Source organism: Flavobacterium lotistagni (genome assembly GCF_011392125.1).
GTDB lineage: Bacteria > Bacteroidota > Bacteroidia > Flavobacteriales > Flavobacteriaceae > Flavobacterium > Flavobacterium lotistagni.
In genome coordinates, this window is the sequence record NZ_JAAJBU010000006.1 from 57,672 (window position 1) to 173,014 (window position 115,343).

The following is a 115,343-nucleotide window of genomic DNA, read 5'->3' on the forward strand; positions in this document are numbered from 1 at the left end:
CAACTTCTTAAAATGATAATTTCCTGATCCTAAGCGTATTCGTTCAATGTACAACTGGCTTTTCAGAAAACACAGGCAAAATGGCTCCAAACAACCTGACTAATTTCCTATCGAGACTTTGAAATTTGCCTTTTGGCTTCACCGATAATAAAGGCACAAGCATTCGCGAGATTGTAACTGCGCACTAAGGGTGAAATCGGTATTTTGAGATGGTTCTCAAAGCGCGCTAACACTTCAGCAGACAAACCGACACTTTCTTTGCCGAAAACCAGCCAATCGCCATCTCGGAATTCATTCTCTAAATACGATTTACTCGCATGCGAACTCATCAGGAAAACCCTTGACGGATCGGCAATTTGCGAAGCCCATTCTTCGAAGTTTTGGTATTCTTTCCAGTCCAGATGCACCCAATAATCTAATCCGGAACGTTTGAGATTTTTGTCGGTGATTTGAAAGCCAAAAGGATGAATGAGATGCAAACGGCTTTCGGTGCCTACGCAAAGACGGCCAATATTCCCTGTGTTGTTAGGAATTTCGGGTTCTACCAGTACAATATTGAGCATGTTGAGTTTGATTTAGGGTTAAACATGGAATGCATTGACTTCAACAACTTCACCGGGCGAAAGTGTTCCCAAATGAACATTACCGATTCGCACACGAACGAGTCGAAGTGTTGGAAAACCAACCGCCGCAGTCATTTTCCGAACTTGCCGAAACTTGCCTTCTCGAACCGTAATCGAAGCCCAAGAAGTCGGGCCGTGGCGTTCGTCTCGGATTTTTTTGGCTCGGGCAGGCAAAATGGGAATGGCAGGCAGAATGAAAGCCTCGCAAGGTTGGGTAAAGTATTTGGTGCCTTCCAGACCAATCTCGACACCGCTTTTTATTTTTTCAATTGCTGTTTGATCGATGAGACCATCCACTTGCACGTAATATTCTCTCTCGTAATGACGGCTACAAATTTGATCGCTGACTTTGCCATCGGTGGTTAAAAGCAGCAAGCCTTCGGAATCTTCATCCAGTCTACCAATAGCCATGGTGCTTTGCGGAAAATCGAAAAATTCGCCAAGCAATTTCTTGTTGCGCTTGAGTTCGTACTTGAATTGGCTCAAATATCCGTAGGGTTTGTAAATGATAAAATGGCGGTGGTTCAATGGAAAAAAGTAATTGTCAGCTTCTAAAAGTAATTTGTAATCGCAAATTTTCTCGCGCACCAAAGATAAGGCAATCACTTTTGAATTGGGTAATTTTTATGCGCGGCGCGTCGATTTTGCAATTATTGATTACATTTACTTGCTACAAAAAATCCATCAAAAATGAACGCCACAATAATTACTTTACTTGCTTTCTGCATTGCTTTAGCCATCGGTATTTTCATCGGAAAATTGCTCCTCGCCGCTCAATCCAAGGCAGACAAAATTAGCCTTGAAGAGAAACGTATCGCCTTGAATTCGCAACTCGAAAATTTGAAAGACCAATTGGTAAAATCGCAATACGAAAAGGAAAATATTCGCACCGAGAAAGACAGCCTTGCCTTGCAATACACCAAGAAAGAAGCAGATTTGGAATACCTTCGCCAACGCCATATCGAACAACAGCAAGAAATCGAGAAATTGCAAGAAAAATTTACCAAGGAATTTGAAAATCTGGCCAACAAAATCCTTGAAGAAAAGACCAACAAATTCACCGAGCAAAACAAAGAAAACCTTAAAAACATTCTCTCTCCACTACAAGATAAAATTCAGTTATTCGAGAAAAAAGTCGAAGATACACACAAGGAAAGTATCGACTATCACGCCGCGCTTCGCCAGCAAATATTGGGTTTACGTGAAATGAACGAACAGATGAGCCGCGAAACGATTAACCTCACCAAAGCACTCAAAGGCGACAGCAAAATGCAAGGCAATTGGGGCGAACTCATTCTGGAGCGCGTGTTGGAAAAATCGGGTTTGGAAAAAGACCGCGAGTATTTTGTGCAGCAAGCCCATTTGACTGAAGACGGCCAGCGCGTATTTCCTGATGTGGTGATTCATTTGCCCGACGGGAAGAAAATGATTGTCGATTCAAAGGTATCGTTGACTGCCTATGAAAAATTTGCCAACGAAGAAGACGAAGCCCTCCGAAACGTCTACTTAAAAGAACACGTGAACTCGATCAAGCGCCATGTAGAGCAACTCGGCGAGAAAAACTACCATGATCTTTACCAAATCGAAAGTCCAGATTTTGTACTGTTGTTTATTCCGATCGAACCTGCTTTTGCTATGGCTTTGAATGAGGAAACAACCCTCTATAACAAAGCATTCGAGAAAAATATTGTGATTGTCACACCTTCGACTTTACTGGCTACTTTGCGCACCATCGACAGTATGTGGACCAACCAGAAACAACAAGAGAATGCCTACGAAATTGCCCGACAAGCCGGTGCTTTGTATGATAAATTTGAGGGTTTTGTAACTGATCTGATTTTGGTGGGAAAAAAAATGGATGAAGGAAAAAAAGCCTACGAAGAATCAATGAAAAAACTTTCTACCGGAAATGGCAATTTAATCGTCAGCGTAGAAAAACTCAAAAAAATGGGGGCCAAAGCCAAAAAAACATTACCAGAAGCTGTATTGCGCAGGGCTGAAGCAGAACAGAACGAACCCACTTCTTAAAGTTCAAAATTTTATGATGTAATTTCTTTAAAAGTAGGGTAAATCCGTTTTGAGTTCTCTTCAATAGTAATTAGTGACCCAAGAGCGTTAAGGCCTACAGTTATTGAATTTATTGGCCATCGTCACTTTTTAAAAATCCGAATAAAACAACGAATTATTATTTTAACTATCAGTTGTTGAAGTAATTGCTATTTTAATTGATATTTTTTTTATTTTTGGGTCGCTTTTTTAAACATATGAAACAATTTTACGCTGGTCTTATTGGTGTTTTGATGTTCACTCTTCTCGTGATTTCATGTACGATGAATGAGGATGATTCCTATGTTGATGTAAGTGACGCTAGTAAACAAAGTACTGCAGTGGTAGCTCCTGTTCGTTTTGATTTGAGTGCAGTGCCTTTCCCGAAACTATCTGACTATCATTTTTTTATCGGGCCGCTCAAAAATTTAAAGCCTAACTACAAAGTGTTGCCTTATGAACCTGCTAGTGTTTTATTTAGCGATTATGCACACAAAAAAAGATTTGTCTGGATGCCCAGAGGAACTAAAGCTACTTACAACGGTGACAACAAAACTCTAGAATTGCCTGTTGGTGCTGTGCTAATCAAAAATTTCTACTACGACCGCGTGCTTCCCAACAACACAACCCGCATCATTGAAACCCGCTTGATGATTCGTAAAGCTTCAGGTTGGATTTTTGCGGAATATGTTTGGAACGCCGAACAAACTGAAGCCTACTATGACATGGAAGGCAGTTTCACACCAATTTCTTGGATGGATGAAAACAACCTAGTCAAAGAAACCAACTACCGAATTCCTTCTGAGGCCCAATGCGCCATTTGTCACAAAAGAAAAGAATTGGTAAATGATGTGGAAGTGACCACCTACATCCCGATTGGCATCAAACCACAAAACCTCAATTTCAATTATAATTACGGTAATACAGTAAGAAACCAATTAAACATGTGGATTCAGCAAGGTTATTTGCAAAATAATTTTTCTCTTCCAACTCCTGAAAACACCATCATAGACTACAATGACAGTTCTAAACCACTCGAATTGCGCGTGAGGTCGTATGTTGATATTAATTGTTCGCATTGCCATTCAGAAGGCAGACATTGCGATTATCGTCCGATGCGTTTTGCTTTTTCAGACACGGGTTTGCCTAATGGCGCTGGCCGAACCAATTTAGGTGTTTGTGTCAATACTGAAGACATGCAAGGTTTTCCCGAAGATTTGGGTACAATTGTCAACCCAGGAAGCACCGATCGTTCCATGTTATATTATCGCATCAATACCACCAACGAAACATTCAGAATGCCGTTACATGGAAGAACCATGATTCATCAAGAAGGGGTTGCACTCATCGGACAATGGATCAATTCGTTACAAGATTGTCCTTAAATTTGAATTAATCAATTACTAAACTATAATCAATTACCCAATTATGAAAAAAATTATTTTAATGTTATTGTTACTGATTTTTGCGCCACTGGCCAAAGCTCAGGACACTTGTGCCACAGCCGTTCCGATTACCGCCGGATTTTATGTGGTTACGGGTATTAATGGATCGGAAGTGCCGAATCCTATTTGTACCGCATTTGGAGCTGTACCAATTACTCGTCCACCTGCCGGAGAATGGTACATCTACACCCCTACAGAAAATCACTCTGTGACAGTTACCACTGATATCACGGCAAACACACCATTAGTAGATACGCGTTTCCATGTATACAGAGGCGATTGCTCTAATTTGGTTTGCCATGCTGGTGATGATGATAACGGAACCGGAAACTCATCAACAAGTACTTTTGATGTCATCGCCGGAACTTCTTATTATATTGCTTTCGATAATCGCTGGTCATCAGCCGGTTTTACTTTTCAGTTATCTGAAAACGTTTTTGTACCCAATCCATGTAATTCAGCAACACCTATTACTGCCGGTACTACGTCAGTTAATGCCATCGATGAAGACAACTTAATCACAGCATGCTCTAACGCTACTTTAGCCAAATGGTATGCATACACTCCTGCGCAAAACTTAGTATTGACAGTGAGTTCAGATTTACCAGCCAACATCTGTCAAGACACTAATTTCAGTGTATATACCGGAGCCTGCACTGCTTTAACTTGCTTGGTGAGTGATGATGACTCGGGTGAAATTGCCTGTAATTCTGGAAACACCGATTCTTTATTGTCTAAGAAAAGTTTCAACGTAACCGGAGGAACTACTTATTATATCGCCTGGGACAATAAACACAGTGCAGACGGTTTTGATTTCACTTTAACCGAGACGCCAATCATCGTTCCGGTAAATTATACTTCACAAACTGTAGCTACCATCAATAACACCTACAATATTTGTGTGGTCGATATGAACAATGACAGTATTGATGATATTGCCGGAGTAAGCACTGGCAATTTAAAAGTACATTACCAACAACCTGACGGCACTTTTACCATTACCAATTTTACTTTACCCTCAACAGGTTTTCAACCTTCATGGAGCTTAGCCGCCGGTGATTACAACAGAGACGGCTACAATGATTTGTTATTAGGTTCAGGAAGTGGCTTGACTTTCTGGGAGTCTAATGGTTTGGGAACAGGCTACATCAGTAAAACCCCAGGGCAATATATTTTCTGTCAAAGAACCAATTTCATCGATATCAATAACGATGGAAATTTGGACGCTTTCTCTTGCCATGACGTTGATCCGAACGTTTATTATTTGAATGATGGCGCAGGCAACTGGACTTATTATCAATCTGGCACAACACCTGGCGCTTACATGTTAGGTATTACTCCTTCTGGTGGAAACTATGCGTCAATATGGACCGATTATGATAATGATGGCGACCGCGATATGTTCATTTCAAAATGTTCTGGACCTCCATGTGAATTACATAGAAATGATGGCGATGGCGTATTTACTGATATTTCGGCTACTGCTGGAATCAATGTACAACCTGTTCAGTCTTGGTCTTCTGCAGTTGCAGATTTTGATAATGACGGTGATATGGATATTGTAATCGGATCGAATGGAAGTGTTCGAAACAAATTCTTCAGAAACAACCTTGACACCTCTAATGATGTTGAAGAAGCGTTCACAGATATTTCTGCTGGCTCCGGTTTGGAAACAGAAACAGTTGTTAACCGTGATTATGTTGCTTATGATTTCGACAACAACGGATTGGTGGACATTCTAGGCCCAAGTGGGAAAATTTTCTTCAACCAAGGAGGTAATGTTTTCTCGCCTACAACATACCCTGGTCTTTCGATAGGAGCCATAGGAGATTTGAATGAAGATGGATTCCTTGATATCTTAAACAACAACACTATTCGTTATGCCGTTCCGAACCAAAACAACTGGTTCAAAGTAAGACTTCAGGGAACACAAAGCAACACCAACGGAATCGGTGCTAGAATTGAAATTTATGGCAGCTTCGGAAAGCAAATTCGTGACATTCGCAGTGGTGAAGGTTTTGAATTTATGAGCTCTTTGAATGCACATTTCGGTTTAGGTGAAGCAACTGCAATTGAAACTTTGGTGGTCAGATGGCCTTCAGGAATTGTAGATACTTTTGAAAACCCAACTATTAACGAAGCTTTCCGTGTAACAGAAGGTTCTACACTAGCGGTGAATGCAAATACGTTTGCTGAGTTCAACATCTCGCCAAACCCAACTAGAGCATTGTTAAACATTAGCGTAAATAATTCATCAACCAACACCTTCAAAACGGCTCAAGTATTTGACTTAGCGGGTAGAGTTGTAATGAATAAACCTTTGGATGCAATGACATTAGATGTATCCACTTTGCAAAGTGGCACTTATTTGTTGGTATTGAAAAACCAAAACGGAAAATCGTTCACCCAAAAATTCGTGAGAGAATAACTTAAGTTCTTTCTAAAAATAATAAGCACCGGTGAGGCATTTAGTATGTCAAACCGGTGTTTTTTTATTCTTATTTAGAACCCTTACAGATGTGAATCAATAGTTTATGATTGTATTGTGAGTTTGATAAATTTTATTACTTTTGGTATGCTTTTTTGAAAAAATTATGAAAAAACTTTACCTCATCGTTTTACTCGTCGCTGCTTCAGCAATGGTTTTTTATTCATGTTCGGACAATGACGAAGATTACTTGGATATCAACTCAGAGAATCGTACTAGCCAATCTATAAGTGGTCCTCTGAAAATTGATTTATCGCAAGTACCTTATGCCAAGCTATCAGACTATCATTTTTTTATAGGTCCGATGAAAAACATGAATCCGGGATACAAAGTCATTCCCTACTCTCCAGCTAGTACACTTTTTACTGACTATGCCCTCAAAAAAAGATTTATTTGGATGCCTGAAGGCGTCAAAGCCAATTATGTTGCAGACAATAAAATTCTAGATTTTCCGGTAGGCACTATTTTAATAAAAAACTTTTATTACAACACCATTCAACCAGGAAATACCACAAAAATTATTGAAACCCGTCTCATGGTGCTTAAGGCTGATGGCTGGAAATTTTATGAGTATTTATGGAACGATGCACAAACTGATGCCGATTTAGTTGTCGGAGAAGATTTTGCCAATGGAAGTAGTATTCCAATTACTTTCAGAAAGCCCAACAACGAAATTGTAACTACTGATTACCGTATTCCTTCAGATGCTGAGTGTTTTGCTTGTCACAAGAAAAATGAAGTGGCCACACCAATTGCTCCAAAACCACAGAACCTTAACATCGACTTCGCTTATCCTAGAGGCAATAAGAATCAGTTGCTTTATCTCAAACAACAAGGCTATTTGAACAGCTATCCTGCCAATATCGTTTCGACTGTTGATTACCACGATACGACTAAACCTCTAGATTTAAGACTTCGTTCCTATCTCGATATGAATTGTGCACACTGTCATCAAGACAATGCCCGTTGTGATTATAGAGCTTTGCGATTGGCTTTCAGTGAAACCACTAATCCTACAAACATTGGTATTTGTGTAACTGCAGATGAAGTACTTAGCCCGTCACTAGAAAAACTTGTCAATCCTGGCAATTATGATAAATCAGTAATGCATTATCGAATGAACACCAATGATGAAAGCGAAAGAATGCCATTAATTGGACGAACTATAGTACACCAAGAAGGGGTTGAGCTCCTAGAACAATGGATTTCATCCTTGACCCAAAACTGTGATTAAGCATTAACCTTACCTTAAATACCCTTAACAAAAACTCTAATGAAAAAAAAATTACCCCTTTTTGTTGCTATTTTCAGCTTCACTTTTGCCATGGCGCAAGAGCATTGCGACAGTGCTATAACTGTTGCTTTAGGCTCTACTACTACTGCTCCAGCGTTTACCAATGAAGCTGGTGAAGCCCCGACCCAACTTTGTGGTTTGACAAACCCAAACAACAATCCCGCTACCAAAGGAAAATGGTACACCTTTACGGCTACCGAAAACAATACCGTCACAGTCAGTACGCTTTTACCTCAAAACAACAACGCTGATACTCGAGTCATTGTATATTCAGGAGAATGCGGTGCACTGACTTGTGTAGGATCAAATGACGATTACAACGGTACCAATTCTTCTTTTCTTACGTTTCCAATTACAACAGGCACTAAGTATATTATTGCATTCGATAATCGATTCAGTCAAGCTACTTTTGATTTTAGCCTGACCGTAGCACCTCCACCGGCCGAGGATCGTTTGTCATTTACTGTAACTCCTGTAAGCGGAATCGCTGGAACATACAACAACTGCATTGCTGACATGAATGGAGATTATCGCGATGATATCGTCTCAGCGGTAAGTAATAATTTATTGGTAATTGCTTACCAACAACCAGACGGAACTTTCACTAATACTGATTTCCCGCTCACTAACACAGTAGTATTGCCATCTTGGAGTATTGCCGCTGGAGATTTTGACAATAACGGTTACAATGATTTAATTTATGGTTCAGGAAGTGGCGTGACATTTTTGAAAGCCAATGCAAATGGAACAGCCTACAGCACTGACCGTAAAAACCAATCTTATTTGGTACAAAGAACCAACTTCGTAGACATTAACAACGACGGAAAATTAGATGCTTTTGCCTGTGATGACAATGCACCGAATCGCTATTATATGAATGACGGCACCAACCTGAATCATATTCAAGGCGGTATTGGTGACTTTGCCAGCGGTGGAAACTATGCCTCACTTTGGTCAGATTTTAACAACGACGGAAAAATCGATATGCACCTTTCAAAGTGTGGTCAAGGCGGTTCTGGTGTAGGTGGTAATATTAATCAATTGTTCCAAAACAATGGCGATGGTACTTATACCAATATTGCTCCAACAGCGAATATGGCCGATCCAGAGCAAACTTGGTCTTCTGCGGTTGGAGATTTTAACAATGATGGTTGGATGGATGTAATTGTAGGTGTCAATTCAATGTCTAACGGAAACACCAACGTGAAAAGAAACAACGGTGACGGTACTTTTACCAGTGTTACGGCAGGTTCAGGTTTCGATACTTTCAACTATACCGGTAGAGAATACGTTGCGGAAGATTTCGATAATGACGGCTTTCTAGATGTATTGGCTGCGGGCGGTCTTATCATGTTTGGCGATGGCGATTTCCACTTTACGCCCAACCCCAATGCTTATCCATTGTCAACCGTTGACCGACCAATGGGCGATTTGAACAACGATGGATTTATTGACATTCAAAGCGGAAATAATGTTTTGTTCAACGACGGAAATGACAACCACTGGATCAAACTTAATCTTGAAGGCGTACAAAGTAACCGAAATGGAATCGGAGCCAGAGTAGAACTTTATGGTGCTTGGGGAAAACAAATCCGTGATGTTCAAAGCGGAACTGGTTTTCAAAACATGAGCAGTATCAACCCTCATTTCGGAATTGGTGCTGAAACAGCTATTGAGAAAGTAATCATTAGATGGCCATCGGGAACTGTCGATACGATTTTGAATCCTTCGAGCGATCAGAACTTACTAGTGGTGGAAGGTTCTTCTCTGTTAGCGGTAAGTCAAGCCAAAAACGGAGCATTCACAGTATATCCAAACCCTGCTAATGAGGTGATTCACGTTAAACTCAACGACGCTTCAACAATCATCAACCAAGCCGGAATTTATGACCTCAGCGGAAGATTTATCTCAAGTAGTAATATGACTAACGAAACTATCGATGTTAAATCATTGGCTACTGGCAGTTATTTATTACTCTTGAAAGATGCACAAGGCAACACTTATTCGCAAAAATTCTTGAAAAAATAATTCAATAACAACTCATAAAAAAGCCTGTCATTAACGACAGGCTTTTTTGTTTTATAAATCTTGTGGCTTAAAAAACACGCAACAAATTAAATCCAAAGAAAATCTGGCCTTTGTCCCATTCGCCAGTGGTATTGCCTAAGAATCCGGCTTCGTGAATACCTTGAGAATTGCTGAAATGCATTTGAAAAACGTGCCCACCAGTTTCGAGATCAACCCCAACAGATAACGGATCTTTGTATATTGAAGAACTAGTACGATTCAGATGAGCAGCATAATCGATGTTGAGTGACAAACGACGTGATAATTTATAACGCCCACCTACGCCCACAGCATATTGCGAATTGTCTTGATCGTCATTGTCAACAAAGTTCTCATGGAAAAATGTCGGCGCCAATTCTAGCGAAAGCTTATCATTAAACTTTCGGGAAACCAACAACTGCGAAACATAAATCATTCGGTCGTTGAATTTCATTTCCGGATAGTTACTTTCCTTTAAAATATTATTGAAACCTAGGCTGTTGAAACCAACAATCGCCACTGGAAATCCATCCTTTTTTTGCTCCATCAATTTATACTTGACCGAAAAATCGTAAGCTGGTTCACTTCTAGCCGCACTCACCGTAAGCCAAGGCGTCACACCATAAAGAAATTTAAGCTGTGTGATAGCACCATCTAATCCGTAAGCTCCTTCAAATCCGTCTTTGATGGAACTGAAACGGTGTGCTACCACAAAATAGAAATCACCTTTAGCAGCCAGTTTAGTAGATTCCAGATTGACGATTTTGAGCGCTTTAAAAGCAGATTCTACAGGTTGATTTTTAGGAACGCTGTCCATTCCGGCGAGTAAATCTTCCTGCGCGAGAGCAGCCATTGGCAGCAAAAGGGCCAGAGATAATAGTTTTTTCATCTTGCAATATTTGTTTGTTAGTTTGGTTTTTGGAAAAAATTCCGAGGTTGAGTGAAGGATAATCATCTATTCGATTAAGGTAATCTGGTCCATCTTGAATTCACCGAGCAAATCATCATAACCGATAAAACGCCCTTTGATTTTGACTTCTTGCCCGACAACTGGTGCTTTAACTGGCTGAGTTGCATAGGTGGCAAACATTTTCTCATCGAGCACTATGGCTTTTTCTACAGCATCGAAACTAGAGATTTTGCCCTTGACTTCAATAGTTTTGTCAAGGTACTTTTGATTGGCTTGAGCGTCATTAGCTGCAAACTCGGCTTCCAGACTTTTTACGGTCAGCGAAAAACTGGCCTCTTCCGCACCAATGTCACGATGGTTTTGGTACATGTAGAAATACAATCCACCGGCAATCGCAATAATAAATACGATAATAATTAACAGAATTTTTTTCATTTCATTTTTTTTTTAAATACAAACATAATTATTACTAGGTTTAATTTTCTATTTTTGAAATAAAAAACATATGAAATTGAAATTATCTTTAATCGCCTTAACCGGCTTTTTATCTCTCAGTTGTAGTTCTAATAGCCCTGATGACTTACAAGGCGAAGTTCCTGAAAACATCTCTTATGAGGCAGACATCAAACCTATTATTCAATCCAATTGTCTTGGCTGTCATGCTGAACCGCCTGTTAACGGAGCTCCGATGCCACTTACGGATTATGATAAAGTAAAACAAGCCATACAATCAAGAGGCTTAATTGACCGAATTTCCAGAGCACAAGGCACAGAAGGAATGATGCCAAGCGGCGGCACTCGATTACCAGAAAACATTATCGCTACCATCATCAAATGGAGAGACCAAGATTTCCAGCCTTAAACCAAAAAAACTAAACAAACAGCAATGAAAAAGATATTACTAATGGCCTTATTGATTTTGGCCAACGCGGGTTTTGCCCAAGATAAAATGCTCACTAAAACCGGAAAGATTACTTTTGAAGCTTCGGTTCCGGCTTTTGAAGAAGTGAAGGCTAAGAATGAAGGCGTCACTTGTGTTCTAAATACTAAAACCGGTGACATTGCCAGCCTTGCGCTCATCAAAGGTTTCAAATTCAAACTCGCTTTGATGGAAGAACATTTCAACGAAAATTACCTCAATAGCGATACCTATCCGAAATCGACATTTAAAGGAAAAATTGAAAACTTCGACATCAATTCAGTGACCACAACTGCCAAAGAATATACACTCAAAGGCAAGCTAGAATTACACGGGAAGACCAACGACTTAATTACCAAGGCTAAAATCCGCAAGACCGAAAACGGTTTAGAGATTATTTCCAACTTCACTGTGAATGCCTCAGATTATGATATAGAAATTCCGTCGGTGGTCAAAAAAAAGGTCTCCAACAAAGTCAATGTGAAAACAGAATTTTTGCTGAAATAAAATCAGAAAGCTTCCCGAAACGGAGGCTTTTTTTTATATAAATATTCTGCAACTCAATCTACAGCAACTGCATAGAACGAATCGAGTTTGTCTAAATGCAGTACTGTTCGGGTATCGTCTTCGCTGTCGGAATACATCATTTCGAACTTCGCACCATAGACCACTTCATCAAAAGTGTACGAAGTATTGGCGGCAACGGTCGTGCTAAACATATCGTCGAAAGTTTTCACAAACACTAAAATCTCGCCATCAATGGATTTAAAATCGCTTTGAAGAAAACCAAATAGCGGACTATTTTCAGTAATCGGATGCACCAGCGTCCAGCTTAAAGTAAGCGAATTGACCTTAGACATTTCCAGATCGAGTGTATAAAACTTGTTGACCTTCTGACCGTTTTCCTCGAGAATCATTCCTAGCGTAACCTTGGCTTCAGCATCGGTAAAATTGGTGTTTTTGTACGGTGCCATGCGTAACATTAATGCTTTGCCGCTTTTGTAAGGCGATATCAAAGCGTGATGCGAAAATTTCAGAAATGCCGTTGGCTTGCTGAATCTTCCAAAAAACAAACCTGTGGCAATGGCAAAACTGAGCAACCCAATGAGTGCTTCAGTAGCAGCCAAAGCACTGGTTAAAAAACCATTCGGACTGATGTGACCATAACCTACTGTAGTAAAAGTTTGCGCACTGAAAAAATACGCCTTCCCAAATTTAACCCACTCCGAGCCGTTAGTGCTGATGCCGTCGAGATACTGAACCCCAATGAGGTAATAAATGCATGCAAAAAGAAAATTCACAGCTGTATAAAACCCGAACAAAACCCCGAGAAACTTCCAACGTGGCATGGCCAGCATAGTATGGTACCAGCTGATCCTATCGAGCAGTGGAAGTCCGCGTTTGTAGATGTTGGCTGTTCCATCTTTGTTGACAAAACGCCCGCCATAACTACCGGCATTGGTTCCGAAACCGCTGTTAAGTTCGGCTTTAGCTTTGGAGTTGATTTTTTTGAGTAAGTCCATTTTGAAATATTTCGAGTGTAAAAATACTGCTTTTGAACAGAGAACAATGAAGTAATTTTCTTTTAACGACTGACTTTCGATTACTTAATTCTCTATCTTTGAAAGTCATTTTAAAGATCATGCGCCTGTACTTATTTCTTTTGCTAACTATATTCTTGATTGGCAGTTGCGGAGCATCGAGTCAAAGGGAAAATTCACCCGAAATTATTGCGCAAAAACCTATTGATGAAATTCTTTTCGTTATGTTCAAAATGACAAAAAAAGATTCAGGAAATGCACTCATGATGACCTCGACCAGCATCGGAAAAGGAAAAATGAAACCGGAAATAGTTCGCCCTATTGATTCAGGAAACTATCTAATTGTAGAAATTTTTCAAGACGAAAAACGCACTGACACCCGACGCATAGAACATCCATTACTGAAAAACGTTGAATACCTGAACGAAAACAACCAATTCAGCACCCAAGCCGTAAAGCTTGATGAAGCTGAGTTTTTTATCCGACTCCAGAAAAAAGGCATCACCAAAATCAAAATTATAGAAACTATCAACCACAAAACTTCTAACCAATGGCAAACCTTTACCATCACACCATGAAGAAAATAGCAACTTTGTTTTGCTTTTTAATCACCTTGACAGCCCTGCAAGCTCAAGTTTTTGATGTGGTACAAATTCAAAACAGTGGCGACCCGAATAAATGTTTGAATCTCGTGATCATGGGCGATGGCTACACTGCCGACCAACAAGAAGATTTTATTGATACCGCAAGTGATATTACCAGTTATCTATTTTCAATTTCACCCTGGGCGCAGTATAAAAACTATTTCAACGTCTATGCAATTAAGGTCATTTCTCCGGAATCAGGTGTCAAACATGCTAACACAGCTAGTGATTGTGCATCCTATTTTACCGAAGTTTCCAACCCAATCAATTATTTTGGTGCCCGATTCGACGGTTTTGGCATCCACCGACTGACTATTGTATCAAACGGTGCAAGAGTCGGAATTGTTTTGGCTAACAATTTCCCGAATTATGATTTAGTTTTTATAGTGGGAAACACGCCTCAATATGGTGGCAGTGGCGGAACTTATGCTGTATTTACTGCCAATGCAGCTTCAAGTGAAATTGCGGCCCACGAAATTGGGCATACGTTTGCAGGTTTAGCCGATGAATATTACGCCGGCGATCAGTATTTTGCCGAGAAAATCAACATGACCCAAGAATCTGACCCAACACTGATCAAATGGAAAAACTGGGTTGGCACCGGAACCACTGGCATCCATAATTATTGTTGTGGCGGGAATTCAAATTTATGGTACAAACCGACCAACAATACTTGTAAAATGGAACAGCTAAACTTGCCGTATTGCAACGTCTGTAAAGAAGGTATTATAGAGAAAATTCATGCGCTAGTCAACCCGATTGTGAGTTATTCGCCTGAGAATTCATCGACAGTCAATACCGCTTCAGAGCCCATCAATTTCCAACTAACTGAACTGCTGCGACCGATTCCCAACACCTTGCATATTCAATGGCAATTGGATTCGAGCGTTTTCGATACCAACTTGGATAGCTATCAAATCAATCCCGCTACTTTGTCTGACGGACTGCATTCTCTTACGGCAACAGTTACTGACCCAACAACAATGGTTCGGGTAGACAATCATACTACAATTCACGTCAGTACGGTCAACTGGACCATCAATAAATCTAGTTTGGGTATTGAAACGCATGCAGTAAATACTAAAATAGCTTATACTTTATTCCCAAATCCGGTTCAGTCGCAACTTCATTTGGCTTTTGATTTAGATCAAGCCGCAGATTTGTCTGTTGCTATTATCAACCTCGACGGGAAAACCATTAGCGAAATCAACAAAAAAACCAATTCAGGGAAATTTGAAGAAAACCTGACTGTCGAAAATCTTTCAGCCGGAACCTATATTGTTCTGGTAAAAATCAATGGCGTGGCATTTCCTCAGACTTTCGTTAAAAATTAAAAATGGTAAAAGATGACAATTCTGCACGGATTTTATGTGAAATGCCTAGTTCCGATTGGATAAAGGGCAATCCCATTTCAAAGCCTGAACAACTAGAAAATCTAACTATTTACTCAAGTACATTTTTCGTCTGGAATACAACTCGTAGAATTGGTCATCTTTGAGATCGTCAATGAATAAAATACTCTCACCGGTTGATTTCATTTCTGGGCCGAGCGCCTTGTTCACGTTGTGGAATTTACTAAACGAAAATACCGGCTGCTTGATTGCGTAACCCTTGAGTTGCGGATTGAATTTAAAATCTGTGACTTTGTTTTTACCGAGCATGATTTTCGTCGCGTAATTCACATACGGTTCACCATAAGCTTTGGCAATAAACGGCACTGTTCGCGAAGCGCGCGGATTGGCTTCGATGATGTACACCGTATCGTCTTTGATAGCAAACTGAATGTTAATCAAGCCAACGGTTTTCAGTGCTAAAGCGATTTTCTTCGTGTGGTCTTTGATTTGTTGCATCACAAATTCGCCCAAATTGAACGGTGGCAAAGTTGCGTTAGAATCGCCCGAGTGAATCCCGCAAGGTTCGATGTGTTCCATGATACCGATGATATAAACGTTCTCGCCGTCACAAATTGCATCGGCTTCGGCTTCAATAGCTCCGTCGAGATAATGATCGAGTAACAATTTGTTTCCGGGAATATTGCGCAATAAATCAATGACGTGTTCTTCTAATTCTTGCTTATTGATGACGATCTTCATGCCTTGGCCACCCAAAACGTAAGACGGACGAACCAATAACGGAAAATCCAAAACATCGGCTAGGGCTGAGGCTTGGTCCGCATTTTCAGCCACACCGAATTTCGGGAACGGAATTTTAAGTTCTTCGAGCAATTCCGAAAATCTTCCGCGGTCTTCGGCTAAATCGAGCGCATCGAAAGAAGTGCCCAATATTTTGATGCCGTAACGGTCTAATTTTTCTGCCAGTTTCAAAGCAGTTTGTCCGCCGAGTTGCACAATCACGCCTTCGGGTTGTTCGTGGCGGATAATATCGTAGATGTGTTCCCAGAAAACAGGTTCGAAGTAAAGCTTATCGGCCGTATCAAAATCAGTGGAAACCGTTTCGGGATTGCAGTTGATCATGATGGTTTCGTAACCGGCTTCTTTAGCAGCTAAAACACCGTGAACGCAGGAATAATCGAACTCAATGCCCTGCCCGATTCGATTCGGGCCGGAACCTAAAACCACCACTTTTTTCTTGTCGGTGACGATGCTTTCGTTGGCCACGTATCGCTTGCCATCAGCTGTTTCAATATCGGCTTCAAAGGTGGAATAGTAATAAGGAGTTTGCGCTTTGAACTCTGCAGCACAAGTATCGACCAATTTGTAAACCCGTTTAATATTTTGCTGCTCACGGAGTTTATAAACCTGACTTTCCAAACAGCCGAGCATGTGCGCAATTTGACGGTCGCCGTAGCCTTTCTGTTTGGCTTCGAGCAACAATTCTTTTGGCAAAGTGTCAATGGTAAACTTTGAAATCTCCTTTTCGATTAAATAGAGTTCCTCATATTGCTTCAAAAACCACATATCGATTTTGGTGATCTCGTGGATTCTTGACAAAGGAATGCCCATCTGGATGGCGTCGTAAATGACGAAAACGCGGTCCCAACTGGCGTGCGTAAGCTTTTCAATGATTTGTTCGTAGTTCTTGTAGCCTTTTCCGTCGGCGCCAATTCCGTTGCGTTTGATTTCGAGTGACTGGGTTGCTTTGTGCAATGCTTCCTGGAACGAACGACCGATACCCATAACCTCGCCGACCGATTTCATCTGCAAGCCTAAAGTTCTGTCTGAGCCTTCGAATTTGTCGAAATTCCAGCGCGGGATTTTGACAATCACGTAATCTAAAGTCGGTTCGAAAAGTGCCGAAGTCGATTTGGTGATTTGGTTTTGGAGTTCATCCAAATGGTAACCCAAAGCAAGTTTGGAAGCGATTTTGGCAATCGGATAACCCGTTGCTTTTGAAGCCAAAGCTGATGATCGCGACACTCGCGGATTGATTTCAATAGCGACGATATCTTCTTTATCATCCGGTGAAACGGCAAATTGCACGTTACAACCGCCCGCAAAATTCCCAATCGAGCGCATCATTAATATGGCCATGTCGCGCATTTTCTGGAAAGTCGTATCAGACAAAGTCATGGCCGGCGCTACTGTGATTGAATCGCCGGTGTGAATGCCCATCGGATCCATGTTTTCGATCGAGCAGATGATGACCACGTTGTCATTTTTGTCGCGCAAGAGTTCGAGTTCGTATTCTTTCCAACCGAGTAAGGCTTTGTCTATTAATACCTCGTGAATAGGTGAAGCTTCAAGGCCGCGCGTGAGCAAATCGTCGAAGTCTTCTTTTTTGTGGACGAAAGCAGCTCCGGTGCCACCGAGCGTAAACGACGGACGGATGACGAGTGGAAAACCGAATTCCTGAGCGATTTCTTTTCCTTTGAGGAAGGAATTGGCGGTTTTGGCTGGTGCTGCGCCAACACCGATTTTTTCTAATAATTGTTTGAACTGCTCGCGGTCTTCAGTGATGTTGATGGCGTTGACATCGACACCTATTAAACGAACACCAAAATCTTCCCAAATGCCTTTCTCGTCGGCTTCCAAGCAAAGGTTCAGCGCGGTTTGCCCGCCCATGGTGGGAAGTACGGCATCAATCTGAGGATGCGCTTTGAGGATTTCTATGATGGATTTGGTCGTGAGTGGTTTGAGGTAAACATGGTCTGCCATCGAAGGATCGGTCATGATGGTCGCCGGGTTCGAGTTGATCAGGATGACTTCGATGCCTTCTTCGCGGATAGAACGTGCGGCTTGGGAACCGGCATAATCGAATTCGCAAGCTTGCCCGATGACAATTGGGCCGGAACCGATAATAAGAACAGATTTGATGGAGTTGTCTTTTGGCATTGTAGTTAGTTATTTTTAGTTGTAGGTTGTATGTTATAAGTTGCGTTCTGTGTAGCCGGCAGCCCTAGCCCCGATTGCAGTGGAAATCCTTTTGCGCTCAGGAAATTTCCTTGGTTTGCTATTGGCTTCAGGCGCAAAAGATTGCAACGAAAAGCGGGTATCAGCTCCCGAAAAAATTTCAATATATTTCCCGTCAAGATATAAAAAAAGGCGCTACTAAAAAAGTAACGCCTTGATATAAATGACAGTGAATCATTATTTTTTGTGTCTTGGTTCGCAGGAAACAGTCAGTTTGTGACGGCCTTTAGCGCGACGACGAGCCAATACTTTTCTACCATTAGCAGAAGCCATTCTGTCCATAAATCCGTGCTTATTTCTTCTTTTTCTTTTCGATGGTTGAAACGTTCTTTTGCTCATTGCTTTATATTTTTAAATCTTTATTGAATACCGAGCGGCTTAGGTGCCCTAAAAACCGAGTGCAAATATACAAAGTGTTTTTTTTCTGGCAAGTGCTTTTGAAAAAATATTTTGAAATCTTTTACTATCTTTGGCCACGCTTAAAACACACCTTATGTTTCACAGAATTTTTAAATTGATTTTCGCCGGACTCATCTTCGCTACCGCCATCTGGCAGTTTACTGAAGGCTACATCGGCAATGGGATTTTTTTGATTTTATTGTCGCTGATCCCGGTTTTACTTTATTATAAAAACGAATTTATTTTATTGGCGTTTCTCAGGTTGCGAAAACAAGATTTTACCGGAGCCCAGAAATGGTTGGCTTACATCAAAAACCCAGAAACTGCACTGGTGAGAAAGCAGCAAGGTTACTACAATTACCTGCACGGCATCATGCTCTCACAAACCAATTTGACCCAAGCTGAGAAATATTTCAAGAAAGCTGTGGAACTCGGCCTCAACATGGACATGGATTTAGCCGTAGCCAAACTCAACTTAGCTGGCGTGGCGCTTACCCGAAGAAGAAAACTAGAAGCGACCAACTTGCTCAACGAAGCCAAAAAACTAGACAAACAAGGAATGCTCAAAGACCAGATTGCCATGATGAAAGAGCAGATGAAAAAAATGTAGTTTTTTCAATTACAAAATACACCCGCCGATTTGCAGATTTGAGTTTGTGGATCGGCGTATTTTTTTATAAAAATTTTAGGTTTATAAACATTTTTTCAACAAGTTATTAAAATTTTCTTGTTGAAAACTTTTTTATGTCCGATGAAATGCGTTAAATTTGGCCATTATTAATCTGTAATAGTCAAGTTATGCGATTAATTTTTACACTTCTGTTTTTCACTGCGAGTATTTCTTGCTATAGCCAAGACGCTGTAGTCTCTTTCACAGACGCCATCAAGAGTAACATCAAAAAGTACAATTCCAAAACTGACATTGAATTCGAGAAAGGCAACATCGAGCGCGGCAATGCGTTGTTTGATTCGCTCGTGCAAAACCACTTGGTCGGCTCCCGATTTGACGATTACTCGTTTAAAAGTGTTAACAGTCGCAAGGTAAAACTGAGCAAAATCAAAAAACCGGTATTCATCATTACTTATGCTTCATGGTGTGTGATCAACAAAGGAGAAATTCCTGCGCTAAACAAGCTGGCCAGAAAGTATGATGACGAGGTTCAGATTATTGTCGTGTTTTGGGATGTCAAGAGCGATGTGAAAAAATTAGCGCGCCAGTTCAACAACCACATCAAAGTGTGTTATGCAAACGAAGCCTACAAAAATGACCAAAATGTGGTCGCTACCTTGAAACATTACTTGGGTTTCCCAACTTCTTACTTACTTAACAAAGACTTAGAAGTGGTGGATATCAAACGTGGCGGTATCGCAATTCCACCAAAAACTGCCTTTAAAAAAGCCTTCGATTTGAATTACAACACCTTCAATGACCGTGTGGTGAGTTTAATTCAAAATCAAAACACCGTGCCGGGAAAACTGGCCGCAATTGAGTAACGAGTCCAAACCTTTCATAAAAAAGCCATCAAAACTAAACTAGATTGATGGCTTTTTGCTTTCTTGGATTTCTGAAAATCAATAGCCGCTCAGAGGAATTTGGATTTCGTATTTCTTGCGATTGACGTTAATGAGTTTTTTATCGCGCAACCAAGGATTGTGAATTTTAAGAATCTTGTAATTGATGCCTTGCGCTTTGGCAAACGAAGCCAAGTCATTGATAGTCGTATCAACAGTAATCACTTTTGAAGGCAAGTTGTGGTATAAATCATTCGCATCCACCATGAAACCATACTTGGCCGGATCTTTCATAATTTCTTTTAAAGCCAGAATCCGAAAAACGTAACGCGAAGTTTCATCGTTGAGCAACAAGTCATAGTAGTTAGTAACTTGTTGCATTTCGATTTGTTTGTTCACACCGGTCATGCCGCCATTGTAGGAAGCTGCAGCCAATGTCCAGTTGCCGAAACGCGCTTTGGCCTCGAGCAGGTATTTACAAGCCGCCTCAGTAGACTTTTCAAGATGATAACGCTCATCTACAAAATCATTGACTTCCATTCCTTTTTCTTTAGCTGTTACCGGCATAAATTGCCAAACTCCACGAGCACCTGCCGGAGAAACCGCATTAACCAAACCGCTTTCAATTACTGCCAGGTATTTGAAATCATCGGGAACACCGTACTTGGCAAGAATCGGTTCTATGATCGGAAAAGCACGGTTGGCCCGTTTGATAATTAACAACGTGGTCGCGTCTAAGTTCGCATTGATGAGCAACTCGCGGTCGAGGCGTTCGCGCACATCTGAAACCTGCAACGGCGCAACTTCACCCGCAAAATCAATCTGTGTTGGGAAATAGAACTTAGTACCTTCGCGGGTGATTTTGTTTTTGTTTTCTGTTGAGATACCATAAACGAGTGCCCCGCTTACCACTAATACCGCCAACACTATCGAAAGTCTTTTAATCCAGTTCATCGTCTTCGTTTTTAATTCTGGTAAACTTACAAAATTTAGCCAATCTTAAGAATCCTCACTAAGGATAATTTTAGGCAAGTTTTCGTTGAGCCAACGGTATTTGCTTAGAATCATGATGTGAGTTCCGCCCTTGACCGGAATATAATTGCGAAGGTATTTCTTCGGAAAAACTTCATCTGCATCACCGTGAATGTGAATTACTCTTGGGTCGGCTTCAGCACGGTTCCATAGCAGCATTTGTTCGATGGCCCATTCCAGATAGGCTTTGTCGCGTACCGATAAATACTTCTCATAGAGCTTCAATCTTTGTTGGATGACCGCGCCAAAAGAAAACTTATTCAAAACCTCAATATGCTGCAACAACTTGGTCGGAATGAGTTTGTAGGCTTTAGTATTTCGTGCGATTCTCATGTGCAGCGGAATTTCGTCTTGGGTTTTCACACTGGAAATAATAATTACTTTCCTCGGACTCAGAAAAGCAGCCATTTCTTGCACCAGCACACCGCCAAAGGAAACACCAATTAAAACCGGCGAATCAGCTTGGACTTCTAGAGCCATTCTTTGTGCATACTGCGAAAGCGTTTCTTGTGGTAAAGGAATTTTCCATTCCAACAAGTGCATTTCAAACAGCTCAGTAGGCAATTGAATTCTCTCAAAAATAGCCGAACTTGCTGCTAGGCCGGGCATGAAATAAACTGGAATTTTTGGCGTGCTATCCATTTTTGGGCAGGAATTGAAATCAGGTGATAAATGTAACGGAATCTGTTGAGAATTAAAACCGTAATACACACTAATAACGTGGCAATTAAACCTTATAGTGCGTTGGTTTTCGACAATTATGTTTTACCTTTGTAGGCTCATTCCCAGAATGAAAAACCAAAATTTAATTACAATACTTTGAAGTTATGGAAGCAGCAATCACAATGGAAATCAAAGACAATGCTTTTGCCAGACAATTTGAGACCATCGTTTCCGAAGGTTTGATTTCAGTAGAATATTCGTTTCAAGAGAAAAAAATATTCCTGACCAAGATCAATACGCCAGACGGATTTAATGACGAGGAACTGATTAACGAATTACTAAAAAACATCATGAATATTGCCTACGAGCGCAAGTTAAGAGTCGTTCCGATTTTGCCGAAAATTGCGATGTTCTTCAGAAAAAATACGCTTTACAAGGATTTACTGCCGCCAGGAATCAAAATCTAACGATACAGCAAATTAGTCAAGGCTCCAATTTCGGGGCCTTTTTTGCGTTTGGTTCTTCCTTAAACCCAGACAACATTTCGGGCAAAATATTGCGTTAAGGATGGCAGCAAGCTACCGTGTAGCGCGAACAGCCTGGCCGATAGGCAACGCCCAGAAAAAAATAAAAAACTATCTTTAAACCATGATTTCAACAGAGAACCGTGAGAAAGTAATTTTGTTTTTCGAGAGCATCGATAAATATTACGGCTGCAAAACCGAGATTACTGAAGGTTTGCACATCGATACGCCAGATTCTGATGCGAATGCGGCTACTTGGAATATGTGCGAATTCGAACTCGTGCGCTCGGCTTACCGCAAACAAGGCGAACGTTTTATGATGGAAGGCGAGAAAATGTATTACGAGATTTCGGCCGCTAGGATTATTGATTTCAAACAACCCAAACGGCATACTTATGAATTTGTGGAGCAATATGGTGTGGCGGTTTTTAGAACGACGAAAATTCGGTTTCATTCAAAGTACTGAAAATTTTATTCAGGATTTAATAAATTTCCTAATGATTATCTGATTATTACTGATGGCCTTAATAAAATAAAGGCCGCTGGAGAAGGCTGATAAATCGATACTTTCCTCGCTATTACCACTTAACCGGCTTTGATACAAAGTTTCTCCACTAAGGTTCAAAATCGTTAGATCAGCAGAAATTATACTATGAACCAATAGTTGCTCTCCTGTGGTGAAAATCTCGAAGCCCTCTTGTTCAGTAAAACCTTCATTACCTAATAGCGATTTAGCGGAAGTGCAGGATGCGATATCAATCATCGCTAGCAGAATCTGACCGTTGGTAGTGGTTCCGACGACCGGTTGCGGAACGGTTAGCGAAGCTCCGAAACTCGCTTCCGTAGCAGACAAATCCAGCGAAACCATCTTATTAGGAAAAGTGCTATTGGCATCACAGAAAGTCAGATAGAGTTTGTCGTCAACGAAATTCATTCCGTAGCCACAAAGCCCTTCGAAGTTGATCGTCAGTTGCTGGAGCATCACGCCACTTGGAGACATGATATTAAGTGTATCTACATCATAGGGTGTCGGTCCAGTAAAAAAATACACATTTCCCAAATCGTCTATAGCTATGTCGGCTACTGGCGAATACACCGACTGATCTTCCCAAAGCGTGGTCAACTCGGCTCCGTCAAATCTGGAAATACGGTTTTCGGTCGTATTGTTTAGCCTTGTGGAATGAAAATAAAGATAGTTGCGATACCCCGAAGCATTATAAAAAATCGGAACTCCATCGGTGACTGTTTCCCAGCTGCTACCGTTGTATTTGAGAATACTTCCACTGTTATTGACGAAATCATACGTATTGGAATAAAAACGGTTTCCATCGCCCAAATCGGCGATTGCCAAAGAATAGGTTGACGGAACTCCGGTAACATATACTCCGTCGTAAGTAATTGAACTGGCATTTTTAGTCATCGCGTAAATAGCCCGTCCGTTACTGCCATTACCCAGCCCATAGAAACGTCCCACGCTTCCTACTGGATTTTGTGCAAATAAAATCGCTGTAACCAGCAAAAATATTAATAGTAATTGTTTTTTCATGACTCCTTTTTTTTAGTTTCTTATCCAAAATTATATCCGAAGCCGTGCAATTGCCAAAACTATTACGTATAACTGCAAATTAGCTTGATAAAAATGCGTTTTCGGCTTTTGGTTTTGTTTTGGATAAACGGATGCAAGTTGGTCAAGACAAAGCAACCAATGGTCAAGTATTTTTACCGCACGGGTTTTCGGTCTGCCTAAAATCTTAAATTTACCACAGAGAAAGCACTGATGAAAAATTTTTATTTCTTCCTTAAAAGGTACAAAGTCATTCATATATTTTACTGGCTCTATGCCGGTTGGGATTTGTGGCATAAGTTGGTTCTGAGCCGTGGCGCCAATTACCACTTCAATAAATTCGACCTTGTTAAAGATATTTCCTTGCAAATACTTACCGTATATCTGGTTATTTATGGGCTCATTCCAAGGCTGTATTTCAAAAAAAGGTATTTGCTATTTTTTGTGACCGCCGTAGTAGTTTGCATTTTGACGGCTGGGCTCAATAATTATCTGTCAATATTTTATATTAGAAGCGTGGAGCCCGGTTTTGTGGTGAAATCCGAACTCATCAACTGGATTGCGCACACCATGACTCATCTCACGGTGACGATTTTATTCACGATTATTATTCTGATTGAGCACTACATAAATAAAGAGCAGCAAAACCAGCGAATCGAAAAAGAAAGATTGCAATACGAACTTAATTTTCTCAAATCACAGATCAACCCACATTTTATGTTCAATGCGATTAATAGCATTTATTTCCTGATGGACAAAGACCTTGGCCAGGCCAAAGAGGTAATGCTCAGGTTTTCTTCCCTTTTGCGTTACCAGCTTTATGAATGTTCGTCAGATCAGATCAGTCTGGCTCAGGAGATCGACTTTTTAAATGATTATATCGAAATCGAGAAAATGAGGAACTGCGAAAATGTTGAAGTGCACTTTGAGAGAGCATCGTTAGAAAAAAATCACTTGCTGCCGCCTTTACTACTGATTCCTTTCGTGGAAAATGCCTTTAAATATGTCTCTCACTATACCGACCGATTGAATTACATTCACATTGATCTGGGTCTTACTGAGGAAAATCTACTGGAATTTGAAATCAAAAACACTTTTAACCCCGAACCCAAAATTGAAACCCATTCGAGTGGGCTGGGCATTGCCAATGTCAAACGACGGCTCGCCATTTTGTGTCCTGATAACCATAGTTTGGTTATTGGTGGAGTCGGCGATCAATTTGTGGTCAACCTCAAAATACAACTGACATGAAACTAAATTGCCTCATCATTGAAGACGAACGCATTGCACGCGAGGGCCTCAAGGGTTATATCGACAGGATTGATTCTTTAATACTTATCGGCAGTTTTTCTAATCCGCTATTAGCACTGAAGGTACTCAAAACCGAACAAATCGATTTGATTTTTCTCGACATCAGAATGCCCGAAATTTCAGGGATCACCTTTTTGAAAACCCTGAGCCATCCACCGGCGGTCATCATCACTACTGCATACGCACACCATGCCGTTGAAGGTTTCGAGCTCAATGTAACAGATTACCTACTCAAACCGTTCTCGTTCGAACGTTTCCTGACAGCGGTGCAAAAGGTTTCGTCAAAAACCGCTCCGGGAAATGAAACCGCACTACAGCTAAAAGACGACTTTCTCTTCCTGCGCTGTGAAAACAAAATCGAAAAAATTTTCTACAATGATATTCTTTTCGTACAAGCGATGGAAAATTATGTGATTATTCAAACCGCTGACCGGAAATACATTAGCTACCTGACTCTGAAAAGTGTTGAAAACCAGCTTCCGGCAGACCAGTTTGTCAAGGTACACAAATCGTATTTGGTACCCATTGCCAAAATCAACACCATAGAAGGCAATACAATTAGGATTAACCAGTATCAAGTCAATTTCAGCCGCAACAATAAAGAAGAAATTCTAGGCCTGATTCTGAAGGATAAATTATTGAAGAGGTAAAAATCAGATTTTTATTGTAGCTCTTTCAAAACGAACACAACCATCGTCGTCAATATGCGTGAGTTGAATTTCGTGTAAAGTATTAACCAATTCCGGGTTCCATGGTGTTTTTACCTTGACGTAATTTTCTGTAAACCCATGAATGTAGCCTTCTTTGTTTTCGCCTTCGAACAACACCGTTCTGGTGGTGCCGAGTTGGCTTTCGTAAAAAGCGCGGCGTTTCTTGACCGACAAACCCCTGAGCATTTTACTGCGTTTGGCGCGTACGTTACTAGGAACTACATCGGGCAGTAAAGCCGCTTCAGTATTGTCGCGTTCTGAATAGGTAAACACGTGCAAATACGAAATATCCAAATCGTTCAAAAAGTGGTAAGTTTCCAGAAAATGTTCGTCGGTTTCGCCCGGAAAACCTACGATAACGTCTACACCGATACAGGCATGCGGCATCACTTCGCGGATTTTCGCCACGCGGTCGGTATACACTTCGCGCAAATAACGGCGCTTCATTTTCTTTAGAATATCATTGCTGCCACTTTGCAAAGGAATGTGGAAATGCGGCACAAAGGTTCTGCTTTCTGAGACGAATTCAATCGTTTCGTTTTTCAGAAGGTTCGGCTCGATTGAGGAAATTCTGAGTCGCTCGATACCTTCTACTGCATCCAAAGCCTGAACGAGTTCTAAAAAAGTATGCTCGTGCTTTTTATTACCGAATTCGCCTTTGCCATAATCGCCGATGTTGACGCCGGTCAAAACAATTTCCTTGATATTCTGCTGTGAAATCTCGTAAGCGTTTTTCAAGACATTCTCCAAAGCATCGCTTCTCGAAATCCCACGCGCGAGCGGAATCGTGCAATAAGTACATTTATAATCGCAACCATCCTGCACCTTTAGAAAAGCACGGGTTCTATCGCCAATGGAGTAACTGCCCACGTAAAAATCGGCTTCCTGAATTTCGCACGAATGCACCTCGCCAAAATCATTCTTAGATAAATCGTTGATGTAATCGGTAATCTTGAATTTTTCGGTCGCGCCCAAAACCAGATCGACGCCGTCTACCGCTGCGAGTTCTTCGGGTTTGAGTTGCGCATAACAACCCACCGCCGCCACAAAAGCCTTGTCATTAAGTTTCATCGCTTTACGCACCACTTGCTTGAACTGCTTGTCGGCATTATCGGTCACCGAACAAGTGTTGATGACATAAATATCGGCCACTTCTTCAAAATCGACGCGGTCAAAACCTTCTTGGTCAAAACTGCGCGCAATGGTCGAAGTTTCTGAAAAATTCAGTTTGCATCCGAGCGTGTAAAAAGCGACTTTTTTCTTGTTATCCATTGGTTTCATTTGTTGGGCGTTGCCTGACGGCCGGGCTATCCGTTTCAATTTTTTTTGCTTCCAAATCCTTGCAAAGAAGAACAACATCTTCGCAAAAAAAGATTTCCACTGCTATCCCTAACGCGGCCCCTGTTCTCGAGAGTACTTTCACCTTCCGAAACGGGCTGCAAAAATACACACAATAATCGGTTAGAAAAAACAGCTTCAAGAATTTTTAAAGGCTAATTTTCAATTGATTATAGAACGTCCGGTTCAGCCACTGCCCTAGCCCTGATAGCAGCGGCAGCCCGCAGCGCAGCGAGGACTATAGCGAATAGCAGGTTCCCGGCTTCTAAAAACAAAAAAAGCCACAACTGCTTTACAATTCTGGCGTTTCCATTTAGTATTCCTTCGTCTTTGCGTCTTTGCGTCTTTGCGAGAAAAAAAAAGAATTTCCCGCAAAGCCGCAAAGTTTTTATTCTTTTCTGTATTTTTTGGTGAGTTCAAATACATGTTCCAGGATTCTCGCTTCCTTTTCGTCGAAATCTACGTGTCTGCGCGACATCACGATCTTCGCAGTCTCGAAAGCCTTTTTGGTAATATAGGTCGTGAAGCCCGATGCGCCGCCCCAAGAAAAACTCGGTACGAAATTGCGCGGAAAACCAGCCCCAAAAATATTAGCGCTGACGCCCACAACGGTTCCGGTGTTGAACATCGTATTGATGCCACATTTGCTGTGATCGCCCATCATCAGACCGCAGAATTGCAAGCCGGTTTTGGCAAAGCTTTCGGTTTCGTAGCTCCAGAGTTTGACTTCCTCGTAGTTGTTTTTCAGGTTCGAGTTGTTGCTGTCGGCACCAATGTTACACCATTCGCCCAATACGGAATTCCCTAAAAAACCGTCATGGCCTTTATTGGAATAACCAAACAGCACCGAGTTGTTGACTTCGCCACCGATACGGCATTCTGGACCAACCGTGGTTGCTCCGTAAACTTTGGTCGCCAATTTTACCTGCGCGCCTTCGCAAAGCGCAAATGGGCCGCGGATTACGGAACCTTCCATAATTTCGGTATTCTTGCCAATGTAGATCGGGCCGGTCGAAGCGTTCAAAGTAACAAATTCGAGTTTGGCGCCTTCTTCAATGAAAATATTTTCGGGCGAAATCACGTTGACGCTTTTCGGAATGGGTTGTGAAGTTCGGTCTTCGGTGAGCAGTTCGAAATCTTCACGCAAAGCTGCATCATTCTTAGAGAAAATATCCCACGGATGCGCCACGAAAAGGCAATCGTTGTTGTATTCTAAAATTTCATAGCTATCAAAATCGACTTCTTCTTGAGTATCTTGTGTATAAAACGCAATCACTTCCTCGCCTTTAAAAATGGCTTGGTTGGGTTCAAGGTTCCGCACCATTTCGGATAAAACTTCATTGGGTAAAAACGACGCGTTGATCATCACGTTTTCTTCCATTTCGACCATGGGGAATTTCTCTGAAAGGTATTCTTCGGTCAAGGTGGTTGTGGTGGTTCCTAAATATTTTTCCCATTTCTCGCGGATGGTCAAAATCCCGATGCGGATATCGGCTACCGGTCGCGTGAACGTAAAAGGTAATAATGCGTTGCGGACCGTGCCGTCAAAAAGTATGTAGTTCATGATGTTGCTTGGTTATTTGCCAAAGTTTGAAAAAAAAATCCGTTTGGCAAAGTGACTTCCAATAAAAAAGCCCTTCCGGAAAGGAAAGGCTTCTTTATAATTTCGAACACCAATAAATTATTTACCGTGTTTAGCGTATTTGGTTTTGAACTTGTCAATACGACCAGCGGTATCGATAAGTTTAGATTTACCTGTGTAAAAAGGGTGAGAAGTTCTTGAAATCTCCATTTTCACTACCGGATATTCAACCCCTTCGTGCATGATGGTTTCTCTAGTTTCTGCTGTAGATTTAGTAATGAACACATCGTCGTTTGACATGTCTTTGAAAGCTACTAATCTGTAATTTTCCGGGTGGATTCCTTTTTTCATGGTAAATTTATTTTTCGTTTTGGTTATCGGCGCCTTGCTGCTTTTACTTTAAAAGGTATTGAACACCAAATAACTTTTTATTTTACTTATTGATTTTGAGTGCGCAAAAATACAACTATTTTTTAATTACCAAATCTTTATTTCATTTTTTTATCGGAACTTCTACAAGGAATTTTCTGCCGCGTGAATCGGGAATTGTTATATTTGTAACTTAATTTTTAAAACCGTTATTTTTATGGAAACTCTCAGAAAAAACGCAATGAAATACGGACTGTTTTTGGGCTTGTTCATGGTGGTCGCCACCACGTTAATTTACGCCATCGACCTAAATTTGTTCACTGCTCCTTGGTATGGTATTCTGAATTTGCTAATCATTGTGGCCTTTGGTGTGGTTTCGGCCATCAACAATAAAAAAATACTAGGCGGTTTTATGTCTTTCAAAGAAGCGTTCACGAGTTTTCTTATAACTATCGCCATCGGATTTTTTATCGCTACTTTGTTTAGCATTCTGCTTTTTAACGTTATCGATCCTGAAGCCAAGAAAATCATTTCGGATAACGTGATTAAAATGACAGTCGAAATGATGCAAAAATTTGGCGGCCGTGCGCAAGACATTAACAATGTTGTAAGCGAAATGGAAAAGACCGATTCTTTTGGTGTGTTCGGACAGCTCAAAGGATTTGTTTTCAATCTGGTTATTTACAGCATCATTGGTCTGATTACCGCACTGATTGTTCGCAGAGAACGCCCTCAAAGCCTATAAGATTTAATGAATTTATCTATCGTCATTCCGCTGCTCAACGAAGCAGAATCTTTGCAAGAACTTCATAACTGGATTGTTTCGGTCATGCAAGCAAATCATTATTCTTATGAAGTGATTTTCATTGACGACGGCAGCACAGACAATTCTTGGAACATCATCGAGAAACTCTCAGAACAAAACCCTAATATCAAAGGCATTCGTTTTCTGAAGAATTTTGGAAAATCCCAAGCGCTACATGCCGGTTTTGCCAAAGCCCAAGGCGAAGTAATTATTACTATGGACGCCGATTTGCAGGACAACCCCGAAGAAATCCCGGAGTTGATTGCGATGATCAACCAAGGTGGATTCGACTTGGTTTCGGGTTGGAAAAAGAAACGCTACGATTCGGTGGTGGCCAAAAACCTACCGTCGAAATTGTTCAACTGGGCGGCGCGGCGTACTTCGGGTGTGCAGCTCAACGATTTCAACTGCGGACTCAAGGCTTATAAAAATATTGTGGTGAAAAACATTGAGGTTTCGGGCGAGATGCACCGTTATATTCCGGTGTTGGCTAAAAATGCCGGATTCGGAAAAATCGGCGAGAAAGTCGTGCGGCACCAGGCGCGAAAATATGGCGAGACGAAATTCGGCATGGACCGCTTCATTAATGGTTTTCTGGATTTGATTACAATCTGGTTTTTGTCGCGTTTTGGCAAAAGGCCGATGCATTTGTTCGGAGCCATGGGTTCGCTGATGTTTGTGATCGGATTTTTTGCTGCGGGGTATATCGGAATTTCGAAACTGTACCGTTTGTACCACGACTTGCCTTATGATTTGGTCACGAACAATCCTTGGTTTTACATAGCGCTCACGACCATGATTATCGGTACACAATTGTTCTTGGCCGGTTTCCTAGGTGAAATCATCCTGCGCACCAAAAACAACGAAGAAAGATACAAAGTCTCGCAGCAGGTGAACCTCTAGCCCTGATAGAAGTGAAAAGCCCGGAACGCCAGTGAGGACTTGTAGCGGATAGCAGGTTCCCGGCTCCTAAAAATATTATATTACCTATTGATTAAAATGAATGTTATGAATATTCCACAACCTATTCTTGATAAAGCCAACCTTTGGCTCACCCCAACTTTTGACCATGAAACCCAAACGGCGATTAAAGAGATGATGACTTCGTCGCCCAAAGAACTCGAAGAAAGTTTTTACAAGAACCTTGAATTCGGCACTGGCGGAATGCGCGGTGTGATGGGCGTGGGCACCAATAAAATCAATAAATACACACTCGGTAAAAACACTCAAGGACTTTCTGATTATATGAAACAGGTGTTTCCCGGAAAAGATTTAAAAGTCGCCATCGCTTATGATTGTCGCCACAATAGTAACACGCTGGCAAAAGTGGTCGCTGATGTGTTTTCGGCCAACGGTATCAAGGTATATTTGTTCTCGGATATGCGCCCAACACCAGAACTCAGTTTTGCGCTCAAATACTTGGGTTGCCAAGCCGGAATTGTATTGACCGCTTCGCACAATCCGCCGGAATACAACGGTTACAAAGTGTATTGGGAAGATGGCGGACAACTCGTTCCTCCGCAAGATGGCGAAATTATCAAAGTGATTGAATCATTGAATTACGACGAAATCAAGTTCGCACCCAATGCCGATTTGATTGAGTATATCGATGTGAAAATTGACGAGGCATTCGCAGCTTCCTCGATTGCCAACGCGAGTTTCAATACGCCGGCGGCAGCTAAGGAAAACCTCAATATTGTATTTACTTCTTTGCACGGTACGTCGATTAAAGCGATTCCGAATGTGCTCGCGAAAGCAGGTTATACCAATGTGAACATCGTTCCCGAACAAGCCGAGCCGAATGGTGATTTCCCGACTGTAAAATCTCCAAACCCGGAAGAACCTGAAGCGCTTACCATGGCTCTAGCTTTAGCCGAAAAACTTAATGCCGATATCGTGGTGGGCACCGACCCGGATTGCGATAGATTGGGCGTAGCAGTCAGGAACAATGACGGAAAAATGATTTTGCTCAACGGAAACCAAACGATGGTTTTAATGACGGCTTTCTTGCTAGAACAATGGAAACGCCAAGGCAAAATCGACGGTAAGCAATTTATTGGTTCTACGATTGTTTCTACTCCGATGATGCTCGAACTTGCAGAAGCTTACGGCGTGGAATGCAAAGTCGGACTAACCGGTTTCAAGTGGATCGCCAAGTTCATCAAAGATTTCCCGAACTTGCAGTTTATTGGCGGTGGCGAGGAAAGTTTTGGTTTTATGGTGGGCGATGCCGTGCGCGATAAAGATGCGGTGGCTGCTACCCTACTCATGTGCGAAATTGCAGCGCAAGCCAAAGCCGCAGGAAGTTCGGTTTATAAAGAATTGTTGAATCTGTACGTAGATCACGGATTTTATAAAGAATACTTGGTGTCATTGACCAAAAAAGGCATCGATGGTTTGCGAGAAATCAACCAGATGATGGTCGATATGCGCGAGAATCCGGTCAAAGAAATCAATGGTCAGCGAGTGCTAATGCTCGAAGATTACAAGAAATCCATCGCCAAAAATCTATTGACCGGCGAAGAAGAAGCTTTAACAGTTCCTAAATCAGACGTGTTGATTTACTACACCGAAGATGGAGCTAAAATCGCAGCCCGCCCAAGTGGCACCGAGCCAAAAATCAAATTCTATGTGAGCGTGAATGCGCCGCTGGACAATGTAGCCGATGCACCAAGAACTGAAGCCATTCTCGATGAAAAAATCAAAAACATCCTACTGGATTTAAATATCATTTGATGGAAAGCTACAAAAAGATATTTCCTTTCATCAAACCCTACAAGACCAACGCGGTGCTGAATGTGGTGTTCAATATCTTGTACGCGCTGTTCAGTTCGCTTTCGATGGTGTCGCTGTTTCCGATGCTCAACATCTTGTTCGGCAAGCAACAGCCCGTGACGGTAAAACCGGTTTTGGGTTCGGTAAGCGATTTGGGCGGCTTTCTGAAAGATTCTTTGGCTTACTATGCCGGAAGGTTTGCCGGTGAAGATCCGAGTAAAGCCTTGCTTTTTGTGATTGCGTTAATCATCTCGTTGTTCTTTCTGAAAAACCTGTTCAACTATTTTGCTATGGTTCAGATTACAACGCTGCGAAATGGCGTACTGAAAGACATGCGCATCAAGCTGTATCAAAAAATTGTCGAATTGCCCGTTTCGTATTATTCCGAAAAGCGCAAAGGCGATGTGATGGCCCGAATGCTGGGCGATGTGGCCGAAGTACAAAATTCGTTCTTTTCGATTTTTGAGTTGGTTATCCGCGAACCTTTGACCATCATTTTCACGATTATTACGATGTTTTACATCAGTGTCAACCTGACATTGTTTGTATTCATCTTTATTCCGGTTACCGGCTTGATTATTTCCAGAATCGGGAAATCGCTCAAAGGAAAATCACAGCGTGCGCAACAAGAAGCCGGTTATTTCATTTCGTTGGTTGAAGAAACCCTCAGCGGCCTGAAAGTCGTGAAGAGCTATAATGCTGAAAAACATTTCAGGGACAAATTCAGCCAATCCATCGGACGTTTACAAAAACTCGCCAACAGCATCGGAAACAAGAACAATCTCGCCTCGCCCTTGAGCGAATTTTTAGGCATTGTGACCATTGCCATTCTTTTGCTCTATGGAGGCCAAATGGTATTGGTATCCAAAACCCTCGAAGGTGCGGCGTTTATCACTTATATGGCACTCGCCTACAACATCCTGACGCCGGCCAAGGCCATTTCCAAAGCATCTTACAGCGTAAAAAGTGGTTTAGCGGCAGCCGATCGGGTTTTTGCAGTTTTGGAGGAAAACAACGAAATCACCAATAAACCTGACGCGATTGTCAAAGGAGATTTTAACGACAGCATCATCCTTAAAAATGTGCAATTCAAATATGACGAAGAGCCGGTTTTAAAAGACTTTTCACTCGAAATCAAAAAAGGGCAAACGGTGGCTTTGGTCGGGCAATCCGGTAGCGGGAAAAGTACGATTGCCAATTTGCTGACGCGATTTTACGATGTGAATTCGGGAAGCATTGCCATAGACGGTATCAATCTCAAAGACATGGAATTGCATTCTTTGCGCCATTTGTTGGGATTGGTCACCCAAGACAGTGTTCTTTTCAATGACACAATTAAAGCCAACATTGCGTTGGGAAAAAACAACGCTACAGATGAAGAAATTATAGAAGCTCTGAAAATTGCCAATGCGTATGAATTTGTGAAAGATTTACCCCAAGGCATTCACACCAATATTGGCGACAGTGGCAACAAACTCTCCGGCGGTCAAAAGCAGCGTTTGAGCATTGCCCGTGCTGTTTTAAAAAATCCGCCCATCATGATTCTAGACGAAGCTACTTCTGCCCTAGATACTGAAAGTGAAAAATTGGTTCAGGTAGCTTTGGAAAATATGATGCAAAACCGCACTTCAATTGTTATCGCGCACCGATTGTCTACCATTCAGAAAGCCGATATTATTGTAGTGATGCAAAAAGGTGTTATCGTTGAGCAAGGCAATCACGAACAACTGATGGCGCACAACGGCACTTATAAGAAACTGGTTACGATGCAGTCTTTCGAGAACTAAGTTTCTACAGGTTGGGTTGCGAATTTCTTTTTCTAACTTTAATATTGATTGAACCATGTATATCAACGACAGCAATATTAAGTTACCCGATGATCCCGACACTATTGTTTGGAAATACCTCGATTTGTCGAAATTTGTCGATTTGTTGTTGTACCAGAAATTGTTCATGTCGCGCTCAGACAAGTTCGAAGACCAATACGAAGGCACTTTCAGTGAGCCCACTTTTGAAGAGATTAAGAAACTTTCCGTGAACAACCCGGCTTTTTTGGATTATTATAAAACGCATCGGGAAAATGTCGTGATTAGTTCTTGGCACATCAACGAATACGAATCCTTTGCGATGTGGCAAATTTTTACTCAGAAAAGTGAAGGTTTGGCGATTCAATCTACAGTTAAAAGGCTTCAACAAGCGCTTTTGAGCGACACCACTTTCGAGCAACATATTGGCTCGGTGAATTATATCGATTACAAAAAAGAATATATTCCTTTTGAAAATGACTTTTTCCCGTTTCTGTTCAAGCGGAAAAGTTTCCAATACGAACGCGAGATTCGAATACTAACCGATGTGACTTCGCGCGGATTGAAAATCGACAACGGCCTGAAAATCGACATTGACATCAACCAATTGATTGAGAAAATCTACATTCATCCCAAATCGGAAAACTGGTATAAAAATTTAGTAATTGACCTTTCTAAAAGGCTAGGATTCAATTTTGTCATCGAGAAATCCGATTTAGAGAGCGACATTCTCATTTAACTGGAATAAAAAAAGCCGCAAATATTTATTACTTGCGGCTTCTAAATTTTTAAGACAAATCTAATTCAACTCATAATCGGTGACTTTCCAATCTTTGGAAGTCAAATCAACATAGTGATACCGAACAACATCGTTCTTGTCAAATGCGCCGTTTTTGTTGGCGTCTTCGATAGTTCTGTAGTAAAGTCTGTTTTTGGATTCGACTACATTCCAATCAATTACTTCTTGAAAATCAGTCGAAATCTTCGTGAATCGTTCACCGGAAATATCGCTTAAATACAATGATTGAATATCGTTGGTGTCAAGGTTATTGTCTTTGTTGGTGTCTAAATCCTCCAGTAGGTACACCAAGATTTGCTGTTTGCTTTTATCGGCTATGGCTTTTAAATAAGTAACAGATTGGATTAGTACCTGCTTGTCAGTTAAGGTTTTGATAGAATCTGAATCGATTCTTTGGAATTTAATATTGCGCAGAAAGCCTACTATCTCATTTTCGCTGTAGTTCGAAATCTTGAAACTTGGTCTGACACCTGAAGAGGCATCATAACTGCTTTTCGAATTGTGTTCATTAACATTCAAATCGCCTACGGGAAAAAGCAGCACGTTGGTACCTTGCATTTGAATCGGTAAATCTGCTACTTCTATTTTGGTAGTATCTACTTTGGGTGCGGTGATTGCTTTAGAGTGATTTTCGTAGGTCACTTTGGGTGTTTCTTTCTCTTGCTTACAACCCATCAGAAGCAGGAAAACAGAACAGGAAACAATTTTCAGAAGGCCTTTCATAAGCTGTGATTGAGCATCAAAAATAACAAATAAATTCTAGAATCGCACCGATAGTTTCAAATTGAAAACCCGCGTGGTCAGATAATTTGGAATACCGTATTGGCTTTTGGTGTAGACATCGCGCACCCAAGTATTGGTAATCGCATTCTGATTGTTGAACATATTGAAAATTTCAAATCCTAATGACAGGTCTTGGAATTTTTTGAGCCAATGTCCGTCTGGACGAAAAGCATTTCGTTCGGTAAACACGTACGAAAAACCAGCGTCTGCCCTGCGATAATCACGCAGTCTGGATTGGTATTGATACGGATCGGCGTAAGAAGGCGAGCCGCCGGGCAAACCGGTATTGTAAACCAAATTCAGGTAAATTTTCACGCTCGGAATATTCGGCATATAATCTTGGAACAAAATTGCAAACTTGAAACGCTGGTCTGTCGGTCGGGCAATATCTCCTTTGTTGTCAATATTTTCTTTGGTTTTGAGATAGCTGAAACTGAACCACGATTCAGTGCCGGGCACAAACTCTCCATTGAGTCTCAAGTCAAGCCCTTGTGCAAATGCTGTCGCATTGTTGTTGGCAGCATATCGAATACGCACATTCTCGATAGTATAAGGATTCACATCGGTCAGTGATTTATAATAAGCCTCGGTGACCATCTTAAAAGGGCGATCCCACATTTTGAAACTATAATCACTACCCAAAACCAAATGTAAAGAAGATTGCGCCTTTACATCAGGCTGAACCGCTCCGGTTTTGTCACGAAGTTCCCGATAAAAAGGCGGTTGATAGTAATAACCACCTGAAACCCTAAACACAATATCTTTTTCCCATTCAGGTTTTATCGCGAATTGTGCACGCGGGCTAAAAACGATTTGACTACTGCTGTTAATGTTGTCTGCAGAAACTTGCCACTGATGAAAACGAACCCCGGCATTGTACCAAACCTCGCTACTGCCCCATTTGTCTTTCAAACTCCATTGCCCGTAACCTGAAAGTCGGTCGATGGTTGCAAAATTCTTGGCGCGCACACTTTTATAAGGCACTAGCGGACCAGTATAGGAATTATAAGGTTGGTCGTTTTGCGGGATATTGGGCAGTTCGATACGCGGCGGATTGATTGAGAAACCAGCCGAATCGATGACTTCCCATTCAACAATACGATCGCGGATGTCTTCGCGGGTGTATTTGAAACCCCATTCTACTTGGTGCTTTTTCTTGATGTCGTGATTCCCTTTCACTTCTGCGTTAATAATCAGCGCATCAAGGTCGTTGCGGGCGTGGTTGAGTTGGGTTCCGATGGCGCGGCTGTAGGTGACATCTCCAAAAGTTTCTGAGCCGATATTGCCGTCCACTTCACCCAAAGCGTATTGCGCAAAAATGTCAAAATATTCTTGTTCGAGCGTATGGTAGGCCGAACCGATCAATTTCAAACTAAAATCGTCATTGACCTTGTAGGTAGTTTTGAGTGCACCAAAAAAAGTATCGTAACGGTCTTTCTCTTGACCTTGATAGAAAACTTGCAACGCTATAGGCTCTGAAATAGTCCCGAAATTGGTTTGTCTTGTGAGCGGTTGGTAGTTGTATTTGTTTTGCGAGATATTCCCCAGAAAACTGAATTGCCACTTGGTATTCGGATTGAACGTAACGTATGTTTGAACGTCAGCGAAAGTGGGTTTAAAGTTGGTTTGGGTTTCTTGGCTTTTCACCAATAAGCTGTTGTCACGATAACGAACCCCAGTAATGGCCGACCATTTCTGATTTTTTGAAACCGCTTCGACCGAAACCGCACCTCCCAGATAACTCGCATCTAATGAAGCCCCGAATCGGGTTGGCCTACGATAAGTAATATCGAGTACCGAAGACAATTTATCGCCATACTTCGCCTGAAAACCTCCGGCAGAAAAATCGACATTCTGCACTAAATCGGTGTTGGTGAAGCTCAAACCTTCTTGTTGTCCGGAGCGGATCAGAAACGGGCGATAGACTTCAATTTCGTTCACGTAAACCAAATTCTCGTCGTAATTCCCGCCACGTACCGAGTATTGCGTACTGAGCTCATTGTTGGAACTCACCCCCGGCAAGGATTTCAGCAAACTCTCGACTCCGGCGTTGGCTCCGGGAATTCTCCGGATGACCGCCGGTTCTAATGTAGTGACGCCCTGCACCCGCTTTCGGTTGTTGGCCATGACCACTACTTCTCCCAAACCTTCGGCCTTTTCGCTCATGACTGGATTGAGTTCGTAATCTTCATTGGGCTTCAAAGTCAGAGTTACCGTATTTCTTTTGAGCGAAGTATGCGTAAAAACCAACTGCACTTTCTCATTGGCTGCTATTAAAATCTGGTAAAAACCGTTGGCGTTGGATTTGGTGCTTTTGCCGCCGGCGGAAATATTGACTTCCTCGACCGGTTTATTGTTTTCATCTAAAATGACGCCTTTGACTCTGGCCGTTTGGGCAAAACTCATCCATCCGATCAAGAAAAAAAGGAAGGAAAGCTGCAGTGCATTCGTTTTCAATAGTATTGGTTTTATTTTTTAGGACTTCTCAAAAATGATGTTTCAAAGATAGCAGAATTTCCAAGATTATCGGAAACGGTGAGTTTTAATTCATTTTCGCCATCGCGCAATTCCTCATCGTTGATATGATACGTAATCCTAGCCGTTTTATTGTCATATTCAAACAAAACCCATTTGTCGTTGATGAAACCATTGTAGGATTTAATCCCTGAAAGATCATCGCTGATACGCAAAGCAATCGTTTTGTCTTTGTTGATGAATTTGCCTTGAATCGGTTTGACAATCGAAATTTTGGGCGCTATGGTATCGGTGACCAACATAAATTGCCCCAAATTCTTGGAATAGGCAGTAAAGGTATCGCCATTAACTTTGGTGCTGTGATAGGTTTTGCGTTTACCTTCAAGAGCCGCGATAAAAGTTTTCTCTTTTTGCAGAACATTAGGGTCGGTAATGGTTACTTTGAAATTACTGTGAACCGGAACCATATCGTTGTGAACAGTCATGACTTTATCTTTCACCTCGAAATTCAGATAGAAATCTTCGTAGAAAGTATGCGCCGGAAAAAACACACTCATTTGTTCTTTCTCGTAATTGTTATCGGTATCGGCTTTCAGCAAATAATTCGTTTTGATCGATTCTTGTGTAATCAAAGCGGTTTGCATTTCGTATTCTACTGGAACCAAAATAGTGGTAGTATTACCGTAATAATCAGCCAGTTCAATTTTGTAAATTTGTGAAAAATTGGGCAGCACTTCAACTACTCCGTTGTGACTGTCTGCGCTGATAATACTCAAGTTGTACGGACTGCGCATGAACAATTTCTGAACCCGCTGTTTAGTACTTTTGTACCGAGGAAAATCAATCAATGCATTGACATAGCGACCTTCTTCAAATACCAATTGCTTGAAATCGTAACCAAAACTCTGGCTGCCGTTTAAAAAAGATTTGACGCTGTAAACACCATTATTATTGTAGGAAACATTGTCGTAGTCGCCGCAAATCACACCAAAACCAATTCGGCCCATAGCGGCAATTTTCTCGGCGATGTAGTTTCCGTCTTTTTGCTGCGAAAGGTTTACTAGCACTGGTCTTTGCGATGCATTGGCGATACTGTTCTCGTCCAAAGGATAGACCAACAGGCTCGAAATCAGCGGCTTTTTGGTATCGGTCATTAGCTTGTCAAAACCAAACAGCAATGGATTAATAATTTTCTCGGATTTTGTATCGCGGAACTCAAAATGCAAATGTGGCCCTTCCGATCCGCCGGTATTTCCTGACCAGGCAATCGTATCGCCTTTTTTTACAGTCAACTCACCGGGCTTTGGGAAAAATTCAATTTCGTAGGATTGCGCCTGATAATGTTCATCACGAATCCGCTCGGCAATTTTTCCGTAACCGTTTTGCAAGTGACCATACACCGTCGTGTAGCCATTCGGGTGGTCAATGTAAATGGCTTTTCCATATCCGTAGGTAGAAATTTTAACCCTCGAAACGTAACCGTCGGCTACAGCAAAAACGGGCAGTCCTTCTTTTTGTTGGGTGCGAAAATCAAATCCTGTGTGAAAGTGATTGGGCCGTAGTTCTCCGAAATTGCCAGCAAGCTGCATCGGGATCTCCAAAGGCGATTGAAAATAATCTTGAGGGTAGTTTTGAGAAAAAATAGGCGTGTAAAAAATCAAAAGTGCTAATAAAAATTTCATGGTATTAAGGTTTTTAGCTAAGGTAAAAAATTCAATCGAAGTGGCAGCATTTTTTATTCGAGCGATAACTGTTTATTTTTCAAATGATTGTAAATGAGAATTTTCGACTGTGGAAAAATTTCTAAAAATATTGGTATAATTCGATTGTAATGTTAACTTTGTTGAGTTAGTAATGACACGGAATTATAATGAGTGAAATTGTAGAAATTATTGATACTCTTGAGAGTAGGCTCCAAAAACTGCTAGAAAAAATGGATCAGCAGGAGCAAACTTCAGCACAATTGCAGCAAGAGTTACAAAAAGCTACAACAGTGATTCAACAACAATCAGAAGAAATTGCCACGTTGAAAAAACAATACGACTCATTAAAAATGGCCAGTTCATTATTAGGCAGCGAAGAAAACAAACGAGAAACGAAACTCAAAATAAATTCATTGATTCGGGAAATCGATTACTGTATAGCACAGCTTTCTGATTAATAGCCTATGAACGAAAAGCTCAAAATCAAATTATCAATCGCCGATCGGGTTTACCCTTTAACGGTAGAAACGTCTCAGGAAGAAGGCCTGCGAAGTGCCTCGAAGAAGATTGATATGATGATCAAGCAATTCGAAGAAAACTATGCTGTTCGCGACAAGCAAGATGTTTTGGCCATGTGCGCTTTACAATTTGCATCGCAACTCGAACAAAAGCAGATTGACAACGCAATCGACGGCAAGCAAACCATTGAACGCATTCGGAAAATCAATGACGCATTACTGGGTTATCTCGAGAAAACTAAGGGTTAAAAGCCCTGTGGTTTGAATATCAACATCACGTTCTTACACATCGACTAAAAATACTGCCTACATTAGTTATTATTTGGTAAACTCAACACTAACAAATTAGAATGAGCGAATCGTCACTACTAAAGCATGCCACGCCCAGCGAGGAAACTTGAACAGTGAGCCAGCTCAAAACTTGTCTTTACGAGTTTATGCATGCAACCTAATGTAGGCTTTTTTTATATTATTAACTCAAACAAACATGGACATTGTAACAATACTGATTGCCGGAATTGCCGGAATTGCAGGTGGTTTCGGAATCTCGAAAATTATCGAAAAAAGAAACGTATCTAACCTGATTAAAGGTGCTCGAAAAGAAGCCGCTTCTATTTTGAAAGACGCCAATATCGAAGCTGAAAATATCAAAAAAGACAAAATACTTCAGGCAAAAGAGAAATTCATCGAACTCAAAGCCGAACACGAGCAAGTCATCCTATCGCGTGATAAAAAAATGGCAGAAGTAGAAAAACGGGTGCGCGACAAGGAATCGATGGTTTCCAACGAGCTTTCCAAAGCCAAAAAAATCAATGACGAGTACGAAGCCAAAACCAACGAATATAAGTCAAAAATCGAAATCCTAGAGAAAAAACAACAGGAAGTAGAGCGCATGCACAAAAGCCAGCTCAACCAACTCGAAGTGATTTCTGGCTTATCGGCTGAAGATGCTAAAGAGCAACTCATGGAAGGCCTAAAAGCCGAAGCCAAAACTAAGGCGATGGCTCAAATTCAAGACACCATTGAAGAAGCAAAACTCACCGCTCAACAGGAAGCCAAGAAAATCATCATCAATACCATTCAAAGAATTGGTACCGAAGAAGCCGTTGAGAACTGCGTGTCTGTGTTCAACATTGAATCAGACGACGTGAAAGGTAGAATTATTGGTCGCGAGGGAAGAAACATCCGGGCACTCGAAGCTGCTACTGGTGTTGAAATCATCGTTGACGATACTCCAGAAGCTATTATTCTTTCTTGCTTTGACCCAGTTCGACGTGAAATCGCTCGTTTGTCATTACACAAACTCGTTACTGACGGCCGTATTCACCCTGCGCGTATTGAAGAAGTGGTCGCCAAAACTACCAAACAAATTGAAGAAGAAATTGCTGAAGTCGGTAAACGAACTGTCATTGATTTAGGAATCCACGGCTTGCATCCAGAGCTGATTAAAGTAGTGGGTAGAATGAAATACCGTTCTTCTTACGGACAGAATTTATTGCAACACTCACGCGAGGTTTCTAAACTTTGCGGTATCATGGCTGCCGAATTAGGTCTGAATGTGAAACTCGCCAAACGAGCTGGATTGCTTCACGATATCGGAAAAGTGCCAGATACAGAAAGCGATTTGCCACACGCACTTTTAGGGATGCAATGGGCCGAGAAATATGGCGAAAAAGAAGAAGTATGCAATGCGATTGGTGCACACCATGACGAAATTGAGATGAAATCTTTGCTATCGCCAATTATTCAGGTTTGTGATGCAATTTCTGGAGCCAGACCGGGAGCACGCCGTCAAGTATTGGATTCTTACATCCAACGTTTAAAAGATTTGGAAGATGTAGCCTTCGGATTCAGTGGTGTGAAAAATGCTTACGCGATCCAAGCCGGTAGAGAATTGCGGGTGATTGTGGAAAGCGAAAAAGTTTCTGACGATAATGCTGCGCAGCTTTCATTCGAGATTTCACAAAAAATCCAGACCGAGATGACTTACCCCGGACAAGTGAAAGTAACGGTTATTCGCGAAACCAGAGCGGTCAACATCGCAAAATAATTGTAGAAATTAACGGATAAAAAAAGCACTTCTGTTTGAAGTGCTTTTTTGTTTAAAATATCTTTCTCAAATCCTCGAGTGTCATGGGTTTGAAAAAATAATCCTTCACCTGGTCTTGGTACTCCTTGGCCTTGTTGATGTCGGAAATACTGTCGGAGGAACTCACCAGATAGATAATGGTCTGGCCATTGGTAGTAGTCGTAGTTCTGGTTTTTCTGAATTCGTCCAGGAATTGCCAACCGTCCATGATTGGCATATTGATATCAAGTAAAATTAAATCTGGCATTGTAACGCCCAAATTAATTTTTTCTCTGATTTTTTCGATAGCTTCCAACCCATTCAAATAGAAAGAAGGGTTGATATCGATGTTGTTTTTTGAAAATAATTTCTTGATGATGAAATGGAATACTTTATCGTCATCAATCACAAATACGTCTTTGAACTTACTCATTGAAATAAATTTTAAAAGTAGTACCAATTCCAACTTGACTGCTGACATCTACCTTTCCACCCATGGCTTCGATTTGGTTTTTGGTGATGAACAACCCAATGCCTCGAGAATCTTTGTGCTTGTGAAACGTTTTATACATGCCAAACAATTTCTTGCCGTGACGTTCTAAATTGATTCCCAGGCCATTGTCTTCAATTTCAAGAATTTTATGGTACTTGTTCGAAGTCATTGAATAGCTAATCACCGGCGTTCGATCGGGATGCGCATATCGAATGGCGTTCGAAGTAAAGTTAAGAAGAATACTCTCTAAATAAGCAGGATTAAACACAATTGTTTCCTGTTCGGGCACTTTATTTTGAATGATGACTTTATTGCTTTTAATTTCCTCAGCAAGAACATCTAAGGTTTTTCCGAGATAAGCACTAAGGTTTAAGTTTTCTTTTTTCTGTACCAAATCAGACTGGATTTCTACCAACTCTTTAAGATGTTCTATGGTTTGAGACAGAGATTTTGAAGAAGTCCGTAAATGATTGAAACTTTCCTTAATAAAATCTTCATCGGTTTCTTCAGCGATGATGTTAAGCAACATTTCGATATTGCCTGAATGTGATCGAAGGTTGTGTGAAACAATATGTGCAAAATTGAGCAGTCGACTATTCTGTTCTCCAATAATGCCCAAAGTTCGAATCATATCTTCTTCTTTTTCTTTCTGGGCTGAAATGTCGGTGTGTGTACCGATGATTCTGAGCGGTTTATCATTTTCATCACGCTGAATAATTTTCCCACGGCTTAAAATCCATTTGTATTCGCCTGAATTAGCCATTACACGTTGTGCATTTTCATAATAAGGTGTAACACGGTCAATATGTAACTGAATATCTGTGAGATAACGATTTTTATCTTCCGGATGTACTCTGTCGTCCCATAAATTAATCGAATCAACCCTATCTTTTGCATCAAATTCAAGCATTTTCATCGACTGCGAAGAATAGAAAACTTTGTTACTGGCCACATCTAAATCCCAAATTCCTTCTGAGGAAGCTTCGAGTGCAAACAGAAAACGTTCTTCAGAAAGTTTCAATTTTAATTCTTGCTCTTTAAAATGTGTTACATCGGTAATTTTTCCAAAGAAATGTACTGTGCCTTCATCGTCCTTTTCTAAACTGGCGGAACCACTAAACCATCTCAAACCTTTCTCAGGCAGAATGGCCCGAAACTCATGATTCCAATCTTTTAATTTGGATTTGGCTTCTTGAATAGACTTTAAAAATTTTGAAAAATCATCAGGATGAATCTTACTTCTAAGAACCGTATAAGCATCTTTGCTTTTCTCTTCCTGCTGTAAGTCAAAATGAGTAATAACAGATTTGCTCATAAACGGAAAGGTCAGTCTTCCATCAACTGAAATAGAAAATTGAAAAATCAAATCCGGCGATTGAAATAGCAACTTCTTGTATAAGCTGTTCTTTTCTTCAAGAATTTTTAAATCGTGATAATTGTAGGTTTCCATAGATTGATACAAATTGGTTGGGGTCAAAATTGTACAAATAACTATTGCTATTTTTCAATAACGGAACCAAACATAAAAAAATAAATCGATAAAATGCATTTTTTTACGATAAAATACATTATTTAACATTTACTGTAAGATTTTTACTTATTTTCTAGGATGAAATGACAGCAGAATTTGGGTTAGATGTCCGCTATCTAAATGCACATATATTTCTGTTGTAGTAATTGATTCATGCCCCAACATCATTTGAATAGAGCGTAAATCGGCACCATTCTGCAATAAATGTGAAGCAAATGAATGCCTGAAAGTATGCGGGCTAATAGTCTTCTGGAGGTTTGTTTTAACTGCTAGATTCTTAATAATGGTGAAAATCATGGCTCTAGTAAGCTGCTTACCACGACGGTTAAGAAACAAGGTGTCTTCAAACCCTTTTTGAATAGAAACATGACTTCTCACTTGACTTTTGTACAACTCAATGTATTTTTGAGTCGATGTGCTAATGGGCACAAAACGTTGTTTGTTACCTTTCCCGGTAATCTTGATAAAACCTTCATCAAAAAATAAATCGGAAATCTTCAACGAAACCAATTCTGAAACTCGAAGCCCGCAACAATATAAAGTTTCTAATATAGTTCTATTGCGTTCGCCTTCATCAGTCGACAAATCGATAGCGGCAATAAGGGCATCGATTTCTTCTAAAGACAACGTATCAGGCAACTTTCTACCAATTCTTGGCGTTTCGATAAGTTCCAAAGGATTGTCTTCTCTGAAATCTTCAAATATCAAATACGAAAAAAAACTTTTAAGCCCAGAAATGATACGAGCTTGAGAACGCGCGTTGACTTCTTTAGCTGTAAAGTAGATAAATTCCTGAAGGGTTTGCTCTGAAATCTTAACCGGAGAAACATTAATGCCATGACGATCAAGATAAGAACAAAGCCGCTCAATATCAAAAGTATAATTCGCAATGGTATTGGCAGATAAACCACGTTCTATCTTGAGATATGATTGATAACTTTTGATATACGAACTCCAATTCATAACAACAAAGAAAAGACAATTTAGGGCATAAAAAAACCACGCCGAAGCGTGGTTTTAAATATCATCTGTGTATTGATTACAATTTGTAGATCAAACCAAAGTTGATTGTAGACAAATTAAGACCTAAGTTGATTTTGTTTTCAGCATCAGCACCATCAGTATCAGGTTTTGAGCTTGAATAACCTAAACCACCCCAAGTAGTTGTGATAGCAAAGTTGTTAGACACGAAGTAGTGCAAACCAACTGGTACGTTCAAACCGATAACTGTAGTTTTAACATCATCAGCTCCAGCAACTAGAGCTTTATCAGTATTCATGTCATAAGACAACATACCACCGATTGATAATGAGAAACTGTCAGCAGGAGTAAAGAAATATTTTACACCAGCAGAAAGACCAAAACCTGACATATCAGAAGTATCATTACCTGCAGCGTCAGTAGTTTTTCCTGAAGTATAACCTAACGAACCTTCGATAGCCATGTTATCAGAAAACATGTAACCAACACCTGGTCTGATAGTCAAGTTATCTGCCTTACGGTCACCTTCTTTAACGTTAGAAATGTTGAATGTACCTGATAAGTAAAGATCACCATTACCTAATCCAGCTCCACCTTCTTTTTTGTCTTGAGCGTTAGCAAAACCAAATGCCAAAATCGCTACAGCTGATAAAATAATTTTTTTCATGTTATTGTTTTGTTTAAAATTAATGACGCAAAGATAGGATAAATTGTTAAAAAACAAATTTTTGGTACTTTTTTTTTGGTTAAACTGCCTTAACTACTGGGTAACAAAGAATTTACATTTCGCAAAGACGGAAAGTAAGCCCGTAAAAAAACATACCTTCAAATACTATACAATCTACTTAAATTAATACTTAATTTATTTAATATCAATACTTTAATTTAATTATATCAAAAAGCAATCAATAATTCTACTTTTAAAGGAATATCTATTTTCAGTTTCATCAATTACTCATTTTAGGCTAGTCGATATTAAATCAAGGTTATCAACTTTTTTATTAACAACAACCAAATTAATTGTTTATAACTACCTTTTTTAACCATGTTTTTATTTAAAAAACAGATAAATATCTGAAATTCAGACCAAAATTAATGCCCTACAAACTATATCTAAATGTCTGAAGATAACTTTTGAGTTGGAAATCAACCTTACATAGTTCTACAAACCACTCGCTTACTGCCAATAAATTTTACTTAATTTGTAAAAGATAAACCAATGCCATGAAAATCATCATCATCAACGGACCGAACATCAACCTAATTGGTCAGCGCGAACCTGCTATATACGGCAAAGAATCTTTTGAGAGTTACTTTGTTATGCTTGAAAAAAAATACCCACAAATAGGCCTTTTTCATTTTCAAAGTAATATTGAAGGAGAAATTATCAATAAAATTCAGGAAGTGGGTTTCAGCTATGATGGCATTATTCTCAACGCAGCAGCCTACACGCATACCTCAATTGGTATTGCCGATGCGCTAAAGGCTATCAACACGCCAGTTGTAGAAGTGCATATCTCTAATATATTTGCACGCGAAGAATTTCGGCATCACTCCTATATTTCAGCTCACGCAAAAGGCATCATTATCGGATTCGGACTCGATAGTTATCAGTTAGCCATCCAATCTTTTTTATAAAAAAGTCATGAAAAAGCTACTTGTTTTACTGTTGGCGCTAACCTATCAGACCTTGATCGCACAAATCAAAGGTAAAGTAACCGACGAAAACGGCCAGCCACTTGCTGCTGTTTCAATTCATATCGAAAATACTTATATAGGTACCACCACTAATGAAGTAGGCGAATACCATCTTGATGCTAAACCTGGCACTTATGTTCTAGTTTTTCAGTATCTAGGTTATAAAAGCCAAAAGGTGAAATTTGTATCAGAGAAAAGCCTTAAGGTGCGCGATATTCAACTGCAGGAAGAAAATATCGCACTAAGTGAACTAGTTATTAGCAGAAAAGACAATCTTGCCAATGAAGTTGTTCGCAACGCCATTGCCCACAAAAAAGAAAACTCCCAAATCACCCATCGTTACAAAGCCGACTTCTATTCTCGTGGCCTTTTCAGAATTAAAGATGCGCCAGAAAAAATCATGGGGCAAAAATTCGATGCCTTTGATGAAATACTCGACTCTACCCGCAGCGGAATTCTTTACTTATCGGAAACTGTTTCCAAAATCGTATACCAGAAACCCGACAAGCTTAAGGAAACTATTGTAGCATCGAAAATCAGCGGGAAAGACAATGGCTTAAGTTATAATACCGCAGCTTCGGCCAACTTTGACTGTTACGAGAATTATTTACCGTTCCAACTCAATGTAGTTTCGCCGATTGCCGACAATGCATTCAATTATTATCGTTACAAAATGGAAGGCACGTTTATAAACGAGAACAACTTCCAAATCAATAAAATTAAGGTAACCCCAAAACGCAACACCGAACCGGCAATGGAAGGTTACCTATATATAGTAGAAGACAGTTGGGCTATTTACGCCATAGATTTGACGCTAAACGGCAAACAGATTCAGAACCCGATGATAAATTCTCTGACATTAAAACAGAATTTCAGCTATAACAGCCCAAACAAAAACTGGATTAAGAATACTCAAACATTAGATTTTGTAGCCGGAATGTTGGGCATCAATGTATCGGGCCGATTTACTTATGTATATTCCAATTACGAATTTGAACCCGCTGTCGACAAACGAACCTTTACCAGAGAAGTGCTCAGTTTCGAGAATGGCGCCAACAAAAAAGACAATGCCTACTGGAATCAATTTCGCCCAGTGCCACTAACTGATGAAGAAACCAACGATTACCTGAAAAAAGATTTGCTGCAAACTAAAAAGAAGTCTAAAACTTATCTGGATTCGGTAGATGCGAAAAGAAACAAATTCCATATCGGCGATATTCTTTCAGGGTACAGCTACAAAAATTCATATAAGAAATGGTCGTTGAATTACGACGGATTGATTAAAAATATAGGCTTCAACACCGTGCAAGGTTGGAATGTCAATACAAATGTCGGCTATACCAAACGTGATTCAGACAAACGCACTTACGCTACGACCGAAGGGCATTTCGATTATGGTTTTTCAGAAAAGAGGTTTCGTTCGTACTTGAGCTACACCAACAAATTCAGCAACCTGAACCAAAGCGAATTCCGGTTTGCCGCCGGTAGCCAATTGGCGCAATTCAACCAAAACAATCCGATTCTTACTATTGTCAATTCGGTGAGCACACTTTTCTTTAAAGACAATTACATGAAATTATACGAGCGAAATTTTATCGATGCGCGTTTCAAAAGAGAAATAATTAACGGCATCACGCTTAATACAGCACTGGCCTATTCTGAGCGCAAGCCCGTTTTCAATACGACAGATTATACAGTGATTAAAAAAGACAAAACATACACTTCGAACAATCCGCTTTTGCCAGATAATGAAATCGTCCCGGCCATCGAAAAGCACAACCTGGCCAATGTCTATTTAACGGCACAATTCCATTTCGGGCAGCAATACATTTCTCGTCCTGATGGCAAATTCAACCTACCGAACGAGCGTTATCCGGTGCTCTATTTAGGCTATGATAAAGGTTTTGCCGGCAATGAAAACCGTTATAATTATGATCACCTCAACGCGCGCTTGACTTATGACGTAACGCTGGGCAATAAAGGCAATCTGGAAATCAACACTAAAGCCGGAAAATTCTACAACGCCGAACAGATCGCGTTTACCGATTACAAGCACTTCAACGGAAACCTAACCCACATTGGCACGCAAGAACGCTACCTCGATGTGTACAATTTGTTACCTTATTATAGCGCCAGCACTAACGACAGCTATTTTGAGTTTCACGCCGAGCACCATGACAACGGCTATGTGATGAACAAGATTCCGCTGCTGAAAAAGTTGCAATCTGCTTTGGTGTTGGGTTATCACAATTTATCGGTTCCTAAGCGCAGTCCGTATCACGAATATACTATTGGTTTGGATCATTTAGGGTTTGGAAAATTCAAGATCTTCAGAATAGACTATATTCATTCTTACCAGCAAAAACATGAGCAGAATGGCGTCGTATTCGGGCTGAAAATACTCAATGTGCTAGATTAAATCATCAGGTTCGATGTGAATCAGCACATGACCAAGTTCGGGAATTTGTTGACGTAAGGTATCTTTTAATAAATGAGCGATGTCGTGTCCGGCTTTCACGGAAATCGTCGCGTCGACCATAGCATGCAACTCGACATGGTATTTCATTCCGGCCTTGCGGATAAAACACTTTTCGGTACCAACAATACCTTCCACTTCTTGCGAAACTTTGCGAATTTCGGCAATCAAATCGTCGTATAAATGCTCGTCCATGATTTCGCCCAAAGCAGGACGGAAGATTTTGTAACTGTTGTAGACGATAAAACCTGAGGCGAACAAAGCGGCCCAATCATCGGCCATTTCATAACCCGGCCCGAGCAAAAGTGCGATGGATATCCCGATAAAAGCTGCTACTGAGGTAATGGCGTCGCTACGGTGGTGCCAAGCGTCGGCTTCAAGTGAAGAGCTGTTGGCTTCTTTACTTCTTCTCATGACCAAACGAAAAGAATATTCTTTCCAGAGAATAATTGCACCCAAGATAAAAAGTGTCCATTTTGCAGGCAGTGCGTGCGGGGTTTGAATATTTTCAATGCTTTCGTAGGCAATGACTGTAGCACTAGTCATTAAAAAACCAACGACCAAAAAAGTAATCAGTGGTTCGGCGCGTCCGTGTCCGTATGGGTGATTTTCATCTGCCGGACGATTGGAATATTTGATACCGAACAGCACCAGAAAAGAAGCAAAAATATCTGTAGTCGATTCAATCGCATCAGCAATCAAAGCATAGGAATTGCCAAAAAAACCTGCCAAACCTTTCACCAAAGCCAAAGCAAAATTCCCAATGATACTGAAATAAGTGGCCTTGATGGCTTTTTCTTCTTGGGTCATAATGTGTAAATGCTACTGATGAAATTCACCGAAATGCCACAATACACCGCTCGGATCATGCACAAAACACTCTTTACCCCAATCATAATGATGAATCGGAAGCAATCTTACCTTTGGATACTGCGTTAGGTTTCGGGTTTGCAGTTGGTTCCAGAAAGCATCCACATCGGCCACTTCCATGAACACCATTGTATTGTCAATCCAGTCTTTCACGTAAGCATCTTGTAGGTAAAACCCAAATCCATCCATTTTAAAATAAGAGAATCCGGCAGACAATACCACTTCATGAAAACCCAAATCGCGATAGAAGTTTCTCGATACCTCAAAGTCTTGAGCACCAATGAAAGGACGAATGGATTTTATATTTTCTGACATCTTTACAGATTAAACACGAACGATATTGGCACCTAAAGCCCGTAATCTTTCGTCGATTCTTTCATAACCGCGATCAATTTGTTCAATATTTTGAATCGTGCTGGTGCCTTTGGCAGACAAAGCCGCAATCAAAAGAGAAATTCCGGCCCTGATATCAGGTGATGACATCGTGGTCGCTTTAAGTTGCGATTTAAAATCGTGCCCCATGACCACCGCGCGGTGCGGATCGCACAACATAATTTTCGCGCCCATATCAATGAGTTTATCTACAAAGAACAAACGGCTTTCGAACATTTTCTGATGAATCAACACATCCCCATTAGCTTGAGTAGCCACGACCAAAACAATACTAAGCAAGTCGGGTGTAAATCCCGGCCACGGTGCATCAGCTATGGTTAGAATAGAGCCATCGATATCGGTTTTAATTTGGTAAGTTTCATGGGTTGGGATGAAAATATCATCACCTCGTTTCTCCAATGTGATTCCCAATTTTCTAAAAGTATTCGGAATCACCCCGAGGTTTTCCCAGCTTACGTCTTTAATCGTGATTTCGCTCCGGGTCATTGCGGCGAGTCCGATCCAGCTACCGATTTCAATCATATCAGGCAAAATTCGGTGCGTGCAACCGCCCAGCGACTCTACGCCTTCAATAGTCAGCAAGTTCGACCCTACTCCTTTAATATTGGCGCCCATCGAGTTGAGCATTTTGCAAAGCTGCTGCAAATAGGGTTCGCAAGCGGCATTGTAAACTGTAGTAGTTCCTTTGGCAAGAACCGCAGCCATCACAATATTGGCGGTTCCTGTGACTGAAGCTTCGTCTAAGAGCATGTCTGTTCCGGTAAGGCCTTCTGGCGCTTCCACACCATAAAAATGATCTTCGCGATTGTAACGAAATTTCGCACCCAAGTTGATAAAACCTTCAAAGTGAGTGTCTAAACGACGACGTCCAATTTTATCACCTCCGGGTTTCGGAATATAACCTTTGCCGTATCGTGCGAGCAGCGGGCCAACAATCATAATCGAACCTCTGAGCGATCCGCCTTCTTTTTTGAAAGCTTCGGTTTCGAGATAACCTACGTTGACCTCATCCGATTGAAAAGTAATCGACCCTTCGCCGTTTCTCTGGATTTTTACCCCGAGATTACCCAGCAAAGTAATCAGTTTATTGACATCGATAATGTCAGGAATATTGTTGATTGTGACTTTTTCCGGAGTGAGCAATACCGCACACAGAATTTGCAATGCTTCATTTTTTGCCCCTTGCGGCCTCACTTCTCCTTTTAGGCGAATGCCTCCTTCGATTTTAAAAGTTCCCATTTTTTTAGTTGCTGAGTGGCTTAGTGCCTTAGTAGCTGAGCAAACTCCCGAATAAAAACTCAGGCACTCAGGTACTCAGGCACTCAGGCACTATTTAGGGTTGTTATTTTTCTTCTGGAAAGGTTTCTGCTTTCCGTTTTTTTTGTTCTGATTCTTTGGTTGTCCTGTCGGAATGATTTTATTTGAAGTGCGTTTGTTGGTGCGCATCAAATCGGTGGTGTTGACTAGTTCTTCGGAGCTTTGCAGCAAATTGATCTTACCGCCAGACATTTCATACAAATGCTCGAAAATTACGGCATCGGTCACAGTGTCTTTGTTCCAACTCAAGAACGATTTTTTCATGTGGTTGGCAATCACCTTTACTAGTGCACCCTTAAGTTCGCCTTCTTCCCAACCGTTGGCCACATCAATCATATATTTGATGTTGTTGCCGTAAAAACGATATTTAGGAAAATTCTGTGGATAACCCAGCGGTTCGGGTTTGAGTTCCAATACTTCGCGAGAAGGAATCGGGTATGGCGAATCGACATCGAGCCTGAAATCAGACATGATGAAAATCTGGTCCCAAAGTTTGTGCTGAAAATCGGGCACGTCACGCAAATGCGGGTTCATGCTACCCATGATTTGGATAATATATTTGGCTAATTTGTTGCGCTCTTCACGATCGGAAACTTCTGTTGCTTGATCGATCAGTTTTTGCAAATGCCGCCCGTATTCAGGAATGATTAGGTTTTTCCTCTCAGAATTGTATTCTAAGTGGTGCACCACATCGTTGGCGTTTTCTCTAATGTATTTGGTCATATTATAAGGAAATAATGCCTTCAATTGTAGACACTTCTATGTATTTATCAATGATTTCTTGGGCGTCTTTCATTTGAACATCGACTGAAACACTGGTGAATTTACCCGTTTTGGATTGGGTGGTTTTAATCACCGCTCCCATGCAATCAAAGGCATCCTCTACGCGACGCACCTTTTCTGGATCAGTCGGTACAATAAATTTGAATAGGTATTCTGCAGGCCATATCGGATTGTTCAAATCCAATTCTACCTTCAGTCTTTCATAGAACTCTTCGGTTTTTTTGTCCATGCTTTTTAAAAAATTAGAGCAAATATACAGCATTGGTTTCGGATTTTGCGGCATCGGTTTTAGGATTTTCATCATTTAGTTTTTTTTAACCTAAGTCATTTTTTTAATTCCCGATTAGATTGAGTAAGTTTGCGCCTTGATGGCTCAAAAATGGCAAAAGAGATTATCGTAATTATTGGCGGACCCGGCACCGGAAAAACCACCATCATTGATGGTTTAATTGAAAAAGGATACTGTTGTTATCCTGAAATTTCGCGCGAAGTTACGATGGAAGCCAAAAAACAAGGCATCGAACAACTCTTTCTAGAAAAACCTTTATTGTTCAGCGAATTACTCCTGGAAGGACGCAAAAAACAACACCAAAACGCACTTGATGAACCCCACGATTTTGTGTTTCTCGACCGTGGCTTACCTGATGTTCTAGCTTACATGCATTACATCGGCGACAGTTATCCTTCGTTTTTTGACATCGCTTGCAAAGAACACCGCTACACCAAAATTTTCATCTTGCCTCCTTGGGAAGAGATTTATGTTAGCGATGAAGAACGTTACGAAAACTACGAGCAGGCCAAACTCATATACAACCATTTGGTAGAAACTTATTCGCATTACGGTTATTCGTTGACCGAAGTTCCTAAAGCTAGTGTATCAGAGCGCATCGATTTTATCTTGAATTCACTTTCTTAGTCGAAGAAATCCTGAATATTCTGACGGCACAGATTTTTGTTTAAATTTGTGTACGTGTTTAATCTATATCCCTAAAAATCATGTCCGACGCCATACAAATCCTCCAGCAATACTGGAAACACGACACCTTCAGAGAACCGCAAAAAGAAATCATTGATTCGGTCATTTCTGGTCGCGATACTTTTGCTCTGCTGCCTACCGGAGGCGGAAAATCCATTTGTTTTCAAATTCCGGCTCTGCTGCAACCAGGTTTGGCCCTAGTGATATCGCCTTTGGTAGCCTTAATGAAAGACCAGGTTGCCAATTTACAAATCAGAGGCATTAAAGCCATGGCAATAACTGGTGGTATTTCAAGCGATGAGATGATTGACTTACTTGACAACTGCCAGTTCGGAAACTACAAATTCCTTTACCTTTCTCCTGAGCGACTACAATCAGAATGGATTTTGGAACGCATCAAAAATTTGCCAATCAACCTCATCGCCATTGATGAAGCGCATTGTGTTTCGCAATGGGGCCACGATTTCAGGCCTTCGTATTTGAAAATCGCACAGCTAAAAACGCATTTCCCAAAAGTCTCATTTATGGCTTTGACCGCTTCGGCGACACCGCGAGTAAAAGAAGATATCATCACCCAACTCGGGCTGGAAAATCCGGCGGTGTTTCAAAAATCTTTCGCACGAACCAACATTGCCTACATGGTTTTTGAGGTGGAAGACAAACTGTACCGCATTGAACAAATCTTACGCAAAAATCCCGGACCTTCTATTGTATATGTGCGCAACCGCAAATCGTGTCTGGAAATTTCAACTCAATTGCAAAGCCTTGGGTTCACCGCAACTTACTTTCACGGCGGACTGACTTTGAAAGAAAAGGAAAAAAACATGCAAAGTTGGATGCGAGAAGAATCTCAAGTCATTGTGGCAACCAATGCCTTCGGAATGGGCATCGACAAGAGTAATGTGAGAACTGTAATTCATGTTCAGTTGCCCGAAAATCTTGAGAATTATTACCAAGAATCCGGACGCGCCGGTCGAGATGGCGAAAAAGCATTTGCGGTATTACTGGTGCATCAAACCGATTTATCACAAGCGATGAATCAAGTGACTTTTGTTTTGCCTGATCGAAAGTTTCTGTTGCAAGTATATTTGAAACTCTGTAATTTTTTTCAGATTGCTTATGGTGAAGGTATGGAGGAAGTGTTCTCGTTTAACCTAAATACCTTTTGTGCGAAATATGATTTCCCGACACTTAAGGCCTATAATGCCCTTTTGTTTCTGGATCGCCAAGGCATTTTGAGTTTGTCTCAGGAATTTTCAGAGAAGATTACCATTCAGTTTTTGATTCCTTCCAAAGAAGTAATTCGTTACACGAGTTTGAACCCCAACGATGAGCCAATAATGCTTGCCATTTTACGCACCTATCCAGGCATTTATGATTTGCCGACTGCTTTCAACACCGCGCTGATTGCTAAAAAATCAGGGCATTCAGAAACCGAAATCAATCAGTTATTACAGAAATTAAACCAGATGCAAATCATTAGTTACTTCGCCAAAAACAATGATGCCACACTGGTTTTCAATGAAGTGCGCGAAGACGAAAAAACCATCAATCGCATCGCTAAATACTTAGAACGCCAAAACGAGTTAAAAATCAATCAGTTGCAGTCCGTACTCAATTTTGTTAACAATAAAGACACTTGCAAGAGCATTTTGCTACTGGAATACTTCGGAGAAAAAAGCACTCAAACCTGTGGGATTTGCTCATACTGCGTCTCAAAATCATTGCCTAAAACCGATATGACACAAGTGACCAAAGCCATTTTGGAAATTTTAAAAACCGCTGATTTAAATTCTAGGGAAATCGAAAATAAGCTGTCGTTTGCCTCTAAGGATATTATCTTTGCGCTGCAATTATTGCTCGAGAACGAAATCATTACTTTAAAAAACAATAACCAATACACCTTAAAATAGCCTATGGAACCGTTGAAAATCATCTTTATGGGAACACCGGAATTTGCCGTGGGCATCCTTGACGCCATCCTGAAAAATAAATATGAAGTCGTAGGCGTGATTACCGCAGCAGACAAACCAGCAGGTCGCGGACAAAAAATCAAGCACTCAGCGGTGAAGGAATATGCATTGCAGCACGGATTGAATTTGTTGCAACCGACCAACTTAAAAGACGAAAACTTCTTAACAGAACTTAAAGCTCTGAATGCCAACATTCAAATTGTAGTAGCTTTCAGAATGCTTCCAAAAGTAGTCTGGGATATGCCCAAATACGGCACTTTCAACTTACACGCTTCCTTGTTACCAAATTATAGAGGCGCAGCACCAATCAATTGGGCGATTATCAATGGTGAGAAAAAAACCGGCGTGACGACTTTCTTTATTGATGAGAAAATTGATACCGGCGCGATGATTCTCAGTGAAGAAATTCCGATCTCCAATGAAGAAACTGCCGGGCAATTGCACGACCAATTGATGCTTTTGGGAAGTGAAACTGTAATAAAAACACTCCATTTAATTGAACAAGGAAAGGTAAAGACCCAAATCCAGCCGGAAAATGAGGATTTAAAAACGGCCTACAAACTCGATAAAGACAATTGCAAAATAGATTGGAAAAAAAGTGGAAGTGAAATACATAATTTAATACGCGGACTTTCGCCATATCCAGCCGCTTGGTGTTATTTTAATGATTATGGCCAGCAGTGGAATGTGAAAATTTACAGCGCAAAATTCGTGAATGAAAAACACACGCACACCATCGGAAAAATTATAGCCCGCAAAAAAGAAATGAAAATTGCTGCTCCAGACGGTTACCTGCATATTTTAGAATTACAACTACCCGGAAAGAAAAAAATGGCGGTTTCCGAACTGCTCAACGGGCTGGTATTTTCAGAAAATGCCTACGCTTGCTAGGTTGCGCCATTGCTGGAATCAGGCGATTTATAGCAAATTTTAGTTCCTTTATCAACAAATACATTGACTTATCAACAAAAAAAGCAAAAACACGCGAAAAGTCTTGTGCAGTAAGGAATTCCTACTAAATTTGTTTCAAGTAACATAATGTTTAACCAACAATTTAATAACTATTATTATGAACAAATCAGAATTAATCGATGCTATTGCTGCAGACGCAGGAATCACAAAAGCAGCTGCTAAATTGGCTTTAGAATCATTTTTAGGTAATGTAGGTGGTACTTTGAAAAAAGGCGGAAGAGTATCTTTAGTAGGTTTCGGATCTTGGTCAGTATCTAAAAGAGCGGCTAGAGAAGGAAGAAATCCACAAACTGGAAAAACAATCAAAATCGCTGCTAAGAATGTTGTAAAATTCAAAGCTGGTGCTGATTTAGAAGGAAACGTAAACTAATTTTAGTTTATAACATATAAAAGAAAAGTCTCCATTTCGGGGACTTTTTTTTTAATTTATGCCGAATATATTTGCTTATATAAATTTTTTATTGTTAAATTTAATCAAAATTGCGATCCAGATGATATCAGAAAAGTTACAAAAAGGGCAATTACTGATAGCCGAGCCTTCCATTATTGGGGATTTGTCTTTCAATCGTTCGGTGATATTATTAGCTGATCACAATAGTGAAGGTTCTGTGGGTTTCATCATCAACAAACCTTTAAAATACACCATCAATGACTTAGTTCCAGACGTAGAAGCCAACTTCAAAATCTACAATGGCGGCCCGGTAGAGCAAGACAATCTGTATTTCATTCACAACATTCCGCATTTGATAACCAACAGTGTCGAAATATCCAACGGCATTTTTTGGGGTGGCGATTTCGAACTTACCAAAAACCTTATCAACAGCGGTCAAGTCAAAAAAGACAACATTCGTTTTTTCTTAGGCTACACTGGTTGGGAAGCCCACCAACTCGAAAACGAAATGAAATCAAACTCGTGGATTTTAGCCGAGAATCTTTACCAAAATAAAATCATTGGAAAATCAACTACCGATTTCTGGAAAGAAAAAATTCTAGAACTTGGTGGTGACTATATCCTGTGGTCCAATGCCCCAGAAAATCCTCTACTGAATTAATCCTGAATCGAATCGTTCAAGAATTCAAATAACTGCCGCGCTACATCAATGCGGTATTCTTTTTTACGGTATTTAGTAATCGGCCGGATTCCTGAAATCACATTGGTAATGAAAAGTTCATCAGCTTTCTGTAAATCAAATGGCGAAATAACGGTTTCAATAATTTCCAAACCTTCTATTTTCTTTGCCAAGCCAAGCACTTTTTTCCTCAAAATTCCATTCAAACAACCCTCTGAAACCGGCGGCGTAATGAGTTGTTTTCCGAGCAACATAAACAAATTTCCTTGCAAAGCTTCAATCACGTTTTTCTGATCGTTCAATAAGAGGCAATTCTGCAAATCATTCTCTTTGGCAAAGATGCTTCCAGTAATGTGGATCATTTTGTTGGTGGTTTTAAGGCTAGAAAGCAACTGTTTGGAAACGAAAAAATCCTTGTATAAATCAACTTCGTATGTTGCAGCATCGAAAGTATAGTCTGGGTGATCAAGCGGATTCACTTCAACAACATAGCTCACTGTATTAGTAATAGGCAAATAAAAACCACCTTCATTTCGATACACGGTAATTCTAGCTCGAGCGGCGCCTGATATATTTTGAGCTTCAACGGTTTTCAGAATTTCCGCCTCGAAAAACTCCATCGTGAACACCATCGGAATTTCCATTCTCACTATACGCATGCTCGCCATGAGCCTAAAGTAATGGTCTTCTAGAAAAAGAATTTTCCCGTTTCTGATTCGCAAAGTTTCAAAAACGCCATCACCATAAAGAAAACTGCGATTACTTGTATCAAGCTGTTGCTTAGAAGAAACTAATTCACCGTTAAAATTGACCATAAAAAAACCCTAATTAAATTAGGGCAAATATAGTTTTTAAAAGACAATTTCTTATACAGAACCAATGACATGTTTGAGATCTGAAATTTGATTTTCCCACAAAAGTTTGGCCTCATCCAGTTCGTCTTCTTTGGCGAAATCGACAATCATTAGAGAAACGTCTTTGGTGATTTCATCTTCCAAGATTCGGAGTTCAAAATAATAATCAGTATCCTTTTTATTATCGTCTACCCAGCGGAATTTAATCTTCTCGCCAGTTTTTTTGGAAGACAAACGCGCGCTTTCTTCAGAGTCGTCCCAAATGAATGTAAAGTATTCGCCTCGTGAATTAACATTGTCGGCAAACCATTCCTGCAAACCTGAAGGCGTTGATATATACTGATATAACAACTGCGGTGAAGAGTTAATAGGAAATTCGAGTTCGTACCTAGATTTTGATTCCATGATAGGGCATTATTTTTTGGGAAATATATAGAATAATAGCGCAATATAAAAGCAATTTTTTAAATAATTTTTTTCTAAAATTATATTTGCAACCTATGATTTAAGTTCTATATTTGCACCCGCATTGCGATAACGTAAATGCAGAATCGGCGAGGTAGCTCAGTTGGTTAGAGCGCAGGATTCATAACCCTGAGGTCACGGGTTCAACTCCCGTCCTCGCTACAAAAATAAAATATGAAAATCAACGGTTTAGAAATTCTAAGCCGTTTTTTTTTTTTGCTCTATCAAACTGTTTTTTTTTTTGTAAAAGACCAAGTTCAGAAAATATACACAGCAAACCAAGCCTACTTAATATCAAGCTAACGATTTTAGTTCCGACAACCATAATTCGCGGTTGGCAATTTCTCAAAAACCAAATCTTTTAGAACACGACAATAGTCTTGTAGTACTAAATACAACCTATGAGCGAATAAGAATTAACATTCGTTGAAAATAGTTGGATTACCAGATAGGGTAATTCGCAAACAGCCTGTTGTAGAATAATTATTAGGATAAGTCTATAGTTATTGAAGCTGTGCTCACAAGACATCTCCTGAAATAGTTAAACAAACAAGCTGAGTTGTATGAATAAAAAAAATACCTTCCTTTTTTATTTAAACAAATCGATTGTTGGAGCAATGCTCTTGACTTTTCCTTTTGTTCTTGCCCAATCTTTACCTCAAAACACTCAACCAGCTGTACCTGTTCATGTAGGTCATGACACCAATTTAAGTGCAGACAAAAACTGGGTGAGCACTACTTCAAAAGGCAATGCTGCGTCGCCCAAAGCCACCACAACTTCAGTAGAAGCAATGCCTGCCTTGACCAATAATGCTTCTTTTATAAAAAACATGGGGCAATATGGCCCTACCCTAAAAGGATATGAGCAACTAGGCCACATTGAATACGGATATGAAGGGCTAGACATGCCTATATTGATAACCAACAAAGGGCTCATCCACTTGCACCGCGAATACAAAAGAATCTCACACGCCGAAGAGGAAAAACTTGAAAAACAGGGCATTCCTGAAGAAGAAATTGAACGTCGTCTCAAAATTACCGACCGTGTTATCACCATGCAATGGTTAGGAGCCAATGAGCAGGCCGAAATTATTGCCGTCGAGAAAACAACCGATTATCACACCTATGGCATGCTCCAAGAAAAAGCATACGGCTATAAAAAAATAATTTATAAGAACTTATATCCGGGCATTGACCTAGTATATAGCTTTAACCCTAACGGAATACTGGGTTTTGAATATAGTTTGCTAGTACAGTCAGGTGCTGACCTCAGCGTGGTTAAATTAAAATATGGTGGTGATATCCAAAAAATCAAAACTGATCGTGCAGGCAATCTGGTGGTTCGCTCAGACATTGATGGTATATCCTCATCGGTTCCGATAGCATATTATGGTGAAAGCCTTTTGAATGATGCGGTGCGGCAAATCAATTCTGTCTATCATTTATCAGGTAACGAAGTCACTTTTACCTTCCCCGAAGGCTACGATCACAGCCAACCTCTTGTGATTGATCCGTTTATAACCAGTACGAGCAACCTTACCGGAGTGAACGCAGGCAAAGCCATAGACGTTGATTTTGATTACAACGGCAATGTGTACGTGGCCGGTGGTGGCAGTTTGGTAACTTCTTTTGCCGCCGGAGCCAGTCATAAACATGCCAAATACAATAGTGCTGGTGCATTAGAATGGACTTTTAATGGCGTACTCACTATTCCGTCTTGGCAAGCTGATTTCTATTATGGCGGTTGGGTAGTTGATAAAGCCACCGGAAATTTATACATCGGTCAAGGTTATGCCACCAACGGGTTTAGAGTGATTAGACTCAATACAACCGGCTTGTATGATAATTATATTTCAGACGGCAATCCGAGCTTCCAAGAAGCCTGGAAAATGTACTGGGTGTGCAACAGCGGAACCCCGCAAATCATCTGCGCGGGCGGCGGTACAACCGGACCTACCAATTTCGCCTATTGTTCGCCACCAGCAACCACACTGAGTGCAGCGGTAAACTTAACCGGCAGCTCGATGGTAGGTCAAGACATGACTGACTTGATCGTAGATCCGGTTACCAATAGTTTGTATACCATTTACGCCTCGCCACTTGATCCGTCGACGGGTAATAAATTATACAAAACCAATCCGCCGTATAGTTTTGCATCTACTGCTTGGAGCACCGCAACGGGTTATCCGAGTGTTATTAATGAGTTGGCCAACCGACCTTATTTAGCCACCGGATATAACGACAACTCATCGAACATTTTAGGGCAAAATGCTGCTTATGTTTTTTATTGGGATGGTCAGCATTTGGAAGCTTTTAACAAAACCACTGGGGCTATTTCTGGAACACCAATCACCATTGCTACTAACAGTCTTTTAATGCAAGGCGGAATCGTTGCGGATGCTTGTAATAATGTATATATCGGCAATACCAATGGAACCATTAAAGTGTACCAATTTAACGGCACTACTTTCAATGATGCCGCAGCTCCAGATATTAGCATAGCCGGTTATAATACCAATGTATATGATTTGGCATTAGATGAATCTAAAAAATTGCTTTATGCTAGTGGCAATGGGTTTGTGAGTTCTGTAGACATTACTGCTTATTGTCCGGCAACTATTTACACAGTTAATGCTGTACCAGATTGTGCTACCGCTGGCGCTACAGTCTCTATAAGCCCTGCACCTGTGGCTGATGCTACCGTCAGCTATGCATTATTTACAGGCACTACCCAAATAACAACTTTGAGTGCTCTGGGGAGTAATCCAGTTTCATTCTCTGGACTCAGCCCGAATGTGACTTATACTGTGGTAGTTACCGTTAACTCTGCTTGTAGCGGTTTGCAGGCTACGACCAACTTTGTGCTTCCTGGGCCAACCATCAGTTTTACACAAACTAATACCAACTGCGGGGCAAATACAGGTGCTATCAATGCAATCGGTTCTGGTGCTTTAGGTCCTTATACCTATAGTTTAGACAGTAGCACTTTTCAGGCCAGCGGAATTTTCACCGATTTGACAGCAGGGATACATAATTTAGTGGTACAAGGTGCCGGCGGATGCCCGAATAGTGTTACGGTAAATATTCTCAACAGCGATGGCCCTACAATTACTTTAACCCAAACCAATGCAACCTGCGGTAATAATTCAGGCACCATAACGGCCAATGTTACCGGTGGAATTGCCCCTTATCAATACAGTATTTCAGGTAGTATTAGTTATCCGTATCAGACCGGAAACTTCTTTACCGGACTCGTAGCCGGCACTTATACACTTACGGTCAAAGATGCCGCCAATTGCATCAACAGTGCTTTAGTAACCATTGCCACTAGTCCGGCCATAGTGTTTAATGCCATACCGGCCTCGGCTACCTGTGGTCAAAACAACGGTACTATTACGGCTTTTGGCAGCGGAGGCACACTGCCTTTAGAATATAGCATCAACGGAAACACTTTTCAAGCAGGCAATATTTTCAGCAATGTTAGCCCGGGGAATTATACCGTTTATGTACGTGATGCGATCGGCTGTTCGAGCTCAATAACAGTGACTGTAGAAAGCAATCCATTACCCAGCATCACCGCTAGTGCAACCAACGCTGCTTGCGGCAACATCAACGGAAGTATTACCGCTACCGGATTAGGTGGAGTGGCTCCGTTGCAATACAGTATTAACGGTATTACTTTCCAAACCAGCCCTTTGTTTAGCGGATTGTCTGCCGGTAGTTATACTGTTACGGTAAAAGATGCTACCGGTTGTATCGCAACAACATCAGTGATTGTGAGCAGCACAGGAGGGCCATCGGCAACAGGTACCTCAACACCGGCTAATTGTAATATCGCTAACGGAACCATTACCATAACACCCACAGGTATTGGCCCTTTTTCATACAGTATCAACGGGGTCAGCTACCAAGCAAGTAATATTTTCACGAATGTAGCCGCGGGCAATTACTTTGTTTTTGTGAGAGATGCCCAAGGTTGTACCGGCGCAGCTATAGTTATTGTAAATCCGGTGGCCGGACCCAACATCACGGCCACAACTACCGCAGCCGCTTGTACAGTCAACAACGGAACCATTACCGCTTCGGGAACCGGAGGTACTGGTCTTTTGGAATACAGTATTGACGGCGTTACCTATTCGGCTAGTAACTCATTTACGGGTTTGGCACCCAATACGTATACCGTGTACGTAAAAGACGCTGCCGGATGTATTAAAACTACCACCGTAACCGTTGATAATGCTTCGGGGCTAACCCTAACTTTAAGCGCAGTTTCTTCGTCCTGCGGTAATACTGGTATTATTACGGCTACTGCCGGTGGTGGCGTGACACCTTTGCAATACAACCTCAACAGCGGCACTTATCAAGCAAGTAATGTTTTTAGCGGGTTAGAGCCAGGAACTTATACCATCAACGTAAAAGATGCCAACAATTGCATCATTACCAAACAGGCTGTAATTGAATCTTTAACAGGTTTAACACTAAACGCCTCGGTCGTTTTACAAGGAAGCTGCGCCGCTAACAATGCCGTTATTATGGCCGATGGGAGTGGTGGCTCGGCTCCATTAACTTACAGTATTAACGGAACCACCTACCAATCATCGGGTACCTTTTTGAATGTGGCTGCCGGAACCTATACCGTTTATTTAAAAGATGCTACGGGTTGCATCATCACCCAATCAGGATTAGTAGTTACCAATACGGGAAGCGGCCCGGGCATCAGTACCTTTACTTTTACGCTCAAAGATGCTTTGGTCTGCGATGGTACCTTAGGAAAAATTCAAAACTTTAAAGTCAACGGTTCGAGTTGTAGTTCGTGTACGTTTAGTTTAGATTTTGGGCCGTTTCTTCCGGGAAATAATTATACCGATATTGCTCCTGGGCAACACTACATCATCGCTATGAATGCTGCAGGTTGTACCAAATTAGTTCCGTTTACCGTCAATGATACCAATGGGGCTACAGCAACAGTAGCGGTAGTGGGTGCTCCGTGCGGGTCAAGTACCGGGCAAATCACCCTTACCGGAATCAACGGAGATGGCAGCCCACCCTATCATTACAGTACAAACAACGGACTCACTTGGTCGCAATTTAATGCTACTGCAACTCTCACTGGTTATGCTCCGGGTACTTATACTATTCTCATTGCAGATGATTCCGGTTTTGATCCTGATCCGCCGGGGCCTAATTGTGTTACTCCTTTAACTGTGACCGTACCGGCAACGACGGGCAGTCCTACTTTGTCAATTACCTCTACTAATGAATCGTGTAATTCAGCTAACGGAACAATCACGGCAGTGGGCTCAGGAGGCAGTGGCTCACCGTACTCCTATAGTTTTAATGGTGACCCGTATGATTCAAACGGTGACTTTTCAGGGCTTACCGCCGGAACCTATACCATTAGTGTGATGGATGCTTCTGGCTGTATTAAAACCTCAACGGTTACGCTCACCAACAGCGGTGGTGCTGCATTGAGCCTTTTGACTTCGGATACTTCTTGCGGGCTAAGCAACGGAATCATTACAGTGACCGGTAGTGGTGGTACAACACCGTATGAGTACAGTTTGAATGGAACGGTGTATCAAACCAGTAATTTATTTGAGAACTTGCCATCAGGTGTATACACTGTGTATATTAAAGATGCTGTGGGTTGTATCAATACTGACACTGCATTTATTTTTGAAGGAAGTGTACCTATCGTAACGGCTTTTACCGTTGCAGCTTCGTGTAACAGTAGCGACGGTGCTATTTTTGCCACAGGCACATCAGGTGAAGCTCCGTATCAATTTAGTTTAGACGGAAGTGTCTACCAAAGTAGCAACATCTTTACGGGCTTAACCGCAGGTTTTTATATCGTATATATGAATGATAACAGAGGTTGCGTAGTTACTTCTGGAATCACCATTGGCAATCTTTCTGCGACCAGTTTTACAACTTCGGTAGTGGCGGCTAGTTGCGGCAATCAAAATGGAAGCATTAGCGTAACGGCCAGCGGCGGAACATTGCCCTATAATTATAGTTTTGATGGTGGTTTGACCTTTTCAAACAGTAGTGTTTCAGGTTCTTTGTTCGCGGGTAATTATACAGTAATTGTAGAAGATGGAAATGGATGTTTAACTACCCAGATAGTCTTGGTAAATGATGCCTTAGGTCCGCAAAACTTAACGGCCATCGTTTATGACGCCACTTGCGGATTAAACAACGGAATGATAGAATTAACCTTCATTGGCGGTACCCCTGATTATCAGTACAGCAGCGACGATATTACCTACCAAACCAGTAATGTATTAACCGATTTTGGCCCGGGCACTTATACGGTATGGGTGCGAGATGCCCATCAATGTAAAGAATCAATTACCGTAACTATACTTGATTTACAAGGGGCGGCACTAACTGCTATTGCCTCTCCAACAAGTTGCGGTTTAAACGATGGAACCATCACCGCAACCACTGTGGGCGGAACAATTCCTTTTGAATACAGCATAGACGGTGGAGCTACCTATCAAACCAGTCCTATTTTTACTGGTCTGGCTGAAGGAACCTATGATGTTTTAGTGAGTGACGGCAGAGGTTGCCCTAGCAATGTTGTGAATATTGCTGTAGCTGTAACCGGAGGTTCACTGTCTCCGACCATCACTTGTGGTGCCTCTACAGCTTCGACTGTTAGCTTTGATTGGAACGCCCTATCAGGAGCAACTGATTATGAAGTGACCTATCAAATTAATGCTGACCCACCGATTACTATCGGTTCTATCGGAAATGTACTGACCTATACAGTAACCGGTTTGAATGAAAATGATGCTGTTGCGATTACGCTTACCCCAACAGGTAGTTCTGGAGCTTGCTTTATAGCCACAACAGTTACTTGTATTGCTTCGCTTTGTACACATCCAACTGCACAGATTGCACCTGACCAAAATATTTGTAACCACGGCACAGCCACTTTTAGTGTAGACTTAACCGGAACCGCGCCTTGGAGCCTTACCTATAGTAATGGCACTTCACAAACCACCATTAATAACATCAATACAAATCCGTATGTTTTTAATGTGGCTGATATAACTACCGATGCCACTTTTATCCTAACGGCATTGAGCGATGCGGGTTGTAGCGCCGGAGCAGCAGATTTAACCGGAGCTGCCGCAGTAACCGTTATCAGCGGAATTCCCGGACTCTGGACCGGACTGGTGAGCACCGATTGGTTTGATTGCAGAAACTGGGCGGGCGGATTGCCATCGCCTACGATAGATGCGCAAATTCCTTCGGGCGCAGTGCGTATGCCGTTAATTGACCCTGCCACCTCACCTTTTGCTATTTTGTACAGCAATATAGCCGATGCGCAAGATCTGATTATTGGTGCTACGGCATCCTTGACTATGGCTGCCAACTCAGATTTATACGTGAGTAGAGATTGGAAAAACAGTGGCACATTCAATCCCGGACAAGGAACCGTTACTTTGACCGGAGCAACGGCCAATCAAATTCAAGCCATCAACGCAGGTATCAAGAACAACGAAACGTTTTATAATTTAACACTCAATACAACGAGCGGAGCCTATGGCGTGAGTTTGCCCGATGGATATGAGTTGACCGTTTCAAATCTGCTGTCGCTACAAAGTGGTGACATCCGACTAACCGGTGAAGCGCAATTGGTTCAATCAGGTTTGGTGTCCAATCCAACAGCCGGGACTGGCAAAATATACCGCGACCAACAAGGCACCCGAAGCAGTTTTAATTATAATTATTGGTGTTCCCCAGTGAGCAATAACGGAATAGACTATACCATTGGTGATGTACTCAGAGATGGCACCAATCCGTTGACCCCCGGCCTTATCAATTATGGTGCTGACCCTTATTTTGCCGACGGAGCGCTTTCGAGCCCCATCAACTTAAGTACTTATTGGCTGTATAAATACACCAGCGTAAGTACTGTTTATGCAGGCTGGCAATATGCAGGCAACACCGGAAGTATTAAAGTCGGAGAAGGTTTTACCATGAAAGGAACTGACGGCACAGCAATCATTACGGATTCCCAAAACTATGTATTTGCTGGTAAACCCAACAATGGCAACATACTGTTGAATATTGCTCCGGATCAGCTTTATTTAATTGGCAATCCGTATCCGTCTGCTTTAGATGCCGATGAATTCATCAAAGACAACATCAAAGACGGTGCAGGCAGAAATACAACCAATATATTTAATGGCGCATTGTCATTTTGGAATCATTTCGCTGGACATACGCATATTTTAGCTTCTTATATTGGCGGTTATGCAACTTATACCTTGATGGGCGGCGTTCCGGCTATTTCCAATGATATTTTAATCAACCACAATGGCGCCATAGGTACTCTAATTCCTAAAAGATATATTCCCGTCGGACAAGGGTTCTTTGTTGGAACTACGCTAGACCCATCGCTGGTAACTAACAATCCTAATTTAACTAGTCCAATCACTGGCGGCCCCATCATATTAAAAAACAGTCAACGTGCCTTTCAAGTAGAATCGGCACCCCATTCAGTATTCTTGAGAACACAAAACAATCTTACTAATGGAGTTCATGCAAATGAAGATCTTAGACCGAAAATCAGGTTGCGTTTTGATTCGCCAAACGGGCTTCACCGACAATTACTGGTTGGTGCTGACACCAATACTACCGATGCATTTGATTTGGGTTACGATGCCCTGATGATGGATGTGAACAATGATGATATGTATTGGGAATTCAGTAACCACAAATTCGTGATTCAAGCGGTTTCAGATTTTAATATCGACCGCATCATTCCGTTGGGTATTAAAATTTCGAACCCGGGATTAGCTTCCATTGAGATTGATAATCTGGAACACATTCCTGAGACTACCGAAATTTATATTTTTGACAATGTTACCGGAATATACCACAACATCAGAAATAGCCTATTTACCATAATGCTTCCGGTGGGTGTTTATGAAAATCGATTTTCACTGCGATTTACTATGGAAACCTTGAGCAATGATGACTTCAGCCTGAACCCATTACTGATTCATTACACCAACAACAATCACAGTTTGAATATTCAAAACATGGATTTGAAAACCACTGTCGAAAAAGTGTATTTGTACAATATACTAGGACAACGAATAGCGAATTGGGAAGTTAGCAATAAAAGAAACATTCAAATTCCGTTGCCTGATATTAGTCAAGGCACTTATTTGGTCAAGGTCAAAACTACATCCCGAGAAGTGGATACCAAAATTATTGTTTATTAAGTCTTAATTGCTTACGAAGTTACTTCTTTCCTTGGTCTAGTGCTTGCTTAAATTATAACCGGAACAATCAAATTCTAGTTCTATAAAAAACAGACAATAATTTACCGATTCTTAAAAAATGCTTTTAAACGATTAGCCGATTAATTTTCTAGAATAATCTTTTTACTTTTTGTAATACCTTGACTGTTCACTCTTGCAATATATATCCCGGCAGCCAATTGGTTTGTAGGAAATTCATAGCGTAAATCAGCTCCCAAGCGTGTGTGGTTCCAGATCAGTTTTCCGGTCAAATCAAATAATTTCAAACTATGAATTCTGGTTTGCTGCGGATTATTGACAATCAATTTATGCTGGTTGTTTTCTTGAAAAATAAAAAGAGAGTCCATGGTACTATCTGATGCACCTAACAAGTTATTTAGAAAAGTAATTTCATATCTTGTTTCATGCGTTCCCGCAGCCAGCGTAAGTTCATAAAAGTCATTCTTGATATCATGATATTGGTCGGTGAGTTTATCATGTAGATAAATATTTTCAGCACCATCAAAATTTAAAATGTCTTTAACCGTGATTTTATAGTTGGCTTCGGAGGTATTTTGAAAACCGATGGGAAATTTTTTGTGGCTATCAAATGGAGCTATATTAATGGCGGTTCTTTCACCATCAACCATAAAATAGGCTTCGGTTGGTGTGTTGAACGATGATAATGCGGCATCTTTTGCCCTATCAAATCCATCGGTTGACTCCTCATCAAATCCTAGAGCGATTTGCCTGATTGCTTGATCATTCATCAGTATATTCAACCGAATTTGAGGAACTGGCAAGTTCGAAACTTGCGAATAATCAAACCCTGAAACAGACGGAATATTGGGTAAAAAATCTTCAGTTATAGTAACCATTCTCTGAAATTCTGAGAAATTAAAAGCCCCTTCTTTAGTATAGACTCGGTAGTTGTTTTTCATTGTTACTGTAGTTCCTGCAGTATTGCCCTCAATCATAAACCCTTGCCCTATTGGTGAAAAATATCGTTGATAAGTATTATTGGGATTGCTGTATACTCCGGTTGGGTTTCCAGAACCATCATAACTATAATAAGTAGCAGGCACATAAATACCTGTTCCACCGCGAGATACTGGTGAATAAACTCCGTATCCGCCACGATAAGCTGCTATATTGTGGGAATTCACTGTTTGATCTTGTTCCCAAAAGTAAGCCACACCGGTACAGTTGGTTTCATTGGTAAGAAAAGCAGACAAGTCGATTGCCGATGGATAAGGATTGCCCGTCAAAGTGAGCTTGTTATTGGCCACCATAATTGGAATATTGCCATCATTCGCTTTGCCTCTAAAATCATAACGCTGATGTTGCCCGTCAGGATTGTTTTGTATGCCTAATATTGAAGTTGTATCTGTTCCGCTGGTTCCTTTCATAGTAAAGCCTTCACCTGGGCCAATGGTATTGGAAGCGCCGGCATGTATCCATTGTGAATAAGTATCCGATGACAAGAATTTGAAAATCCAATGAGAGGCTATTCCTAACGGATTCGCCACGCCATCATACCCAGACAAAATCATAGCAGAGGTACTGACAATATTGGTTTGAGGTGCACTGAGCATGGTTATTCCAAAACTCTCGTTCCCTACAGAAGAAGAAGCATTACCAACTGGCGAACACCAATAATTATACTGATATTGACCTGCTGTTCCTTCTTGAAAAAGAGACAATTTGCCGGTGCCACTATTGCCAGATAAACTCGTTGTACCTTGAAGCAATTGGGCTTGGTTTCTTAAATAAATATGACTATTACTTTGTAGATCAATCTCTTTGTTTACGAAGAAGTAATTGTCATTTAAATAGAGATAATCCGAAGCGCCAACAAATAGTTGTGCAGACACAAATAAAGGAAATAACAAAACTAAATAAGTTAGTTTCAAATTCTTGATGCTTTTCATAGAACCCAACTTTAGAGAAATAATCTTACTTAGCACGCAGCATCAATATTTATGGGCTTGTGCCGTATCAGTTGCTTTCAACTTATCATTAAAGAGCAGCGTTTTTAATAGTTCAACATCTGCTTTGAGCGCTTTATAATTTTGAGCTTCAGCTTTCAATTTGTTATTTTCATCTTCTAAAACTTCGATTCTTTTGAGAAGTTCTTGCGTTGCAGAAATATTCAAAGTGGATAAAGCCTCGTAGTCTACGGTATGAAAATCATTTACCTGACGGCCATAAACAAATACTTTCTCGGTTGTCTTAGCATCGACTTTGAAACCTGTGGCAGTTGCTTCTTTTACCTCGGTAATTTCTTCACCTGACGCAAAAATAATTTTCACTTTTTCACCCGCTTTTAAGTTGTTCCCAAGAGCGATGTAACCTTCTTTCATTTGAGCACTTTTGTAAATATCTGGAACTACATCTGTCATCGTTGAAACCGCTTGCGGATATACCTTTTCAACTTGTTGTGCAATGACTTTTTTGTAATGGTTAGCCCCTTTTGCAATGGAATCCTTTAAAGTATAATTGGTAATTTCAATTTTGGATAGGGTTTCCAAATCTTTTTTACTATCTGAAATTCCTTTGATGTTTTTGATTCTCTGATCGGAAAACGCATTGAATTCAGAAGCAGCAATTCTATTGGAAGCATAAATGGAATAGTTCTGAGCCGAAGCCGGATTTACGGTTCCAGTTGGTGTCGTTCTGTTTAAAAAACCGTAGTTGGCAAACGTATTCGTGTCTGAGCCATTGACCACAAATTTGGCCTGCGTTGGCGTGGAAGTTCCTATTCCTACATTGGTTCCATTGTCAAAAACTTGCCCGTCGACTAAAGTAGTGCCGTTCCATTTCGGGATATAATTGGTTGTTGTGGATGAGACTTGCGGATCGGATTCTGTAATTGATAATGTGGAGGCATTTACCCATGAAGTGGCTCCAGCACCATTGGTCTGCAGTACTTGATTCGCGGTTCCGGAAGTCGTAGGTAAATTATAAGCGTTGTTTATATTTAATGTGCCATTTACTCTTAATAAATCGGTAGCAAAATCGCCCCAAATCAATGGGTTTCCAACACCTGAGTTATCAATCATTAATTTATTGCTCAGCGTATTGGTCTTCCCAACATCAGTTCCAATTAATATATTGTTTGAACCTAAAGTGCTTTCCCCAGCGCCACCTCCAATTAATATATTTCCGCTTCCAGTTGAAGTGGCTCCAGCATAGTTTCCTAATGCTAAATTGTTAGTACCATTCACATTGCTGTTCAACGCATTAAATCCTACTGCGGTATTTCTCGAATTGGTATTTAACTCTAATGCACCACTTCCCAATGCCACGTTTTGAATACCTCCGACATTAGCTTTGCCTGCATTTCCACCCACATAGGTATTGTCATTAGTTACTAAATCATCATTCAAACCTGCATCTAAACCGATAAATACTGAACCTCCTGTATTAACAAATGGCAATTTACCGCCATCTACTTTTATATTCCCAAGAACATGTACTTTATCCGTAGGTGTTGAAGTTCCTATTCCTACATTGGTTCCGTTGTCAAAAACTTGCCCATCGACTAAAGTGGTTCCGTTCCATTTCGGAATATAATTGGAAGTTGTTGAAGAAACCTGCGGATCGGTTTCGGTAATTGAAAGTGAGGTTGGATTGACCCATGTAGAATTTCCAGTAGCGTCTGATTGCAAGACATAATTTGCATTTGCTCCTGAAGTCATTTGAAAAGTACTTGTTGTTGTTTTTCCAAGCACCTGAAGTTTCGATGATGGTGCTGTAGTGCCTATTCCCACATTGCCATTTTCGGTAATTCGCATGGCTTCAGACTGAGCACCTGCGGCTCCGGTTGTAAAATAAAGCCTTCCTGGCCCTCCGGAAGCAATTTCAACTCCTATTCGTGCTCTATCATTAGCATCTACCGAACCGGCTCCGTTACCATGCGTAAAACCAAGCCACCATTTATCACCTGCGGTATTGTTAGCATCGTGTAATTTAAACATCCCTCCAGTAGCAAAAGCATCTGCAAGCACTAATTTTGCTGAAGGCGAAGTTGTTCCGATACCGACATTGGTTCCATTATCAAACACTTGTCCGTCAACTAATGCGGTGCCATTCCATTTTGGGATGTAATTCGTGGTAGAAGAAGAAACCTGAGGATCAGTTTCCGTAATTGACAAAGTTGTTGGATTCACCCAAGTGCCGTTTCCAGATGCATCTGATTGTAACACATAACCAGCATTCGCCCCGGTAGTAATTTGTAAATTGGTAGTTTTGGTTTTGCCTGAAACTTCTAATTTTTCTGTTGGTGATGCTGTACCTACTCCAACATTACCACCATAATTATTTAAAATTAAGTCATTATTTACAGTAAAATTTGCCCCAGATCGGCCTTGAATATTATTCCCATCATATCCTAAAATCAAACCCTTTTGACCTGTTGTTTCACCTATAAATAAAGGCAAATTACCCGATGTGTTTACACTTAACTTTGGAAGAAAAGGTAGTGGAGTCATCGTGTCTCCTATTGTCAATAAGGCATTTGGGTTAGTAGTACCTATACCTATATTGACACCATTGTCAAAAAGTTTACCATCAACCAAAGTAGTGCCGTTCCATTTCGGAACATAGTTAGAAGTTGTTGCGGAAACTTGCGGATCGGTTTCAGTAATGGAAAGTGCAGATGGATTGACCCAAGCGCCGTTACCTGTTGCATCTGATTGCAGAACATAACCATTAGTTGCGCCAGTTGTGATTTGAAGATGGGTTGTTTTTGTTTTACCGTTGACCTCAAGCTTTTCAGTTGGTGCAGCCGTTCCGACACCTACATTGGTTCCATTATCAAACACTTGTCCGTCAACCAATGCGGTGCCATTCCATTTTGGGATATAATTCGTCGTTGAAGAAGAAACCTGAGGATCAGTTTCCGTAATTGACAAAGATGTTGGATTCACCCAAGTGCCGTTTCCAGACGCGTCTGATTGTAAAACATGACCAGTATTCGCCCCGGTAGTAATTTGCAAGTTGGTGGTTTTGGTTTTGCCTGAAACTTCTAATTTTTCTGTCGGCGTTGCTGTTCCGACACCTACATTGGTACCATTATCAAACACTTGCCCATCAACTAAGGTTGTGCCGTTCCATTTTGGGATGTAATTAGTAGTTGTAGAGGAAACCTGAGGATCGGTTTCTGTAATAGTTAACGATGTTGGATTTACCCAAGTGGCGTTTCCGGCACCATCAGTTTGTAATACTTGATTCGCAGTTCCAGAAGTTGTGGGTAAATTGTAGGCATTGTTTACGTTTAAAGTTCCATTGACTCTTAATAAGTTGGTTACAAAATCACCATAAATTAATGGATTTACTGTACTTGTATTATCAATATAGAGCTTATCATTTCCGGTTTCATTTCTACCAGCAGAATTTCCAATAAATACATTTGAATTTCCTGTCGCAAATTGACCCGTAGCATAACCCAAAAACAAATTTGAATTTCCTGTTGCACTCTCGCCTGCAAAAGAGCCAACAACTGTATTAAAATTTCCTGTTAAATTATTTTTTAATGAATTGCTTCCTAAAGCTACATTCTGTTGGCCTAGTGTCGAAGCCTGACTTGCGCCAAGGCCTAAGGCAACATTTCCTGAACCTGTAGTATTGTTTCTTCCTGCATTAGTACCCACAAATGTGTTCACATTATTTGTCAAATCATCATTGAAACCTGCATTATCGCCTATGAAAACCGAATTTCCTGTATTTACAAAAGGTATTTTACCAGCATCAACTTTAATGCTACCGACAACATGCACTTTACTTGTTGGTGAAGAAGTCCCCACACCTACATTGGTACCATTGTCAAAAATTTGCCCATCAACTAATGTAGTTCCGTCCCATTTTGGGATATAATTTGTAGTTGCGACGGAAACCTGAGGATCAGTTTCTGTTAATGTTGGTTGATCAATCCAACCAGTATTCCCTGCGCCATCGGTCTGTAATACTTGATTGGCAGCACCAGCGGTAATTGGTAAATTATAGGCACTATTTACATTTAAGGTTCCGTTTATTTTTAATACATCTGTTGCGAAATCTCCATAAATTAAAGGAGAGACTGTGCTTGAATTGTCTATGTATAATTTATCGCTCCCAGTTTCATTATAACCCGCCTGATAACCTAAAAAAATGTTTTTGTTACCAGTAAGGTTAGAATATCCGGCCTCAGAACCAATGGCAATGTTTCCTGAAGCATTGGTAGCCGAAGCCATTGTAGCTGAACCTAAAGCCACGTTTCCGCTTCCGAGTACTTTATATGATAATGCACTTTCTCCTACAGCAACGTTATTGTCTCCAGAACTGTTAGCAGATAGTGCAGACCTACCAATGGCAACATTTGAACTTCCAGTAGTATTGTTGTCAAGTGCGGCAGCGCCATAGGCGGTATTTAAATTGCCCGTTGTGTTGGAACGGCCTGCAAGTGCTCCGGTAAAGGTATTAGCTTCGCCACTAGAGTTGAATTGTCCGGCTTGTTGACCAACAAAAACATTTTGGTTGCCCGATATATCGTCGTTGGCTCCTGCTAGTTCACCTATAAAAACTGAATTTCCCGTATTAAGAACTTCAATCTGTCCTTTTTCAGTAATTCTAACTTTAATGAGATTATTGGTTCTAATATCAAGAGCATTGTTGTCGGTGGTGCCAATAAAATTTATACCACTTACAGCCCCAGTGTTTCCTGTAGTTTTCCACTCATTAGAACCCGAAGCAACACCCATCGATTTCCATACTGTTGAGTTATTATCCCAATAATAAAAGCCCGGGGTATTTAAACCGACTGTGGTTGTTAAATATACCAACAAACCCTGCTGAGTTGCAGTAGGATTTGTTGCCGGAAAGTTATCAATTCTCGGTACAAGAAATCCATCGGTATTAGACGGGGCAGATGAATTACTAGCGGCAACGTCTAGTTGTGCTTGCGGATTTGTAGTATTGATTCCTACTTGTGCATGAGATAGAAAAGAAAAGCACAACAATAACCCAAATAAACAATTCTGGCAATTTAGCTTCATAAAGATAATTGTTAAAATTATGCTGCTAAATTAGATGGCGCCTTTTTCAAACAGGTGCAATCAAAACGCAAATCGTTATACTAATAACGCATTAAAAAAACTCAATGATTTTATTTTCAATAGATTACAAACTCTCTTGAAATTCTTTTGGGGTTTGACCAGTATATTCTTTAAAACACTTACTAAAGTAATTAGGAGAACTAAAACCTGTTTCATAGGCGATTTCAGAGATGGTAGCCGTGTAGTTGATTAGCCTTTCCTTGGCAAATTCTAATCGAATGTTGCGCATATATATACTGGTTGGCACATTAGTCACTGCCTTGATTTTTCGCAACAACTGGCTTTTACTTAATCCAATTTCTTTAGCCAATTCATCTGGCCCGAAAGTTTCTTCTAATAAATGCATCTCTATTTTCTGCTTGATGGTTTGCAGAAATTTATCTTCAATAGATAGAAGTTCATGGTTCTTTAAGTTTTTTATAGAAAATACCTGAAACTGTTTTTGCATTTTGAGTTGCGCAGAAATTCTGTTTTTCAAACGCAATAATAGTTCGGTTTGATTAAATGGTTTGACTAAATAATCGTCAGCTTCATATTCGAGCCCTTTTAACTTGTCGGTTTCGCTAGTTTTTGCAGTTAAAATCAGTACCGGAATATGCGAAGTTCTGATGTCTTTTTTAAGTTCTTGTAGCATCTGTAATCCGTCTAGTATGGGCATCATCACGTCACTTATAATGATGTCGGGCGTAAATTCAATCGCTTTTTCAAGGCCTGTTTTGCCATCTTCGGCTTCAATTATGGCATACTCATTCTCGACGACTTCCTTAATGTACTTTCTTAATTCATAGTTGTCTTCCACTAATAATAGCACTTTTTTATCGGCATCATACTCTACTTCAGGCATGACTTTTTGCGCATCTACAACTTCCAAATTATATAAAGGACTATTTGAATTATCAGGCGAAGTTTGAATTAAAGTGTAATTGACCTTAAGCAATTCCAACCGCTCAATGGTTACTGGTATATTTACTACAAAAGAACTTCCTTCATTTTTTTTACTGCTTACTTCAATAGTTCCGCCCACCGAGGTTACTAGTTCATAAACCAGTGCTAAGCCAATTCCCGAACTCGCTTCTAATCCGATATTTGAATAATAATATTGATTAAAAATAAACGGCAATTCTTCTGGTGTAATTCCTCTTCCGGTATCGGTAATGGTGAGTTGCAGGCCATCTTGGTTAATTAAATCTGCCGCAAAAAGAACCGTATCGCCTGAGGCAGAAAACTTAAACGCATTGCCCAACAAATTGTAAATCACCTTAGAAACCAAATCGACATCCAGATAAATCATTCTAATTTTTGAATCTATTTCGTATTCAAATTTTATGTTCTTAGCCTCAGAAAGATTAGAAAAACTAGCAAGTTGACTGGTGATAAAAGGACTAAAATTGATTTTTGAAATCTCTGTGATACGCTTTTTGTTTTCTGCTTTTGCTAATTCTAATATTTGATTGATTAGTTCTAACAATCGGTTGGAGTTGTTTCTGATACTATCGGTGTATTTCTTGGGTGCTTTGGCCGTTTCTAAATTCTCGTTGGCCCCCAAAATAAGGGTTAAAGGCGTTCTAATTTCGTGAGAAATATTCGAAAAAAGTCTGGTTTTCAGTGTATCTACTTCTTTCAATGCTTCAACTTGTTTACTAATTACTTCTTCATTTTGCTCAGCATCACTAATAAAAACTCTTATTACTATTGCTAAAAAAATGAATGGCAAAGCCCCAAGAAAATTAAAAACATGGTCTAAGCCCAACCAAAAGAAACTGAAATAATACAGTAAAACAGCCACAGTCAAACCCAACACAAATTGCTTTCCTTTTAAAAATATAGCACAAACAAAAAATAATACATAATACGTTTGGATGACGTCTTTAGAAGATTCAACAAAATGATTAAAGGTAAAAACAAACAAGAAACCGATGATTAGCAATACGACATACTTGCTTTTGTTTGACAAACATCTGGTAAACAGCAGCAACTGTAGTAGTATTAACAAAATAGCGACTGAAATCGCGCTATTAAAATCTGATTTGAGTAGATGCCTGACGATATTGACTAAAAGTATGATGCTCTCAATAAGTAACGCCAAATTAAAAATCTTTAGCCTGCGAATTTCTATTTTATTGTTATCCTGATTGTTAAACTCAAGATTTAGCGCTTTGTAATATATTTCTTTTAGTTTTCCCATAGTAGTAATACAAATATAAAGGCTTTTAGTTTGAGTCAAATTTATTTAAATGCATCCCCTGATTAAGATTTATGTAGGTTCGTATTGAGTCGAGTGCATATCCATTCTATCTCAGAACTACTTCAATTGCTTATGATGGTAGAATTTAGTTCTCACCAAGAAAAAAGGGCAGACGGATATTCCATCGGCCCTTTTTTGCTGGACATTATTTTGGTCTTTTTATTCTTTAACGAATTTTGCCAATCGAGTAGCGACTTTTAAAATATAAATTCCGGAAGGCAAGTCAGCTACATTTAGCGTATTCTCATCGACTTTCACAAAACGCATTGTTCTGCCGGTTAAGTCATATACTTCAATAGTAGCATCTGTTGCCTGATCAATTCTATCAAACTTGAGCTGGTCTTGAACCGGATTAGGGTAAACTGACCATGGCTTTTGTTGTGAAACAGAAAAATCAGCATCCGATAGCGCAGAAAACTGAAAACCTACACTTACCGGTAAATGGTTGGAAGTGGTGTTGTAATAATTAGAAATTCCAAAAGGCAAAGTGACTTCTTGCGCTGCTACTGAAAAATAATTAGCAAACAGTTCATTAGAGATAATGATATTCTCGATGATCGGATGAATGCCAAAATTGGTATCCACATCGATGATACTGCTAGTGATTCCTTTATAATCGGCCTCATCATCCATGAAATTCTTGTAAGGCGAAACGCTACAATTACAAGTAGTACTGGTCGTTCCCAACAAATAATCGTTAAAATCACCCAGGATAATAAGATTTTTTGTGTTGTAACTGGCACCGTCAAGAATGCCTTTCAAACCAATCGAACCGCCCAATCTACGAGTATAGCTCATGGCCGTTCCATCTTCAGCTTTAGCGTGAATATTTATCAAAGAAAGTGGCACAGAAGCATTTCCTGATATCAGGTTAACGTTATAAAGTGCAGGAAATCGACCATTGGTCCAGTTGTAGGAATAGGAATTTCCTTGCGAGGCATTGCCGTTACTCAATTGTGAAGCACTAACAAATTGCACTCGTGCCTTCTTATAAATGATTCCTTGTCTTTGATCGCAATCATTAGTTAGTGTTGGGACAATCTTTCCTTCCCATTGATCATTACCGAGAAGCGAAACCAGATTAGCAATGGTAGGCACTGCGTTGGTGTTGGAAACTTCCTGAATACAATATATATCTGAATTCATCGAAAGCATGGCTGAAGCAATATTGCTCAACTGAAGTGTTTCATCTGTCGGACCGAAAGTACTACAACCGAGCCATTCCGTATTCCAATTGGTGATTCTAAAAAGGCCTGCATTAGGGTTATTTCCCAGTGGTTCACCGACAATTCTGACATTTTTAATTTCCCAAGTCGCGCTTTGTGAAGCACTACTAATATAACGAAATGCGATTCTGGAGTTTTCAGACTTAGCCGATTCTGGAACAATCAACTCACCAGAGGAAACATATTGCCACGCAGCAGGAAGCGTCTGATTCAGGCCTTGAAGCTCAACCCAAGTAGTAGTGGTCGGATTACCAGTGTAATTGGCAGTAGCAAAAACTTTATACCAGCCTTGCAAGACACCAACATTGACTACTGCTGCATTTCCTCGAGTATGGCTGAATGTTAATTTCACATTATTAGTCGCTGATAGATTGATAGGAGAGCTAATCAACCAATCTTCATTCTCGACACTTTGCCCAGCCGCATAACCATTACAAACGGCACCATAAGTACTGCTGAAATACCAAGTTTGCGCTCCTGTCACACTTACCGGGGTAAAAGCGCTAAAACTAGATTGAGTTAATAGAGTTTGGTCGAAAATAGTGGTTTGCGCTAAAGCTGGACTTACTTGAAAATAAAAAATCATCAAATAAACAAACCTTCTGAGTAATTTATTCATTGGAATTAGATTGGTATGAAAACCTTTACAACTATTGTCTACGTAGGTTTCATGATAATATTCGCAAATATAGAAGAATTGATTGAAACCCTTACAAATTAAAGTTTTGTTGATTCTCAAATGATTACATGCAAACTTTATCTACTAGTCCTAATTCTTAAAAATAGACGTGGTGATTTTCCTATACCAAAACATGTCTAGAAGAAAAACAAAATGAATAGTTGTAAGATTTAGACTATTTTTTATCAAAAAACATGCATTTCATCGATGTTTTTGGTATTTAATCGATAAAAAATTTTGTCAATTAGAATGAGCTATCTATTTTTGGTTCGTTAAATAATTGGTATTAACCTAAAAAACACTTTTCGGGGGGAAAAGAAGTTATGAGAACAATTACATTATTAAACAGAAAAGAATTTATACTAATTGGCTTTTTGCTATTAGTAACCTTAGGGTACTCACAAACAACCCAAACGTATAATTCCAGCGGCAGCTTTGTGGCGCCAGCCGGAGTTACGTCTGTGCAAGTTCAGGCTTGGGGTGCTGGTGGTGCTGGTGGTGGAAACACAACCACATCAGATGGTGCCGGTGGTGGCGGTGGTGGAGCATACAGCTCTAACCCAGCCTCGTTGGTAACACCTGGAACTACCTATACCATTACGGTAGGTACTGGTGGAGTTCCTGTTGCCGGAGCAGCTGGCGGTGCGGGTGGTGATTCATGGTTCAACACTGCTGGCACAGTAATGGCCAAAGGTGGAAACGGTGGAAACCCTCCTGTGAGCGGAAACGGTGGAATTGGTGGAAACGGTGGAACTGCTGCTGCTAGCGTTGGAACTGTAAAGTTCAACGGCGGTAATGGTGGAACCGGAAGAAACAACAATTCCGGTCAAGGTGGCCCTGGAGCAACTTCAGGTGGTACACTTGGGGCTGGTTTATCTGGAGCAGCAACATGGAGTACTGTAAACGCTCCAACACCTGTTCCAACTGGTGCTGGTGCCGGTGCTAATGGCGGTACTGCGACTAATCACGGAGATGACAATACCTCAACTCCTGGTGGTGGTGGTGGTGGTGCCGGAGATAAAAACTCTGGAGGCTCTGCCGATAGAATTGGCGGTTACGGTGCCAATGGTCAAGTTATACTTACATGGGTTTGCCCAACGTATGCATTAACCGCTGCCCCAACTAATAATGGTCCTTTTTGTGGTACATCCTCTTCTGTGATTACTTTAAGATCTTCTTCATTACCTTCAGGAACTTATACTGTAACCTATAACCTTTCTGGTGCAACAACCGCTATTGGAAATACTGCAACCATGGTATTTACAGCAGGTGTACCAGGAACTGGAACTATCACAACACCTACGTTGAACATAGGAGCAACGACAGTAACTATAACCAGTATGTATTCTGGTTCAGGTTGTAACACAACTATAAGCACTTTCAACACTACAACAGTGAATGTAACAGCACCTCCAACTGCGGTGGCTGGTACAAATGTAGCTGGTTGTTCTACTACACCAAGTTTCAATGTTACAGCCGGGTCTAGTGCAACCAATTATTCCTCATTGGTTTGGACTTCGAGCGGAACCGGAACATTTACAGACGCAAACTCTTTAACCCTTTGTACTTACACTCCGAGTGCGGCAGATATCGCTGGAGGAACAGTAATCATAACTTTAAGAGTTACAGGAAATTCACCTTGTGGTACTGTCACTTCATCAAAGTTTTTAACGGTGTATGAAAACCCTACTGCAAATGCTGGATCGAATATAAGCACTTGTTCTGGGAATGGTCCTGTGAATATCACTTTTGGATCCAGCGCATCGAATCATTCAAGTGTGTTATGGACTTCAAGTGGAACTGGTACTTTTGCCAACGCCAATTCCTTGTCAACTTGTACTTACGACCCAAGCGCTGCAGATAGTGCCGCCGGATCAGTAACTTTAACTTTAACCGTGAACAGTTTATATTGCGGTACAGTTACTTCTACCAAGACGGTAAGCATTTTCACATCGCCAACTTCAATTGCTGGTCCTAATATGAACACTTGCTCTACTTCTGGAGCTGTAAATATTACCGCTGGTTCTAGTGCTGTGAATCACTCTAGCGTGATGTGGACCTCAAGCGGAACGGGAACCTTTACTAATCCAACATCATTAACCCTATGTACTTATAATCCTAGTGCATCAGATATTACTGCCGGAAGTGTTACTTTGACCTTGTCAGCTTATGGAAATCCGCCATGTAATCCAATCCTTTCTACAAAAACACTTATCATCAACAGAGCCATGACTGCAAACGCTGGAACAGCATTTACCGTTTGTTCATCAGGCTCTGCTATAAATATCACCGCGGGATCAAGTGCAACCAACCACACTAGCGTTAATTGGACTTCAAGCGGCACAGGTACTTTTGCCAATGCCAACTCGTTAACCACTTGCACTTATACGCCAAGCGCAGCTGATATTGCGGCGGGAACTGTTATTTTCACTTTGACTGCATCAAATAGTGGTTGCCCAAATGTGACTGCAACGAAAACGATGACAATTACTGGTCTTCCAACTGCTGTTGCTGGACCTGCTCTTGTTACATGCGCTACTACTGGAGCCATCAATATTACTGCTGGATCAAGTGCTACAAATCAAACCAGTGTAACCTGGACCTCGAGTGGAACTGGAACTTTTACCAATGCCAATTCATTGACTTTATGTACTTACAATCCAAGTGCAGCTGATATCACCGCGGGTAGTGTTACTATAACATTAACTGCTTTTGGAAATGCACCTTGCGCCAATGCAACATCTACCAAAGTACTAACCATCAGTAGAGTAATGACTGCTGTAGCTGGAACTGCCATAACAGCTTGTTCATCGGTAGCTGCCGTTAGTATTATTACCGGATCATCGGCTACAAATTATACAACAGTAACATGGTCATCTAGTGGTACAGGAACGTTTTCAAATCCTAATTCGCTTACAACTTGTACCTATTCACCTAGTGCTGCTGATATAGCTGCGGGGAATGTAACTTTAACATTAACTGCTTCAAATGCTGGTTGCCCTAATGTAACCTCAACTAAAACATTCACTATTGTTCCAGCGGCTACTTCTGTGGCAGGACCAGCAATGACTAGTTGCTATACTTCAGGTGCTATCAACATCACTGCAGGATCCAGCGCAACCAATCACACCGGTGTGACCTGGACTTCGAGCGGAACAGGTACTTTTACCAATGCCAATTCGCTAACATTGTGCACCTATACACCAAGCGCGGCTGATATTACGGCCGGAAGTGTTACTATAAGACTCACTGCTGCGGCTACATCGCCTTGTTCTAGTGCTATTTCTACCAAGACTTTAACCATCTTAGCGGCTCCATCAATTACAGGTACTACACCTGGTTCAAGAACTGGGGCTGGAACAGTAATATTGGGAGCTACGGCTTCAGTAGGAACTGTTAACTGGTATGCCAATGCTACTGGTGGAACGGCTTTAGGTACGGGAACAAGTTTTACTACACCTGTAATTTCAGCTACTACTACTTACTATGTGGAAGCTGTCAATGGAACTTGTATTTCAAGTCCTAGAGTTGCTGTAGTAGCTACTGTTAACTATACTGAAATCGATATTCAAGGAAATGCTACTTCAATCGCAACTGGCGACACAACCCCATCAACGGCAGACTGGACCGACTTTGGTTCCTTAGCTACAACTAGAACTTTCACCATACGCAACATGGGTGGATCTGTACTGAACATCGGTGCAATCACCATCACTGGCCCTAACGCTGCTGAATTTGCAGTAACTACGCCCCCGAGTGCAGTAGTCGCTGTAGGCTCTAGCACCACGTTTGTAGTGACTTTCTCTCCATCTTCATTAGGAGTTAAAACGGCTAACATTGCCATTGTAAATAACGACCCAGACGAAAGCCCATATACTTTTGACATCCAAGGAACGAGTCTTTCTCAAGAAATTGATATCCAAGGAAACGGGGTAACAATTGTTAATGGAGACACCACTCCAACTACTGCAGACTGGACTGATTTCAGCTCGGTAGCCGGAACTAGAACCTACACCATTAGAAACACTGGAAACATCGCCTTAAATATTGGCGCCATAACAATTACTGGTGCTGCAGCAGCCGACTTTACTGTAACTACGCCTCCAGCTGCTACCGTTGCGGCCTATGGTTCTACTACATTCACAGTGACCTTTGCTCCTAGTGTTATCAATTCTAGAACAGCAACAATTACTATTGCCAATGATGATGCTGATGAAAATCCATACAGCTTCAATATTCAAGGTTTCGGTATTATTCCTGAAATCGATGTACAAGGAAATGGCGTTTCTATTGCAGATAACGACACTACTCCAACTACTGCCGATTGGACCGATTTCAGCTCAACGGCTGGAACCAGAACCTTCACTATTTATAATAATGGAAACATTACACTTACTCTAGGTTCTATTGTAGTGAGTGGTGCCAATGCATCAGAATTTACAATCACTACACCACCAGCTGCGTCGGTAGCAGCATTCAGCAGTACTACTTTTGTGGTTACTTTCTTACCGACTGCCTTAGGTGTGAGAACAGCTACACTTACTTTCAGCAATAATGACAGTACTGAAAACCCATACAACTTCAACATTCAAGGAACTGGAGTAACCAGAGAAATTGATGTACAAGGTCTTGGATTGTCAATCTCTGATGGCGATACCGTAACTTCAGTATCAGACGGAACCGATTTTGGTCCTGCGGATATTAACTTAGCCACAGTAACACGTACTTTCACTATTAGAAATACAGGTTCGTTAGCTTTGACCATATCAAACCCAACCATTACAGGTTTAAACGCCTCAGAATTCAGTATTTCTGCAAACCCTGGAACGTTGACTATCGGGGCAGGTTCTAGCACCACTTTCTCGGTGACCTTCAACCCTAGTGCTGTATTTACCCGAGTGGCAACCATCAATATCACCAACAATGATAGCGACGAAAACCCATACAACTTTGCCATCCAAGGTACAGGTTTGATGGACAACGACGGCGACGGTATCGAAAACAACGCCGATCAAGACGATGACAACGACGGAATTATCGACAACATCGAATGCGGTACTTGTGTTAGTGACCCATTTGTTAATGGCAGCTTTGAGACACCTGTAATTGGGCCAACTACTTACAGCATAGCTCCAGCGGCTACTGTTACAGGTTGGAACAACAGCGCAGAGAACTTTATCGAAATCTGGAGTACCGGATTCAACGGTGTACCTTCTGCTGCCGGAAACCAGTTTGCCGAGCTTAACGCAAACGTAGCCGGAAACCTATACCAAACCTTTTGTTTGAATGGTGCCGGTGGAACCATCTTCTGGTCGATTAAACACCGTGGAAGATCAGGAACCGATGTAGCGCAAGTACGTTTCGGACCAGATTTAGCTACACTAACCAACGTACAAACCATGACTGACGGGAACACCGCTTGGGGTTCATATTCTGGAACTTACTCTATTCCGGTAGGTCAGACTTCAATTGTACTTGCCTTTACCGCAGTTTCTTCCACCGGAGGTTTGTCTTATGGTAACTTCATCGACGACGTACAGATTATCATCAACCAAAACTGTATTGACTCTGATGGTGATACGGTAGCCGACATTCTCGATGTTGATGATGACAATGACGGTATTCCAAGTATCGAAGAAGCCGGATTCAAAGCCTACAGCAACGGTAAAGCTACTATGGACAGAACCAGCGCTGCCACTTGGGGCGACTCAAATGCAAACGGTATCAACGACTATATCGATAGTATGATTACTGCAACGACATATAATATTCCAGATACAGATACTGATGGCGTAAGAAATCACCTTGATTTGGATAGCGATAATGACGGATTCTTTGATGTAGATGAAGCAGGCACTCTTAACGGTGATGGAGATATCAACGGTGATGGTAAAGGTGATGGTGCTGATAGCGAAGGCGACGGATTGCTCAACTTATATGACAATTCTACAGTGTTCGGAACCACAACCAGAGCTTATGCACAAGACAGTGACTTAAATGGTACGCCTGATTTCTTACAGCTAGACTCAAATGACGATGGTACCAACGATATTCAAACCGGCCTTTATGCAAGCTTTGATGCCAATGGAGATGGAAAAATCGACGGAACCGGCGACACTGATGGCGATGGAATCTTGAATGTATTCGACACCAATGATAGTACTAAAGGTTCGCCAAGAGATCTCGATAGAAAACTCTATCTAGATTTCGACGGACGCAATGACTACGGACAAGATGCTACTGCCTTAGCTGCTATGACTAGTGCATCAGTAATGGCATGGGTAGACTTGAACAGCACGTTCTCTTCGACCGGAGTTGTCGTTGCCGGACCGGCTACTTTCCAATTGCGCATCAACAGCAGCAGAAGATTGGAAGCAGTAGTAAATGGCTCTACGGTAACCTGTTCAACAGTCACTTTGAATACCTCACAATGGTATCATGTTGGCGCGGTTTATAATGGCTCTACCTTAAAATTATTCATCAACGGAGAAATGGTCACTTCAGGAGCTGCCTCAGGAAGCATTGCCTCTAGCGTCTTGACTTTAGGAAAAAATCCAAGCGCAAGCAACAATTACTTCAAAGGTAAAATCGACGAGGTGAGAGTATTCAACCTTGCCTTAACTGACGGTCAATTCCAACGCATGGTGTATCAGGAAATCCAAAATAATGGTACTGAAACCAGAGGAGCAATTGTTCCTAGAGATATAGGTGTAACATATTCTTCACTGGTGAGATACTACAGAATGGACGCCTACAAAGATGACATCATCGATAATTTCACTACCACTGGTATTGATACCGGTACCGGAATGAAAATTTACAACCACAAACTAATCAAAGTACAAGAAGCCCCGATGCCGTTTGTAACTAGAACTACCGGAACATTTGCCACTGCGGTAAACGATTCGAGCAAAGATATCCGCGGATTAGACGTTATTGATTACGATTACTCAATAATCCAAGTAAAACACAACATTACAGAAACTGCAAACAATACAGACCTAGCAATGTTTGTTGATCCAGGAGTAACAATCACGATGAATAATGATACCAAAATCAAGAACGACTGGTATTTGAAACTCGATGGAAAAATCGACCTACAAGGCAAATCACAATTGTTGCAAAACAATAACAGTGAATTGGATGTAACCAGTGCAGGCTCAATTGAAAGAGACCAACAAGGTCAATCTAACAAGTTCAACTATAACTATTGGTCATCGCCGGTAGGTCCGTTGAGCACTACGAGCAACAACAATGCATTTACTGTCAATGGAGTATTGCGCGACGGAACTGATCCGAACAACATCCAGAATATCACATGGACAACGGGATACAATGGTGCGCCAACTACACCTGTAACACTCAGCAGCTACTGGATTTTCAAATTCCAGAACTTGAATCCTGATTATGCTAACTGGTCAGCAGTTGGTCAAAACGGAACCCTGCAAGCCGCCCAAGGGTTTACTATGAAAGGAACTGATGCGGCTACAGCAACTCAAAACTATACTTTCGTTGGAAAACCAAATAACGGTACCATTACCTCAGCCATTGCGGCAGGTAACTTGAACCTATGTGGAAACCCTTATCCGTCAGCTATAGATGCCGATGCATTTATCGCGGCCAACACGAGCTCGACTACAGGAGCCATCTATTTCTGGGAGCATTATAGTACCAATAATTCTCACAACTTGGTGGAATATCAAGGTGGTTATGCGGCCAGAAACCTAGTAGGTGGAACGCCTCCGGTAGCCCCAACAGGAATCAGTGGTGCTGGAAGTAGCTCTAGAGTACCGGCCAGATTTATCCCGGTAGGGCAAGGATTCTTAGTCTATGGAAGCAGCACTGGAGGAAGCATCACTTTCAACAACAGTCAGAGAGCTTTTGTGAAAGAAACCGATCCTACTTCAAACCCACTCTTCAGACAAAACGTCGCTTCGCCTATTATTGACAAAGCGTTTGACAACCAAGAAGACCGTGTGGCAGAAGACAATTCATTCAAGAAATTGCGTATCGGTTTTGAATCAGTCAACAACTATCACCGTCAAGTTTTACTTGGTTTCATGAATGAATTCGCTACTGAAGGTTTTGACCCAGGGTATGATGCCCCACAATTGGATAGCCAACCAAACGATCTTTACTTTGCGATTCCTGGTAAAAACCTAGTGATTCAAGGAGTTGATGCCTACAATGAGAGTAAAATTCTACCATTAAGCGTGAAGAATGGTTTGCAAGGCACAGTGAAATTCATGGTCGATGAAACGGAAAACTTCGACGGTACAGAGAAAATCTACATCCATGATAATGTGACCAACTTGTACCATGATATCACCGAGAACAATTTTGAAATCGAACTTCCAATCGGAACCTTTGATAGCCGCTTCTCGCTTAGATTTACTGACGAGACCTTAGGTGTTGACGATCTTGAGTTGAGCAAAGAACTTAACGTATCTTTTACTAGCAACGACGACATGATTAACATCATCAACAGCATGAACGAGGCTTCTATTAAAACCCTTGAACTCTATAATATGCTAGGTCAATCGATCAAGTCTTGGAATATTACTAACGCAGACCAGAGCAAGATTAAAATTCCGGTAAGCCAAGTTAGTGCAGGTGCTTACATTGTAAAAGTAATCACTACCAAAGGCGACTTAAGCACAAAAATAATCATTGATTAATATCCCTTTTTTCCCCAAATTAAGGCTAAAGCTCCTCTTCATTGAGGGGCTTTTTTTTTGAGTTAAAGAAAGGGTAATTTAAAATAAAAGAAACTAAGACAATCGCGATTGCAAACCGTCAAAATCAACCAAAGTTTGCTCACCCGTGCTTAGGTTTTTGAGCGCGAATTGGTTTTGGTTCATTTCAGTTTCGCCAACAATTACCGCATAAGGAATATTTCTTTTATCTGCATAAGCGAATTGTTTTCCTACTTTAATCGCATCGGGATAAAGTTCGACTTTGAGGCCTGAGCGTCTGAGTTTCTCAATGGCTTGCATCGCATAAAGCGCTTCCTTTTCACCATAATTAATGAACAAAGCGCGCGTAGAATTAATCACGGTTTCTGGGAAAAGGTTTAATTCCTCCAGCACCAAATAAATCCGGTCCAATCCGAATGAAATTCCAACGCCGCTCATGTCTTTGAGTCCGAAAATACCGGTCAAGTCATCATAACGACCACCACCTCCAATAGAACCCATCGAAACCGTTGGCGGCGCAGCTACTTCGAAAATGGCACCGGTGTAATAATTCAGTCCGCGAGCTAAAGTGACATCGAGGTCAAATGCTGAATCACGCAAACCGAGTGTGGCAATATGGTTGCAAATGAACTCCAACTCTTCAATTCCTTTGAGGCCTTCTTGAGAATCAGCCAATAAGGTTTTGAGTTTTTGGATTTTCTCGCCGGTGCTACCAGTGAAATGAAATAACGGCTGAACTTTTTCAATCGCTTGGGCGGAAATGCCTTTTTCGGTCATCTCTTTCTTGACGCCGTCCTCGCCTATTTTGTCAAGTTTGTCCAGCGCTACGGTGAAATCGATGAGTTTGTCTTTGGCTCCGATGACTTCTGCGATACCCGATAAAATTTTTCGGTTGTTGATTTTAATCGTGGCTCCTTGGAGTCCAAGGTCTGAAAATACGGCGTCGTATAATTGCACGAGCTCTATTTCTTGCCACAAAGATTTCGAACCCACTACATCGGCATCACACTGATAAAATTCTCGGAACCGCCCTTTCTGCGGACGATCGGCGCGCCAAACCGGTTGCATTTGATACCTTTTAAATGGAAACTCAATATCGTTTTGGTGTTGCACTACGTAACGGGCAAAAGGAACGGTTAAGTCGTAGCGTAAGGCTTTTTCGGAGATTTTTGCAGTTAGTTTTTTGTAATTAACATCTTGTAATTCCTCAGCGGCTACTTTATCGAGATAATTTCCCGAATTCAAAATCTTAAAAATCAATCGGTCGCCTTCTTCACCATACTTCCCCATTAGCGTTTCTGAATTCTCGAACGAAGGCGTCTCGATGGGCTGGTAGCCATAACGCTCAAAATTGTTCTTGATAATCGAAAAGATATAGTTTCTCTTGGAAACCTCGATTGGTGAAAAATCACGCGTGCCTTTGGGAATACTGGGTTTTTGGGCCATTTTAAAAATTCGGTTTTTAATTGACAACCGGCAACCTTCAACTGACAACCGATTATACGCTGCAAATATCACACTTTAAAATAAAAAAACAGCCCCAAAATGCTAGATGTAACAAAAATTGTAACTTCGTGACAAACTCGCACCATGCTCAAATTATTCACAGAAAATCTTCGGATCGCGCTAGGTTCTATCAGGACGCAATTGCTCCGGACGATTTTAACGGTGCTCATCATCGCTATCGGAATTACCGCTTTAGTCTGTATTCTGACTGTGGTAGCCGCACTAGAAAACACCATTTCTTCGAACTTTGCTTCGATGGGCGCGAATACTTTCAACATCAACCAATATCCGTTTGAAATGCGCAACCAAGGCGGTGGCGAGCGCGAACAAGACAACCCGATTATCTCGTATCCACAAGCCGTAGAATTTAAACAAAAATACAGTTTCCCCTTAACCCGTACGTCATTGTCTTTTACTGCGGTCAGTAACGCCGAGGTGAAATTCGAGAACAAAAAAACCGATCCGGAAATTTCGGTCTTGGGCGTTGACGAACATTATCTGGTGAATTCCGGACTAGAAACCACGCAAGGCAGAAACTTCACAGGTTTTGACATTTCTAACAATACTTATTCGTGTATCGTCGGTTCGGATTTTCTGAAAGATTTGCTTAAAGATGTGAATCCGATTGACAAAGTGATATCGATTCGAGGTGCTAAATTTAAAGTCATCGGCGTACTCAAAGAAAAAGGCTCTACTTTCGGCAACAGCCAAGATTTACGTGTGTTGATTCCGATTCAAGTCGCTCGTTCGCTGTTTACCAAGCCCAATATTAACTATACCGTCAGTGTCATGGTGGACAAAAAAGAATTGCTCGACCAAGCCATAGACGACGCCACGATAATGATGCGCCGCGTAAGAAAACTGAGCCCGGTAAAAGACAACAACTTCGGAATTTCAAGAAGTGACGACCTGATCAACCGGATTCTGAGCATCACCCAATACCTAGGAATTTCTGCTTGGGTAATTGGTATTATTACGATTTTCGGTTCGTCGATTGCGCTGATGAATATTATGCTGGTTTCGGTCACCGAGCGTACGCGCGAAATCGGCGTCAGAAAAGCACTTGGCGCCAAACGCAGCACTATAGCCACACAGTTTTTTATCGAGACATTAGTCATCGGACAAATGGGCGGCATTTTCGGTATTATTCTCGGAATATCAGCCGGCGCCGGAATTGCCTCACTGCTCAAATTCGATTTCACCACACCATGGGCGGCAATTTTCTCTGCTTTTGTTACTACTTTTATTGTGGCGATAGTTTCAGGTTCTTACCCAGCTTTGAAAGCCTCGAAACTTGACCCAATTGAGGCATTGCGTTACGAATAGTTGGGCTTTGCTGCGCGAATCATGCGATCATTGCCGTAGATGTCTTTTCGCAATTCAATGTTTACGAAACCCATTTTTTCAAGCAAATGAATCATTTCGTTTCCTAAATATTGGTTGATTTCGAAATAGAGCTTACCGCTAGCTTTTAGGTTTTTCATTGCCAACACTGCAATTTTTCTATAGAAGATTAACGCGTCATCATCGGCAACAAACAGAGCCAGATGCGGTTCGTGCTCGAGTACATTTTTCCTGATTTCTGCTTTTTCCAAATTCCTGACATACGGCGGATTTGACACTATTAGATCTATTTGCCGGCCCAAATCGTCGACTTGCAAAATATTCTGTTGCAGAAAATCAACGGCTACTGCATTATAAGTAGCATTTCTTTTGGCTACTTCAAGCGCCTTTTCCGAAATATCAATAGCCGAAACTTTAATGTGCGGCAGATTTTTAGCCAATGAGATGGCGATACAACCACTTCCGGTGCCGATGTCGATAATGTCCGATACCGCATTGGCGTTGATTTCCAAATCCGAAAGCATCCAATCGACAAGTTCTTCGGTTTCCTGACGCGGAATCAGCACATTCGGGTTGACCTCAAACTCTAATCCGTAGAAAGAAGTTTTACCTATTATATATTGTATCGGAACTTCCTGCTTTAACTTCTCTAGCATTTGTTGCCAATTTTCAAGTTCGGCTGCTGTCAAGACCAAATCGGGTTGCATGGCCAAATCTACGCGCCGAAGTTGATGATAATGCTGTAACGCGAGATAGAACAAACTCTCCGCCTCTACTGCATCATATATAGGTGTGAGTTGCTCAATAAACGAAATCCGATAATTCTTGATGAGCATGCCGGGAATCTTTATAAAAGTAAAGTCTTATTTTTGCGCGGTGAAGATACATGAAAAATACATGAGACGCTGTTTAGCACTCGCCAAAAAAGGGTTTCCAGCCGCGATGCCCAATCCGTCAGTCGGTGCGGTAATCGTATGCGACGGAAAAATCATCGGCGAAGGATTTACCTCGGCCTATGGTGGCGCTCATGCGGAAGTTGGAGCAATTGCGGCTGTCAAAGACCAAAAATTACTTAAAAAATCCACACTTTATGTAAGTTTGGAACCTTGCAGTCATTTCGGAAAAACACCTCCTTGCTGTGACTTAATCATCAAACATCAGATTCCGAATGTCATTATTGGCGCCACCGACCCAAATCCGAAAGTGGCCGGCGAGGGCATTCAAAAAATTATCGCTGCTAATAGCACTGTAATTACGGGCGTTTTAGAGCAAGAGTGTATCGAAATCAACCGTCGGTTTTTTACTTTTCACAACGAAAAACGCCCTTACATTATTTTGAAATGGGCGCAAAGCAAAGACGGTTTTATAGCACCCAAGAGCAAAGAACAGCAAGCACCACATTGGATTTCAAATGTTTATTCCCGACAGCTTACACACAAATGGAGAAGCGAAGAACAAGCTATCTTAGTCGGTGCGCAAACAGTTATCGATGATAATCCGAAACTCAACGTGCGCGATTGGACAGGGCAAAACCCAATTAAAATTGTTTTAGACCCGTGCGGTCGGATTTCAAAAGAAAGTCATATATTTGGAGATAGCTCTGAAACCTTTTTGCTCAATAATGAAGCGATAGATTTCACCCAAAATGTTGCCGAACAAATAGCTGGTTTCTTGTTCAAAAAAGGAATTCAATCGGTAATTATTGAAGGCGGAAGGCAAACCTTACAAACTTTTATCGATGCCAAAATCTGGGATGAAGCCCGGGTTTTTATCGGCCCAGAAAATTTGACTGATGGTGTTCCAGCACCGATTTTAAAGGCAAAAGCAAATAGCCGCAGCCATATTATTGAAGACGAACTTTTAATTTACAAGCGTTATGATCAACACGATTATATTTGATTTTGGCGACATTTTCATCAATCTTGAAAAAGAAACCGCAGTTTCAGAATTCAAAAAGTTAGGCCTTGACGGCCCGAATGACGAACTAATCAAGATGAACGATCTTTTTGAAAGAGGCAAAATCACAGAACTCGAGTTTATTCAAGGCTTTCAAAAATACATTCCAGAGGCTGATTTACTTGACATTCGCAAGGCTTGGAATTCTGTAATTGGTGAATTTCCGTTATACCGCTTAGAGTTTCTACAGATGCTTTCCAAAAAATACCGTTTGTTTTTACTGACCAACACTGATGCGATCCACATCAGTCGTTTTGAACATATGGCGGGCATGTCGTTTTTCAGTGATTTTTACCAATGTTTCGAAAAAGTGTATTATTCTTTCGAGATGGGCATGCGCAAACCCGAACCGGAAATCTTCAATTACATTCTAAAAAAGCACGATCTTTCTCCGAAACGTACGCTATTCATAGACGACAAAAAGGAAAATACCGATGCCGCCGCCGCCTTGGGCATCCAAGTTTGGAACCTCAATGTAGGCCAAGAAGACGTGGTGGATCTTTTCCAAAAAAACATTCTTTAAAACTTGGAATTTAAAGATACTTACAAAACCATTGCCGCTGCTTCGGAGGAAATCCTTTATAAAGAAAAAAACAGCAAGTTTTTCGGTTACGCTTTTCCGCTTACCGATGAGCAAGAAGTGAAAACCTTCATTGAGCCGTTGCGCAAAAAACACTTCAACGCCGTTCATTTTTGCTACGCTTATCAAATTGGTACCGAGAAAATCAGTTTCCGGGCCAACGACGACGGCGAGCCCAGCAATAGCGCTGGAATGCCAATTTACGGACAAATCCAATCCAGCGAACTGACCAACATTCTAATTGTCATCGTACGATTTTTTGGCGGCACCAAACTCGGTGTCGGCGGATTAATTTCAGCCTACAGAACTGCCGCACAAATGGCCATTGAAGCCGCTATAATTATTGAAAAAACTGTTGATGTTCACTACTTGGTTTCCTTTGACTACAAGAATATGAACAAAGTCATGCGGGTCATTAAGGAAAAAAACTTAGAAATTATTTCCCAGAAAATGAATGAAAGTTGTGAGATTGAAATTGCCACGCGAAAAAAAAATGCCGCGATAATTTGGGAGACATTCGAAAATTTGTTTGAAGTAGAAATTCAGGTAAAAAATTAATCGATTTCCATGACCTTTTTGATATAATCTGGCGGTAGCATCGGCCTACCGGTTTTCATGTCGACAAACACCAAAATAAAGTAAGCAGTTGTTAACAACTCATTTTGTTCGTTCCAGATTTCACAATCGAATTCAATCTTAACCGAGCTGTGCTTTTTGAAGACGGTTTTCACGGTCAACAAATCATCATAACGCGCAGGTTTTTTGTAGTTGAGTGTCATCGAAACAATCGGAAGTGCAACACCGCTTTCTTCAAGACTTTTATAAGAAACACCCCTATTTCTGAGCCATTCGACGCGGCCAATTTCAAAATAAGGAATATAACTACCGTGATAAACGACACCCATTTGGTCGGTTTCTGAATAACGCACACGCAACTGAATCTGATCTTCCATGAAATGATTTTTTGGAGTTTTTGACCTAACTTGAGCAGGGTTAAAAAAGCGTCTTACGACAATATTTTTAATTAATCAACCCTAATTTTATTTTTTTTTAACGATTTTTGTTCACATATTTGTTACCCCAAAAAGTGAGGGTAAATCGCCTGATTTCCTTTGTAAGATAACCTTTAATAAAAATACAAATTTACTAAATAATATGAGCAAAACTGCGCAATCAGTATGGGAAAATTGTCTGTCATTCATAAAAGACAATATCCAGGATCAGGCTTACAAAACCTGGTTTGAACCGATTAAGTCTGTTGAGCTTACCGACAATGCACTTTACATTCAAGTGCCGAGTAAATTTTTCTACGAATGGCTGGAAGAGCATTACGTAAAATTGTTAAAAGTTGCCCTAACCAAAGAACTCGGAAAAAATGCCAAATTGCTCTATAAAATTAAAATGGAGAACACTTATGGCAACAAACAACCGTTCACTGAGCAATTGCCAAGTGCACACCGCAGTTCAATGAAACCTCAGGAAGTCGATGCCCCATTCAAGAACTTAAGTCCTGAGCTTAAAAATCCTTTTGTGATTCCGGGCATCAGAAACCTGAAAATAGAGTCGCAACTGAATGCCAATTATAGTTTTGAGAATTTTCTTGAAGGCGATTCTAACCGCTTGGCTCGTTCGGCTGGTATGGCCGTGGCGAACAAACCCGGCGGTACTTCTTTCAACCCGCTGCTGATTTTTGGCGGTGTCGGTTTAGGAAAAACCCATTTGGCCCATGCCATTGGCGTTGAAATCAAAGACAAATATCCAGAAAAAACCGTATTGTATATTTCTGCGGAAATTTTCACCCAACAATACATCGATTCGGTTAAGAAAAACAACCGCAACGACTTCATCCATTTTTACCAATTGATTGATGTGCTCATCATTGATGACGTTCAATTCTTATCTGGTAAATCAGGAACGCAAGATGTGTTTTTCCATATCTTCAACTACCTACACCAAAACGGCAAACAAGTCATCCTGACTTCAGACAAAGCGCCGGTGGATATGCAAGATATAGAACAAAGATTACTCTCGCGTTTCAAATGGGGGCTTTCTGCTGAGTTGCATCAACCCGATTACGAAACCAGAATTTCCATCTTAAAAAATATCTTGTACCGCGACGGTGTAGATATGCCTGAGGAAATCATCGAATATGTCGCCCGCAACATCAAATCGAATGTGCGTGAACTTGAAGGAGCTATTATCTCGTTAATCGCTCAGTCTTCTTTCAACAAAAAAGAAGTGACGATTGAACTGGCCAAGCATGTGGTAGAGAAATTCGTGAAGAACGTCAAACGCGAAATCTCCATCGAATACATCCAGAAAACAGTTTCGGATTATTTCCAACTCGATATCGAAGTGCTGCAATCCAAAACCAGAAAAAGACATGTGGTTCAGGCACGCCAACTGGCTATGTTCTTCGCCAAGAAGTTCACCAAAGCTTCATTGGCCAACATCGGATCACAAATTGGAGACCGCGACCACGCTACTGTGTTGCACGCATGCAAAACCGTAGACAACTTAGTAGCTACTGACAAGCAATTCAAGAAATTTGTGGAAGACATCCATAAAAAATTATCACTCTAAAATGCCTGTAAATATTTTAATGGTCTGCCTGGGCAACATCTGTAGATCGCCTTTGGCAGAAGGACTATTGGCATCCAAATTACCCAAAGACACTTTTTTCGTCGATTCGGCCGGCACCGGGCATTGGCACATTGGCAAAAAACCCGATGACCGATCGATTGCCGTAGCCAGAAAAAACGGGCTCGACATTTCCAATCAAAGAGGAAAGCAGTTCACTACAGAAGACTTTGACCGTTACGACTATATCTATGTCATGGACCACACCAATTATAACGACGTGCTGGCGATGGCAAAAAATGACGCTCAAAAAAGCAAGGTCAAAATGATTCTCAACGAGTTGTTCCCCGGGGAAAATGTCGACGTACCTGATCCGTATTATGGTTCGCAGTTTGGTTTTGACAGTGTGTATGAAATGCTCGACGAAACCTGCGACATCATAGCCAAAAAACTGATTGAGAAACACAGTTGAAGCCATGAAACCACTAGGAAAGCTTTATCTGATTCCTGTTACCTTAGGCGATAACGATCCCACGGAAGTGCTACCTGCGACCATCAAGCGAACCATCGCTTTTATTGACGATTATATTGTCGAGAATGAGAAGACCGCTCGCAAATACATCAAAAGTATTTGTCCCGAAAAAGTGCAGGCAACTTTGAGACTGAGCACGTTAAATAAACACACCGATAGCCGTGAGCACATCGCTATGTTACAACCTTGTCTGGAAGGCAAAAATGTTGGTGTGATGAGTGAATCCGGTTGTCCGGGCGTGGCCGATCCCGGTGCAGCGATTGTAAAAATTGCTCATGCAAAAGGAATTCAGGTGGTGCCGCTGGTTGGTCCGTCTTCTATTCTATTGGCTTTGATGAGTTCGGGTATGAACGGTCAGAGTTTCGCTTTCAACGGCTATTTGCCCATCGATAAATCTGAAAAAAAATCGGCCTTGAAATATTTCGAAAAACTGTCAACTGATAAAAACCAGTCGCAGATTTTCATTGAAACACCCTATCGCAACAATAAACTTCTCGAAGACTTAGTACAAATGTTGCAGCCCCAAACTTTACTTTGTATCGCCACAGACATCACTCTTCCAAGCGAATATATTAAAACGTTAAGCATTCAGCAATGGAAGAAAACCAGCGTTGATTTACACAACCGCCCTACCATTTTTATTCTGCATAAATTTTAAGACGCAAAAAAATCTGAAAAGGTTTATTTAATCTTCGGGTTGTTGTCGGCAATGATGCCACTAGTTTCATAACCTGCAAAATCGCGCATGTAACTTCGGACTGAAGTACCGTATTGGTCTTTGCACTTTCGTTGTCCGTTACTGTTTAGGAAGCGTTTCACCGAACCAGCTCCGCCCAAATGAGCCGCAGCTAGAATTCCGGATTCTGTGACTTTAATTCCCGAAATGACTTGCCCGGAAAACTTCTGAATCTCGTCTTGAAGTTCCCATTTATTCTTAGATAACAAGGCCACAAAGGCTTTCTCCTGCAATTTCGGATTCTTCAAAAAAGCCACACTGTCGTGAATTCCGATAGACGCCAAGGTTTCAGCACCGAACTGGTACTTGCCCATGTATCCGAGTGTATTGACTTTGTGATACTGACCCTGCGATTCTTTAAAAGCAACGGCTTCCTTGAAACCAATAAAAAACTTACCGGTAAAAGGAACTTGATTTTGGGTATAATCTGAAGGATTTTGAGAAGGTAAGAGATAGGTCATCTCTTGTGATTTGGAAGTGAAAACTTCACTTTGATGTGATAAGGCTGACGGCGAAAAACCGGAGCTCAAATAGGTAATGATAAAACTTAAACTACTATAAAATATCCATTTTTTGTGCATACATTGGTTTTCTTTCCAGTCTGTCACCCCGAAAAATTTCTGCGCGACAAATGTACGGCAAAAAATAGAAAACTGACTATCAATCAGTTAAAGTTTTTCTAAAAATAAAGGTAATGGAATTTCAAATCGCCGCGCCCATTGATTTCAAAGGTCGGAGCCGGAATCTTAATCGTGTTGAAAAGTGCAAAAATCGTCTTTAAAACGTGAGATTTAGTTTTAATTTTTGTCAGATCAGCGTCAAAACTCAGATAAAATTGTCGGTATCTTTCCACATCTGAAACTGAAATTTCATCGTCAGGTGGATCATTTCCGGTAATCATTCCTTCGGCTCCATAACCCAAAGCCACATTGAACCATTGCGGAATTTTACCTTTTTTGAAAAACGAATGAACATTCGCCGAGAGCCAATAAGTTTGTCCGTTATAATCTTTAAGAATCTGTTCGTTGAGCGATTTCCCCAATACTTCCGGACGCTGTGGCGCATATTGCGTTTGATGGAACGAAAATTTGGGAACAATCCGCTGCTCTTTCCAAGCGAGTTGTTGCGAGACAAATAAAGCAGTTCCGGTAACATTAGCTGCCACATCGCCTAAAGACGCGCCCCAATTAGAGGAATAACCATCCATTACCTCAACCACTGACATAAAAGCTAAACCAAGCGTAGCACCGTAAATTAATTGGTTCTTTTCGCTCACGCCACTCCAAGCTAAAGTTTGTTGTCCGAAACTTCCCAAATGATAACAACTCAGCACATGACCCGCTTTGTCCATTTGTAACCATTCTGAATTGTCGTTGATCCAGTGGAAATTCGAGCGCGGATAATCGGCATACCAAATTTGGTTCAAACCCACCAAAACCACCGACGAAAATGCAGCTTCTGAAATAATAACGGTATTTCTTCTTTTGATATCTAAAGTGTCTGACGGCTTTAGAAAACCATCCAACTTACCTTGACCGACGGTAGAGGCAAAAATAAAAAAACAACCAAAAACTAAAATCTGCCGAATCTGCAAAACCTATCGCTTTATGCCTTGGCTAGAAATCCAGGCTACGTATTTCAGTCGATTGCCTTCGTGCTGCGCCGGAGTGACCGCAAACTCATGGTAACCAAAACGTGTTACGCTGGCACAGAAATAAATAAAATTGTGCTGCTCTGGGTTGAGCACCGCATCGAGAGCCGTGATGTCGGGCATTGCGATTGGTCCGGGCGGCAAACCGGCATACATATAGGTATTGTAAGCTGAAGGGGTAGCCAAATCTTTATTGAGTACACGCTTGATCACTTTATTGAAGTCATTGTCTTGTAACTTGACTGCGTAAATCACCGTCGGGTCAGCTTCGAGTTTCATGCCTTTAGCCAAGCGGTTTAGGTAAACACCGGCCACTTTTGGGCGCTCGTCAGTTTTGACCGTTTCCTTGTGAACAATCGAAGCCAATATCGATACCTGAATCGGTGTCAAATTGAGTTTCTTGGCCTTTTCCAGACGCTCATCTGTCCAGAATTTGTGGTATTCCTTGAGCATCTTATTGCGGAATTTCTCAGCAGAAGTATTCCAAAAAAACTCATACGAATTCGGCACAAACATCGCCAACACATTCTCTTTGGTGAAGCCGTTTTCCTGTAAAAATTTATCATCGGTAAAAGACTTCAGCAAACTCAAACTATCAGCTTCTATTTGACTGGCAATTCTTCCGGCAAAATTCTCCAATCTTTCCTGATTATTAAACGCAATATTCACCGGCACATTCTGGCGCAAGGCATTGACAATCTCGTTGCTGTTCATTCCTTTTTTGAGTAAAAACCTACCCGCTTTTTCTTGTCTTGAAGGATAATCTTTCTTTTCGGCCACTTTTTCAAAACGGTCCATGTCTTTTACATAAGCGGCCATAATTGTCTTGACTTGATCGTAATCAGAATCGGTCGGGATTTCGACGTAGACTTGCTCGGTCTGGAAATTGGTATTGCTGGCAAAGATAGCGCGGTACAAAAGGTAACCGTAAATCATTAATCCTGTGATGACAACTACAGAAATGATGGCGGCGATTTTTTTCAGGTTCAAAGTGCGGAATTTTAAAGTTGATGATGATTGATGAGTTGGAACATTTCCTCGTCTTGGTATTGACCTTCAACGAGATTCCATTGTTTTTTTGTTCCTATTTTTTGAAATCCAAAAGTAGTAAAAAGATGCAAACTCGGTTGGTTCTGTGAATGAATATTTGCGTAGAGTTGGTGCAGGTTTAATTTCCTAAACGCGTATTGAATAAGCAAGCCTAACGCTTCCTTGCCGATGCCAACATTTCGATTTTCAGGATCATGGACCAGTATGCCTACTCCGGCGCGTGCGTTTTTAGGGTCGAAATCAAACAAATCGATTAGACCTACAGGTTGCCGTTGCCCGTTTTTACCTATGGCCAACCGCAATTGCTTGGCTTCAAAAATATCCTGATGCGCGTTTTTTAGGTATTGCCGAATCAGGAACTTGCTATACGGCGTACTGGTATTACTGACTTCCCAAATGGATTCGTCGTTCTCAATTAGATAAAGAAATTCTAAATCTTCGGGTTCGAGTGCCCGCAAATGAACCGATTCGCCTCTTAAAGTCAACATGTGATTTCTCCTTTAAAAACGAGAGTAGCCGGCCCTTTAAGAAACACATTTTGATACGCCTTTTCTGAACTATCAAAAGCAACTTCTAAGGTTCCGCCCTCGACATTAATTTGAACCTTTTGCGCTTGGGTTTTGCCTAAAGCATGCATCGCAATAGCCACCGCGGTAGCTCCGGTTCCGCAAGAAAGCGTTTCATCTTCGACACCTCTTTCATAAGTGCGGATGGCAAAAGTCATATCGTCAACGGGTTGCACAAAATTCACATTGCTTCCCGCAGTACCGTATAATTCACTATAACGGATCTTGCTGCCTTGCGTCTTGACATCCCAATGTTCTAAATCATTTACAAAAGTCACATGGTGCGGTGAACCGGTATTGAGAAAAACATAATCTTCATGGATTTCCACTTTATCGACATCGCTCATCTGAAGCGAAACCAAACCGCTGTCGAAAGTCGTCGCGTGGTGCAAACCATCTACAGCCTGAAAAGCGGCCTGATGTTCGATAATTCCCAAATGCTGCGCAAAAGCCACGATGCATCTACCGCCGTTGCCGCACATCGAACTCGGGTTACCGTCTGAATTGTAATACACCATGTTGAAATCGGCATCGGGATGGTTTTCTAATAAAATCAATCCGTCGCCACCAATGCCAAATCTGCGGTCGCACAAATGGGCCACGAGTTTAGTGTTGTGCTTGGGGAAGTGAAGGTCGCGGTTGTCAATCATCACGAAATCATTTCCGGTGCCTTCGTATTTGTAAAAAGTAATTTGCATAGTCGAAAAATGAAGCCCAAAGTTAACGAATATTATCTAGAATTGGAGTGCTGCCAATGAAACGTTAATCGTTGTTAAACGAGCGTTAAACTGTTTTTGCACAGGAATTTGTTTTCTAATTTTACGACTCCAAAACCAAAAAAAACAGAAACGTTTAATTAAAATTTTAAAGGCAAAATGAAAAAATTTTCGAGTTTATTTTTAGTGGCAGTACTTAGTGGAGCCACTACACTTGGAGGCTACAAATTGTTTCTTGACGATGACGCCGTTTTTTCTAAGCAAAAAAATATTGTGACCACAGCCCCAAACAATTACGCCAGAACAGTAGGCTTAGGCGCTGAAACCGTAGACTTTACCGAAGCGGCAGACAAAACGATTCACAGCGTGGTGCACGTAAAAAATGTGTCTTATAGAACCATTAGCAACCCAATGCTGGAGTTCTTTTATGGCTATGGCGGCGGACAGCAGCAAGAACAAGTGGGAACCGGATCGGGCGTAATCATTTCTGAAGACGGTTACATCGTGACCAACAACCATGTTATTAAAGATGCTTCAGACATCGAAATTACTTTAAACAACAAAAAAACCTATAAAGCCAAACTCATCGGAACCGATTCTAAAATGGATATTGCCCTTCTCAAAATCGATGCAGACGAGAAACTACCTTACTCTGTTTTTGCTGATTCAGACAATGCCCGTATTGGCGAATGGGTGTTAGCGGTTGGAAATCCTTATAACCTCACTTCTACTGTTACTGCCGGAATTGTTTCTGCTAAAGCCCGAAATTTAGACACCAACGGAATCCAATCGTTCATCCAGACCGATGCGGCGGTAAACCCAGGAAACAGTGGTGGCGCTTTAGTTAATACCCGTGGAGAACTTATTGGAATTAACACGATGATTTCGTCTCAAACCGGATCTTACGTTGGTTATTCTTTCGCAGTTCCGTCGAATATTGCTAGAAAAATTATTGAAGATATTATGGAATTCGGCAACGTGCAACGAGGCATTCTTGGTATTGAAGGCGGCGAACTCAACAGCGCAGCTTCCAAAGAACTCGGCATCAAAGAAACCCAAGGATTTTACGTGAAAAAAGTGACCAAAAATTCTGGAGCTGAGAAAGCCGGTCTGACCAAAGGCGACATCATAGTTAAACTGAACAACCAGCCGATTACCACATACGCCGAATTGTCTGGTTTCATCAACACCAAAAGGCCAAACGACAAAATTCAGGTTACTTATATTAGAGACGAAAAAACCTATACTGTGCCTGTGGTTTTGAGCAAAAATGAATTCTTCACTACAGAATTTAAAGGCTTGGAGTTTGAAAATATCGACAGCGCCGACAAGAAAAAATTCCGCATTGATTCTGGTGTGCGCATTAAGGAAATCCGCAACGAAAATCTAAAACCTTATTATGACGAACTCAAAGGAACCATCATTTTGAGTATCGACAATATGAAGACTTCCGATGTAGAAACGACTTCAAGAATTTTAGAGAAAAAAGATGAAAACCAAAGCGTAAGCATTGAAATGATCAACAAGCTCGGACAACGCATCAGAATTATTATATAGATTTGGTTAATTGTTAATTCTGAAAAAGCCGCCTACAACACAAGGCGGCTTTTTTATGCAAAAAAGTTAAAAAACATTTTACGAAAACGTTTGAAATCAATACTTTTGCGGCGACTTGAAACCAACAACCCAAGTCACTATTTTTAAGATTAAACCAAAAAAACAACATCACTAACTTATTTTTTCCGAACATGAGCAACATCAATTCTTACGAAAAAGAGGTTTCTTTTCAGGTAGACCGCCGACGCGCCAGCGTAGAATTCATCAAAATCATTAGCGATCTTTGGTACGACAAATCGATCGAAATGGTGCTTTTCCGCAACCAACTGATCAACCGCAATGTGAGCGACATCATCAACCTGCACGAATACGCCGGTGAATTTGTGGGCAAGCCGATTTCAATTTTTGATTCTGTGGAGATTGCCAAAGCGATTCTTTCTATGGATTTGCCGCCTTCAAAGCTCGATATTGGAAAACTCACTTACGAATTCAATCTGGAAAACAACAAATACGATAATGCCCGCGCTTTCGTGACCGACAAACTCCGCAACGCGAAAGACACCCAAGACATCCAACCTAAAGATGTGGTGCTTTATGGTTTTGGTCGTATCGGTCGTTTGCTCGCCAGAGAGTTGATGTCGAAAATGGGCAAAGGCAACCAATTAAGATTAAGAGCGATTGTTACCCGTGACAAGAACGATGCGGTTTCATTAGAAAAAAGAGCTTCGTTGTTGCGCTATGATTCCATCCACGGAGATTTTCAAGGTTCGGTAGTAGCCGATGCGGAAAACAATGCACTGATTATTAACGGTACTACGGTGCATATCATTACCGCCAATGGCCCAGAAGATATTGACTATACTAAATACGGTATTGGTGATGCGCTAGTAATCGACAACACCGGAGCTTTCACTACACACGAAGCTTTGTCGCGCCACATGACTTCCAAAGGCGTTTCTAAAGTATTGTTGACTGCGCCAGGAAAAGGTGTTCCGAACATCGTTCATGGTGTAAACCAAAATGAGTACAATCCGGATGAAATTGATATTTTCTCTGCGGCTTCTTGTACGACCAACGCCATCACTCCGATTTTGAAAGCGGTCGAAGATACTTTGGGTGTAGTAAAAGGCCACTTAGAAACGATTCACGCTTATACCAACGACCAAAACTTGGTAGACAACATGCACAAGAAATACCGTCGCGGAAGAGCTGCCGGTCTGAACATGGTCATTACCGAAACCGGAGCCGGAAGTGCCGTAGCCAAAGCATTGCCAAGCTTAACAGGAAAACTGACTTCGAACGCGATTCGTGTTCCGGTTCCAAACGGCTCATTGGTAGTGTTGAACCTAGAAGTCAACAAAGAAACTTCGGTAGCCGAAATCAACGCCATCATGAAAAAATATGCGTTGGAAGGCGAACTGGTAGAGCAAATTAAATATTCGTTGAACAACGAGTTGGTGTCGTCAGACATCATCGGAACCTCAGCGCCATCGATTTATGACAGCAACGCCACCATTGTTTCGGCCGACGGAAAAAACATCGTGCTTTATATTTGGTACGATAACGAATACGGCTACAGCCATCAGGTGATTCGCTTGGCTAAATATATTGCTAAAGTAAGACGTTACACTTACTATTAATAGTAACTAACCCAACCCTAACCCAAAAAAAATCCGCTGCCGTTACTGGAGCGGATTTTTGCTTTAAATTTAAACGTCAAAAAAAAATGCTATGAAAGAAACCGAAAGACTCCATAAAATGTTCGAAGACTTGTATGCCGGCGACCCTTGGCTCGATGTGACTTTGGTGGATACTTTGTCTGTGTTGTCGGCACAGCAAGCCGCACACAAACTTCATCCTAACTGGAACTCGATTTGGGAAATCACCAACCATTTGATCAGTTGGCGTGAGAATGTGTTGCAGCGCGTGAAAGGCAAAACCATCAAATCGCCCGAGCACAATTACTTTTTGCCGGTGAGCGATACCTCTGAAGCCGCTTGGCAAAAAACTCTCGAAAAACTGCACGAAGCTCAGGAAGATTGGTTGGAATTCTTAGACAATATGCAAGCCGAATCGCTAGAGAAAATTTATCCGACTAACGAGCTCAGTTACGCCGACCACATTCACGGCATTATCCAGCACGATGCTTATCATTTGGGGCAGATAGTGTTGCTCGCCAAACACGCGGTATAGAAATTTAAACACAGATTACACGGATTAGCACAGATTTTTTAGGGAAGTCTGTGCTTTTTTTTAGAAGCTGATCCGGCTGTACGCTATACCTTTTCCGCTGAACGCCAGCGCAAAAGAGTGCCGCTGCCATCCGGGCTAGGGCTGCATCTTGGCAACACGACCGCGTTAGGGATTGGAGCTTGTACCGCGTACTGCGGAAAGCCCGACCCGCAGGGTAACGCCCAAAAAACTGTGAACTGTTATCTACAAACTATTTACCCTTTCGGCTTGGTCAGGTAATACACCGGTATTCCGGCTAGCATAATCAATACGCCCCAACCGCAAGTGCTGGTTTTGGTGAAGAGCAACGCAATAGAGATCGCGCTCGCCAGCAATATGTAAATCGCCGGTAACACTGGATAACCAAAGGCTTTGTACGGTCTTTCCGCATTAGGTTGCGTTCTGCGCAGAATGAAAATTCCGTAAATAGTCAGGATGTAGAAAATCAGCACAATAATGATTACGAAATCGAGCAAATCGCCGTATTTTCCGGTCAGGCAAAGCGCCGAAGCCCAAATGCATTGCGCCCACAAAGCCCAAGCAGGAACACTCGCCGAGTTCAGGTGCGCCGCTTTTTCAAAGAACAAACCGTCTTTGGCCATAGTGTAATAAACCCGCGCGCCGGCCATAATCAGCCCGTTATTACAGGCAAAAGTGGAAATCATAATCATGACCGCGATAATCAAAGTGCCGATGTTTCCGAAAATGTATTGCGAGGCCACGACCGCTACCCTATCGGATTTGGCTGTAGCGATTTCGTCGAAGGGAATGACGGCGAGATACATTAAATTGGCCAAAATATAGATAATCGTAACGATGAAAGTTCCGAGAAATAAGCTCAAACCCACATTGCGCTTCGGATTCTTGATTTCACCAGCAATAAATGTTACGCCATTCCAGGCATCGCTTGAGAATAAAGAACCTACCATAGCCGCCGCAATTCCAGAAATAAGCGCGACACCGCTAATCGGTAGCCATGAAGCCGTATCTTGAACATAGGTTTTGGTGGCCCACATATCGGCCCAATTGGTATTCCAGATTTGGGCTTTCGCACCGAGCAAGAAACCAAAAACCACCAGCCCTAAAAGCGACAATATCTTGATGACCGTAAGTACCGACTGCAAAGTTTTACTGTTCTTCACACCACGACTGTTGAGATAAGTCAGAATCACGATAGTAATAATAGAAACGATCTGGGCTGCGTGCAAAGTAAAGCCTCCGGATTGAAAAAGTATATTTTCTTCGCTCATTACCGGAAACAGATAAGCCGCAAACTTAGAAAAACCTACACCTACAGCCGCGATAGTTCCGGTTTGAATGACGGCGAAGAAACTCCATCCGTAAAGAAAGGCAACCAGTTTGTTATAGGCTTCGCGAAGGTAAACGTATTGTCCGCCCGCATTGGGAAACATCGCACTGAGTTCGCCATAACTTACCGCCGCAATCATCGTAATGATTCCTGACAGCACCCAAATTAGAATGAGCCATCCGGCCGAACCCACTTGGCGCGCAATATCGGAACTGACAATAAAAATACCTGAGCCAATCATTGAGCCGACTACGAGCATCGCGGCATCGAACAAGCCGAGTTCTCTTTTAAAATGTTCTTCTGTTGGGTTTTCCATAATCTGGTTTTTTTGGTGAGTTATCGGCTAAGATATAAAAAAGTTGTCGCGCTGATAGATAAAAAAAACCTGCTCTAGATAGAACAGGCTTTTCCGTAATAAATGAAATTAACAAAACTAAATTTTATGGCAAGCTTAAGATTTATAGATATTCTTGGTGGTGGTCACTCCGTTGCATCTCACCTTTACAATGTAATAGCCCCTTCTGAGATTACTCAAATCGGTTGATGTCGCTTTTAAATTCCCATTTTGATTGTACACTTTTACAGTGTAATTTGTGCTAGGTAAATTGTTAATCACTAAACTTTCGGTGCTGCTAACATAGATAATCTCTACCGGCAATACTACAGGCGTTGTGACTACTGGTGTAGTGACAACCGGCGTAGTAACCACGGGTGTCGTAACTACAGGCGTTGTGACCACGGGTGTTGTAACAACCGGCGTAGTAACTATTGGTGTAGTGACCGTAGAACCGCTAATGACAACGGTTTGGTTCAGGTTGTTGTAGCCTTTGGTTGCGTCCCAAGTTCCAGTGTTGGCGCAACGAATCGAATACAACGGACTGGTTAAAGTTGGATCAGGCAAATTCAGGAATAGTTGGTAAGTTCCATCGGCTACAGCACCGCTCAGATTTTTGGTGAGTTGGATGGCCATACTTTTTTTCCACGCTTTAAGATCGGCAGCTATTTCTACTGAAGTTTCTGCGCCGGAAGTAGTATTTCTCAAAACAATGTAGGCTTTTCTTGAGCGATAAATATTCGCATAACCTGAATTTTGTAGGTTAATGGTAATCGTATTATTGGCGTACGACGAATTCAAGAGCTCGAAACGGTAGCCGAGTTTCTTGTCCATTTCGGTATAACAACCGCCGGAAACCCAAGTATTGATGTTGTCCGTCAAATAATCTTTATTGATTAAACTCCAGTTGTATTTGGCCATTTCCAACACCGCATTACTACAATTGGTTCTCGGCGCATTGACTTGATTGGTCTCGCCAGTCATCGGAAGGTTCTCTGTTTGTGTTGTTAAGTAAGTACTATCCGCAGAGCTAGGCGCACTTTGAACGCTATTGACCAAGAACATACCTGAATCGCCCCATTCACCAAGGAACGCATCATTGTAAAAACCAATTCTGCTATGACCATTTGGATACAAGCGTTTTTTGTACTCTACATAACGCACCTGAATTGGAATTTCAACCGCCGTAGCATTAATCATGGCATCGAGTACTTCTTTGCGATTGGCCCATTGTGTAGTAGTATAACGGGTGTAATCGCCGGTTCCAAAATCGGCTACTTGGCTGCTGTAGTAGTTCTCGCCCCAAGCACCAATCCAACCGTATTGGTACATTACAATCACATCTTTGTTGGCATTGATTACCGGCGCTACTTGTTGAATGTGCGCCAAAATTTGTGCTTTGGTAGCATCAAGTACCGCGGCGCTTTCGCTGTTTGAATAAGCGAATCGAATCATGACTTTCATGCCTGCGTTGCGAATGGTGTTAAAATCAGTTTGCATGTTCGTCAAAAACGTACTTGAAATTGGCGATGATGTGAACTGTGTCAAGTAAAAAATTCTTTGCACAACAGACATATTTTGGTTGCGATAAGAATTCAGCGTACTGGCTGAAAGAAATGAATAATTTGAGCTCGATCCTGAGGAAGAATAATGATAAAATCCTCTGTCAGGGTTTGAAAATACCTCAGTACTGGCGGTGTAAGTTTGGTTTTGTCCGTAGGTAGCTACTGCTGCAAGTAGCATTAGTAAAAATTTTTTCATAATAGTAGGTTAAGGTTTTCATACTGATTTTTTTAGGGAGCAGCATTAATTATCATTTGGGGACAATAATAACACACCACAAATTAATAGGATTTAAAAAATTGAATTTTTAAAAATTCGATAAAGTGTTTGATTTTTTCGATTAATTACATTTTTTTAATTTTTATAAAAGTATTTTCTTACATATTATAAATTATGAAAAAACGTTAAAACCAAAAGAATTTTCTTCACTGCTTTTAAAAAAATGGCTAACATGCAAAAAAAATCCCTGAATTTAGATTCAGGGATTTTAATGAATTTAGAAGTCTAATTGGATTAAGCTTTGCCAGCTGCTGCAATCAAATTTAAAGCAGAACCAGCCACAAACCAACCAATCTGGCCTTCGTTATAAGTATGATTGGCCATAACGATATCTTTAGTACCATCTTGATGAACAAACTCTAAAGTCAATGGTTTACCTGGAGCAAAATCAACTAAATCAGGGAAATTAATAGTATCGTTCTCTTGGATTTTTTCGTAATCGGCTTCATTAGCGAAAGTGAGTGCCAACATGCCTTGTTTCTTCAAATTCGTTTCGTGGATTCTAGCAAAAGATTTTACCAAAACTGCTCTCACACCCAAAAAACGAGGCTCCATAGCTGCATGCTCACGCGATGAACCTTCACCGTAATTATGATCTCCAACGACAATCGAAGGAATTCCGGCAGCTTTATAAGCCCGCTGAACAGCAGGAACTGCATCATACGCACCAGTAAGTTGATTTTTTACAGAATTTGCTTTCTGATTAAAGGCGTTAATCGCGCCAATAAGCATGTTGTTAGAGATATTGTCCAAATGCCCACGGAAACGCAACCAAGGACCAGCCATTGAAATATGGTCAGTAGTGCATTTGCCAAAAGCTTTGATGAGCAATTTTGCACCAGTGATGTTCTTTTTGTCCCAAGCTTCAAACGGAGCCAATAGCTGCAATCGCTCAGAAGTAGGAGAAACCACCACTTGCACTTTTGAACCGTCCTCTGCAGGGGCTTGATAACCGGCATCTTCTACGTCAAAACCTTTGGGCGGCAATTCATTTCCGGTAGGTTCATCTAATTTTACTTCCATTCCGTCTTCATTGATTAAAGTATCAGTCAGCGGATTAAAGGATAAATCTCCTGCAATGGCCAAAGCAGTCACCAATTCTGGAGAACCAACAAAGGCTAGCGTATTTGGGTTGCCGTCTGCCCGTTTAGAGAAGTTTCTATTGAACGAATGCACAATGGTGTTGCGTTCTTCTTTTTCAGCGCCTTCACGATCCCACATTCCGATACATGGACCGCAAGCATTGGCGAAAACCGTTGCTCCAATTTTGTCGAATGTATCGATGAAACCATCTCGCTCAATAGTGTATCGAACCAATTCAGAACCCGGCGTGATAGTAAATTGAGATTTTGTTTTCAAATTTTTATCCGCAACCTGTTTGGCAAGAGAGGCGGCTCGAGCAATATCTTCATAAGAGGAATTGGTACAAGAACCAATCAGGCCGATATCAATTTTCAAAGGCCAGTTATTTTTTACGGCTTCTTCTTTCATTTTCGAAATCGGAGTAGCCAAATCAGGGGTGAATGGACCGTTGAGATATGGCTCTAATTCTGAAAGATTGATTTCGATTACTTGGTCGAAATAAGCCTCAGGATTAGCATAAACTTCTGCATCACCTGTTAGATATGATGCAATTTTGTTTGCTTCTTCAGCTACATCAGCTCTTCCGGTAGAACGAAGGTAACGATCCATAGAAGCATCATAACCAAAAGTAGAAGTAGTCGCGCCAATTTCTGCACCCATATTACAAATCGTTCCTTTACCTGTGCAAGACATTGCTGTAGCACCTTCGCCGAAATACTCTACGATACATCCGGTTCCTCCTTTTACGGTCAAAATTCCGGCTACTTTCAAAATCACATCCTTTGGAGCAGTCCAACCTGAAAGTTTTCCGGTTAATTTCACTCCAATAAGTTTCGGGAACTTCAATTCCCAAGCCATGCCTGACATCACATCAACGGCATCAGCACCGCCAACTCCAATGGCAACCATTCCGAGTCCGCCGGCATTTACTGTGTGTGAATCGGTACCAATCATCATTCCGCCTGGAAACGCATAATTTTCAAGAACTACTTGGTGAATGATACCTGCACCGGGTTTCCAGAAGCCAATGCCATATTTATCTGAAATCGATGATAAAAATTCAAATACTTCATTGCTTTGTGATTTCGCTCTAGCCAAATCGGTCTTAGCATCAACTTTAGCTTGAATTAAGTGATCGCAATGCACCGTTGTCGGAACTGCTACTTTGCTTTTTCCGGCGTGCATGAACTGCAACAGTGCCATTTGAGCCGTCGCATCTTGACAAGCTACACGGTCTGGAGCAAAATCAACATAATCTTTTCCGCGATTGAAAGCGTGAGAAGGCATTCCTTCCCATAAGTGGTTGTATAAAATCTTTTCAGTAAGTGTAAGCGGACGACCTACTATTTCGCGTGCTTTATCGACACGGGCAGGCATATTAGCATACACTTTCTTGATCATTTCAATATCAAAAGCCATAATCAGTTAAGGTTTATCAGTTTGCGTGGCAAAATTACGAAAACGTTGTAACTACTAAAAAGAATTGAACCAATAATCTCTGGGCATCAGCATCTTTTGCGAAATAGTAATTTTGGCTATGGGATAATTGTTAAAATCGAAATTTAAAAGTCGAATTCTGCCAATTTTGAATTTTAAGCACTGTTTTTCAGTTTGGATTTGTCTCAAGAATATACAATGCAAAGAAACCATCGAGCAAAATGTTAGCCCCTATATCATGCATTACCTTTCGATGGAAATAGCTATTTTTGAAGGGTTTAAAAAAGTTATGACACGATCAAAGATATATAAAATCGCTGGCGGCCTTGCATTGGTAGGAATACTTGCAGTGGTGGTAGTTTATTATAGGCTACCGAATCGGCACAAAGCCATCGTCAAAACTTATCTGCTGCATCATAGTGGTTGGGTGAAAAACGACTGGGAAATCGATAACCATCTGCAACGTTACCTGATGGCTTCTCCTGAATTTTACATCGACGGGATATACAAATCAATGGAAGGCCCAAAATCATCAAACTATGTGCAATTGTCCCCAAAAAAAGAGTTGCTTTGGATTACTGGTTTTCATGTAAAAGCCCTCAATGCCAATAACCATCGGCGCATCTCAAACGATTTCATTTGCCACACCAATATCGACTTTAATGATGTGCGCTATTTCAGCAATTTTCATCTCGAAAAAAGAATCGGCAAACAATATCCGCGAATGACTTCACTTTCGCACGGACAAGAAGATTTTACTTTCCCAAGAGGTTATGGCGTTCCAATGCAAGGCAATGATTTACTTTTTGTAACCACTGAATCGCTGAACCACAATATTGCTGATGCGCGATTTTTTATCCGTCATGAAGTCGAAATAGACTACGCCACCAAAGCCAATACGCTAAAGCCACTGATGAGCCGAACAGTTTATATTATGCTGCCATATGATAAAATCGATCCGTTCAAAAGTCCAATTGACCCTGGAAAAGGTTATTGCATTCCGGTAGAAACTAAGAACCACAGTTATGATGATGGTCAAGGCAACAAACTTTCAGGACATTGGGTGATTCCGCCAGGCAAAAGCCATTATCGCAGTAGTGTCGATACGCAATTACAGATGGATTCCGACAGTATTAGGCTTCACGCTGCAGCTGTACATGTGCATCCCTTTTCTACTTCACTCACTTTGTGGGACAAAACTGCTCAAAAAGCCATTTTTCAAAGCAAAATCAAGAATCACAAAAACAAAATCGGTCTCGAAAAAATTGATGCTTTTTCATCAGAAGAAGGTATTTGGATGTTTCGCAATCATCAGTATGAATTGGTTCTCGAAGCCAACAATACCACTAACATCAACCAAGACATGATGGGCAGTATGTTCTTATTTTTCTATGACCAAGAACTCGATGCCATTTTACACAAAAAATAAAAGGCATCCGAAGACACCTTTTCTGTTTGTAGTTGGCTATTTTCTCAAAACAACGACGCGATAATTTTCTCTATGGTGATTCCTTCAGCATCAGCTTTGTAATTTTTAACCACACGATGTCTCAAGATTCCGATAGCTACTGCTTTGACATCTTCACTATCAGGTGAGAATTTACCTTGAAAAGCTGCATGCGCTTTGGCTGCCAAAATCAAGTTCTGGGAAGCTCTTGGCCCTGCGCCCCAATCAATATAATTCTTGACAAAATCGTTCGACAAAACATTATCCGGACGGGTTTTGCTTACCAAAGTCACTGCATATTCTACTACATTATCCGGCACTGGGATGCGACGCAACAAATGTTGAAAATCGATAATCTCTTGTGCAGTGAACAAAGGTCTAATACTTACTTGACGATCGGTGGTCGTGCTTTTAACTACTTCGACTTCTTCTTCAAAAGTCGGGTAGTCTAGTTTGATGGAAAACATGAAACGGTCGAGTTGGGCTTCTGGAAGCGGATAAGTTCCTTCTTGCTCAATCGGGTTTTGCGTTGCCAAAACGAAATATGGTAAAGCGAGTTTATAATTGTGACCGGCAATAGTTACTGCGCGTTCCTGCATGGCTTCAAGCAAAGCGGCTTGGGTTTTCGGCGGCGTTCTATTGATCTCATCAGCTAAAATGATATTTGAGAAAATCGGCCCTTTGATGAATTTGAATTGGCGGCTCTCATCTAGAATTTCACTACCGAGAATATCCGAAGGCATCAAATCTGGGGTAAACTGAATGCGCTTGAAATCGAGCCCTAACGCCTGTGCAATAGTGTTGACCATCAAGGTTTTCGCTAAACCTGGCACACCCACTAACAAAGCATGTCCTCCTGAGAAAATACTCAGTAATATTTGATCAACTACTTGCTCTTGCCCTACGATGATTTGGGAGATTTCTTTTTTTAATTCGATTCGTTTTTGAACCAAGTTTTGTATCGCTGTAACGTCTGACATAGTACGTAATATTGGGAATGATGGACTCGAGTTGAAATTATGTTATTCCAATGCCCGACTCTGACTTCTAATTCTGTAATTATTTTTTAATCCAGTTGTTGGTAAACTCACAGTTGCGGTATTCTCCGTTAATTTTGACGTAAGTTTCTTTGATTTTTTCTTCAGACCACTTCGCAATGGCGTTGATCTGTTTTTCTTTTAATGCAAGATTTTTAATCTTGATATAATCCTTGGCATAATCTGCGGTGTGCTCCTCGATTCGGTTGGTTACCATGAGCAATTTGTATTTTTTCTTGCCCGATTGGTCTACGTCAATCTGCGGAATTGATACTTCGCCTTCCTTCAAACCCGAAACTTGTCCGTATAATGTCGGATCCATTTTGGTAAGTTCGAAATGGGTATCTTGTGTTTTCGGATTGATTAAAACCCCACCGTTGGCCTTAGTTTCCTTTTCATCTGATTCAGCACGAGCCGCATCAGCAAATGATATTGACTTGTCTTCAATGCGTTTTTTGATTTGCTGAATTCTATCTTTGGCTTCACTCAGGGCTTGCTCATCGGTTTTAGGCACCAACAAAATATGACGCAAATCCAAATCTTGGCCTTTGATTTTTTCTATATAAATAATGTGCCAGCCAAAATCTGTTTCGAAAGGTTCTGAAATTTCGCCTTCCGCCAAACTGAACGCAACATCTTTAAATTCCTTGACAAATGGTGTTTTCTTATTCATACGATAAAAACCACCATTGGAACTTGACCCCGGATCTTGCGAATAAAGTACTGCTTTTG

87 protein-coding genes and 1 tRNA gene (1 of these 88 only partly in view) are annotated in these 115,343 nt (G+C 41.1%); 44 read left to right on the forward strand and 44 right to left on the reverse strand.

Annotated elements, in window-relative coordinates; all coding sequences use genetic code 11:
• Positions 1-107: 107 nt before the first annotated feature.
• A complete protein-coding gene (locus G4D82_RS08520) occupies positions 108-563 on the reverse strand; it encodes a tRNA (cytidine(34)-2'-O)-methyltransferase (RefSeq protein ID WP_166336623.1) in 456 nt (151 codons plus the stop codon).
• Positions 564-581: 18 nt separating this feature from the next.
• Entirely contained in the window at positions 582-1,151 is a 570-nt protein-coding gene (locus G4D82_RS08525) for a pseudouridine synthase (RefSeq protein WP_166336786.1), read from the reverse strand.
• A gap of 162 nt (positions 1,152-1,313) precedes the next feature.
• Between G4D82_RS08525 and rmuC the strand changes: the two genes are divergently transcribed.
• The 5 genes from rmuC (at position 1,314) to G4D82_RS08550 (ending at position 9,924) form a co-directional block, all read left to right on the forward strand.
• Positions 1,314-2,651 (forward strand): DNA recombination protein RmuC, encoded by a 1,338-nt coding sequence (rmuC, locus tag G4D82_RS08530; protein WP_166336625.1) that lies wholly within the window; start codon positions 1,314-1,316, stop codon positions 2,649-2,651.
• 236 nt (positions 2,652-2,887) lie between these two features.
• On the forward strand, positions 2,888-4,054 hold the full coding sequence (locus G4D82_RS08535; RefSeq protein ID WP_166336627.1) for a hypothetical protein: 1,167 nt from the start codon (positions 2,888-2,890) through the stop codon (positions 4,052-4,054).
• 43 nt (positions 4,055-4,097) lie between these two features.
• The gene (locus G4D82_RS08540) at positions 4,098-6,542 is read left to right on the forward strand and encodes an FG-GAP-like repeat-containing protein (RefSeq protein ID WP_235924323.1); all 2,445 of its coding nucleotides are present in this window, start codon (positions 4,098-4,100) and stop codon (positions 6,540-6,542) included.
• Between the two features lie 166 nt (positions 6,543-6,708).
• On the forward strand, positions 6,709-7,836 hold the full coding sequence (locus tag G4D82_RS08545) for a hypothetical protein (protein WP_166336629.1): 1,128 nt from the start codon (positions 6,709-6,711) through the stop codon (positions 7,834-7,836).
• Positions 7,837-7,875: 39 nt separating this feature from the next.
• Positions 7,876-9,924 carry an FG-GAP-like repeat-containing protein gene (locus tag G4D82_RS08550; RefSeq protein ID WP_166336631.1) on the forward strand — a complete coding sequence of 683 codons (2,049 nt, stop codon included), beginning with the start codon at positions 7,876-7,878 and terminating at the stop codon, positions 9,922-9,924.
• 67 nt (positions 9,925-9,991) lie between these two features.
• Here G4D82_RS08550 and G4D82_RS08555 read toward each other — a convergent pair whose 3' ends face one another.
• Positions 9,992-10,831: a DUF5777 family beta-barrel protein gene (locus G4D82_RS08555; protein ID WP_166336633.1), complete on the reverse strand. Its 840-nt coding sequence runs from the start codon at positions 10,829-10,831 to the stop codon at positions 9,992-9,994.
• A gap of 66 nt (positions 10,832-10,897) precedes the next feature.
• Positions 10,898-11,287: an OB-fold protein gene (locus G4D82_RS08560; RefSeq protein WP_166336635.1), complete on the reverse strand. Its 390-nt coding sequence runs from the start codon at positions 11,285-11,287 to the stop codon at positions 10,898-10,900.
• A 70-nt stretch (positions 11,288-11,357) separates the two neighbouring features.
• Here G4D82_RS08560 and G4D82_RS08565 point away from each other — a divergent pair, with 70 nt between their 5' ends.
• Both G4D82_RS08565 and G4D82_RS08570 read left to right on the forward strand, forming a co-directional pair.
• A complete protein-coding gene (locus tag G4D82_RS08565) occupies positions 11,358-11,714 on the forward strand; it encodes a cytochrome c family protein (protein WP_166336637.1) in 357 nt (118 codons plus the stop codon).
• Between the two features lie 24 nt (positions 11,715-11,738).
• On the forward strand, positions 11,739-12,278 hold the full coding sequence (locus G4D82_RS08570; protein ID WP_166336639.1) for a YceI family protein: 540 nt from the start codon (positions 11,739-11,741) through the stop codon (positions 12,276-12,278).
• Positions 12,279-12,331: 53 nt separating this feature from the next.
• On the opposite strand, the gene G4D82_RS08575 is transcribed toward G4D82_RS08570, so the two are convergent.
• A complete protein-coding gene (locus G4D82_RS08575) occupies positions 12,332-13,294 on the reverse strand; it encodes an ion channel (RefSeq protein WP_166336641.1) in 963 nt (320 codons plus the stop codon).
• Between the two features lie 251 nt (positions 13,295-13,545).
• Here G4D82_RS08575 and G4D82_RS08580 point away from each other — a divergent pair, with 251 nt between their 5' ends.
• Together G4D82_RS08580 and G4D82_RS08585 are read left to right on the forward strand one after the other, a co-directional pair.
• Complete coding sequence (locus G4D82_RS08580; RefSeq protein ID WP_166336643.1) at positions 13,546-13,890, forward strand: hypothetical protein; 345 nt, start codon at positions 13,546-13,548, stop codon at positions 13,888-13,890.
• Positions 13,863-15,290 (forward strand): M64 family metallopeptidase, encoded by a 1,428-nt coding sequence (locus tag G4D82_RS08585; RefSeq protein WP_166336645.1) that lies wholly within the window; start codon positions 13,863-13,865, stop codon positions 15,288-15,290. Before G4D82_RS08580 ends, G4D82_RS08585 begins: the two co-directional genes overlap by 28 nt.
• Before the next feature lie 105 nt (positions 15,291-15,395).
• On the opposite strand, the gene carB is transcribed toward G4D82_RS08585, so the two are convergent.
• Entirely contained in the window at positions 15,396-18,248 is a 2,853-nt protein-coding gene (carB, locus tag G4D82_RS08590; RefSeq protein WP_166336647.1) for a carbamoyl-phosphate synthase large subunit, read from the reverse strand.
• A 255-nt stretch (positions 18,249-18,503) separates the two neighbouring features.
• Complete coding sequence (gene rpmH, locus G4D82_RS08595; RefSeq protein WP_007136275.1) at positions 18,504-18,665, reverse strand: 50S ribosomal protein L34; 162 nt, start codon at positions 18,663-18,665, stop codon at positions 18,504-18,506.
• Positions 18,666-18,819: 154 nt separating this feature from the next.
• On the opposite strand from rpmH, the gene G4D82_RS08600 reads away from it, so the two are divergent.
• Positions 18,820-19,335 carry a DUF2892 domain-containing protein gene (locus tag G4D82_RS08600; RefSeq protein WP_166336649.1) on the forward strand — a complete coding sequence of 172 codons (516 nt, stop codon included), beginning with the start codon at positions 18,820-18,822 and terminating at the stop codon, positions 19,333-19,335.
• A gap of 188 nt (positions 19,336-19,523) precedes the next feature.
• Complete coding sequence (locus G4D82_RS08605; RefSeq protein ID WP_166336651.1) at positions 19,524-20,219, forward strand: TlpA family protein disulfide reductase; 696 nt, start codon at positions 19,524-19,526, stop codon at positions 20,217-20,219.
• A 78-nt stretch (positions 20,220-20,297) separates the two neighbouring features.
• On the opposite strand, the gene G4D82_RS08610 is transcribed toward G4D82_RS08605, so the two are convergent.
• Together G4D82_RS08610 and G4D82_RS08615 are read right to left on the reverse strand one after the other, a co-directional pair.
• On the reverse strand, positions 20,298-21,191 hold the full coding sequence (locus tag G4D82_RS08610; RefSeq protein ID WP_166336653.1) for a lytic transglycosylase domain-containing protein: 894 nt from the start codon (positions 21,189-21,191) through the stop codon (positions 20,298-20,300).
• Positions 21,192-21,236: 45 nt separating this feature from the next.
• Complete coding sequence (locus tag G4D82_RS08615; protein ID WP_235924324.1) at positions 21,237-21,911, reverse strand: alpha/beta hydrolase; 675 nt, start codon at positions 21,909-21,911, stop codon at positions 21,237-21,239.
• Positions 21,912-22,114: 203 nt separating this feature from the next.
• On the opposite strand from G4D82_RS08615, the gene G4D82_RS08620 reads away from it, so the two are divergent.
• Positions 22,115-22,399 carry a GNAT family N-acetyltransferase gene (locus G4D82_RS08620; protein WP_166336792.1) on the forward strand — a complete coding sequence of 95 codons (285 nt, stop codon included), beginning with the start codon at positions 22,115-22,117 and terminating at the stop codon, positions 22,397-22,399.
• A 181-nt stretch (positions 22,400-22,580) separates the two neighbouring features.
• Positions 22,581-22,922, forward strand: coding sequence for a hypothetical protein (locus G4D82_RS08625; protein ID WP_166336655.1), 342 nt, complete (start codon positions 22,581-22,583; stop codon positions 22,920-22,922).
• A gap of 9 nt (positions 22,923-22,931) precedes the next feature.
• Here G4D82_RS08625 and G4D82_RS08630 read toward each other — a convergent pair whose 3' ends face one another.
• A complete protein-coding gene (locus tag G4D82_RS08630) occupies positions 22,932-24,002 on the reverse strand; it encodes a T9SS type A sorting domain-containing protein (RefSeq protein ID WP_166336657.1) in 1,071 nt (356 codons plus the stop codon).
• Between the two features lie 231 nt (positions 24,003-24,233).
• Between G4D82_RS08630 and G4D82_RS08635 the strand changes: the two genes are divergently transcribed.
• Together G4D82_RS08635 and G4D82_RS08640 are read left to right on the forward strand one after the other, a co-directional pair.
• Positions 24,234-25,271 carry a sensor histidine kinase gene (locus G4D82_RS08635; protein WP_166336659.1) on the forward strand — a complete coding sequence of 346 codons (1,038 nt, stop codon included), beginning with the start codon at positions 24,234-24,236 and terminating at the stop codon, positions 25,269-25,271.
• Positions 25,268-25,981, forward strand: coding sequence for a LytR/AlgR family response regulator transcription factor (locus G4D82_RS08640; RefSeq protein WP_166336661.1), 714 nt, complete (start codon positions 25,268-25,270; stop codon positions 25,979-25,981). The genes G4D82_RS08635 and G4D82_RS08640 overlap by 4 nt, the downstream gene beginning before the upstream one ends.
• Positions 25,982-25,984: 3 nt before the next feature.
• Here G4D82_RS08640 and mtaB read toward each other — a convergent pair whose 3' ends face one another.
• The 3 genes from mtaB to G4D82_RS08655 all read right to left on the reverse strand — a co-directional run bounded on the left by mtaB (position 25,985) and on the right by G4D82_RS08655 (position 29,312).
• Positions 25,985-27,313, reverse strand: a complete 1,329-nt coding sequence (mtaB, locus tag G4D82_RS08645; RefSeq protein WP_166336663.1) for a tRNA (N(6)-L-threonylcarbamoyladenosine(37)-C(2))-methylthiotransferase MtaB — start codon at positions 27,311-27,313, stop codon at positions 25,985-25,987.
• Between the two features lie 454 nt (positions 27,314-27,767).
• Positions 27,768-28,943 carry a GlmU family protein gene (locus tag G4D82_RS08650; protein ID WP_166336666.1) on the reverse strand — a complete coding sequence of 392 codons (1,176 nt, stop codon included), beginning with the start codon at positions 28,941-28,943 and terminating at the stop codon, positions 27,768-27,770.
• 117 nt (positions 28,944-29,060) lie between these two features.
• Positions 29,061-29,312 carry a type B 50S ribosomal protein L31 gene (locus tag G4D82_RS08655; protein WP_166336668.1) on the reverse strand — a complete coding sequence of 84 codons (252 nt, stop codon included), beginning with the start codon at positions 29,310-29,312 and terminating at the stop codon, positions 29,061-29,063.
• A gap of 235 nt (positions 29,313-29,547) precedes the next feature.
• On the opposite strand from G4D82_RS08655, the gene G4D82_RS08660 reads away from it, so the two are divergent.
• The 5 genes from G4D82_RS08660 (at position 29,548) to G4D82_RS08680 (ending at position 35,454) form a co-directional block, all read left to right on the forward strand.
• The gene (locus G4D82_RS08660; RefSeq protein ID WP_166336670.1) at positions 29,548-30,075 is read left to right on the forward strand and encodes a DUF4199 domain-containing protein; all 528 of its coding nucleotides are present in this window, start codon (positions 29,548-29,550) and stop codon (positions 30,073-30,075) included.
• A 6-nt stretch (positions 30,076-30,081) separates the two neighbouring features.
• Entirely contained in the window at positions 30,082-31,038 is a 957-nt protein-coding gene (locus G4D82_RS08665) for a glycosyltransferase family 2 protein (protein ID WP_166336672.1), read from the forward strand.
• Between the two features lie 105 nt (positions 31,039-31,143).
• Entirely contained in the window at positions 31,144-32,871 is a 1,728-nt protein-coding gene (locus G4D82_RS08670; protein WP_166336674.1) for a phospho-sugar mutase, read from the forward strand.
• Entirely contained in the window at positions 32,868-34,697 is a 1,830-nt protein-coding gene (locus G4D82_RS08675; protein WP_166336676.1) for an ABC transporter ATP-binding protein, read from the forward strand. The genes G4D82_RS08670 and G4D82_RS08675 overlap by 4 nt, the downstream gene beginning before the upstream one ends.
• Positions 34,698-34,752: 55 nt before the next feature.
• Positions 34,753-35,454 (forward strand): hypothetical protein, encoded by a 702-nt coding sequence (locus tag G4D82_RS08680; protein ID WP_166336678.1) that lies wholly within the window; start codon positions 34,753-34,755, stop codon positions 35,452-35,454.
• A 60-nt stretch (positions 35,455-35,514) separates the two neighbouring features.
• On the opposite strand, the gene G4D82_RS08685 is transcribed toward G4D82_RS08680, so the two are convergent.
• From G4D82_RS08685 to G4D82_RS08695, 3 genes are read right to left on the reverse strand one after another with little or no spacing between them, the layout of a single operon-like run.
• Positions 35,515-36,237 (reverse strand): hypothetical protein, encoded by a 723-nt coding sequence (locus G4D82_RS08685; RefSeq protein ID WP_166336680.1) that lies wholly within the window; start codon positions 36,235-36,237, stop codon positions 35,515-35,517.
• Positions 36,238-36,273: 36 nt separating this feature from the next.
• On the reverse strand, positions 36,274-38,754 hold the full coding sequence (locus tag G4D82_RS08690; RefSeq protein WP_394352287.1) for a carboxypeptidase-like regulatory domain-containing protein: 2,481 nt from the start codon (positions 38,752-38,754) through the stop codon (positions 36,274-36,276).
• An 11-nt stretch (positions 38,755-38,765) separates the two neighbouring features.
• Complete coding sequence (locus G4D82_RS08695) at positions 38,766-40,454, reverse strand: M23 family metallopeptidase (protein ID WP_166336682.1); 1,689 nt, start codon at positions 40,452-40,454, stop codon at positions 38,766-38,768.
• A gap of 188 nt (positions 40,455-40,642) precedes the next feature.
• Here G4D82_RS08695 and G4D82_RS08700 point away from each other — a divergent pair, with 188 nt between their 5' ends.
• From G4D82_RS08700 to rny, 3 genes are all read left to right on the forward strand, one after another.
• Positions 40,643-40,933, forward strand: a complete 291-nt coding sequence (locus G4D82_RS08700) for a hypothetical protein (protein WP_166336684.1) — start codon at positions 40,643-40,645, stop codon at positions 40,931-40,933.
• 6 nt (positions 40,934-40,939) lie between these two features.
• The gene (locus tag G4D82_RS08705; RefSeq protein WP_166336686.1) at positions 40,940-41,242 is read left to right on the forward strand and encodes a cell division protein ZapA; all 303 of its coding nucleotides are present in this window, start codon (positions 40,940-40,942) and stop codon (positions 41,240-41,242) included.
• Between the two features lie 238 nt (positions 41,243-41,480).
• Positions 41,481-43,043: a ribonuclease Y gene (rny, locus tag G4D82_RS08710; protein ID WP_166336688.1), complete on the forward strand. Its 1,563-nt coding sequence runs from the start codon at positions 41,481-41,483 to the stop codon at positions 43,041-43,043.
• A gap of 52 nt (positions 43,044-43,095) precedes the next feature.
• On the opposite strand, the gene G4D82_RS08715 is transcribed toward rny, so the two are convergent.
• From G4D82_RS08715 to G4D82_RS08730, 4 genes are all read right to left on the reverse strand, one after another.
• On the reverse strand, positions 43,096-43,494 hold the full coding sequence (locus tag G4D82_RS08715; RefSeq protein ID WP_166336690.1) for a response regulator: 399 nt from the start codon (positions 43,492-43,494) through the stop codon (positions 43,096-43,098).
• Positions 43,487-45,004: a PAS domain-containing sensor histidine kinase gene (locus G4D82_RS08720; protein ID WP_166336692.1), complete on the reverse strand. Its 1,518-nt coding sequence runs from the start codon at positions 45,002-45,004 to the stop codon at positions 43,487-43,489. Before G4D82_RS08720 ends, G4D82_RS08715 begins: the two co-directional genes overlap by 8 nt.
• Positions 45,005-45,151: 147 nt before the next feature.
• On the reverse strand, positions 45,152-46,048 hold the full coding sequence (gene xerD, locus G4D82_RS08725) for a site-specific tyrosine recombinase XerD (protein WP_166336694.1): 897 nt from the start codon (positions 46,046-46,048) through the stop codon (positions 45,152-45,154).
• 76 nt (positions 46,049-46,124) lie between these two features.
• Positions 46,125-46,733: an outer membrane beta-barrel protein gene (locus tag G4D82_RS08730; protein WP_166336696.1), complete on the reverse strand. Its 609-nt coding sequence runs from the start codon at positions 46,731-46,733 to the stop codon at positions 46,125-46,127.
• Between the two features lie 557 nt (positions 46,734-47,290).
• Between G4D82_RS08730 and aroQ the strand changes: the two genes are divergently transcribed.
• Together aroQ and G4D82_RS08740 are read left to right on the forward strand one after the other, a co-directional pair.
• Entirely contained in the window at positions 47,291-47,704 is a 414-nt protein-coding gene (gene aroQ / locus G4D82_RS08735; RefSeq protein ID WP_166336698.1) for a type II 3-dehydroquinate dehydratase, read from the forward strand.
• Between the two features lie 7 nt (positions 47,705-47,711).
• Positions 47,712-50,183 carry a DUF5686 and carboxypeptidase regulatory-like domain-containing protein gene (locus tag G4D82_RS08740; protein WP_166336700.1) on the forward strand — a complete coding sequence of 824 codons (2,472 nt, stop codon included), beginning with the start codon at positions 47,712-47,714 and terminating at the stop codon, positions 50,181-50,183.
• On the opposite strand, the gene G4D82_RS08745 is transcribed toward G4D82_RS08740, so the two are convergent.
• From G4D82_RS08745 to G4D82_RS08765, 5 genes are all read right to left on the reverse strand, one after another.
• Positions 50,175-51,050 carry a cation diffusion facilitator family transporter gene (locus G4D82_RS08745; RefSeq protein ID WP_166336702.1) on the reverse strand — a complete coding sequence of 292 codons (876 nt, stop codon included), beginning with the start codon at positions 51,048-51,050 and terminating at the stop codon, positions 50,175-50,177. The two genes, G4D82_RS08740 and G4D82_RS08745, sit on opposite strands and share 9 nt — an antisense overlap.
• 12 nt (positions 51,051-51,062) lie before the next feature.
• Entirely contained in the window at positions 51,063-51,425 is a 363-nt protein-coding gene (locus tag G4D82_RS08750) for a VOC family protein (protein ID WP_166336704.1), read from the reverse strand.
• A 9-nt stretch (positions 51,426-51,434) separates the two neighbouring features.
• Positions 51,435-52,742: a UDP-N-acetylglucosamine 1-carboxyvinyltransferase gene (gene murA / locus G4D82_RS08755; protein ID WP_166336706.1), complete on the reverse strand. Its 1,308-nt coding sequence runs from the start codon at positions 52,740-52,742 to the stop codon at positions 51,435-51,437.
• 90 nt (positions 52,743-52,832) lie between these two features.
• Positions 52,833-53,543 (reverse strand): DUF4290 domain-containing protein, encoded by a 711-nt coding sequence (locus G4D82_RS08760; RefSeq protein ID WP_166336708.1) that lies wholly within the window; start codon positions 53,541-53,543, stop codon positions 52,833-52,835.
• 1 nt (position 53,544) lies between these two features.
• Positions 53,545-53,832, reverse strand: coding sequence for a DUF493 family protein (locus tag G4D82_RS08765; RefSeq protein ID WP_166336796.1), 288 nt, complete (start codon positions 53,830-53,832; stop codon positions 53,545-53,547).
• A gap of 150 nt (positions 53,833-53,982) precedes the next feature.
• On the opposite strand from G4D82_RS08765, the gene G4D82_RS08770 reads away from it, so the two are divergent.
• The 5 genes from G4D82_RS08770 to G4D82_RS08790 all read left to right on the forward strand — a co-directional run bounded on the left by G4D82_RS08770 (position 53,983) and on the right by G4D82_RS08790 (position 58,576).
• Positions 53,983-54,519, forward strand: coding sequence for an AAA family ATPase (locus G4D82_RS08770; protein ID WP_166336710.1), 537 nt, complete (start codon positions 53,983-53,985; stop codon positions 54,517-54,519).
• 80 nt (positions 54,520-54,599) lie between these two features.
• Positions 54,600-56,492, forward strand: a complete 1,893-nt coding sequence (locus G4D82_RS08775; protein ID WP_166336712.1) for a RecQ family ATP-dependent DNA helicase — start codon at positions 54,600-54,602, stop codon at positions 56,490-56,492.
• A 3-nt stretch (positions 56,493-56,495) separates the two neighbouring features.
• Entirely contained in the window at positions 56,496-57,443 is a 948-nt protein-coding gene (gene fmt / locus G4D82_RS08780) for a methionyl-tRNA formyltransferase (RefSeq protein ID WP_166336714.1), read from the forward strand.
• A gap of 178 nt (positions 57,444-57,621) precedes the next feature.
• The gene (locus G4D82_RS08785) at positions 57,622-57,894 is read left to right on the forward strand and encodes an HU family DNA-binding protein (protein WP_166336716.1); all 273 of its coding nucleotides are present in this window, start codon (positions 57,622-57,624) and stop codon (positions 57,892-57,894) included.
• A 121-nt stretch (positions 57,895-58,015) separates the two neighbouring features.
• Positions 58,016-58,576 carry a YqgE/AlgH family protein gene (locus G4D82_RS08790; protein ID WP_166336718.1) on the forward strand — a complete coding sequence of 187 codons (561 nt, stop codon included), beginning with the start codon at positions 58,016-58,018 and terminating at the stop codon, positions 58,574-58,576.
• Here G4D82_RS08790 and G4D82_RS08795 read toward each other — a convergent pair.
• The gene (locus G4D82_RS08795) at positions 58,573-59,409 is read right to left on the reverse strand and encodes an aminotransferase class IV (protein ID WP_166336720.1); all 837 of its coding nucleotides are present in this window, start codon (positions 59,407-59,409) and stop codon (positions 58,573-58,575) included. The genes G4D82_RS08790 and G4D82_RS08795 overlap by 4 nt on opposite strands.
• A gap of 51 nt (positions 59,410-59,460) precedes the next feature.
• Positions 59,461-59,853: an START-like domain-containing protein gene (locus tag G4D82_RS08800; protein WP_166336722.1), complete on the reverse strand. Its 393-nt coding sequence runs from the start codon at positions 59,851-59,853 to the stop codon at positions 59,461-59,463.
• A 148-nt stretch (positions 59,854-60,001) separates the two neighbouring features.
• On the opposite strand from G4D82_RS08800, the gene G4D82_RS08805 reads away from it, so the two are divergent.
• Both G4D82_RS08805 and G4D82_RS08810 read left to right on the forward strand, forming a co-directional pair.
• Positions 60,002-60,075, forward strand: a tRNA-Met gene (locus tag G4D82_RS08805).
• Between the two features lie 401 nt (positions 60,076-60,476).
• On the forward strand, positions 60,477-69,158 hold the full coding sequence (locus G4D82_RS08810) for a DUF7948 domain-containing protein (RefSeq protein WP_166336724.1): 8,682 nt from the start codon (positions 60,477-60,479) through the stop codon (positions 69,156-69,158).
• A 140-nt stretch (positions 69,159-69,298) separates the two neighbouring features.
• Here G4D82_RS08810 and G4D82_RS08815 read toward each other — a convergent pair whose 3' ends face one another.
• The 4 genes from G4D82_RS08815 to G4D82_RS08830 all read right to left on the reverse strand — a co-directional run bounded on the left by G4D82_RS08815 (position 69,299) and on the right by G4D82_RS08830 (position 80,360).
• Positions 69,299-71,107, reverse strand: coding sequence for a T9SS type A sorting domain-containing protein (locus G4D82_RS08815; RefSeq protein ID WP_166336726.1), 1,809 nt, complete (start codon positions 71,105-71,107; stop codon positions 69,299-69,301).
• A gap of 42 nt (positions 71,108-71,149) precedes the next feature.
• Positions 71,150-76,210, reverse strand: coding sequence for a tail fiber domain-containing protein (locus tag G4D82_RS08820; protein WP_166336728.1), 5,061 nt, complete (start codon positions 76,208-76,210; stop codon positions 71,150-71,152).
• Between the two features lie 124 nt (positions 76,211-76,334).
• Positions 76,335-78,455, reverse strand: coding sequence for a hybrid sensor histidine kinase/response regulator transcription factor (locus G4D82_RS08825; RefSeq protein ID WP_166336730.1), 2,121 nt, complete (start codon positions 78,453-78,455; stop codon positions 76,335-76,337).
• A 219-nt stretch (positions 78,456-78,674) separates the two neighbouring features.
• Positions 78,675-80,360, reverse strand: a complete 1,686-nt coding sequence (locus tag G4D82_RS08830) for a T9SS-dependent choice-of-anchor J family protein (protein ID WP_166336732.1) — start codon at positions 80,358-80,360, stop codon at positions 78,675-78,677.
• 383 nt (positions 80,361-80,743) lie between these two features.
• Here G4D82_RS08830 and G4D82_RS08835 point away from each other — a divergent pair, with 383 nt between their 5' ends.
• A complete protein-coding gene (locus tag G4D82_RS08835) occupies positions 80,744-89,098 on the forward strand; it encodes a choice-of-anchor D domain-containing protein (RefSeq protein WP_166336734.1) in 8,355 nt (2,784 codons plus the stop codon).
• A gap of 93 nt (positions 89,099-89,191) precedes the next feature.
• Here G4D82_RS08835 and hisS read toward each other — a convergent pair whose 3' ends face one another.
• Positions 89,192-90,562 carry a histidine--tRNA ligase gene (gene hisS / locus G4D82_RS08840; protein ID WP_166336737.1) on the reverse strand — a complete coding sequence of 457 codons (1,371 nt, stop codon included), beginning with the start codon at positions 90,560-90,562 and terminating at the stop codon, positions 89,192-89,194.
• A gap of 144 nt (positions 90,563-90,706) precedes the next feature.
• Between hisS and G4D82_RS08845 the strand changes: the two genes are divergently transcribed.
• Positions 90,707-91,948, forward strand: coding sequence for an ABC transporter permease (locus G4D82_RS08845; protein WP_166336739.1), 1,242 nt, complete (start codon positions 90,707-90,709; stop codon positions 91,946-91,948).
• Here G4D82_RS08845 and prmC read toward each other — a convergent pair.
• A complete protein-coding gene (gene prmC, locus G4D82_RS08850) occupies positions 91,939-92,802 on the reverse strand; it encodes a peptide chain release factor N(5)-glutamine methyltransferase (RefSeq protein ID WP_166336741.1) in 864 nt (287 codons plus the stop codon). The genes G4D82_RS08845 and prmC overlap by 10 nt on opposite strands.
• On the opposite strand from prmC, the gene ribD reads away from it, so the two are divergent.
• The 3 genes from ribD to G4D82_RS08865 are packed head-to-tail and all read left to right on the forward strand — an operon-like array spanning position 92,801 to position 95,060.
• Entirely contained in the window at positions 92,801-93,865 is a 1,065-nt protein-coding gene (gene ribD / locus G4D82_RS08855; protein ID WP_207788149.1) for a bifunctional diaminohydroxyphosphoribosylaminopyrimidine deaminase/5-amino-6-(5-phosphoribosylamino)uracil reductase RibD, read from the forward strand. The genes prmC and ribD overlap by 2 nt on opposite strands.
• Positions 93,843-94,445, forward strand: a complete 603-nt coding sequence (locus tag G4D82_RS08860; protein ID WP_166336743.1) for an HAD family hydrolase — start codon at positions 93,843-93,845, stop codon at positions 94,443-94,445. The genes ribD and G4D82_RS08860 overlap by 23 nt, the downstream gene beginning before the upstream one ends.
• 3 nt (positions 94,446-94,448) lie before the next feature.
• Positions 94,449-95,060 (forward strand): IMPACT family protein, encoded by a 612-nt coding sequence (locus tag G4D82_RS08865; RefSeq protein WP_166336745.1) that lies wholly within the window; start codon positions 94,449-94,451, stop codon positions 95,058-95,060.
• Here G4D82_RS08865 and G4D82_RS08870 read toward each other — a convergent pair.
• On the reverse strand, positions 95,057-95,455 hold the full coding sequence (locus G4D82_RS08870; RefSeq protein WP_166336747.1) for an acyl-CoA thioesterase: 399 nt from the start codon (positions 95,453-95,455) through the stop codon (positions 95,057-95,059). The two genes, G4D82_RS08865 and G4D82_RS08870, sit on opposite strands and share 4 nt — an antisense overlap.
• A 202-nt stretch (positions 95,456-95,657) precedes the next feature.
• Here G4D82_RS08870 and dnaA point away from each other — a divergent pair, with 202 nt between their 5' ends.
• Genes dnaA through G4D82_RS08885 form a run of 3 tightly spaced genes read left to right on the forward strand, consistent with a single transcriptional unit; the run spans position 95,658 to position 98,272 of the window.
• Positions 95,658-97,085 carry a chromosomal replication initiator protein DnaA gene (gene dnaA / locus G4D82_RS08875; RefSeq protein WP_166336749.1) on the forward strand — a complete coding sequence of 476 codons (1,428 nt, stop codon included), beginning with the start codon at positions 95,658-95,660 and terminating at the stop codon, positions 97,083-97,085.
• Between the two features lies 1 nt (position 97,086).
• Positions 97,087-97,554 (forward strand): low molecular weight protein-tyrosine-phosphatase, encoded by a 468-nt coding sequence (locus G4D82_RS08880; protein ID WP_166336751.1) that lies wholly within the window; start codon positions 97,087-97,089, stop codon positions 97,552-97,554.
• Positions 97,555-97,558: 4 nt separating this feature from the next.
• Positions 97,559-98,272 (forward strand): SAM-dependent methyltransferase, encoded by a 714-nt coding sequence (locus G4D82_RS08885; protein ID WP_166336800.1) that lies wholly within the window; start codon positions 97,559-97,561, stop codon positions 98,270-98,272.
• 23 nt (positions 98,273-98,295) lie between these two features.
• Here G4D82_RS08885 and G4D82_RS08890 read toward each other — a convergent pair whose 3' ends face one another.
• The 5 genes from G4D82_RS08890 to dapF all read right to left on the reverse strand — a co-directional run bounded on the left by G4D82_RS08890 (position 98,296) and on the right by dapF (position 102,315).
• Complete coding sequence (locus G4D82_RS08890) at positions 98,296-98,811, reverse strand: peptidoglycan-binding protein LysM (RefSeq protein ID WP_317167566.1); 516 nt, start codon at positions 98,809-98,811, stop codon at positions 98,296-98,298.
• Between the two features lie 218 nt (positions 98,812-99,029).
• Positions 99,030-99,938 carry a DUF2279 domain-containing protein gene (locus G4D82_RS08895; protein WP_394352289.1) on the reverse strand — a complete coding sequence of 303 codons (909 nt, stop codon included), beginning with the start codon at positions 99,936-99,938 and terminating at the stop codon, positions 99,030-99,032.
• A 9-nt stretch (positions 99,939-99,947) separates the two neighbouring features.
• On the reverse strand, positions 99,948-100,991 hold the full coding sequence (gene mltG / locus G4D82_RS08900; protein ID WP_166336753.1) for an endolytic transglycosylase MltG: 1,044 nt from the start codon (positions 100,989-100,991) through the stop codon (positions 99,948-99,950).
• Positions 100,992-101,002: 11 nt separating this feature from the next.
• Positions 101,003-101,539: a GNAT family N-acetyltransferase gene (locus G4D82_RS08905; RefSeq protein WP_166336755.1), complete on the reverse strand. Its 537-nt coding sequence runs from the start codon at positions 101,537-101,539 to the stop codon at positions 101,003-101,005.
• Positions 101,533-102,315: a diaminopimelate epimerase gene (gene dapF, locus G4D82_RS08910; RefSeq protein WP_166336757.1), complete on the reverse strand. Its 783-nt coding sequence runs from the start codon at positions 102,313-102,315 to the stop codon at positions 101,533-101,535. The genes G4D82_RS08905 and dapF overlap by 7 nt, the downstream gene beginning before the upstream one ends.
• Positions 102,316-102,492: 177 nt before the next feature.
• Between dapF and G4D82_RS08915 the strand changes: the two genes are divergently transcribed.
• The 3 genes from G4D82_RS08915 (at position 102,493) to G4D82_RS08925 (ending at position 106,083) form a co-directional block, all read left to right on the forward strand.
• Positions 102,493-103,890 carry a S1C family serine protease gene (locus G4D82_RS08915; RefSeq protein ID WP_166336759.1) on the forward strand — a complete coding sequence of 466 codons (1,398 nt, stop codon included), beginning with the start codon at positions 102,493-102,495 and terminating at the stop codon, positions 103,888-103,890.
• Positions 103,891-104,081: 191 nt separating this feature from the next.
• On the forward strand, positions 104,082-105,530 hold the full coding sequence (locus G4D82_RS08920; RefSeq protein ID WP_166336761.1) for a glyceraldehyde-3-phosphate dehydrogenase: 1,449 nt from the start codon (positions 104,082-104,084) through the stop codon (positions 105,528-105,530).
• Between the two features lie 91 nt (positions 105,531-105,621).
• A complete protein-coding gene (locus tag G4D82_RS08925; RefSeq protein WP_166336763.1) occupies positions 105,622-106,083 on the forward strand; it encodes a DinB family protein in 462 nt (153 codons plus the stop codon).
• Between the two features lie 254 nt (positions 106,084-106,337).
• Here the strand turns inward: G4D82_RS08925 and G4D82_RS08930 are convergent, their stop codons facing one another.
• The 3 genes from G4D82_RS08930 to G4D82_RS08940 form a co-directional block, all read right to left on the reverse strand.
• Positions 106,338-107,747: an APC family permease gene (locus G4D82_RS08930; RefSeq protein WP_166336765.1), complete on the reverse strand. Its 1,410-nt coding sequence runs from the start codon at positions 107,745-107,747 to the stop codon at positions 106,338-106,340.
• A 135-nt stretch (positions 107,748-107,882) separates the two neighbouring features.
• Positions 107,883-109,526 carry a DUF4832 domain-containing protein gene (locus G4D82_RS08935; protein WP_166336767.1) on the reverse strand — a complete coding sequence of 548 codons (1,644 nt, stop codon included), beginning with the start codon at positions 109,524-109,526 and terminating at the stop codon, positions 107,883-107,885.
• 315 nt (positions 109,527-109,841) lie between these two features.
• Positions 109,842-112,109 carry an aconitate hydratase gene (locus G4D82_RS08940; RefSeq protein WP_166336768.1) on the reverse strand — a complete coding sequence of 756 codons (2,268 nt, stop codon included), beginning with the start codon at positions 112,107-112,109 and terminating at the stop codon, positions 109,842-109,844.
• Between the two features lie 307 nt (positions 112,110-112,416).
• Between G4D82_RS08940 and G4D82_RS08945 the strand changes: the two genes are divergently transcribed.
• Positions 112,417-113,556 (forward strand): hypothetical protein, encoded by a 1,140-nt coding sequence (locus G4D82_RS08945; protein ID WP_166336770.1) that lies wholly within the window; start codon positions 112,417-112,419, stop codon positions 113,554-113,556.
• A 44-nt stretch (positions 113,557-113,600) separates the two neighbouring features.
• On the opposite strand, the gene G4D82_RS08950 is transcribed toward G4D82_RS08945, so the two are convergent.
• Together G4D82_RS08950 and G4D82_RS08955 are read right to left on the reverse strand one after the other, a co-directional pair.
• Positions 113,601-114,554, reverse strand: a complete 954-nt coding sequence (locus G4D82_RS08950) for an AAA family ATPase (protein WP_166336772.1) — start codon at positions 114,552-114,554, stop codon at positions 113,601-113,603.
• A gap of 79 nt (positions 114,555-114,633) precedes the next feature.
• On the reverse strand, positions 114,634-115,343 hold the 3' portion of the coding sequence (locus G4D82_RS08955; RefSeq protein ID WP_166336774.1) for a peptidylprolyl isomerase. The gene runs 694 nt beyond the window's last position; only the last 710 of its 1,404 coding nucleotides appear in the window; its start codon lies off the right edge, out of view — the gene reads right to left on this strand; it ends in the stop codon at positions 114,634-114,636.

Excerpts from the sequence above, each read along its gene's own strand:
- G4D82_RS08550 (WP_166336631.1), top strand. The coding sequence starts at position 7,876 with ATGAAAAAAAAATTACCCCTTTTTGTTGCTATTTTCAGCTTCACTTTT.
- G4D82_RS08570 (WP_166336639.1), top strand. The coding sequence starts at position 11,739 with ATGAAAAAGATATTACTAATGGCCTTATTGATTTTGGCCAACGCGGGT.
- G4D82_RS08940 (WP_166336768.1), bottom strand. The coding sequence starts at position 112,109 with ATGGCTTTTGATATTGAAATGATCAAGAAAGTGTATGCTAATATGCCT.
- hisS (WP_166336737.1), bottom strand. The coding sequence starts at position 90,562 with ATGGCCCAAAAACCCAGTATTCCCAAAGGCACGCGTGATTTTTCACCA.
- G4D82_RS08660 (WP_166336670.1), top strand. The coding sequence starts at position 29,548 with ATGGAAACTCTCAGAAAAAACGCAATGAAATACGGACTGTTTTTGGGC.
- G4D82_RS08935 (WP_166336767.1), bottom strand. The coding sequence starts at position 109,526 with ATGAAAAAATTTTTACTAATGCTACTTGCAGCAGTAGCTACCTACGGA.
- G4D82_RS08580 (WP_166336643.1), top strand. The coding sequence starts at position 13,546 with ATGACAAAAAAAGATTCAGGAAATGCACTCATGATGACCTCGACCAGC.
- G4D82_RS08750 (WP_166336704.1), bottom strand. The coding sequence starts at position 51,425 with ATGTCAGAAAATATAAAATCCATTCGTCCTTTCATTGGTGCTCAAGAC.
- G4D82_RS08860 (WP_166336743.1), top strand. The coding sequence starts at position 93,843 with ATGATCAACACGATTATATTTGATTTTGGCGACATTTTCATCAATCTT.
- murA (WP_166336706.1), bottom strand. The coding sequence starts at position 52,742 with ATGGGAACTTTTAAAATCGAAGGAGGCATTCGCCTAAAAGGAGAAGTG.
- G4D82_RS08545 (WP_166336629.1), top strand. The coding sequence starts at position 6,709 with ATGAAAAAACTTTACCTCATCGTTTTACTCGTCGCTGCTTCAGCAATG.
- G4D82_RS08520 (WP_166336623.1), bottom strand. The coding sequence starts at position 563 with ATGCTCAATATTGTACTGGTAGAACCCGAAATTCCTAACAACACAGGG.
- G4D82_RS08915 (WP_166336759.1), top strand. The coding sequence starts at position 102,493 with ATGAAAAAATTTTCGAGTTTATTTTTAGTGGCAGTACTTAGTGGAGCC.
- G4D82_RS08890 (WP_317167566.1), bottom strand. The coding sequence starts at position 98,811 with ATGACCTATCTCTTACCTTCTCAAAATCCTTCAGATTATACCCAAAAT.
- G4D82_RS08785 (WP_166336716.1), top strand. The coding sequence starts at position 57,622 with ATGAACAAATCAGAATTAATCGATGCTATTGCTGCAGACGCAGGAATC.
- G4D82_RS08950 (WP_166336772.1), bottom strand. The coding sequence starts at position 114,554 with ATGTCAGACGTTACAGCGATACAAAACTTGGTTCAAAAACGAATCGAA.
- G4D82_RS08770 (WP_166336710.1), top strand. The coding sequence starts at position 53,983 with ATGGCAAAAGAGATTATCGTAATTATTGGCGGACCCGGCACCGGAAAA.
- G4D82_RS08565 (WP_166336637.1), top strand. The coding sequence starts at position 11,358 with ATGAAATTGAAATTATCTTTAATCGCCTTAACCGGCTTTTTATCTCTC.
- G4D82_RS08705 (WP_166336686.1), top strand. The coding sequence starts at position 40,940 with ATGAACGAAAAGCTCAAAATCAAATTATCAATCGCCGATCGGGTTTAC.
- G4D82_RS08575 (WP_166336641.1), bottom strand. The coding sequence starts at position 13,294 with ATGGACTTACTCAAAAAAATCAACTCCAAAGCTAAAGCCGAACTTAAC.
- G4D82_RS08535 (WP_166336627.1), top strand. The coding sequence starts at position 2,888 with ATGAAACAATTTTACGCTGGTCTTATTGGTGTTTTGATGTTCACTCTT.
- G4D82_RS08670 (WP_166336674.1), top strand. The coding sequence starts at position 31,144 with ATGAATATTCCACAACCTATTCTTGATAAAGCCAACCTTTGGCTCACC.
- G4D82_RS08825 (WP_166336730.1), bottom strand. The coding sequence starts at position 78,455 with ATGGGAAAACTAAAAGAAATATATTACAAAGCGCTAAATCTTGAGTTT.
- G4D82_RS08820 (WP_166336728.1), bottom strand. The coding sequence starts at position 76,210 with ATGAAGCTAAATTGCCAGAATTGTTTATTTGGGTTATTGTTGTGCTTT.
- G4D82_RS08790 (WP_166336718.1), top strand. The coding sequence starts at position 58,016 with ATGATATCAGAAAAGTTACAAAAAGGGCAATTACTGATAGCCGAGCCT.
- G4D82_RS08925 (WP_166336763.1), top strand. The coding sequence starts at position 105,622 with ATGAAAGAAACCGAAAGACTCCATAAAATGTTCGAAGACTTGTATGCC.
- G4D82_RS08610 (WP_166336653.1), bottom strand. The coding sequence starts at position 21,191 with ATGAACTGGATTAAAAGACTTTCGATAGTGTTGGCGGTATTAGTGGTA.
- G4D82_RS08585 (WP_166336645.1), top strand. The coding sequence starts at position 13,863 with ATGGCAAACCTTTACCATCACACCATGAAGAAAATAGCAACTTTGTTT.
- G4D82_RS08800 (WP_166336722.1), bottom strand. The coding sequence starts at position 59,853 with ATGGAATCAAAATCTAGGTACGAACTCGAATTTCCTATTAACTCTTCA.
- G4D82_RS08695 (WP_166336682.1), bottom strand. The coding sequence starts at position 40,454 with ATGAAATTTTTATTAGCACTTTTGATTTTTTACACGCCTATTTTTTCT.
- G4D82_RS08625 (WP_166336655.1), top strand. The coding sequence starts at position 22,581 with ATGATTTCAACAGAGAACCGTGAGAAAGTAATTTTGTTTTTCGAGAGC.
- G4D82_RS08540 (WP_235924323.1), top strand. The coding sequence starts at position 4,098 with ATGAAAAAAATTATTTTAATGTTATTGTTACTGATTTTTGCGCCACTG.
- G4D82_RS08905 (WP_166336755.1), bottom strand. The coding sequence starts at position 101,539 with ATGTTGACTTTAAGAGGCGAATCGGTTCATTTGCGGGCACTCGAACCC.
- rmuC (WP_166336625.1), top strand. The coding sequence starts at position 1,314 with ATGAACGCCACAATAATTACTTTACTTGCTTTCTGCATTGCTTTAGCC.
- G4D82_RS08945 (WP_166336770.1), top strand. The coding sequence starts at position 112,417 with ATGACACGATCAAAGATATATAAAATCGCTGGCGGCCTTGCATTGGTA.
- G4D82_RS08720 (WP_166336692.1), bottom strand. The coding sequence starts at position 45,004 with ATGGAAACCTACAATTATCACGATTTAAAAATTCTTGAAGAAAAGAAC.
- G4D82_RS08835 (WP_166336734.1), top strand. The coding sequence starts at position 80,744 with ATGAGAACAATTACATTATTAAACAGAAAAGAATTTATACTAATTGGC.
- G4D82_RS08635 (WP_166336659.1), top strand. The coding sequence starts at position 24,234 with ATGAAAAATTTTTATTTCTTCCTTAAAAGGTACAAAGTCATTCATATA.
- ribD (WP_207788149.1), top strand. The coding sequence starts at position 92,801 with ATGCCGGGAATCTTTATAAAAGTAAAGTCTTATTTTTGCGCGGTGAAG.
- G4D82_RS08630 (WP_166336657.1), bottom strand. The coding sequence starts at position 24,002 with ATGAAAAAACAATTACTATTAATATTTTTGCTGGTTACAGCGATTTTA.
- G4D82_RS08845 (WP_166336739.1), top strand. The coding sequence starts at position 90,707 with ATGCTCAAATTATTCACAGAAAATCTTCGGATCGCGCTAGGTTCTATC.
- G4D82_RS08600 (WP_166336649.1), top strand. The coding sequence starts at position 18,820 with ATGTTTCACAGAATTTTTAAATTGATTTTCGCCGGACTCATCTTCGCT.
- G4D82_RS08700 (WP_166336684.1), top strand. The coding sequence starts at position 40,643 with ATGAGTGAAATTGTAGAAATTATTGATACTCTTGAGAGTAGGCTCCAA.
- aroQ (WP_166336698.1), top strand. The coding sequence starts at position 47,291 with ATGAAAATCATCATCATCAACGGACCGAACATCAACCTAATTGGTCAG.
- G4D82_RS08560 (WP_166336635.1), bottom strand. The coding sequence starts at position 11,287 with ATGAAAAAAATTCTGTTAATTATTATCGTATTTATTATTGCGATTGCC.
- G4D82_RS08605 (WP_166336651.1), top strand. The coding sequence starts at position 19,524 with ATGCGATTAATTTTTACACTTCTGTTTTTCACTGCGAGTATTTCTTGC.
- rpmH (WP_007136275.1), bottom strand. The coding sequence starts at position 18,665 with ATGAGCAAAAGAACGTTTCAACCATCGAAAAGAAAAAGAAGAAATAAG.
- G4D82_RS08665 (WP_166336672.1), top strand. The coding sequence starts at position 30,082 with ATGAATTTATCTATCGTCATTCCGCTGCTCAACGAAGCAGAATCTTTG.
- G4D82_RS08685 (WP_166336680.1), bottom strand. The coding sequence starts at position 36,237 with ATGAAAGGCCTTCTGAAAATTGTTTCCTGTTCTGTTTTCCTGCTTCTG.
- G4D82_RS08640 (WP_166336661.1), top strand. The coding sequence starts at position 25,268 with ATGAAACTAAATTGCCTCATCATTGAAGACGAACGCATTGCACGCGAG.
- G4D82_RS08620 (WP_166336792.1), top strand. The coding sequence starts at position 22,115 with ATGGAAATCAAAGACAATGCTTTTGCCAGACAATTTGAGACCATCGTT.
- G4D82_RS08740 (WP_166336700.1), top strand. The coding sequence starts at position 47,712 with ATGAAAAAGCTACTTGTTTTACTGTTGGCGCTAACCTATCAGACCTTG.
- mtaB (WP_166336663.1), bottom strand. The coding sequence starts at position 27,313 with ATGGATAACAAGAAAAAAGTCGCTTTTTACACGCTCGGATGCAAACTG.
- carB (WP_166336647.1), bottom strand. The coding sequence starts at position 18,248 with ATGCCAAAAGACAACTCCATCAAATCTGTTCTTATTATCGGTTCCGGC.
- G4D82_RS08745 (WP_166336702.1), bottom strand. The coding sequence starts at position 51,050 with ATGACCCAAGAAGAAAAAGCCATCAAGGCCACTTATTTCAGTATCATT.
- fmt (WP_166336714.1), top strand. The coding sequence starts at position 56,496 with ATGGAACCGTTGAAAATCATCTTTATGGGAACACCGGAATTTGCCGTG.
- G4D82_RS08715 (WP_166336690.1), bottom strand. The coding sequence starts at position 43,494 with ATGAGTAAGTTCAAAGACGTATTTGTGATTGATGACGATAAAGTATTC.
- dapF (WP_166336757.1), bottom strand. The coding sequence starts at position 102,315 with ATGCAAATTACTTTTTACAAATACGAAGGCACCGGAAATGATTTCGTG.
- G4D82_RS08680 (WP_166336678.1), top strand. The coding sequence starts at position 34,753 with ATGTATATCAACGACAGCAATATTAAGTTACCCGATGATCCCGACACT.
- dnaA (WP_166336749.1), top strand. The coding sequence starts at position 95,658 with ATGAGCAAAACTGCGCAATCAGTATGGGAAAATTGTCTGTCATTCATA.
- G4D82_RS08765 (WP_166336796.1), bottom strand. The coding sequence starts at position 53,832 with ATGGACAAAAAAACCGAAGAGTTCTATGAAAGACTGAAGGTAGAATTG.
- G4D82_RS08775 (WP_166336712.1), top strand. The coding sequence starts at position 54,600 with ATGTCCGACGCCATACAAATCCTCCAGCAATACTGGAAACACGACACC.
- G4D82_RS08555 (WP_166336633.1), bottom strand. The coding sequence starts at position 10,831 with ATGAAAAAACTATTATCTCTGGCCCTTTTGCTGCCAATGGCTGCTCTC.
- G4D82_RS08615 (WP_235924324.1), bottom strand. The coding sequence starts at position 21,911 with ATGGATAGCACGCCAAAAATTCCAGTTTATTTCATGCCCGGCCTAGCA.
- G4D82_RS08920 (WP_166336761.1), top strand. The coding sequence starts at position 104,082 with ATGAGCAACATCAATTCTTACGAAAAAGAGGTTTCTTTTCAGGTAGAC.
- G4D82_RS08730 (WP_166336696.1), bottom strand. The coding sequence starts at position 46,733 with ATGAAAAAAATTATTTTATCAGCTGTAGCGATTTTGGCATTTGGTTTT.
- G4D82_RS08760 (WP_166336708.1), bottom strand. The coding sequence starts at position 53,543 with ATGACCAAATACATTAGAGAAAACGCCAACGATGTGGTGCACCACTTA.
- xerD (WP_166336694.1), bottom strand. The coding sequence starts at position 46,048 with ATGAATTGGAGTTCGTATATCAAAAGTTATCAATCATATCTCAAGATA.
- G4D82_RS08650 (WP_166336666.1), bottom strand. The coding sequence starts at position 28,943 with ATGAACTACATACTTTTTGACGGCACGGTCCGCAACGCATTATTACCT.
- G4D82_RS08830 (WP_166336732.1), bottom strand. The coding sequence starts at position 80,360 with ATGAATAAATTACTCAGAAGGTTTGTTTATTTGATGATTTTTTATTTT.
- G4D82_RS08885 (WP_166336800.1), top strand. The coding sequence starts at position 97,559 with ATGAAACCACTAGGAAAGCTTTATCTGATTCCTGTTACCTTAGGCGAT.
- rny (WP_166336688.1), top strand. The coding sequence starts at position 41,481 with ATGGACATTGTAACAATACTGATTGCCGGAATTGCCGGAATTGCAGGT.
- G4D82_RS08655 (WP_166336668.1), bottom strand. The coding sequence starts at position 29,312 with ATGAAAAAAGGAATCCACCCGGAAAATTACAGATTAGTAGCTTTCAAA.
- G4D82_RS08930 (WP_166336765.1), bottom strand. The coding sequence starts at position 107,747 with ATGGAAAACCCAACAGAAGAACATTTTAAAAGAGAACTCGGCTTGTTC.
- G4D82_RS08795 (WP_166336720.1), bottom strand. The coding sequence starts at position 59,409 with ATGGTCAATTTTAACGGTGAATTAGTTTCTTCTAAGCAACAGCTTGAT.
- G4D82_RS08810 (WP_166336724.1), top strand. The coding sequence starts at position 60,477 with ATGAATAAAAAAAATACCTTCCTTTTTTATTTAAACAAATCGATTGTT.
- G4D82_RS08870 (WP_166336747.1), bottom strand. The coding sequence starts at position 95,455 with ATGGAAGATCAGATTCAGTTGCGTGTGCGTTATTCAGAAACCGACCAA.
- G4D82_RS08880 (WP_166336751.1), top strand. The coding sequence starts at position 97,087 with ATGCCTGTAAATATTTTAATGGTCTGCCTGGGCAACATCTGTAGATCG.
- G4D82_RS08815 (WP_166336726.1), bottom strand. The coding sequence starts at position 71,107 with ATGAAAAGCATCAAGAATTTGAAACTAACTTATTTAGTTTTGTTATTT.
- prmC (WP_166336741.1), bottom strand. The coding sequence starts at position 92,802 with ATGCTCATCAAGAATTATCGGATTTCGTTTATTGAGCAACTCACACCT.